The 112,455-nt window shown below is 61.5% G+C and carries 101 protein-coding genes and 7 pseudogenes (1 of these 108 only partly in view); 59 read left to right on the top strand and 49 right to left on the bottom strand.

Going from position 1 to position 112,455, the window contains the following annotated elements; translation table 11 throughout:
• A protein-coding gene (locus RLEG4DRAFT_RS00510; protein ID WP_003574490.1) for an alpha/beta fold hydrolase crosses the window boundary here: on the bottom strand, nt 1-219 show its beginning. It extends 567 nt beyond the left edge of the window; 219 of the gene's 786 nt are visible here — the first part of the coding sequence; its start codon is at nt 217-219; its stop codon lies beyond the left edge, outside the window.
• A gap of 273 nt (nt 220-492) precedes the next feature.
• Here RLEG4DRAFT_RS00510 and RLEG4DRAFT_RS00505 point away from each other — a divergent pair, with 273 nt between their 5' ends.
• Both RLEG4DRAFT_RS00505 and RLEG4DRAFT_RS00500 read left to right on the top strand, forming a co-directional pair.
• A complete protein-coding gene (locus RLEG4DRAFT_RS00505; protein ID WP_003574488.1) occupies nt 493-948 on the top strand; it encodes a carboxymuconolactone decarboxylase family protein in 456 nt (151 codons plus the stop codon).
• 367 nt (nt 949-1,315) lie between these two features.
• A complete protein-coding gene (locus RLEG4DRAFT_RS00500; RefSeq protein ID WP_245277924.1) occupies nt 1,316-2,227 on the top strand; it encodes an MBL fold metallo-hydrolase in 912 nt (303 codons plus the stop codon).
• On the opposite strand, the gene RLEG4DRAFT_RS40575 is transcribed toward RLEG4DRAFT_RS00500, so the two are convergent.
• A complete protein-coding gene (locus RLEG4DRAFT_RS40575; protein WP_141651642.1) occupies nt 2,221-2,406 on the bottom strand; it encodes a hypothetical protein in 186 nt (61 codons plus the stop codon). The genes RLEG4DRAFT_RS00500 and RLEG4DRAFT_RS40575 overlap by 7 nt on opposite strands.
• On the opposite strand from RLEG4DRAFT_RS40575, the gene RLEG4DRAFT_RS00495 reads away from it, so the two are divergent.
• The 6 genes and pseudogenes from RLEG4DRAFT_RS00495 to RLEG4DRAFT_RS00475 all read left to right on the top strand — a co-directional run.
• Nucleotides 2,390-3,142, top strand: a complete 753-nt coding sequence (locus tag RLEG4DRAFT_RS00495; RefSeq protein WP_003574485.1) for an SDR family oxidoreductase — start codon at nt 2,390-2,392, stop codon at nt 3,140-3,142. The genes RLEG4DRAFT_RS40575 and RLEG4DRAFT_RS00495 overlap by 17 nt on opposite strands.
• Nucleotides 3,143-3,204: 62 nt before the next feature.
• Nucleotides 3,205-3,624 (top strand): cupin domain-containing protein, encoded by a 420-nt coding sequence (locus tag RLEG4DRAFT_RS00490; RefSeq protein WP_003574484.1) that lies wholly within the window; start codon nt 3,205-3,207, stop codon nt 3,622-3,624.
• Between the two features lie 68 nt (nt 3,625-3,692).
• A complete protein-coding gene (locus RLEG4DRAFT_RS00485) occupies nt 3,693-4,721 on the top strand; it encodes a mechanosensitive ion channel family protein (RefSeq protein WP_003574483.1) in 1,029 nt (342 codons plus the stop codon).
• Between the two features lie 2 nt (nt 4,722-4,723).
• Nucleotides 4,724-6,214, top strand: a complete 1,491-nt coding sequence (locus RLEG4DRAFT_RS00480) for a sensor histidine kinase (RefSeq protein ID WP_003574482.1) — start codon at nt 4,724-4,726, stop codon at nt 6,212-6,214.
• A pseudogene (locus tag RLEG4DRAFT_RS41200) lies at nt 6,211-6,301 on the top strand (response regulator); the annotation flags it as partial. The gene RLEG4DRAFT_RS00480 and the pseudogene RLEG4DRAFT_RS41200, both read left to right, overlap by 4 nt.
• Nucleotides 6,297-7,124, top strand: a pseudogene (locus RLEG4DRAFT_RS00475) (adenylate/guanylate cyclase domain-containing protein); the annotation flags it as partial. The pseudogenes RLEG4DRAFT_RS41200 and RLEG4DRAFT_RS00475, both read left to right, overlap by 5 nt.
• Before the next feature lie 685 nt (nt 7,125-7,809).
• On the opposite strand, the pseudogene RLEG4DRAFT_RS00470 reads toward RLEG4DRAFT_RS00475, so the two are convergent.
• Both RLEG4DRAFT_RS00470 and RLEG4DRAFT_RS00465 read right to left on the bottom strand, forming a co-directional pair.
• A pseudogene (locus RLEG4DRAFT_RS00470) lies at nt 7,810-9,130 on the bottom strand (alpha-glucosidase/alpha-galactosidase).
• A gap of 301 nt (nt 9,131-9,431) precedes the next feature.
• Nucleotides 9,432-9,788, bottom strand: coding sequence for a response regulator (locus RLEG4DRAFT_RS00465; RefSeq protein WP_003574478.1), 357 nt, complete (start codon nt 9,786-9,788; stop codon nt 9,432-9,434).
• Between the two features lie 131 nt (nt 9,789-9,919).
• Between RLEG4DRAFT_RS00465 and RLEG4DRAFT_RS53020 the strand changes: the two are divergent.
• Nucleotides 9,920-10,117 (top strand): annotated as a pseudogene (locus tag RLEG4DRAFT_RS53020) (alpha/beta fold hydrolase); the annotation flags it as partial.
• A gap of 120 nt (nt 10,118-10,237) precedes the next feature.
• On the opposite strand, the pseudogene RLEG4DRAFT_RS41195 reads toward RLEG4DRAFT_RS53020, so the two are convergent.
• A pseudogene (locus RLEG4DRAFT_RS41195) lies at nt 10,238-10,337 on the bottom strand (GlsB/YeaQ/YmgE family stress response membrane protein); the annotation flags it as partial.
• Nucleotides 10,338-10,475: 138 nt separating this feature from the next.
• Nucleotides 10,476-10,583, bottom strand: a pseudogene (locus tag RLEG4DRAFT_RS41190) (exodeoxyribonuclease III); the annotation flags it as partial.
• 412 nt (nt 10,584-10,995) lie between these two features.
• On the opposite strand from RLEG4DRAFT_RS41190, the gene RLEG4DRAFT_RS00460 reads away from it, so the two are divergent.
• Nucleotides 10,996-11,313, top strand: a complete 318-nt coding sequence (locus tag RLEG4DRAFT_RS00460; RefSeq protein ID WP_003574477.1) for a hypothetical protein — start codon at nt 10,996-10,998, stop codon at nt 11,311-11,313.
• Between the two features lie 28 nt (nt 11,314-11,341).
• Nucleotides 11,342-11,935 (top strand): general stress protein, encoded by a 594-nt coding sequence (locus tag RLEG4DRAFT_RS00455; RefSeq protein ID WP_003574476.1) that lies wholly within the window; start codon nt 11,342-11,344, stop codon nt 11,933-11,935.
• Here the strand turns inward: RLEG4DRAFT_RS00455 and RLEG4DRAFT_RS38215 are convergent.
• A pseudogene (locus RLEG4DRAFT_RS38215) lies at nt 11,923-12,367 on the bottom strand (hypothetical protein); the annotation flags it as partial. The gene RLEG4DRAFT_RS00455 and the pseudogene RLEG4DRAFT_RS38215 sit on opposite strands and share 13 nt — an antisense overlap.
• Nucleotides 12,368-12,942: 575 nt before the next feature.
• Between RLEG4DRAFT_RS38215 and RLEG4DRAFT_RS58765 the strand changes: the two are divergent.
• The 4 genes from RLEG4DRAFT_RS58765 to RLEG4DRAFT_RS00435 all read left to right on the top strand — a co-directional run bounded on the left by RLEG4DRAFT_RS58765 (nt 12,943) and on the right by RLEG4DRAFT_RS00435 (nt 22,037).
• Nucleotides 12,943-14,115 (top strand): glycosyltransferase, encoded by a 1,173-nt coding sequence (locus RLEG4DRAFT_RS58765; protein ID WP_003574475.1) that lies wholly within the window; start codon nt 12,943-12,945, stop codon nt 14,113-14,115.
• Between the two features lie 65 nt (nt 14,116-14,180).
• Complete coding sequence (gene glf / locus RLEG4DRAFT_RS00445; protein ID WP_003574474.1) at nt 14,181-16,538, top strand: UDP-galactopyranose mutase; 2,358 nt, start codon at nt 14,181-14,183, stop codon at nt 16,536-16,538.
• Nucleotides 16,531-19,767, top strand: a complete 3,237-nt coding sequence (locus RLEG4DRAFT_RS00440; protein WP_037093043.1) for a glycosyltransferase — start codon at nt 16,531-16,533, stop codon at nt 19,765-19,767. The genes glf and RLEG4DRAFT_RS00440 overlap by 8 nt, the downstream gene beginning before the upstream one ends.
• On the top strand, nt 19,764-22,037 hold the full coding sequence (locus RLEG4DRAFT_RS00435) for a glycosyltransferase family 4 protein (protein WP_003574471.1): 2,274 nt from the start codon (nt 19,764-19,766) through the stop codon (nt 22,035-22,037). Before RLEG4DRAFT_RS00440 ends, RLEG4DRAFT_RS00435 begins: the two co-directional genes overlap by 4 nt.
• Before the next feature lie 289 nt (nt 22,038-22,326).
• On the opposite strand, the gene RLEG4DRAFT_RS00430 is transcribed toward RLEG4DRAFT_RS00435, so the two are convergent.
• The 7 genes from RLEG4DRAFT_RS00430 to RLEG4DRAFT_RS00400 form a co-directional block, all read right to left on the bottom strand.
• Complete coding sequence (locus RLEG4DRAFT_RS00430) at nt 22,327-22,617, bottom strand: hypothetical protein (RefSeq protein ID WP_003574469.1); 291 nt, start codon at nt 22,615-22,617, stop codon at nt 22,327-22,329.
• A gap of 155 nt (nt 22,618-22,772) precedes the next feature.
• A complete protein-coding gene (locus tag RLEG4DRAFT_RS00425) occupies nt 22,773-24,143 on the bottom strand; it encodes an alpha-glucosidase/alpha-galactosidase (RefSeq protein WP_003574468.1) in 1,371 nt (456 codons plus the stop codon).
• Nucleotides 24,144-24,165: 22 nt separating this feature from the next.
• A complete protein-coding gene (locus RLEG4DRAFT_RS00420; RefSeq protein WP_003574466.1) occupies nt 24,166-25,833 on the bottom strand; it encodes an ABC transporter ATP-binding protein in 1,668 nt (555 codons plus the stop codon).
• 10 nt (nt 25,834-25,843) lie between these two features.
• Nucleotides 25,844-26,980, bottom strand: coding sequence for an ABC transporter permease (locus RLEG4DRAFT_RS00415; protein ID WP_003574464.1), 1,137 nt, complete (start codon nt 26,978-26,980; stop codon nt 25,844-25,846).
• Nucleotide 26,981: 1 nt separating this feature from the next.
• Complete coding sequence (locus tag RLEG4DRAFT_RS00410; protein WP_003574463.1) at nt 26,982-27,989, bottom strand: ABC transporter permease; 1,008 nt, start codon at nt 27,987-27,989, stop codon at nt 26,982-26,984.
• Nucleotides 27,990-28,150: 161 nt separating this feature from the next.
• Nucleotides 28,151-30,238 carry an ABC transporter substrate-binding protein gene (locus RLEG4DRAFT_RS00405; RefSeq protein ID WP_003574461.1) on the bottom strand — a complete coding sequence of 696 codons (2,088 nt, stop codon included), beginning with the start codon at nt 30,236-30,238 and terminating at the stop codon, nt 28,151-28,153.
• 125 nt (nt 30,239-30,363) lie between these two features.
• Nucleotides 30,364-31,830 carry an alpha-glucosidase/alpha-galactosidase gene (locus RLEG4DRAFT_RS00400; RefSeq protein ID WP_037093108.1) on the bottom strand — a complete coding sequence of 489 codons (1,467 nt, stop codon included), beginning with the start codon at nt 31,828-31,830 and terminating at the stop codon, nt 30,364-30,366.
• 245 nt (nt 31,831-32,075) lie between these two features.
• Between RLEG4DRAFT_RS00400 and RLEG4DRAFT_RS00395 the strand changes: the two genes are divergently transcribed.
• Entirely contained in the window at nt 32,076-32,918 is an 843-nt protein-coding gene (locus tag RLEG4DRAFT_RS00395) for an AraC family transcriptional regulator (protein ID WP_037093105.1), read from the top strand.
• A gap of 36 nt (nt 32,919-32,954) precedes the next feature.
• Here the strand turns inward: RLEG4DRAFT_RS00395 and RLEG4DRAFT_RS00390 are convergent, their stop codons facing one another.
• Entirely contained in the window at nt 32,955-34,016 is a 1,062-nt protein-coding gene (locus tag RLEG4DRAFT_RS00390) for a class I SAM-dependent methyltransferase (protein WP_003574456.1), read from the bottom strand.
• Between the two features lie 233 nt (nt 34,017-34,249).
• On the opposite strand from RLEG4DRAFT_RS00390, the gene RLEG4DRAFT_RS00385 reads away from it, so the two are divergent.
• From RLEG4DRAFT_RS00385 to RLEG4DRAFT_RS00355, 7 genes are all read left to right on the top strand, one after another.
• Complete coding sequence (locus RLEG4DRAFT_RS00385; protein ID WP_003574454.1) at nt 34,250-34,570, top strand: helix-turn-helix domain-containing protein; 321 nt, start codon at nt 34,250-34,252, stop codon at nt 34,568-34,570.
• On the top strand, nt 34,571-34,831 hold the full coding sequence (locus tag RLEG4DRAFT_RS00380) for a hypothetical protein (protein WP_003574453.1): 261 nt from the start codon (nt 34,571-34,573) through the stop codon (nt 34,829-34,831). It begins immediately after the preceding gene.
• Nucleotides 34,832-34,840: 9 nt separating this feature from the next.
• A complete protein-coding gene (locus RLEG4DRAFT_RS00375) occupies nt 34,841-35,080 on the top strand; it encodes a hypothetical protein (RefSeq protein WP_003574451.1) in 240 nt (79 codons plus the stop codon).
• 245 nt (nt 35,081-35,325) lie between these two features.
• Nucleotides 35,326-36,846, top strand: a complete 1,521-nt coding sequence (locus RLEG4DRAFT_RS00370; protein WP_003574449.1) for a cyclic nucleotide-binding domain-containing protein — start codon at nt 35,326-35,328, stop codon at nt 36,844-36,846.
• Nucleotides 36,847-37,193: 347 nt separating this feature from the next.
• The gene (locus tag RLEG4DRAFT_RS00365; RefSeq protein WP_003574447.1) at nt 37,194-39,755 is read left to right on the top strand and encodes a GcvT family protein; all 2,562 of its coding nucleotides are present in this window, start codon (nt 37,194-37,196) and stop codon (nt 39,753-39,755) included.
• A gap of 275 nt (nt 39,756-40,030) precedes the next feature.
• Nucleotides 40,031-40,414: a type II toxin-antitoxin system RelE/ParE family toxin gene (locus tag RLEG4DRAFT_RS00360; protein WP_003574446.1), complete on the top strand. Its 384-nt coding sequence runs from the start codon at nt 40,031-40,033 to the stop codon at nt 40,412-40,414.
• Complete coding sequence (locus RLEG4DRAFT_RS00355) at nt 40,411-40,749, top strand: helix-turn-helix domain-containing protein (protein WP_003574444.1); 339 nt, start codon at nt 40,411-40,413, stop codon at nt 40,747-40,749. The genes RLEG4DRAFT_RS00360 and RLEG4DRAFT_RS00355 overlap by 4 nt, the downstream gene beginning before the upstream one ends.
• A gap of 82 nt (nt 40,750-40,831) precedes the next feature.
• On the opposite strand, the gene RLEG4DRAFT_RS00350 is transcribed toward RLEG4DRAFT_RS00355, so the two are convergent.
• Nucleotides 40,832-41,569 carry a phosphatase PAP2 family protein gene (locus tag RLEG4DRAFT_RS00350; protein ID WP_037093102.1) on the bottom strand — a complete coding sequence of 246 codons (738 nt, stop codon included), beginning with the start codon at nt 41,567-41,569 and terminating at the stop codon, nt 40,832-40,834.
• Between the two features lie 170 nt (nt 41,570-41,739).
• On the opposite strand from RLEG4DRAFT_RS00350, the gene RLEG4DRAFT_RS00345 reads away from it, so the two are divergent.
• Nucleotides 41,740-42,282: a hypothetical protein gene (locus tag RLEG4DRAFT_RS00345; protein WP_037093100.1), complete on the top strand. Its 543-nt coding sequence runs from the start codon at nt 41,740-41,742 to the stop codon at nt 42,280-42,282.
• Nucleotides 42,283-42,295: 13 nt separating this feature from the next.
• On the opposite strand, the gene RLEG4DRAFT_RS00340 is transcribed toward RLEG4DRAFT_RS00345, so the two are convergent.
• The 5 genes from RLEG4DRAFT_RS00340 to RLEG4DRAFT_RS00320 form a co-directional block, all read right to left on the bottom strand.
• Nucleotides 42,296-43,789 (bottom strand): HAL/PAL/TAL family ammonia-lyase, encoded by a 1,494-nt coding sequence (locus RLEG4DRAFT_RS00340; protein ID WP_003574438.1) that lies wholly within the window; start codon nt 43,787-43,789, stop codon nt 42,296-42,298.
• Nucleotides 43,786-44,562, bottom strand: coding sequence for an ABC transporter ATP-binding protein (locus RLEG4DRAFT_RS00335; RefSeq protein WP_003574436.1), 777 nt, complete (start codon nt 44,560-44,562; stop codon nt 43,786-43,788). The genes RLEG4DRAFT_RS00340 and RLEG4DRAFT_RS00335 overlap by 4 nt, the downstream gene beginning before the upstream one ends.
• A 27-nt stretch (nt 44,563-44,589) precedes the next feature.
• Nucleotides 44,590-45,294: an ABC transporter permease gene (locus RLEG4DRAFT_RS00330; RefSeq protein ID WP_003574434.1), complete on the bottom strand. Its 705-nt coding sequence runs from the start codon at nt 45,292-45,294 to the stop codon at nt 44,590-44,592.
• A gap of 10 nt (nt 45,295-45,304) precedes the next feature.
• A complete protein-coding gene (locus RLEG4DRAFT_RS00325; protein ID WP_003574433.1) occupies nt 45,305-46,030 on the bottom strand; it encodes an ABC transporter permease in 726 nt (241 codons plus the stop codon).
• 106 nt (nt 46,031-46,136) lie between these two features.
• Entirely contained in the window at nt 46,137-46,979 is an 843-nt protein-coding gene (locus tag RLEG4DRAFT_RS00320; protein WP_003574431.1) for a transporter substrate-binding domain-containing protein, read from the bottom strand.
• A gap of 196 nt (nt 46,980-47,175) precedes the next feature.
• Between RLEG4DRAFT_RS00320 and hutC (RLEG4DRAFT_RS00315) the strand changes: the two genes are divergently transcribed.
• Entirely contained in the window at nt 47,176-47,931 is a 756-nt protein-coding gene (hutC, locus tag RLEG4DRAFT_RS00315; RefSeq protein ID WP_003574429.1) for a histidine utilization repressor, read from the top strand.
• Nucleotides 47,932-47,966: 35 nt separating this feature from the next.
• Here hutC (RLEG4DRAFT_RS00315) and hutC (RLEG4DRAFT_RS00310) read toward each other — a convergent pair whose 3' ends face one another.
• Together hutC (RLEG4DRAFT_RS00310) and RLEG4DRAFT_RS00305 are read right to left on the bottom strand one after the other, a co-directional pair.
• Nucleotides 47,967-48,689 carry a histidine utilization repressor gene (gene hutC / locus RLEG4DRAFT_RS00310; protein ID WP_003574427.1) on the bottom strand — a complete coding sequence of 241 codons (723 nt, stop codon included), beginning with the start codon at nt 48,687-48,689 and terminating at the stop codon, nt 47,967-47,969.
• A 61-nt stretch (nt 48,690-48,750) separates the two neighbouring features.
• Nucleotides 48,751-50,097, bottom strand: a complete 1,347-nt coding sequence (locus tag RLEG4DRAFT_RS00305) for a formimidoylglutamate deiminase (RefSeq protein WP_003574424.1) — start codon at nt 50,095-50,097, stop codon at nt 48,751-48,753.
• Between the two features lie 122 nt (nt 50,098-50,219).
• Between RLEG4DRAFT_RS00305 and hutI the strand changes: the two genes are divergently transcribed.
• The 6 genes from hutI to RLEG4DRAFT_RS00275 all read left to right on the top strand — a co-directional run bounded on the left by hutI (nt 50,220) and on the right by RLEG4DRAFT_RS00275 (nt 56,953).
• Nucleotides 50,220-51,482, top strand: a complete 1,263-nt coding sequence (gene hutI / locus RLEG4DRAFT_RS00300) for an imidazolonepropionase (RefSeq protein WP_003574421.1) — start codon at nt 50,220-50,222, stop codon at nt 51,480-51,482.
• Nucleotides 51,479-53,014 (top strand): histidine ammonia-lyase, encoded by a 1,536-nt coding sequence (gene hutH / locus RLEG4DRAFT_RS00295; protein WP_003574419.1) that lies wholly within the window; start codon nt 51,479-51,481, stop codon nt 53,012-53,014. The genes hutI and hutH overlap by 4 nt, the downstream gene beginning before the upstream one ends.
• Nucleotides 53,015-53,066: 52 nt before the next feature.
• Nucleotides 53,067-53,870 (top strand): N-formylglutamate deformylase, encoded by an 804-nt coding sequence (hutG, locus tag RLEG4DRAFT_RS00290; RefSeq protein WP_003574417.1) that lies wholly within the window; start codon nt 53,067-53,069, stop codon nt 53,868-53,870.
• A 24-nt stretch (nt 53,871-53,894) separates the two neighbouring features.
• The gene (gene hutU / locus RLEG4DRAFT_RS00285) at nt 53,895-55,568 is read left to right on the top strand and encodes a urocanate hydratase (RefSeq protein ID WP_003574416.1); all 1,674 of its coding nucleotides are present in this window, start codon (nt 53,895-53,897) and stop codon (nt 55,566-55,568) included.
• 5 nt (nt 55,569-55,573) lie between these two features.
• On the top strand, nt 55,574-56,149 hold the full coding sequence (locus RLEG4DRAFT_RS00280; protein WP_003574414.1) for a HutD/Ves family protein: 576 nt from the start codon (nt 55,574-55,576) through the stop codon (nt 56,147-56,149).
• Between the two features lie 174 nt (nt 56,150-56,323).
• Complete coding sequence (locus RLEG4DRAFT_RS00275; RefSeq protein WP_003574412.1) at nt 56,324-56,953, top strand: J domain-containing protein; 630 nt, start codon at nt 56,324-56,326, stop codon at nt 56,951-56,953.
• A 20-nt stretch (nt 56,954-56,973) separates the two neighbouring features.
• On the opposite strand, the gene RLEG4DRAFT_RS00270 is transcribed toward RLEG4DRAFT_RS00275, so the two are convergent.
• The 4 genes from RLEG4DRAFT_RS00270 to RLEG4DRAFT_RS00255 form a co-directional block, all read right to left on the bottom strand.
• Nucleotides 56,974-57,675: a DUF899 family protein gene (locus RLEG4DRAFT_RS00270; protein WP_003574410.1), complete on the bottom strand. Its 702-nt coding sequence runs from the start codon at nt 57,673-57,675 to the stop codon at nt 56,974-56,976.
• Nucleotides 57,676-57,921: 246 nt separating this feature from the next.
• The gene (locus RLEG4DRAFT_RS00265) at nt 57,922-58,824 is read right to left on the bottom strand and encodes an NADP-dependent oxidoreductase (RefSeq protein WP_003574408.1); all 903 of its coding nucleotides are present in this window, start codon (nt 58,822-58,824) and stop codon (nt 57,922-57,924) included.
• A 90-nt stretch (nt 58,825-58,914) separates the two neighbouring features.
• Nucleotides 58,915-59,313 carry a DoxX family protein gene (locus RLEG4DRAFT_RS00260; RefSeq protein ID WP_003574406.1) on the bottom strand — a complete coding sequence of 133 codons (399 nt, stop codon included), beginning with the start codon at nt 59,311-59,313 and terminating at the stop codon, nt 58,915-58,917.
• Nucleotides 59,314-59,426: 113 nt separating this feature from the next.
• Nucleotides 59,427-60,275, bottom strand: a complete 849-nt coding sequence (locus RLEG4DRAFT_RS00255) for a DODA-type extradiol aromatic ring-opening family dioxygenase (RefSeq protein WP_003574404.1) — start codon at nt 60,273-60,275, stop codon at nt 59,427-59,429.
• Between the two features lie 137 nt (nt 60,276-60,412).
• Between RLEG4DRAFT_RS00255 and RLEG4DRAFT_RS00250 the strand changes: the two genes are divergently transcribed.
• The gene (locus RLEG4DRAFT_RS00250; RefSeq protein ID WP_003574402.1) at nt 60,413-61,312 is read left to right on the top strand and encodes a LysR family transcriptional regulator; all 900 of its coding nucleotides are present in this window, start codon (nt 60,413-60,415) and stop codon (nt 61,310-61,312) included.
• A gap of 444 nt (nt 61,313-61,756) precedes the next feature.
• Here the strand turns inward: RLEG4DRAFT_RS00250 and RLEG4DRAFT_RS00245 are convergent, their stop codons facing one another.
• Nucleotides 61,757-61,939, bottom strand: a complete 183-nt coding sequence (locus RLEG4DRAFT_RS00245) for a hypothetical protein (protein WP_003574401.1) — start codon at nt 61,937-61,939, stop codon at nt 61,757-61,759.
• A gap of 70 nt (nt 61,940-62,009) precedes the next feature.
• Between RLEG4DRAFT_RS00245 and RLEG4DRAFT_RS00240 the strand changes: the two genes are divergently transcribed.
• Nucleotides 62,010-62,648 carry an alpha/beta hydrolase family protein gene (locus tag RLEG4DRAFT_RS00240; RefSeq protein WP_003574399.1) on the top strand — a complete coding sequence of 213 codons (639 nt, stop codon included), beginning with the start codon at nt 62,010-62,012 and terminating at the stop codon, nt 62,646-62,648.
• Here RLEG4DRAFT_RS00240 and RLEG4DRAFT_RS00235 read toward each other — a convergent pair.
• The 3 genes from RLEG4DRAFT_RS00235 to pcaQ all read right to left on the bottom strand — a co-directional run bounded on the left by RLEG4DRAFT_RS00235 (nt 62,645) and on the right by pcaQ (nt 64,827).
• Complete coding sequence (locus RLEG4DRAFT_RS00235) at nt 62,645-63,316, bottom strand: RES family NAD+ phosphorylase (protein ID WP_003574398.1); 672 nt, start codon at nt 63,314-63,316, stop codon at nt 62,645-62,647. The genes RLEG4DRAFT_RS00240 and RLEG4DRAFT_RS00235 overlap by 4 nt on opposite strands.
• A complete protein-coding gene (locus RLEG4DRAFT_RS00230) occupies nt 63,313-63,837 on the bottom strand; it encodes an MbcA/ParS/Xre antitoxin family protein (protein WP_003574396.1) in 525 nt (174 codons plus the stop codon). The genes RLEG4DRAFT_RS00235 and RLEG4DRAFT_RS00230 overlap by 4 nt, the downstream gene beginning before the upstream one ends.
• Before the next feature lie 72 nt (nt 63,838-63,909).
• The gene (gene pcaQ / locus RLEG4DRAFT_RS00225) at nt 63,910-64,827 is read right to left on the bottom strand and encodes a pca operon transcription factor PcaQ (protein ID WP_003574394.1); all 918 of its coding nucleotides are present in this window, start codon (nt 64,825-64,827) and stop codon (nt 63,910-63,912) included.
• Between the two features lie 333 nt (nt 64,828-65,160).
• Between pcaQ and pcaD the strand changes: the two genes are divergently transcribed.
• The 5 genes from pcaD (at nt 65,161) to RLEG4DRAFT_RS00200 (ending at nt 69,017) form a co-directional block, all read left to right on the top strand.
• A complete protein-coding gene (gene pcaD / locus RLEG4DRAFT_RS00220; RefSeq protein WP_003574391.1) occupies nt 65,161-65,970 on the top strand; it encodes a 3-oxoadipate enol-lactonase in 810 nt (269 codons plus the stop codon).
• Nucleotides 65,967-66,368: a 4-carboxymuconolactone decarboxylase gene (gene pcaC / locus RLEG4DRAFT_RS00215; RefSeq protein ID WP_003574390.1), complete on the top strand. Its 402-nt coding sequence runs from the start codon at nt 65,967-65,969 to the stop codon at nt 66,366-66,368. Before pcaD ends, pcaC begins: the two co-directional genes overlap by 4 nt.
• A gap of 9 nt (nt 66,369-66,377) precedes the next feature.
• Nucleotides 66,378-67,127 carry a protocatechuate 3,4-dioxygenase subunit beta gene (gene pcaH, locus RLEG4DRAFT_RS00210; RefSeq protein WP_003574389.1) on the top strand — a complete coding sequence of 250 codons (750 nt, stop codon included), beginning with the start codon at nt 66,378-66,380 and terminating at the stop codon, nt 67,125-67,127.
• 2 nt (nt 67,128-67,129) lie between these two features.
• Complete coding sequence (gene pcaG / locus RLEG4DRAFT_RS00205) at nt 67,130-67,741, top strand: protocatechuate 3,4-dioxygenase subunit alpha (protein ID WP_003574388.1); 612 nt, start codon at nt 67,130-67,132, stop codon at nt 67,739-67,741.
• A 229-nt stretch (nt 67,742-67,970) separates the two neighbouring features.
• Entirely contained in the window at nt 67,971-69,017 is a 1,047-nt protein-coding gene (locus RLEG4DRAFT_RS00200) for a 3-carboxy-cis,cis-muconate cycloisomerase (RefSeq protein ID WP_003574387.1), read from the top strand.
• Here the strand turns inward: RLEG4DRAFT_RS00200 and RLEG4DRAFT_RS00195 are convergent.
• From RLEG4DRAFT_RS00195 to RLEG4DRAFT_RS00160, 8 genes are all read right to left on the bottom strand, one after another.
• Nucleotides 69,014-69,196, bottom strand: a complete 183-nt coding sequence (locus RLEG4DRAFT_RS00195) for a hypothetical protein (protein ID WP_125869607.1) — start codon at nt 69,194-69,196, stop codon at nt 69,014-69,016. The two genes, RLEG4DRAFT_RS00200 and RLEG4DRAFT_RS00195, sit on opposite strands and share 4 nt — an antisense overlap.
• A gap of 63 nt (nt 69,197-69,259) precedes the next feature.
• Entirely contained in the window at nt 69,260-70,090 is an 831-nt protein-coding gene (locus tag RLEG4DRAFT_RS00190; RefSeq protein WP_003574385.1) for a shikimate dehydrogenase family protein, read from the bottom strand.
• Between the two features lie 4 nt (nt 70,091-70,094).
• The gene (locus tag RLEG4DRAFT_RS00185) at nt 70,095-71,162 is read right to left on the bottom strand and encodes a Gfo/Idh/MocA family protein (protein ID WP_003574384.1); all 1,068 of its coding nucleotides are present in this window, start codon (nt 71,160-71,162) and stop codon (nt 70,095-70,097) included.
• Nucleotides 71,163-71,201: 39 nt separating this feature from the next.
• Entirely contained in the window at nt 71,202-71,966 is a 765-nt protein-coding gene (locus RLEG4DRAFT_RS00180; RefSeq protein ID WP_003574383.1) for an amino acid ABC transporter ATP-binding protein, read from the bottom strand.
• Nucleotides 71,967-72,022: 56 nt separating this feature from the next.
• Entirely contained in the window at nt 72,023-72,664 is a 642-nt protein-coding gene (locus RLEG4DRAFT_RS00175; RefSeq protein WP_003574382.1) for an amino acid ABC transporter permease, read from the bottom strand.
• Between the two features lie 10 nt (nt 72,665-72,674).
• Nucleotides 72,675-73,343 (bottom strand): amino acid ABC transporter permease, encoded by a 669-nt coding sequence (locus tag RLEG4DRAFT_RS00170; protein ID WP_003574381.1) that lies wholly within the window; start codon nt 73,341-73,343, stop codon nt 72,675-72,677.
• Entirely contained in the window at nt 73,340-73,789 is a 450-nt protein-coding gene (locus tag RLEG4DRAFT_RS00165; protein WP_003574380.1) for a type II 3-dehydroquinate dehydratase, read from the bottom strand. The genes RLEG4DRAFT_RS00170 and RLEG4DRAFT_RS00165 overlap by 4 nt, the downstream gene beginning before the upstream one ends.
• 285 nt (nt 73,790-74,074) lie before the next feature.
• The gene (locus RLEG4DRAFT_RS00160) at nt 74,075-74,905 is read right to left on the bottom strand and encodes a transporter substrate-binding domain-containing protein (RefSeq protein ID WP_003574379.1); all 831 of its coding nucleotides are present in this window, start codon (nt 74,903-74,905) and stop codon (nt 74,075-74,077) included.
• A 221-nt stretch (nt 74,906-75,126) separates the two neighbouring features.
• Here RLEG4DRAFT_RS00160 and RLEG4DRAFT_RS00155 point away from each other — a divergent pair, with 221 nt between their 5' ends.
• Nucleotides 75,127-77,022, top strand: coding sequence for a bifunctional sugar phosphate isomerase/epimerase/4-hydroxyphenylpyruvate dioxygenase family protein (locus RLEG4DRAFT_RS00155; RefSeq protein WP_003574378.1), 1,896 nt, complete (start codon nt 75,127-75,129; stop codon nt 77,020-77,022).
• A 9-nt stretch (nt 77,023-77,031) separates the two neighbouring features.
• Here the strand turns inward: RLEG4DRAFT_RS00155 and RLEG4DRAFT_RS00150 are convergent, their stop codons facing one another.
• Both RLEG4DRAFT_RS00150 and RLEG4DRAFT_RS00145 read right to left on the bottom strand, forming a co-directional pair.
• Nucleotides 77,032-77,748 carry a GntR family transcriptional regulator gene (locus tag RLEG4DRAFT_RS00150; protein ID WP_003574377.1) on the bottom strand — a complete coding sequence of 239 codons (717 nt, stop codon included), beginning with the start codon at nt 77,746-77,748 and terminating at the stop codon, nt 77,032-77,034.
• A complete protein-coding gene (locus RLEG4DRAFT_RS00145) occupies nt 77,745-78,413 on the bottom strand; it encodes a GntR family transcriptional regulator (protein ID WP_003574376.1) in 669 nt (222 codons plus the stop codon). Before RLEG4DRAFT_RS00145 ends, RLEG4DRAFT_RS00150 begins: the two co-directional genes overlap by 4 nt.
• 494 nt (nt 78,414-78,907) lie before the next feature.
• On the opposite strand from RLEG4DRAFT_RS00145, the gene RLEG4DRAFT_RS00140 reads away from it, so the two are divergent.
• Entirely contained in the window at nt 78,908-79,738 is an 831-nt protein-coding gene (locus tag RLEG4DRAFT_RS00140; protein ID WP_003574375.1) for an MBL fold metallo-hydrolase, read from the top strand.
• A 115-nt stretch (nt 79,739-79,853) separates the two neighbouring features.
• Complete coding sequence (locus RLEG4DRAFT_RS00135; RefSeq protein ID WP_003574374.1) at nt 79,854-80,228, top strand: GFA family protein; 375 nt, start codon at nt 79,854-79,856, stop codon at nt 80,226-80,228.
• Nucleotides 80,229-80,329: 101 nt separating this feature from the next.
• On the opposite strand, the gene RLEG4DRAFT_RS00130 is transcribed toward RLEG4DRAFT_RS00135, so the two are convergent.
• The 3 genes from RLEG4DRAFT_RS00130 to RLEG4DRAFT_RS00120 are packed head-to-tail and all read right to left on the bottom strand — an operon-like array spanning nt 80,330 to nt 82,978.
• Nucleotides 80,330-81,100 (bottom strand): hypothetical protein, encoded by a 771-nt coding sequence (locus tag RLEG4DRAFT_RS00130; RefSeq protein ID WP_003574373.1) that lies wholly within the window; start codon nt 81,098-81,100, stop codon nt 80,330-80,332.
• 37 nt (nt 81,101-81,137) lie between these two features.
• The gene (locus RLEG4DRAFT_RS00125) at nt 81,138-81,887 is read right to left on the bottom strand and encodes a polysaccharide deacetylase family protein (protein WP_003574372.1); all 750 of its coding nucleotides are present in this window, start codon (nt 81,885-81,887) and stop codon (nt 81,138-81,140) included.
• Nucleotides 81,884-82,978 (bottom strand): glycosyltransferase family 4 protein, encoded by a 1,095-nt coding sequence (locus tag RLEG4DRAFT_RS00120; RefSeq protein ID WP_003574371.1) that lies wholly within the window; start codon nt 82,976-82,978, stop codon nt 81,884-81,886. The genes RLEG4DRAFT_RS00125 and RLEG4DRAFT_RS00120 overlap by 4 nt, the downstream gene beginning before the upstream one ends.
• 180 nt (nt 82,979-83,158) lie before the next feature.
• Between RLEG4DRAFT_RS00120 and RLEG4DRAFT_RS00115 the strand changes: the two genes are divergently transcribed.
• Both RLEG4DRAFT_RS00115 and RLEG4DRAFT_RS00110 read left to right on the top strand, forming a co-directional pair.
• On the top strand, nt 83,159-84,871 hold the full coding sequence (locus RLEG4DRAFT_RS00115) for an adenylate/guanylate cyclase domain-containing protein (RefSeq protein WP_003574370.1): 1,713 nt from the start codon (nt 83,159-83,161) through the stop codon (nt 84,869-84,871).
• On the top strand, nt 84,871-85,749 hold the full coding sequence (locus RLEG4DRAFT_RS00110; RefSeq protein ID WP_003574369.1) for an FkbM family methyltransferase: 879 nt from the start codon (nt 84,871-84,873) through the stop codon (nt 85,747-85,749). Before RLEG4DRAFT_RS00115 ends, RLEG4DRAFT_RS00110 begins: the two co-directional genes overlap by 1 nt.
• A 36-nt stretch (nt 85,750-85,785) precedes the next feature.
• On the opposite strand, the gene RLEG4DRAFT_RS00105 is transcribed toward RLEG4DRAFT_RS00110, so the two are convergent.
• Complete coding sequence (locus RLEG4DRAFT_RS00105) at nt 85,786-86,757, bottom strand: quinone oxidoreductase family protein (protein WP_003574368.1); 972 nt, start codon at nt 86,755-86,757, stop codon at nt 85,786-85,788.
• Between the two features lie 69 nt (nt 86,758-86,826).
• Between RLEG4DRAFT_RS00105 and RLEG4DRAFT_RS00100 the strand changes: the two genes are divergently transcribed.
• Nucleotides 86,827-87,720, top strand: coding sequence for a LysR family transcriptional regulator (locus tag RLEG4DRAFT_RS00100; protein WP_003574367.1), 894 nt, complete (start codon nt 86,827-86,829; stop codon nt 87,718-87,720).
• A gap of 223 nt (nt 87,721-87,943) precedes the next feature.
• Here RLEG4DRAFT_RS00100 and RLEG4DRAFT_RS00095 read toward each other — a convergent pair whose 3' ends face one another.
• A complete protein-coding gene (locus tag RLEG4DRAFT_RS00095; RefSeq protein WP_003574366.1) occupies nt 87,944-88,423 on the bottom strand; it encodes a class I SAM-dependent methyltransferase in 480 nt (159 codons plus the stop codon).
• A gap of 125 nt (nt 88,424-88,548) precedes the next feature.
• On the opposite strand from RLEG4DRAFT_RS00095, the gene RLEG4DRAFT_RS00090 reads away from it, so the two are divergent.
• A complete protein-coding gene (locus RLEG4DRAFT_RS00090) occupies nt 88,549-89,724 on the top strand; it encodes a DUF3095 domain-containing protein (protein ID WP_003574364.1) in 1,176 nt (391 codons plus the stop codon).
• On the opposite strand, the gene RLEG4DRAFT_RS00085 is transcribed toward RLEG4DRAFT_RS00090, so the two are convergent.
• Nucleotides 89,714-91,051 carry a nucleotide sugar dehydrogenase gene (locus tag RLEG4DRAFT_RS00085; protein WP_037093042.1) on the bottom strand — a complete coding sequence of 446 codons (1,338 nt, stop codon included), beginning with the start codon at nt 91,049-91,051 and terminating at the stop codon, nt 89,714-89,716. The two genes, RLEG4DRAFT_RS00090 and RLEG4DRAFT_RS00085, sit on opposite strands and share 11 nt — an antisense overlap.
• Nucleotides 91,052-91,625: 574 nt before the next feature.
• Here RLEG4DRAFT_RS00085 and RLEG4DRAFT_RS00080 point away from each other — a divergent pair.
• From RLEG4DRAFT_RS00080 to RLEG4DRAFT_RS00020, 13 genes are all read left to right on the top strand, one after another.
• Nucleotides 91,626-92,969 carry an adenylate/guanylate cyclase domain-containing protein gene (locus RLEG4DRAFT_RS00080; RefSeq protein WP_003574360.1) on the top strand — a complete coding sequence of 448 codons (1,344 nt, stop codon included), beginning with the start codon at nt 91,626-91,628 and terminating at the stop codon, nt 92,967-92,969.
• A gap of 153 nt (nt 92,970-93,122) precedes the next feature.
• Nucleotides 93,123-95,012 (top strand): ABC transporter ATP-binding protein, encoded by a 1,890-nt coding sequence (locus tag RLEG4DRAFT_RS00075; protein WP_003574358.1) that lies wholly within the window; start codon nt 93,123-93,125, stop codon nt 95,010-95,012.
• Nucleotides 95,012-96,919 (top strand): ABC transporter substrate-binding protein, encoded by a 1,908-nt coding sequence (locus RLEG4DRAFT_RS00070; protein ID WP_003574355.1) that lies wholly within the window; start codon nt 95,012-95,014, stop codon nt 96,917-96,919. The genes RLEG4DRAFT_RS00075 and RLEG4DRAFT_RS00070 overlap by 1 nt, the downstream gene beginning before the upstream one ends.
• A gap of 3 nt (nt 96,920-96,922) precedes the next feature.
• A complete protein-coding gene (locus RLEG4DRAFT_RS00065; RefSeq protein WP_003574354.1) occupies nt 96,923-97,921 on the top strand; it encodes an ABC transporter permease in 999 nt (332 codons plus the stop codon).
• Nucleotides 97,921-99,093 (top strand): ABC transporter permease, encoded by a 1,173-nt coding sequence (locus tag RLEG4DRAFT_RS00060; protein WP_003574352.1) that lies wholly within the window; start codon nt 97,921-97,923, stop codon nt 99,091-99,093. Before RLEG4DRAFT_RS00065 ends, RLEG4DRAFT_RS00060 begins: the two co-directional genes overlap by 1 nt.
• Nucleotides 99,094-99,190: 97 nt before the next feature.
• Entirely contained in the window at nt 99,191-100,399 is a 1,209-nt protein-coding gene (locus tag RLEG4DRAFT_RS00055; RefSeq protein ID WP_003574350.1) for a glycosyltransferase family protein, read from the top strand.
• A gap of 9 nt (nt 100,400-100,408) precedes the next feature.
• On the top strand, nt 100,409-101,656 hold the full coding sequence (locus RLEG4DRAFT_RS00050; RefSeq protein WP_003574348.1) for a glycosyltransferase: 1,248 nt from the start codon (nt 100,409-100,411) through the stop codon (nt 101,654-101,656).
• Nucleotides 101,653-102,801 carry a glycosyltransferase family protein gene (locus tag RLEG4DRAFT_RS00045; protein ID WP_003574345.1) on the top strand — a complete coding sequence of 383 codons (1,149 nt, stop codon included), beginning with the start codon at nt 101,653-101,655 and terminating at the stop codon, nt 102,799-102,801. Before RLEG4DRAFT_RS00050 ends, RLEG4DRAFT_RS00045 begins: the two co-directional genes overlap by 4 nt.
• Before the next feature lie 75 nt (nt 102,802-102,876).
• Nucleotides 102,877-103,572 carry a helix-turn-helix transcriptional regulator gene (locus RLEG4DRAFT_RS00040; protein ID WP_003574343.1) on the top strand — a complete coding sequence of 232 codons (696 nt, stop codon included), beginning with the start codon at nt 102,877-102,879 and terminating at the stop codon, nt 103,570-103,572.
• A 66-nt stretch (nt 103,573-103,638) separates the two neighbouring features.
• Nucleotides 103,639-104,013, top strand: coding sequence for a VOC family protein (locus RLEG4DRAFT_RS00035; RefSeq protein ID WP_003574341.1), 375 nt, complete (start codon nt 103,639-103,641; stop codon nt 104,011-104,013).
• A gap of 3 nt (nt 104,014-104,016) precedes the next feature.
• On the top strand, nt 104,017-104,469 hold the full coding sequence (locus RLEG4DRAFT_RS00030; protein WP_003574339.1) for an EVE domain-containing protein: 453 nt from the start codon (nt 104,017-104,019) through the stop codon (nt 104,467-104,469).
• A gap of 373 nt (nt 104,470-104,842) precedes the next feature.
• Entirely contained in the window at nt 104,843-107,557 is a 2,715-nt protein-coding gene (locus tag RLEG4DRAFT_RS00025) for an ABC transporter ATP-binding protein (RefSeq protein WP_003574337.1), read from the top strand.
• Nucleotides 107,558-107,654: 97 nt separating this feature from the next.
• A complete protein-coding gene (locus tag RLEG4DRAFT_RS00020) occupies nt 107,655-108,122 on the top strand; it encodes a cyclic nucleotide-binding domain-containing protein (protein ID WP_003563501.1) in 468 nt (155 codons plus the stop codon).
• Nucleotides 108,123-108,126: 4 nt separating this feature from the next.
• Here the strand turns inward: RLEG4DRAFT_RS00020 and RLEG4DRAFT_RS00015 are convergent, their stop codons facing one another.
• Together RLEG4DRAFT_RS00015 and RLEG4DRAFT_RS00010 are read right to left on the bottom strand one after the other, a co-directional pair.
• The gene (locus tag RLEG4DRAFT_RS00015) at nt 108,127-108,417 is read right to left on the bottom strand and encodes a type II toxin-antitoxin system RelE/ParE family toxin (RefSeq protein ID WP_003574335.1); all 291 of its coding nucleotides are present in this window, start codon (nt 108,415-108,417) and stop codon (nt 108,127-108,129) included.
• Nucleotides 108,414-108,872 (bottom strand): hypothetical protein, encoded by a 459-nt coding sequence (locus RLEG4DRAFT_RS00010; protein WP_003574334.1) that lies wholly within the window; start codon nt 108,870-108,872, stop codon nt 108,414-108,416. Before RLEG4DRAFT_RS00010 ends, RLEG4DRAFT_RS00015 begins: the two co-directional genes overlap by 4 nt.
• A gap of 589 nt (nt 108,873-109,461) precedes the next feature.
• On the opposite strand from RLEG4DRAFT_RS00010, the gene RLEG4DRAFT_RS39835 reads away from it, so the two are divergent.
• A partial coding sequence (locus tag RLEG4DRAFT_RS39835) for a DUF4347 domain-containing protein (RefSeq protein WP_003574332.1) occupies nt 109,462-112,455 on the top strand: 2,994 nt, incomplete at its 3' end.

The raw sequence follows: 112,455 nt of genomic DNA, 5'->3' as shown, positions 1-112,455 counted from the left end.
ATCCGACGCGACGCTGCGAAGCGGGTTGGCCGCCGCGATCGCTACATAGCCATCCTTCGCCAAGCGGGTGATCACCGCGTCCCAGCTCGACGATTCAGCAAAGGCGCCATGAACGAGAACGATTGTCGGTTTGAGATCGTGATCTTGGGACTGTGCGGTGGCGACGGCCAGCGTGGCGATCGCGGCGCCAAGCGCCAAGACCTTCATAATTTTGAGCATCTGCTTTCTCCTAACGCAGCGGTTGCCTATGCCGGGAGAATGCGTGGGTCTGCGATCGCAAACCATTCTACGTGAGATGCGCCCATCCACTACTGAGGTATAGGATGAGCTGGCACAAATGACGGGAAATCTGATCGATCGGCCAGGCACTTCTACATCAGAGACCAGCCGGGCGCACCTTCTGGCCAGATGGTTGATCCGCGACGTCGGGGATAGTTCGTGATCCGGGCGATACGTCCAGCTTTCGATCGCAATCAATCAACGGAGAACAGGATGACCAAGCGTTTGAACATACTGGCCAGGACGAATGGCGGCATCGATGGCCTCGTCGCCGCCGAGGCATGGATCGCCAGAAGCTTCGATCCCAGACTGATGGAGCTCGTGAAGATGCGCGTGTCGCAGATCAACGGCTGCGCCCATTGCCTGCACATGCATCGTCAGGAAGCGCTTAAGCAGGGCGAGACGGAAGAGCGGATGCTCTTGCTGGACGCCTGGCATGAATCGCAGCTTTACACGGATCGCGAACGTGCGGCGCTCGCGTGGGCCGAGTCGCTGACCTATATCGCCGAGAGCCGCGCGCCGGATGCGGATTATGAAGCCGCTCACAGCGTCTTTTCGGAGGACGAACTTATGGCGCTGTCTATCGGTATTGCAATGATCAACGCCTGGAACCGGCTGGCGATCGGCTTTCGGCTGCAGCATCCGGCAGATCACAATCGCGCTGCTTAATCGCTGAGCAGATGCGAACGCGCCGGGCGGATCTATCCGCCCGGCAATGTCCAATCCAAAGCTTTCAATACGGTGATGCGCCATCCATGAGCAGGAAGGAGGGGCGGGACATCGTTCGACCGGCGAGTGCCCCTGTTCTTTCATGCCAGCCTCTTCGCTGCCAAGTCTCGGCCGCATCCCACCGAGAGCATGAGCTGCCCTATCCTCAGGTATGGCCTTTCCTCTCCCTTGGCCGGATCGACCGTCAAACGCGCCTCAACATAAAATCCGCTCCGTGGCTTGTGGCCGTTTCGATCACGCAAAACAGGAGCGCATCATGTCGCAGACAGAAACAAAACCTCACACGATTTCTCAGCAGGAGACAGACATGAACAACCCTCCACAGCCCGTTAAATCAGCCCCCGACGAACTGGTTCCATCGCGCTATGCGGTGCAGATCGGTGATATTGAGGTGCTGGTGATCAGCGACGGCGTGCTGCCGCTGCCGACCAAGATGCTGGGATACAATGCCGACCCGGCCGACCGCGCGGCTTGGCTGAACGAGATGTTCCTGCCGCCGGACGCTTTCGACTGGGCGCTGAACGTGGTCGTGGTGCGCAGTGGCAAGCAGACCATCCTCATTGACGCCGGCCTGGGGCTGGACCCGGAATTGAACCTTCCGCGGGCCGGGCAATTGATCAAGCGACTGGAAGCCGCCGGCATCGACCTTGGATCCGTTACCGACGTGGTACTGACTCACATGCATATGGACCACGTTGGCGGGCTGATCGTCGACGGGGTGAAGGAGCGGCTGCGTCCAGACCTCAGGATCCATGTGGCGGCGGCCGAGGTCAAATTCTGGGAGGCGCCCGATTTCTCTCATGTGTCGATGCCGCCCGGCTTCCCGGACGCGCTTCGGGCGGCCGCCAAGCAGTTCAGAAAAGAGTACGACAGCCACCTGCAATTGTTCGATGATGAGTACGAGGTGGCGCCGGGCGTGGTCGTCTCTCGCACCGGCGGCCACACACCTGGCCATAGCGTGGTCCGCGTGGCATCGGGCAAGGACCGGCTGATGTTCGCTGGCGATGCGGTATTCGCGGTCGGCTTCGATCACCCCGACTGGTTCAACGGCTTCGAACACGATCCCGAAGAAGCTGCCCGCGTCCGCGTTCGTCTTTTGCGAGAGCTGGTGGAGACCGGCGAGCTTCTGGTGGCCACTCATATGCCGTTCCCCTCCGTCGGCCATGTGGCAGCCGACGGCGATCACTTCCGTTGGGTGCCGGTCTTCTGGGACTACTGACCGCCTGGTGCAATAGAGCCGAGCCGGCGCACGGCCTTTAAAGCCAAGCCCGGCTCGGCCGAGTGGATCTGCGGAACCGGCAAGGCCGGCCCGATCCTCGACCAATCGTTCAGAAACGAATGAACAATGCGGTGCGCGAAGCGGCCGCGCATGGAGAAGCTCATGAAAATCGTCATCATCGGCGGAACCGGCCTTATCGGTTCGAAGACGGCAGATCGCCTCCGCAAACAGGGCCATGAGGTCATTGCCGCCGCCCCGAATACCGGCGTCAACACGATCACCGGCGAGGGTCTCGCTGAGGCGCTGACTGGCGCCTCCGTCGTCATCGACCTCGCAAACTCGCCTTCCTTCGAGGACAAGGCCGTGCTCGAATTCTTCGAGACCTCGGGCCGCAACCTTATGGCGGCGGAAAAGGTCGCCGGCGTGAAGCATCACATCGCCCTGTCCATCATCGGCACGGATCGCCTGCCCGAGAGCGGCTATATGCGGGCCAAGGTCGCTCAGGAAAAGATCGTCAAGGAATCCGGCATTCCCTATACGATCGTCCACTCGACCCAATTCATGGAATTCCTCGGCGGCATTGCGCAGTCCGGCACGGTCGGCGACACCACCCGCCTGTCGACGGGTTTTCTGCAGCCGATCGCTTCCGATGATGTCGCAGATTTCGTGACGGATGCGGCCCTTGCGGCGCCGATGAACGGCATCATTGAGATTTCCGGCCCAGAGCGTGCTCGGCTTTGGGATTTCGTCGCCCGTTACCTGAAGGCGATGGGCGACACCCGGAAGGTCGTGGCCGATCCGGAAGCCCAGTATTTCGGCACCAAACTGGAGGACGGCTCGCTCGTTTCCGACAACAATCCCCGTATCGGCCGCATCAATTTCGAACAATGGTTCGCGACATCCGCACGCAAATAAGGGGATGACTATGTGCCGCCACGGGCGGCGCCTCGTCCAAGCTTCGAGAAAGGAAATTCGAGATGATCAAGTCAATCCTCGCCCTTGCCATGACGGCTCTCTTGTCTGCCACGGCGGCGACCGCGCATGATGCCGGCGACAAAGATGCCAAGGTTACTCTCGTCTATGAGCATGAATTGCCGAATGCTCCTGGCAAGAGCATGAAAGGCGTTCTGGTCGAATACGGCCCCGGCGGGTTCTCTTCGGCCCACACCCATCCAGACTCGGCCTTCATCTATGCGACGGTCCTCGAGGGTGCGATCCGTAGTCAGGTCAATGACGGTCCGGTCAAGGTCTACAAGGCCGGCCAGAACTTCTCCGAGATGCCCGGCGATCGCCATGGCGTCAGCGAGAATGCCAGCAAGACCAAGCCGGCGAAGCTCCTGGCGGTCTTCGTCGTCGACAGCAGCCAGAAGGAACTGACCTTCCCGATCAAGAAATAGCTGCGCTGGGGCGAGTGCCATCTGCATTCGCCCCATCCCCCTGGCAAATCATTACCGGCGAGCCCGTCATGTTTGGCGAACATCATTCCCTTCCGCTTCTCCTCATCAACCTTCTGGGGCTTGCCGGAATCGTTATTTGGCATATCCAGGGACGCAGCCGTCCGACCGCCCGCCTGATCGTACAGGTCCTGTTCTTTGCCGGAATGAGCCTCGTGCTTTGGCTTGCCGGAGTTTCGCCTTATCGCCTCGACGATGCCGAGCTTCAGGAGGCCGGCATCCTGCTGGCCAAATCCGCAAGGGTTCTCTGGTGGCTCCATCTCGCATGGACGCTAATCGGCTTCGTGCAGATCTATATCACTCTCAACCACAAGCCGCGGGAAGCACATCTGCTGCAGGATTTGATCGTCGGTGTCGTCTATCTCGGCGTGACTCTGGCAGTCATCGGCTTCGTCTTCGGAGCGCCGATCGGCCCTTTGGTTGCAACCTCTGGCGTGGTCGCCATCATCATAGGCCTGGCGCTGCAGAACACGCTGGCCGACGTCTTTTCCGGGATCGCGCTCACGCTCGGTCGTGCTTATGTCATCGGCGATTGGATCCAGCTTGGCGACGGGACGGAAGGGCGCGTCGCCGAAACCAACTGGCGCTCCACCAATCTTTTGACCGGCGGACACAATGTCGTCGTCCTGCCCAATAGCGTCCTTGCAAAACAGGGAATGACCAATCTCAGCCGTCCTGACGAAACACACTGGATCGCACTTTCCGTGCACGTTGCCGCCACCCAGCCGCCATCCGTGGTTGAAGACCTCATGCTGGGCGTTCTGCGGAGCTGCGAGCGAATCGTTAAAATTCCGCCGCCGTCCGTCGCGCTCAAAGCGATTGATGCAATGGCTATCGAGGTCGAGCTGCAGTTTTGCGTGGCGAGCCCGGCCAGCCGAATGCCGGCCAAAAATGAGGTCATTGATCTCGTCTATCGGCACTGCAAGACGAACGGCCTCTCATTGGCAATGCCGGAAAAAAGCTTCTTCTGCCTGCCGCCTCCTGAGAGTGTCGAGCCCGCGGCAGCTATCGCCAGGCCGCTCTCATCCAGCACGGTTTAGCCATGGACATCGAACTGAGGCGCAAGATTGACGAGCTTGAGCAGCAACTGCGCGCCGCAGCGGCTGAGAACGCCAGCCTGCAATCGGAGCTTGCGATTGCGCTGGAGCGCCAGACCGTCACCGCACAAATTCTCAACGTCATCTCCATGTCGCGAACCGACGTGCAGCCGGTTTTTGATGTCATTTCCGAGAGCTCGCGACGGTTGCTCGGCGGTCAAACGGCGCTTGTGACGCGCGTCGTGGCCGGCATGCTTCATGTGGCGGCCTGCACGGCGGGAAGCCGGATCAGCCACGAGGAGATCCGGGCTTCATTTCCCACTCCGCTGACATCCTCGGGGATTCACAGCCGAGTTGCACTGAGCTCCGCCATGGCGTTCCGCTCCGATATCGAAACCGAACCCGGTGTCCCCCAAGCCATCAAGGACATGGCGCGCGCCAGGGGATATCGAAGCATCATCGTGGTCCCCATGCTTCGCGAGGGCATCGCTATCGGCACGATCGGTGTTTCGCGTGCCGAGCCGGGGACCTTCAGCGACAGCCAGATCAACCTTCTCAACACGTTCGCCGATCAGGCGGTGATCGCGATCGAGAACGCGCGGCTATTCGAAGAAGTCCAGGCGCGGACCACGCAGCTCGCCAAGTCCCTCGACGATCTGCGCGCCGCGCAGGACCGTCTGGTCCAGACCGAGAAACTCTCCTCGCTCGGCAAGCTCACCGCCGGCATCGCGCACGAGATCAAAAACCCGCTCAACTTCGTCAACAACTTCGCTGCCCTCTCGGCTGATCTTACGGACGAGTTGAACGATGCGCTGGCTCCGGTCGCCCTGGCGGATGATGTTCGCAATGAGCTCGACGAACTGCGCGGGATGCTGAAGGACAATCTGCAAAAGATCGTGCAGCACGGCAAGCGCGCCGATTCCATCGTCAAGAACATGCTGTTGCATTCGCGCGGGGGTGGCGGCGAACACCGGTCGACCGATGTGAATGCGCTGGTGGAGGAAAGCCTCAACCTTGCCTATCACGGCGCGCGCGCGGGGACACCGCATTTCAACGCGACCCTCAGGCGCGCGTTCGATCCCGACGCCGGCACCGCCGAAGTCTTTCCGCAGGAGATCACGCGCGTGCTGCTGAACGTGATGTGCAATGGCTTCTATGCCGTGGCCAAGCGTAGCATTGAGGAGGGTGCCGGATTTGAACCTACGCTCAGCGCCAGCACGCGCAACCTTGGCGATACCATTGAAATCCGCATCCATGACAACGGCACCGGCATTCCAGCCGAGGTCAAGGAGAAGATGTTCGAGCCCTTCTTCACGACCAAGCCGCCTGGCGAAGGCACCGGTCTCGGATTGTCGATGAGCCACGATATCATCGTGAAGCAACACGGCGGGCGGATCGATGTCCAGACCGAGCCCGGCGAATTTACCGAGTTCACCATCCTGCTGCCGCGCGTCAGCAATTTTTCGGACAATAACAGCAGAAGAGGCGAGCCATGACGGTGTTGGTTCTGGTGGTGGATGACGAAGCGGACGTCGAGGTCTTGTTCCGCCAGCAATTCCGCCGCGATCTTCGCGCCCGGCGCTTGCGTCGTTGTCACGCTATTTTTCGCCTGAGCTTGCCAAGCACCTTTCCGCAGGCGGTATTGACGATGACATGCAGGTTCGCTGGCGCGACATCGCAGTGATCTTCACCGACATCACAGGCTTTACCTCACTCGTCGAGACAGTCGCTCCCGAGGTGCTGGCGGAGTTGCTTAATGAATATGTCGGCGGTCTCACGGATGTCGTCTTCGCGTATGAAGGAACGGTGGCCAAAGTGATCGGCGATGCCATTCAGGTGCTGTTCAATGCACCTGGCGACCAGGCCGACTATGCGACCCGCGCGATCGCCTGCGCACAGGCGCTCGACCAATGGGCCGAGGCGTTTAGCGAGCGCTGGAAACAGAAAGGCGTTGACTTCGGGACCACACGTATCGGCGTTCACGCAGGCCCCGCACTGGTCGGCAACTTCGGTGGCGATCGCTTCTTCGATTTCACCGCCTACGGCGATACAGTCAACATTGCCGCGAGGCTGGAGACCGCGAACAAGACGCTGGGCACGCGGATTTGCGTCAGCGACAGTGTCGCGAGCGGGGTAGAGGAATTCAGGGGACGGCCGGTCGGCGATCTTGTCCTGCGCGGGCGCAGTGAGCCATTGCGCGCCCACGAGCCCTTGTCGGCTGCGCAGTTCAATGCGCCGGTCACGACGCAGTATATGACAGCCTTTACCAAGCTCGAGCAGAATTGCGCCGCAGCCATGCCTGCTTTCGCCGCGCTGGTTGGCATATACTCCGATGATCCGCTCGCCAGCTATCATTTGAGGCGGCTGCTCAACGGCGCCTCGGGCATTCGCATACAGGTGGGATAATCGAGCGCGAGGATAAGAGTCTGGTACAAGCGCGCGATCCGGCGACTGATCGTCGCCGCCTTCGGATTGCATGAAGATGATCGGCGTGGCGCTGCGACTTTTGCCACCATCCGACGGAATCGCGCAAGTATTCCAATGCGAACGATCAGACGGCGATGGCGTCGATATCGGACAAGCCGCACCCCTGGAGCCACACACGCCAATGCCACGCGAATGGCTTAGATCTTGCGATGCTAACCAGCCAGCGAAGGCGCGCTCCGGGTCCAGAAGCGGAAATTATTGCCGCTTTACGCGCCGGTTGACTGAGGCCCAAAGCCAGGGCACAAAGGTGGCATCCACGGTCGCTCACGACGGGAAAATATGAGGAATTCAAAGACGATTTAGCTAAGTCTTTGAAATCATGTGAGAATCCAGGTTCCCTAGCCAAATCTCCCTAAACTCCCTTGATTGCTTGACTTTCCGGTCGTGCCGTCGATCTGATCGTTGGCGGTGAAGCCGTCCCTGGCGACGAAGTGCGGTCCTTGATGTCGGCCACCTAGTAGACTGCATTCCCCAGGCGCACCGCGTCGGATAGCGATCAGACCGGAGCGCGTCGCCGTCGATATTCCTCAACCCACCGTCCGCAAAAAAGCCCCGCGGTTGTTGCGACCGCGGGGCTCTTTGACGCCTGACCAGGGAGAGTAGGTCAGGCAGCCTTGACTTTACTGGATGTGCGGGCCCACTCGGGCAGCCAGTCCCCGTGGGTGGCGAGCAAATCGTCGACCAGCGACCAGATCTGGTCGAGGTCGAGTTCGGCCGCCGTGTGCGGGTCCATCATCGCGGCGTGGTAGATATGCTCGCGATTTTCGGTCATCAGCGCCTGCACCGTCAGTTCCTGGACGTTGATGTTGGTGCGGATCAGCGCAGTCAGCTTGCGGCGGCAGGTCGCCGATGAAGGTCGGCTGGATGCCCGAGGCGTCGACGAGGCAAGGCACTTCGGCGGCGCAATTTTCGGGCAGCGAGGTGATGCAGCCGTTGTTGCGGACATTGCCGTAGATGACAGAAGGTTCGCCGGTCCAGACCGAATTGATGATTGAGGAGGCATATTCCTTCGACGGCTTGACCTCGATCTTGTCGGCCGAGCGATAGGCCTCGGCCTGGCCCTTCCAGCGTTCGATCTGCTCGATGCAGCGCTTCGGATATTCATCGAGCGGAATGCCGAACTTCTCGATCAGGTCGTCGCGGCCTTCCTTGATGAAATAGGGCGTGTATTCGGCGAAATGCTCCGAGCTTTCGGTGACGAAATAGCCAAGCCGCGTCAGCATCTCGTAGCGCACCTTGTTCGGGCAGCGCGGGTTCCAGCCGGGCTTCGGCGCCCTGCCCTCGCGATAGGCGCGCAGGAGATCGGGATAGAGGTTGCGGTAGGAGCCGTCGGCCTGGCGATGCTCGAATTTGAGATAGAAGGCCATGTGGTTGATACCGGCGGCGCGGTAGCGGATTTCCTCGTAGGGAATGTCGAGGTCATGGGCGAGCTCCATCGCCGTGCCCTGCACCGAATGGCAAAGGCCGACCTGGCGAATTGTCGGGTATTTCTCCGAGATCGCCCAGGTGTTGATCGCCATCGGGTTGACATATTGCAGCATGATCGCCTCGGGGCAGACGGCGAGCATATCCTCGCAGACCTTCCAAAGATGCGGCACGGTGCGCAGCCCGCGCATGATGCCGCCGACGCCGAGCGTGTCGGCGATCGTCTGGCGCAGGCCGTATTTCTTCGGCACCTCGAAATCGGTGACAGTGCAGGGTTCATAGCCGCCGATCTGGAAGGCGACGACGACGAAGTCGGCGCCGGAAAGCGCCTTGCGCTGATCGGAATAGGTCTCGGCCTTCGCCTTGACCCCGAGCGTCGAGATCAGCTTGTTGACGACGACCGCACTTTCCTCAAGCCGCTGCGGATTGAGATCCATCAGCGCGATCGTCGCACCGGATAAAGCGGGACGCTGCAACACGTCGCCGATGATGTTTTTCATGAAGACGGTGGAGCCTGCTCCGATGAATGTGATTTTGGGATTTGCTGCCCGCTGAACCTGCGTCGAGTTCCTCGAATACAATGAAGGTGCGTCAACGTAGGTATAAGCTCGATGAACTGCTGGAGGGTTACGACTCTAACGCTCCCCGGTCACCAGAAGAACAAGTGTGGATCAATGCGCCGGCCGTGGGAAATGGTAAGACCTAATATTCACGCCCCCGGCGAAATCTGGTGGCCCGATATGCATCCGTCTGTGGGCAAAGGGCAACGCGGACGCTACGCGGGCTTCGTCCTGTCGGCCTTCATGCGGCCATCTCGTGAAGCGTGTCCGTCATCTCCCACACGTCGTAAGGCTTCGAGAAGAACACGCCGCCCTTGGGAAGATCCGACGCCTCCGGCTTCTGCTTTCCCGACACCACGATGATCCGGATAGGAGGCCACCGGTCCCGGACGGCCGCAGCCAGCTTGAGGCCGTCCATAGGTCCTGGCAGTTCGATGTCGGTGAGCAGTATGCGAATGTCGATTTCGGTTTCCAGGAGAATTATCGCGGCTTCGGCATCGCCCGCCTCCAATGCCTTGAACCCGGCTTCTTCGACGAGGTCTACTGCGAGCATGCGCAGGAGCGGCTCGTCTTCAACAATCAGAACTTTCGATAGCATCAACACATCCCCTGCGGCATCCGCGGATAAGGTGAAACCTGCATGACGGCCTCTGGTTCCTGCACGGAGAAGCCTATTTCGGACCCGCTGACCGCCTCGCCTGAGCGCTGTCCATTTTTTGCGAATGCGTTATGTTACCCAGATGCATATCTTCAAGAGAAACAATGTCTTCGTGCGCTGTTCAGGCGACGACGATCGTGTTCGCCCACGGCTTTGGTTGCGACAGCAACATGTGGCGGTATGTGGTCCCTGCCTTCGAGGGCCGCTATCGCGTCGTTCTGTTCGACAACGTCGGTGCTGGTGAATCTGATTTGTCCGCCTATTCGTTGGAGAAGTACGGAACGCTCGACGGCTATGCTGCCGACCTCGTCGAGATCGTAGCGGCCGATGGACAATCAATCGCTTGTCATCGGCATAACCAAGCATCAGCAGCGCTGCTGCCGAGATGTCATCAGGACGCCCATGTTGGACTTCATAAACATTTGCGAGCCAGCCCGCGATGCCGCCAATGATAATTGCCGCGATCCAGCCGATGCCTGCATTTTCCATATTGTATCCCGAGTTTGAATGTCTGACTGACGAAACCGTCAGCCAGCCAGCAGCGAAACACGCGCATGACGACGGATGGTTCCGCCGGGCGATCAGCCTGCGGCCGGCCATTCGTTTGCGGGCTCGTCAAGCGACCCACAAGTTTTTGAACGCTTCCCGAACCTCGACGCGGAACAGTGCGTCGTTCCTCCAGCGCTCGGGCTTGTAGATGTCCATCTCGGTCGGCATGACGTTGAAGTCGCCCGCGAACCGGCAAGATCCAAAATTGTTTCAATCTCAGACGCGTAGTCATTTAGTGCACAAGCCATTGGATCAGCTACGATGAGGGAGCGATCCTGGGCGGGGCTTCCAGCCAGTCGGCGCGCCAAATCAAAGATAAATTGCTGCCGCCCTTACTCGAAAGGTCTACGCCGTCGCGAGTGCTCCCAGCACCCGCCACAGGTCAATGCCGGTCGCTTACCGCCACCAATGTTTTCCTGTCCGATATCACCGCCCGATCCCATCACGTTTGCTGTGCGAGCCCGCGCGCCGGACCTTCGAGTTAACCGCAAATCACGCAAGAAAAGCATTCGCGCTTTATGTTCCGGACGGTGGAACGAAGAGGCTCGCCTGGGGTTTCTTCCTCACGAATCTGAGTTCGGCACGAGAGGAAATTCCCATGAAACCGTTCATTTTCGCCGCAGCGCTTCTAGGCGCTTCGGCATTGTCAGCCATGGCCCAGACGGCGCCCGCAACGACAAGTGACGGCAAGACGCCGGCCGTCGCAACTCCTGACTCGAACAACCCGACCGCCCCGGTGGAAGGCGCAAACAGTTTCACCGAGGGTCAGGCCAAGGACCGGATTGAAAAGGCCGGCTATACCGAGGTCAAGGACCTCAAGAAGGATGACAAGGGCATCTGGATGGCGTCGGGCATGAAGGACGGCAAGGCCGTCGTGATCGCTCTCGACTACCAGGGCAACATCGTCGCCAAGTAACGCAACAGACCCTTCCGGAGAAACGACCATGAGAACCGTAACTGGACTTTTCGATGATTATACCGACGCCAGTTCTGCAGTCAGCGCGCTTGAAGCCGCCGGCGTCCCATCCAACGACATCAGCATCGTTTCCAACAATGCCGACAACCGCCACGGCGAGCATTCGAATGCAGGCGAAGGCGCGGGCACAGGTGCCGGCATCGGCGCAGTCGTCGGCGGCGCTGGCGGCCTTCTGACGGGCCTTGGCCTGATGGCCATTCCGGGCGTCGGCCCGGTCGTCGCAGCCGGCTGGCTGGCGGCAACCGCAGCCGGCGCTGCCGCCGGTGCGGTCGCCGGCGGTGCAACAGGCGGCATCATCGGCGCAATGACGAGCTCCGGTGTCTCTGACGAGGACGCAAATGTCTATGCTGAAGGCGTTCGCCGCGGCGGCTCGTTGGTCACTGCGAGGGTTGAGGACGCGCTTGTCCCGGAAGCAGAAGCAATCCTCAGGCGCTCCAACTGGGTGGACCCGGCCGCACGCCGTGCCGCTTACACCAAGGAGGGTTGGACCAAGTTCGACGACACGCTCGACCCCTATGGCCCGGAACAAATCGAACGCGAACGTAGTCGTTATCGCCTCTGAACTCTATGCATGCGCGCGCCAACTAGCGGGCGCGCTGGGCTCGGCATAGTATCGGGCTCGGGATAAGTGCCGTTATGCCGAATTCGGCATAACGGCACGAACATATCCCTCGCCCGTACCCCAAGAGGCGCTTTTTCGCGCGAATCCGGACTGCCCGGCGAACTATAGGCGAATTCTTCGCCGCGACCGGTCGGCGGTCGGAACGCACCGTCGCGCTCGGAAAGGCTCTACAGGTCGGCCGAGAGATCGAAGAGCTGCTGAGCGCCCAGATGAACAACCTCGCCTTCCCCCTGGATCCTGCCGTTGATCGCCATCATGCTGGCGCCGAGCACGACGCGACGCGACCGTTCGAAGAGCTTCGGCCAGACGACGATGTTGGCAATGCCGGTTTCGTCATGGATTGTGAGGAAACATCACGCCCTTTGCCGATCCTGAAAATTCGATGGGACGGGGAACGGCCCGCCAGTTTGCGATTTCAGAAGCGCTTCTTGAGGAAATGGGTTCTTTCGCAGCCGGATGACAGTGGTTTTAAAGTGATGATTTTGGTTGTCTGTCAGTTGCTCAGAAACCACCGCCACCGCTGGTGCCGCGAGAACTGGTCGGCATTGCAAGCTAAGGGTTACGACAAGCAGGGTTGAAGGTGAGAGTGCGGACACGTTAGCGCTCGGCTGGCATTCGTCGGCGACGAAAAGAACGGCAATATCGCTGTGTTTACCATCCCTGTCGGGTCCCGGCGCAATGGAAAACTCGCCAAAGAAGCATCTCAATGACAAGCCGGACTTTCACGACAGTGTGGTATGTGCGCCTTCTGACCCGCTGGCCACAACGGCCGTAACTGCAGCGACCAGAGAGCATGTGCTCTCGGCAGGAAAAGGCGCAACCATCGTCTCGAAAAGGAAATGCGTAGACAGCTCTGGCTCGAGCGCAGCGCTAAGCAGTGCGACAAGGTGGGAACATTACGTGCGATCGCATGGTTCGGGCGTCTGACATCACGCCGCGGGACCTCCATGCCATTATTGCCAGCCGCGCCTAGGGCGCTACGACGAATAGTTATCATCAGCGACTTCCAGGACGGCGACGCCGAAAACGCAGAGCCTCGCACCCCGGCGTGGTATCGCGAACAGTGGCTCGCGGGCAATCGGGGACCTCGCCCACAACCCGCTGATCGGGGCCCAAACCTTCAGGTAATCGGCGGCTATATCGAACGGCTACCGCTCGCCGTTCTCAAAGCCGGTCTTGTGGACTGCGCCGAGGTCTGGACACATTGGCACGGCGCTACGCCACCGATTGATCAGCCTGTCACCAGCCCATTCCTGACCCGCCGGGCATTTCAGGCAAACGGGTCCGAAACGCCGTTTTCTTCCAACGACATGCTCGGACACCTTGCCGCCTTCGGGCCGCCGTCGATCCTTTGTGTCTGGGGTCTTGGTGTGAGTGAAGACGTGTTGTTGGCATGCCGCGACAGTTTCAAGATTTATAACTCGATCGACGCGCCCGCCCTGCGCGTTCCCTTTGAGGTGAGCCGCCATTTCGACCTTATCCTCACTGGCTCCGAATGGCAGTCGGAGGCGGTATGCTCGCACCATCCGACGATACCCACGATCATCATGCCTATCGGACCGGAGTTTGCCTCCGAACTCACCTTCAGGCCGATCGACGTTCCGAAGACCTACGACATGATCTACGTTGCTGCCGCGCAAGCCTATAAGCGGCACGACATCCTGTTTCGCGCGCTTGCCAAGCTTCCCGGTTCGATGCGCGCCCTTTGCGTCTGCGGGTACGGCGAGATGATCGACACATTGCGAAGCCATGTCTGCGAACTCGGCATCAATGTCGACTTCATCGATCCACCCGGCGTGCCGTTTGCGGAGGTGAACAGGCTGATGAACCAGGCGCGTATCGGCGTGGTCTGCGGCATCGATGACGGGGCACCGGCGATCCTTACCGAATACATGTTGGCGGGAATACCGGTCCTGGCCAACAGCCAGCTGCGCTGCGGATTGCAATTCATCACTCCCGAGACGGGCCGAGTGGCCTCGCCCGAAGATTTTCACGAAGGCATTCGCGACATGCTGGCCCGGCTCGATACGTTCAAGCCCCGCCAGGTCGTTCTCGCCAACTGGACGTGGCCGCACAGCCTGCGAAAGCTGAGTTCCTTCATTGGCGGGTCAGCCGGATAGAACGCCATCCGGGAACATTCGTCGCCATTCGCAGTTCGGGATCATTGCGATTGCGAGGCCCCTCGATGAATCTGCTGAATTCCGTCCCGCAATTGTCCGACGACAGCCTGTTGGATCACGCGCCGCTCATTTGTTTTTCGCATCTCAGATGGGACTTTGTGCTCCAGAGGCCGCAACATCTGATGGAACGGTTTTCGCGTGGGCGGCCGGTCTTCTATTTCGAGGAGTTCATCCCCACCGACCATCATTTGGCCTATCTGGAGATACACCCCTTCGAAGGAACGAGCGTCAAGGCTGTTCGCCCGCGGATTCCCCATTGGTGGAACGAGGCCGATCGAGAGGCTGCTCTTCGCAGGCTGTTGGACGACCTGATTTTGCTCCACGGCGGCAAGCGTCCGATCCTTTGGTTCTATACGCCGCTGATGTTTGCCTTTGCCCAGCATGTTGACGCGGTCGCGGTTGTCTATGATTGCATGGATGAACTCGCGAACTTCAAATTCGCCCCGGCCAATCTCAAAGCCTGCGAGCAGGCCTTGATGGCTAGCGCCGATGTCGTTTTTACCGGCGGCCTCAGCCTCTACGAGGCAAGACGGGACCAACATGACAACATCCATGCGTTCCCGTCGGGGGTCGATACGCATCACTTCCGCGCCGCCCGAGGCTCGTTACCCGTTCCAGCCGACCAGGCGGATATTCCTCAGCCTCGTCTCGGCTACTATGGGGTGATTGACGAGAGGCTCGACCTCGATCTGGTCGGCAGCGTCGCGTCGGCCCGGCCTGATCTTTCCTTTGTGTTCCTGGGACCGATTGTGAAGATTTCGCCGGACGATCTACCCCGAGGCGCAAACATCCATTATCTCGGGCAAAAGGCCTATTCCGATCTTCCGGCATATCTATCGGGCTGGCAGGCCGCGCTGATGCCGTTCGCACTAAACGAGGCCACGCGCTTCATCAGCCCCACCAAGACCCCCGAATATCTCGCCGCAGGCCGGCCGGTCGTTGGAACACAAATCGTCGACGTCGTGCGCACTTACGGCGACGTGCCGGGAGTGTTCTTGGCAAATGGCGCCCAGGCCTTTGCCGAGGCCTGCGAAGCGGCACTCATCTTGTCCCGCTCCGACACGGCCTGGTTGGATGTGGTGGACGGGGTTGTGGCGCAATCGTCATGGGACAGTACCTTTCGCAGAATGTCCGCGCTTGTCGACCAGGCGGCAGCGCAAAAAATCGTTTCGGCCGCCGTTCCCGAGAGATTTCGCGCCGGCACCAACCGCCGACCACCTTCGGATACCTTCGACTATCTGATCGTCGGCGCGGGATTTGCCGGATCGGTTCTTGCCGAGCGGCTCGCAGCCGATGGTGGCAAAAAGGTCCTTGTCTGCGACAGGCGCTCCCATATCGGCGGCAACACCTACGATCACTATGATGAGGCGGCGATCCTGGTTCACAAATATGGCCCGCACATCTTCCATACCAACAGCGAGGACGTCGTCGCCTACCTTTCCCGCTTTACGGCATGGCGGCCCTATGAACATCGAGTGCTTGCCCAGGTCGGCGATCTGCGCCTTCCGATTCCCATCAATCGCACGACACTGAATGCTCTCTACAACATCGATCTGACCAACGATGCCGAGACGGCGCGGTTTTTGGCGGATCGGGCGGAGCCTTGCGATCCGGTGAAGACATCGCGCGACGTGGTGATATCGCAGGTTGGCGCGGAGCTCTATCGGACCTTCTTCGAGGGCTACACTCGCAAACAGTGGGGGCTCGACCCCTCCGAACTCGACCGATCTGTGACGGCACGTATCCCCACCCGGACCAACACCGATGACCGCTATTTCCTGGACCGCTTTCAAGCCATGCCGCTTGACGGCTATACCCGCATGTTCGAACGGATGCTGAACCACGACAATATCACCGTGATGGTCGCCACGGAGTTCGCCGATCTCAGGAATGAGGAACTGGCTGACCATACGATCTTCACAGGTCCCATCGACGAATACTTCGGCCATTGCTTCGGGCGCCTGCCCTATCGCAGTCTGAAGTTCACCCACGAGACACGTGATGTGAGGCGACTGCTGCCGGTCGCGGTCATAAACTTCCCGTCGGAGGATGTGCCCTATACGCGCGTCACCGAATACAAGCACCTCACGGGTCAGATCCATCCGAGGACCAGTATCAGCTATGAGTATGCAAGTGCCGAGGGAGAGCCCTACTATCCGATCCCGCGCCCGGAAAACCAGGCGCTTTACAAACAATACGAGACCCTGGCGCGTACGTGCGGCGACGTAACCTTTGTCGGGCGGCTTGGTACCTACAAATATTACAATATGGACCAGGTCGTCGCCCAGGCGCTAGCGACATATCGGCGCCTGCGGGATCGGCAAGGAACCAGCGGAACCCTCGCCGGCGCCCGGCATGACTAGAAAACCTCACGTCACTCTAGCGACCGATAGCCTCAATCCTTCCGGGATGGGCGAACACATGCTCGCTCTCGGCCGCGGTTTGAGCGAATGCTGGGACGTCACAGTCGCGATCATGTCCGAGGATCCGACGGGCTTGTTGGTGCGCGCGGCGCGCTGCGGACTGGCAATCAAGCTGATCCAGGATACAGACGAGTTTCACGAGTGGCTGTCGAGATCCAGAATCGATATTCTGCATGTCCACGCAGGGATCGGATGGGAAGGGCATTCTCTCGCAGCGGCGGCCGATGCCCGAGGCATTCCGATCATACGCACCGAGCATCTCCCATATCTTCTCAATGACCCGGAACAAATCGAGTGTTACCGACGCGAAACCGAGAGATTGGCGCATCTCATCGTCGTTTCCGAAGCCTCACGTCAAAGCTTCCTTGAGGCACGGGTCGCGCCCTCGCGTTTGACGGTGGTCCGAAACGGCATCTTTCCGCTGCTGCCCGTGCGATCCGCCATCGATTTTTCGGAGGGACTCGGCCTTGTCGGAAAGACGGTCCTTTTGACCGTCGCGCGTTTCACCGAGCAGAAAGACCAGGCGTCGCTGGTGCGCGCTTTGCCGGCCGTCTTGGAGGGCAATCCTTCCGTTGTCTTGCTTCTTGTGGGGACTGGTCCCGAAGAAGAGCGCGTGAGGGCCCTGGTAACGGATTTTGACCTGGCCGACTACGTCCAGTTTCTAGGGCAAAGGGACGATGTCGCCGAGATCATGGCCATCGCCGATCTTTTCGTTCTTCCATCGCACTTCGAGGGGCTTCCGCTGGCCGTTCTGGAGGCCATGTCGCTTGCGGTGCCCGTGATCGCAACCCGCATTGGCGGGACGGTGGAGGCGCTCGGCGATGATCATCCTTATTTCACCCAGCCGGGCAATCCGGCGGAGATTGCCGCAGTCATCAATCGCGCGCTAGCCGATCCCGGTCGACTGGCGGCAAGCGGCCGGTCCGGCCTTGAACGTTTCAAGCGGGACTTTTCCGTCTTTCGAATGGCCGCTGAGACTTCGGCGGTCTACGAGCGGCTCCTGAACCAGCCGCGAAACCGGACACAAAAGGACAGGTCAATGGAAAAGACACGGCTGGGCTTCATCGGCGTCGGCGGCATCGCGCGCCGGCACCTGGACGTTCTGGCGAGCTTCGACGATGTCGAACTCGTGGCATTTGCCGACCCTGATCTTGGACGGGCAGACGAGGCGGCGATGCGCTTCGGCGCGAGATCGTTCGCGCATCATCGCGAAATGCTCGATACGCAACAGCTTGACGCGGTCTATATCTGCATCCCGCCTTTTGCCCATGGCGAGCCCGAACGCGATCTCATCCAGCGCCAGATACCGTTTTTTGTCGAAAAGCCGGTGTCGCTGGGCCTGGCGCAGGCCGAAGACATCGCTGCGGGCGTGGCCAACGCCAACCTCGTCACCGCTGTCGGCTATCATTGGCGCTATCTCGATATCGTCGACGAGGCAAAAAGCCTGTTGGCAGACAATCCCGCACAGCTTCTATCAGGCTACTGGCTCGACTCGACCCCCCCGCCGGAATGGTGGTGGAAAGAGGGGAAATCGGGCGGTCAGATTGTCGAACAGGCAACCCACCTCCTTGATCTCGCCAGGTGGCTCATCGGAGACGTCACGGAAGTCTACGGGCGCGCCAGCTACAAGGACAGGCCGGAATTTCCAGGCCTGGACGTACCGACGGTGACGACGGCAAGCCTCACCTTTGAAACGGGCGTGGTCGCCAATATAGCTTCCACCTGCCTTCTCGGCTGGAGCCATCGGGTCGGCCTGCACATTTTTGCCGAAAGGCTGGCAATCGAGCTGACCGATCGCGACATCATGGTTGATATTGGACGCGGTCGCCCCGTGCGCACCGCCGACGGCGATCCAGTCTGGCGCGAGGACCGCGATTTTATCGACACCGTGCGTGGCGGTGAAAACCGCATCCGATGCCCCTATGGCGACGCTGTAGCAACCCACCAGCTTGCCCTGGCCGTCGTGTCCTCGGCTCGGAGTGGGTCGGTCGTGCACCTCGACCCCTCGGGGATCAGACGGCCTCAACCGGCGCCGCTGCAGCCGCAGCCGCGGCTGCGGCAGGGGCTTGCATCAGGCCATCGCAAGATATGCTCGCTTGGCGTCGAGGCGCCAGGCCGCGCCTATTTCTTCGACTATGACGAAGGACCGCCGGCAGATGGCCAGTTGCGGCTTGACACGCTGTTCACTGGTCTGTCCGCTGGTACCGAGCTGACGTTCCTGAAGCATACCAATCCTTATTTCCATTCCCGCTTCGATGGCGGGCGTGGTGTCTTTATGGAAGGCGAGCCCGATCTGCATTATCCCGTTCCATTCCTCGGCTACATGGAGGTCGCGCGCGTTTCGCAGTCGCGTGCACATGGTTTCTCCGAGGGCGCGGTGCTAGCGGCGAGTTATGGCCATAAGAGCGGCCATACGGCGGACCCCTATCACGATCTCTTGGTCCAGATGCCCCTCGAACTCGATCCCCTGCTCGGCATCTTCGTCGCCCAGATGGGGCCGATCGCCGCCAACGGGATCCTCCATGCCGACGCGGAAACGTTCGGGGCCAATGTCCCCGCACTCGGTGCGGGTGTCGCCGGTCGTCCGGTGATCGTTCTCGGGGCCGGCACCGTCGGTCTGATGACGGCGCTCTTTGCCCGCGTGCTTGGCGCCTCCGACGTGTTGATTGCCGACCCTTCCGACTTTCGCCGAGAAAAGGCGGAGGCGATGGGGCTGACCGCGATGACGGAAGATCAGGCTTGGCAGCATGCCAAGGCACGTTGGCACGACGGGACGATGGGACGCGGTGCCGATCTTGCGTTTCAGACACGAGCTCACCCCGGGAGCCTGCATACGGCCCTCAAAGCTTTGCGGCCGCAGGGTACGGTGATCGATCTTGCCTTCTACCAGCACGGAGCGGACGCCTTGCGGCTTGGCGAAGAATTCCACCACAATGGCCTGAACATACGGTGCGCTCAAATCAACCGCGTTCCCCGCGGGCTCGCTCCACTCTGGGATCGGCGCCGGCTTGCGTGTGCGACTGTCGACCTCCTTGCCTCGGACGGAACGATGATCCGTGAGCATATGGTTACCCATGTCGTCCCTATCGACGAGGCACCATCCTTCCTCGCTGATCTGGTCGAGAACCGACCGGAGTTTCTGCAGGTCGTCTTCAAGGTTGGCAAATGACCATCGAACCGACGCCGATACGGATCCTATTCGTTTTTGCTTGGCTGGTCGTCGGGGGAGAGGAGACCGAAGTGCGACTGCTGGCCAAACACCTCAATCGCCGCCGGTACCGCATCGACGTCGTGGCCTGCTTCAAAAAGCCCGGCATGCCCGAGCAGACCCATGTCCAGCTTCGCTCGCTAGGGATCGACGTCGACACCACGCCCTACGACCTGTCGTTTAACGACACCGTCAACTACCTTGCCGGAAAAATCTCGAGCTACGACGTCGTGATCTCCTGTCAGAACGTCGCGGATATCTATCCTGCGTTGGAGCGCCTGCATCTTCGCCCGCCGCTGATCGAACATGGCGGGCTCGTTTCTGAAGCACTCGCCGGCCCTAAACATTTGACGACCCGCTACGTCGGCGTATGCCGTTCCATCCGCGACGCCGCCGCATCGCGGATGCCGGGACGCGAGCATGATGCGCTTGAGATTCCTTCGATGGTCGACCTCTCGGCGTTCGATCCGGGATTGCGGGGACCGACCCGTAGGGCCCTGGGGATTGCCGGGGACGAGGTCCTGATTGGCTGGGTCGGCCGGCTCGACCCCAAGAAGAACGTCGAGGACTTTATCGAAGCCGCTGCTCGGGTGAGTGTCGCGGCCAAGCATGCCAGGTTCGCAATTGTCGGCGGGCCTGATGCCTTCGTGCCGGACTATGCGGTTCAACTTAAGGCCATGGCGGCCCAACGCGGGCTGGGCGGTGTGCTTCAGTTTCTGGGCGACCGGCAGGATATCCCTGCCCTCATGGCGTCATTCGACATCTTTGCCTGGCTTTCAAATGGCGAAGGTATGCCGCATGTCATTGGAGAAGCCGGTGCAGCAGCCCTGCCGGTGATCGCGACGCCCGATAACGGCGCGAAGCAGCAAATAGACGACCACATATCCGGCGTATTTGTCCCCTATCGGGATGCCGCCGCCGTGGCCGGACATATGATGGCTCTGTTGCGGGACACGCAACGCCGACACGCACTTGGCATCGCACTACGGCGGAAGGTTGAAACCACCTATTCAATCGAGGCGGTTTTGCCGCAGTGGGAGCAGCTGCTGGAGGATGTCTGCAGCAAGCGCCAAGCGGCTGGCCCGACCGGTCTGTTCAGGTCTTTTCTGCAGGGAGGTTTCGAATGCTCTACCCATCGCCTTCGGCCGTGGGAAGGTGAGACCATGGGCCGCCGTCTCGATATGATCGCCGCCGTCGGCCACGATCGCTACGCCGAAGAGGACTACCGGCAGCTTCTAGGCATGGGGATTTGCACGGCGCGCGACGGCTTTAGATGGCACCTTATCGAGAAATCCGGTGGTTATGACTGGTCGAGCGTGCGACCGATGGTACGGGCGGCCGCGGTGACCGGCACGCAGGTCATCTGGGATCTGCTGCATTATGGCTGGCCGGACGATCTCGACATCTGGTCGCCGTGTTTTGTCGATCGCTTTGCTGCCTTCGCCGGCGCTTGCGCCAAGCTGGTGCGCGAAGAGTGCGACAGTGTTCCCTTTTACTGCCCGGTCAATGAGATTTCGTTTTTCTCCTGGGGCGGCGGCGATGCCGGCTATCTGAATCCTTTTGCCAATGGCCGTGGCTTTGAACTGAAGGTGCAGCTGGCGCGCGCCGCTATCGCTGCGATGGACCAAATCAGGGCAATCGACCAGCGCGCGCGCTTCGTTCACTGCGAGCCGGTAATCAACGTCACCGCGCATCCCTCACGGCCCGAAGAGCGGGGCATCGCCGAAGGTCACCGCCAATCGCAATACCAGGCGTGGGACCTCATTGGCGGACGGTTGTGGCCACAGATCGGGGGACGCGAGCGCTATCTCGATGTCATCGGCGTTAATTATTACTTCAACAACCAATGGATTCATGGGCGCGCGCCGATCGACATCGGGCACGAGTTATACAAGCCCCTCAATGAAATTTTGCGCGAGACTTTCGCCCGATACGGCAGGCCAATCCTCATCGCCGAGACCGGTATCGAGAACGAGCGACGGGCGACGTGGTTCGAATATGTCCTTGGCCAAGCTTCCCTCGCGATGCAGTCTGGCGTTCCGTTGGAGGGACTATGCCTCTATCCGATCGTAGATCATCCAGGTTGGGACGATGGCCGTCACTGCGCAAATGGCGTTCTTTCGACCGAGGTCACGACTTCCGGACGAACTGCCTACGCACCGCTTGCGACCGCCATTCAAGAGGCGGGGGCTCGAGTCCCTTTCGCCGCCCGCGAGTCGGCCAAAAGATAAAATTCCGTCGCAAGCCGCCCGATGAGAACGGGACGGCAGATCAGCCTTAAGCGCGAACGGACCAGCGTCTCGTCATGCGCTGAACGCTAGCAGGACACGTTCCTGGTCAAGCCGCCAAGCAAGCATTTTTTCCCGACGACAGTTTCCGGGAAGTTGCGGTGCCCGTCTATCTCGATATTCCCGCCAGCGGGAGCTGCGTCATAGGAGCGGTTGGCCAGATCGGGCAGGAACCTGAGGCTCCACTTCTGGATTGGCTAGAACGAACTTGCCCGTGAGATCGACTATTTTTTTATGAGATTGCCGGCGGTGCATTGGGGTTGGCCTCCTGCTCGAAGCATCGGGCCACCTTTTGCTGGTGGATGCCGACCGGCCGGGAGAGGAGGCCAGGGTTTACGGCTGATGCGGACCCTTCCGACAGCCAGTCGCCGTGATCAGCCAGCGCAATCCCGTCAATAGGACGATGGGGAAATGAGGATCTGACCGCCGTGACCGGTAACTCACCACCAGTTGCAAACAGCTCCATGGTCTGGCGATAAAATTCGAAAACGATTGGATTGGTCGCCTTGAACCAGTTGATCATGTCGGTACCTTTGCCTTGGGAGGGCGAGGACGAGCGGCAGCTCGACGGGTCCGGGATTTAAGGTCCTGTAATTGACGCCGACTTACATCTCAAAGAAAAAGCCCCGCGGTTGTTGCGACCGCGGGGCTCTTTGACGCCTGACCAGGGAGAGTAGGTCAGGCAGCCTTGACTTTACTGGATGTGCGCGCCCATTCGGGCAGCCAGTTGCCGTGGGTGGCGAGCAGGTCGTCGACCAGCGACCAGATCTGGTCGAGGTCGAGTTCGGCCGCCGTGTGCGGGTCCATCATCGCGGCGTGGTAGATGTGTTCGCGATTTTCGGTCATCAGCGCCTGCACCGTCAGTTCCTGGACGTTGATGTTGGTGCGGATCAGCGCAGTCAGCTGCGGCGGCAGGTCGCCGATGAAGGTCGGCTGGATGCCGGAGGCGTCGACCAGGCAAGGCACTTCGGCGGCGCAATTTTCGGGCAGCGAGGTGATGCAGCCGTTGTTGCGGACATTGCCGTAGATGACAGAAGGTTCGCCGGTCCAGACCGAATTGATGATTGAGGAGGCATATTCCTTCGACGGCTTGACCTCGATCTTGTCGGCCGAGCGATAGGCCTCGGCCTGGCCCTTCCAGCGTTCGATCTGCTCGATGCAGCGCTTCGGATATTCATCGAGCGGAATGCCGAATTTCTCGATCAGGTCGTCACGGCCTTCCTTGATGAAATAGGGCGTATATTCGGCGAAATGCTCCGAGCTTTCGGTGACGAAATATCCCAGCCGCGTCAGCATCTCGTAGCGCACCTTGTTCGGGCAGCGCGGGTTCCAGCCGGGCTTCGGCGCCCTGCCCTCGCGATAGGCGCGCAGGAGATCGGGATAGAGGTTGCGGTAGGAGCCGTCGGCCTGGCGATGCTCGAATTTGAGATAGAAGGCCATGTGGTTGATGCCGGCTGCGCGGTAGCGGATTTCCTCGTAGGGGATGTCGAGGTCATGGGCGAGCTCCATCGCCGTGCCCTGCACCGAATGGCAAAGGCCAACCTGGCGGATCGTTGGGTATTTTTCCGATATCGCCCAGGTGTTGATCGCCATCGGGTTGACATATTGCAGCATGATCGCCTCGGGGCAGACGGCGAGCATGTCCTCGCAGACCTTCCAGAGATGCGGCACGGTGCGAAGCCCGCGCATGATGCCGCCGACGCCGAGCGTATCGGCGATCGTCTGGCGCAGACCATACTTCTTCGGCACCTCGAAATCGGTGACCGTGCAGGGCTCATAGCCGCCGATCTGGAAGGCGACGACGACGAAATCGGCGCCTGACAGCGCCTTACGCTGGTCGGAATAGGTCTCGGCCTTGGCCTTGACCCCGAGCGTCGAGATCAGCTTGTTGACGACGATTGCACTTTCTTCCAGCCGCTGCGGATTGAGATCCATCAGCGCGATCGTCGCACCGGATAAAGCGGGACGCTGCAACACGTCGCCGATGATGTTCTTCATGAAGACGGTGGAGCCTGCTCCGATGAATGTGATTTTGGGATTTGCTGCCATTATAGCCTCCGGCATTCGATAATCATGCTACCTCGAAAGCGGCCTTGACGAGCCGTTCGGTGTAGGCGGTCTTGGGATGGGTGAGAACTTCGTTGACGGGCCCTTCTTCGACGATCTTGCCATGCTGCATGACGATGACGCGATGGCAGAGGGCTCGCACGACCTTGAGATCGTGGGAAATGAAGAGGTAGCTGAGACCCCGCTCGTCCTGCAGCTTGCGCAACAGTTCGATGATCTGCGCCTGGACGGAAAGGTCGAGTGCGGACGTCGGCTCGTCGAGCAGGATGAATTCCGGCTCCAGCGCGATGGCGCGGGCAATGGCGATGCGCTGGCGCTGGCCGCCGGAAAATTCATGCGGGAAACGCGACAGGATATTGCCGGGCATGCCGGCGGCAATCAATGCCTCCCGCACCCGGTCCTGCCGTTCGCTCCGGTTGGCGCCCAGACTGTTGACGACGAGCCCTTCCTCGATGATCTGGCCGATCGTCATGCGTGGATTGAGCGATGAGAACGGGTCCTGGAACACCACCTGCATGCGGGCGCGAAACGGCCGCATCTCGCCCCTGGAAAGCCCGTGGATCGGCTGACGGTCGAAATGGATCTCGCCTGCCTGCGGTGTATTCAGCCGCAGGATCGCCTGGCCGAAGGTGGTCTTGCCAGAGCCGGATTCGCCGACGAGGCCGAGCGTTTCGTGACGACGCAGCGTGAGGCTCAGGCTGTCGACGGCTACAAGCTCGCGCATCTCCGGCTTAAGAAAAGTGCCGTGGCGCATCATGAAGCCGACGCGCACGCCCTTGGCATCGAGGATGACATCCGACCCCTCCGGCAGCGGATTGGCCTGGCCACGCGGCTCGGAGGCAAGCAGATGCCTGGTATAGGCGTGCTGCGGATTGGCAAACAGCGCTTCGGTGACATTGTGCTCGCGCACTTCGCCATGCTGCATCACATAGACGTAGTCGGAGAACTGCCGCACCACGGTCAGATCGTGGGTGATGAGGATGACGGCCATCCCCAGCTCTTTCTGCAGGTTGCGGATCAGATTGAGGATCTGCGCCTGCACGGTGACGTCGAGTGCCGTCGTCGGCTCGTCGGCGATCAGGACGTCGGGATCATTGGCGAGCGCCATGGCGATCATCACGCGCTGGCGCTGGCCACCGGACAGCTGATGCGGATATTGCATCAGCCGTGCGGCGGGATCCGGGATCTGCACATGTTCGAGCAGTTCGAGTGCGCGCTTTTGCGCATCCCTCCGGCTCATCCGGCGATGGACGCGGATCGCTTCGACGATCTGGCTGCCGATCGTATAGATCGGGTTCAGCGAGCTCATGGGCTCCTGGAAGATCATCGAGATGCGGTCGCCGCGCAGCTTGCGCCGCGCCCGCTCGGAGAATTTGAGGATATTATCGCCGTCATAGGCGACCGTCGAGTTCGCGGCGACGACGGCGCGCTTCGAAAGCAACCCCATCACCGTTCGCGCCGTCACCGATTTGCCGGAGCCGGATTCGCCGACGATCGCGATCGTCTCGCCGCGATAGAGCTGGAAGGAGACGTCCTTGACGGCTTCGACCATGCCGTCCTCGACCTTGAAGTTCACCGCCACATTGCGGGCGTCGATGATCGGCGTGTCCGAGCGGCCATCATGGTCGTGGCGGACGGGCGGGGCGAAGGAATTGACCAGTGCGAGAGCCATATCAATCACCTCAATAAGGATCGACTGCGTCGCGCAGTCCGTCGCCGAGCGCATTGAAGGCGAAGACGGTGACGAGCACGAAGCCGACGGGAGAGAGAATCCAGGGATAGGAGCCGATGACCGAATAGGTCGCCGTATCCTGCAGCATCAGTCCCCAGGAGATCAGCGGCGGCTTGACGGCAAAGCCCAAGAAACCGAGGAAGGATTCCAGCAACACGACACTCGGTATGTGCAGCGTCACCGCAACGATGACGTGGCTCATGACGTTCGGGAAAATATGCTGCATGATGATGCGCTTGTCGGTGGCGCCGACCGCCATCGCCGCCCGGACATAATCGATGCGGGCAAGCGCCAAGGTCTTGCCGCGCACCTCGCGCGACATCTGCGCCCAGCCGAGCGCCGACATCACGACGATGACGAAGGCGAGGAAGACGTTGGTCGGCGCCGTCACCGGGATCAGCGAGGTCAGCGCCAGATAAAGCGGCAATTGCGGGAAGGCGAGCACCAGTTCGACGAAGCGCTGCAGCCAGACGTCGAAAGTGCCGCCGAAATAACCCGACACCATTCCGACCGTCGTGCCGATCAGGGTGACGATGAAGACGACGGTCAGCGCGATCGTCAGCGAGATCCGCGAGCCGATAATGGCGCGCGACAGCACGTCGCGGCCGAACTTGTCGGTGCCGAGGAAATGCACCGGCTGGCCGTCGGTCGAACCGAAGAAATGGCGGTCGGCCGGAATGAGGCCGAGCAGCTTATATTCGGCGCCCTTGACGAAGAAGCCGAGCAGTCGCGGATTGTCGTAATCCATGCCGACGATCGGCTGGAAGGTGACGGGGTCGAGTTCTTCGGAATCCGACAGCGCATAGACGCGCGGCTGGAAAACGAAATTGCCGTCCTTGTCGTGGAAGCTCATCACCTGCGGCGGCGCGAAGCCGACATCGGTCGCCTTCGGATCCATCGGCGCGAAGAAATCGGCAAAGATCGCCATGATCAGCAGCAGCCCGACGAGCACCAGCCCGGCCATGCCGGTCCAGGAGCGCCGCAACCGGCGCCAGACGAGCGCCAGATAGCTCTCATTGCCATGCGAAGGCTTCTTGATCGCAAGTTCGGTTGTGGGCGGGGTGGCCGAAGAGTCGAAAGCAAGCATCTCAGGCTCCTCCGTATTGGCGCACGCGCGGATCGAGCAAGGCGAGCAGCATGTCGGCGATGATATTGCCGACGATCAGCGTCGCCGACAGCACCATCATGAAAGTGGCGGTGACATAGACGTCGCCGACCGCCATCGAGCCGACGATCGCCGGGCCGACGGTCGGCAGTGCGAAGATGATCGCGGTTTCGATCTCGCCGGTCAGCATATAAGGCAGGACCACACCCTGGTACATGACAAGCGGATGCAGCGCGTTCGGCACCGCATGGCGCATCACCACCGCTGCGCCGGTCAGCCCCTTGGCCTTGGCCGTCTCGACATACTGCGCATTCAGCGTATCGAGCAGATTGCCGCGCATGACGCGCATATTGTAGGCGAGCCCGCCGAAGGTCGCGATCGCGACGACCGGCCAGACATGGTGAACGAGATCGACGAATTTCCCCCAGGACCACGGCGCACCGCCATATTGGGGCGAGAAGAAGCTGCCGATTTCGGAAACGTTGAACTGGAAGACCAGGAGATAGACGATGATCAGCGCCATCAGGAAGCGCGGCACCGTCATGCCGAGGAAGGAAATCCCCGAAAGCGCGCTGTCGATCCAGCTGTATTGGCGCGTCGCCGCCCAGATGCCGAAACCGATGCCGAGGACCGAGGCGAAGATGTGGCAGACGAGCGCGAGAAGCAATGTGCGCGGCAGGCGCTCACCGACGACATCGGCGACCGGCTTGTTGTAGAACATGCTGTATCCGAAATCGCCGCGCGTGACGATGCCGCCGATCCAGTTGACGTATTGGACGACCATCGGCTTGTCGAGGCCGTGTTCGACGCGGTAGGCCTGGGCCTGGGCTTCGGCCTGGGCGTAGGAGGCGCCGCCCTGATTGATCAGCTGCGATCTTATATAATCGGCATAGTCGCCAGGCGGGGCCTGGATGATCGCGAAAGTCACCACGCTCAGAATGAACAGAACAGGGATCGCGGAGGCTATGCGCACGAGCAGGAATCGTAACATCGGACGGTTCGCTTACCTTGCCGCCGGTCGCTCCTTGTCGGCGCGGCCGGCTTTGTTGGTCATATCAGGCCGCGCGCCACGCGCGGCCTGACTCTCATTTCAGCTGGGAGGGAACTCTCCAGCGCCGCATCATCGAATGCGACGCGCCTCTGTATCAGGCATCAGTTGATCGGGCCCTTGTCGCCGGGTTTGCCGGGCAGCTGCTCTGGGAACAACTCGTATTTGCCCTGCTTGTCGGCAGCCACCCACAGGCGTTCGCGGATCACCGAATCTTCGGCCCAGTTGAACATCATGATCGGCGTCCCCTGCGGCACGTTCGAGAAGCGCTTGTTGACGATCAGCGCGCCCGGATATTCCGTCAGACCGACGGTGTTGACGTGCTCGGTCGAGATCTTCTGATACTGCTTCATCAGGTTGACGCGGTCGTCGTTGTCCTGGCTCGTCCTGAACTTGTTGACGACGTCGACAAGCTCATTTTCGAACGGCATCAGATCGAGCTGGTCATCCTTGCCGGCGCGATGGTGCCAGCTGGTGCGCGGACCGACAGGGGCAAGCTGCTCGGTATTCTGCACCACCGACGACAGCTCCGTCGTGTTGCGCTGGATCAGCCAGTCGAAGCGGCCGGCATAATGGGCATCGTCACGCTTGGCGCCGTCGAGCGCGTTGATGACGATCTTCAGGCCGAGCTTCTCCATCTGGCCGACGACACCTTCTGCAAGGCTCTTGTCGGTCGTGTACTGATTGTTGATCAGCATGACGATTTCGACATCCTTGCCGCCCGCCGTGCCGGCCGGGAAGTTCACGATGCCGTTGCCATCGGTATCCTTGAGGCCTGCCTTGGCGAGTTCCGCCTTGGCGCCCTTGAGATCGAAGGGATAGTAGACGGTGGAGTTGCGGTCGTAGAAGCTGGTGCCGGAGGAAAGCCCGCCCGGATAGATCGCGGTGAACGGCCCCTTGACCAGCGAGTCACCGATCGCCTTGCGATCGAGCGCCATGGTGACGGCCTTGCGGAAGTCCTCATTGCGGTTCAGCTCGCGGATCGCCTGGCCGCGCTCATCCGGGTTGCCCCAGCCGTTGGCGGAGAAGTTCATGCGCAGGTTATAACCGATCAGCCGCGGGCCGAAGGCAAGCCGGGCCGGCGCGGTCTTTTCGGCGGCACGCTTCAGCGAGGCGACGAAGTTTTCCGGCTGCTCGAGGTTGGAGAAATCGGCGGAGCCTGCCACGGCCTGAACGTCGCGGTCGGCCCAGGTCGAGAGCTTGTAATGCAGCTCGTTCAGATAAGGCAGCTGGTTACCCTTCTCGTCGACCTTCCAGTAGTAGGGGTTGCGGCGCATGACGATGATGTCGTCGGAACGATATTCCACCGGCACCCAGGCGCCCATCACCGGCATGTTCATGAACTCCGGCGGAAAGGCGTTCTTGAACTGGTCGTAGGTGTTTTTCGAATATTTCGGATGCTGGGGTTTGAGGATATGCGACGGACCCGGGCAGAAGTTCGGGTAGGACATCGTGTAGAGATATTGCTTCGGGAAGGCCTCCTTGAAGGTCCATTCCACCGTGTAGTCGTCGATCTTCTTCAGCGTCGTGCCGACACCGAAAGCCTCAGGCGATGCACCGCCGCCGAGCGGCGAGACGTTCGGGTCGACGACTTCGTCATCCCAGTAGAACATGATGTCGTCAGCATTGAACGGAGCGCCGTCCGACCATTTGGCACCTTCGACCAGGTGCATGGTCAGCTTGTGACCGTCTTCCGACCAATCCCAGCTCTTGGCAAGGTTCGGCAGCGGCTCGGTGTCCTTGGCTTCCACCTGGAACAGCGGCGCGGTGCGCGTCAGGCATTCGGAAAGGCCGATATCGATGCCGCCCCAGCCCTGCGTCTGACCGGCTCCATAGTTCCAGCCTTCCGGCCGGCCGCCGATGACATGGCGCATCGTATCGCCGTAGACGCCGATGCCGTCGGGCATATTGCCTGTCTTGAAGACCATCGGCTCCTTCGGCAGGCGGTCTTTCACCGGCGGCAGCTTGCCGGCGGCGACGAAATTCTTCGTGACCCAATCGGGCTCGTGATATTCGGGCAGCGCCTTGAACTCCAGGATGGAGTCGCGCGCCACATATTTGATCTTGCCTTCGGCAGGGAATGCCGGCGGCACCGGCGGCACGGTTGCCTCAGAGGCATATGCATTCAGCGCCAGGACCGAGACGCCGAGCGCCAGTCCTGCCAGAATGCCAAGGTTACGGAATTTCATCATCGTTTCTCCCTCTTGTTCCGGAGCGCGGATCTCACGGGCTCCTTTTCCTCGAACGACATGAAGGCGGGCCGGCGGCCCATGGATTTCCCTCCCGGAAACCCATGACGACCCCTCCTTTACGAAAATCAGACGGCCTGCTTCAGCGCCGCCTTTTCCGCGCGCAGCTCTTCGATCGAGCGAACGTTGCGGCGCGCAGCTCCCGCCCAATCGCGGGTCTGCACCTTGGATTTCGACAGCCGCTCCTTGGCGGCCGGCACAGCATCGGCATATTGCGGCAGCCAACGCGCCTGGGCAACGACCATCTCGTCGACCATCTGCCAGACTTCTTCCGGCGTCGATACGGCTCCAACAAGCGGATCGTGCAGCACGGCAAGCTTCAATAGGTCGATGTCGCCTGTTATGGCGGCATGCACCGACATGCGCTGGACGTTGATCGAGGCAATGCAGGTGGCGGCACAAGCTTCCGGCAGCGTGACGCCCGAGACCATGTTGATGCCGAAGCGGTCGACGAAACCAGGCGATTCGATGATCGCATCGGCCGGCAGGTTGGTGATGACGCCATTGTTCTTGACGTTGAAATGGCCGCGATAGACCCGGTTCGTCTCCAGCGCCTCGAGGATATGGCTCGCATGTTCGTTCGAGCGCTTGGCCGGATCGATCGGCTTTGAGGCGGATTCCAGGAATTGCGGGAATTCCGTCTCGAACCAGTTGCGGGTTTCGGTTGAATGGCGGAGATAGCCGCCAGTCTCGCCGTGGATCCAGTCGGACATGTCGATCCAGCGGGTAATTTCCTCCGGCCGCTTGCGGTACCAGGGCAGGTATTCCGAAAGATGGCCGTTGCTTTCGGTGGAATAGACGCCGAAACGCTTCAGCACGTCGATGCGCAGCTTTTCCTGCTGCGAATAGACCGGATGCGCCTCGAAAGCGGCAATCAATTCGTCCTTGCCGATCTTGCGACCGTTGAGGCGCAGGTCGATGAACCAGGTCTGGTGGTTGATGCCGGAGCAGACATAGTCGAGCTCACCGAGCGACTTGGCGCCGAGCACTTCGGCGATCTGTTCGGCGCCATGCTGGACGCCGTGGCAGAGACCAACGGTGTCGACCTTGCCATATTCGATCGCCGCCCAGGTGTTCATCGCCATCGGGTTGGCGTAGTTGAGGAATTTGGCACCCGGTTCGGAGACCTCTCTGATATCCTTGCAGAAATCGAGGATGACCGGGATGTTGCGCTGGCCGTAGAGGATGCCGCCGGCACAGATCGTATCGCCCACACACTGATCGATGCCGTATTTCAGCGGAATGCGGATATCGTCGGCATAGGCTTCGAGGCCGCCGACCCTGACACAGCTGATGATGTAGCGGGCGCCGGTCAGCGCCTGGCGCCGGTCGGTCGTCGCCGTGACCTTGGTCGGCAATCCGTTCGCTTCGACGATCCGGTCGAGGATCGCCTTGATCATCTCCAGATTATGTTCGCTGAGATCGGTCAGCGCGAATTCGACGTCGCGAAACTCCGGAACACACAAAATGTCGGTAAACAGCTTCTTGGTGAATCCAACACTGCCCGCACCGATAATAGCGATTTTGAAACTCATGATCTTCACCTCGACCCAATCGAATGCTACAGAAATGACGGCCACGGAGGACCAGGCCGCATGCTGGCGCATGGGACTGAAAAAGCCGAAAAACTGTCTGTTTTCCTCCCGGCCGCTCTTTCGGCCGTCGTCTCTTCTCTGTTTGTCGAGCGGGATTATGCCCGAAATCGGCAGGGCGACCAGAGAAGGATTATGCTTTCAGGGGTAATTTTGTGCTGCAGAATTTGATTGCCAACGGACAGTCGATGAGGACGGTTTCGCTGCCCCGCGGCCGCCAACGATTGCATGCCATGCCGACCAGCTCCGGCTATGAGGTGCGCGAGAACGAGCCCTATGACTGGGACGGCCGAAGGCGCGGCCAGACGCCGTTCACCGTGCTGCAGCACACGATCAGCGGCACCGGCCGGCTGCGCTACCAGAATCGCAACTATCGGCTCCAGGGCGGCGACACGCTGCTGGTGCTCGTCCCGCACAATCACCGCTACTGGCTGGAGAAGGGCGACCGCTGGGAATATTTCTGGATTTCGATGAATGGCGAGGAAACGCTGCGCATCCACCAGCTGGTACTGTCGACCGCCGGGCCCGTGCTGAAGCTGCAGTCATCGACGATCGATCATCTCGCCGATTGCAGCCTGCGCCTCGTCACCGGGGCGACCTCTCCGGGTGCCGCCTCGGCGATTGCCTATGAAGCGGCGATGGCGCTTTACGACGACGTCTTCGGCTCGCCGGCCTTTGCCGCCGAGCTCAGCCTGATGCAGCCGGTGATCGACCATATCAACGCCAATCTCGAAAAGCCGCTGCCTGTCAGCGAACTTGCCGGCATCGTCGGCCTCAGCCGCGCGCATTTTTCGCGCAGTTTCGCCGAGAGCGAGGGCATGCCGCCGGCCGAATTCGTGCTGCAGCAGCGCTTGCAGCGCGCCGTCAAGCTTTTGACCAAGGCCGACTTTCTGCCGGTCAAGGAAGTTGCCATCATGTGCGGCTTCGAGGATCCTAATTATTTCTCCAAGGTCTTCCGCCGGGTTTACGGCACCAACCCAACGGAGTTCCGCACGACCGGCATGTATGCCAGCATCGGCAAGCTGAGATAGCCGGCGGTCTGTTTCTGCTGCCGCGCGCCCTCCTCCTCAGGCCCGCACCTCGAACACCATGTTGAACGGAGTTTCCGTCGCACGGCGGAAATGCTTGAAGCCGGCGTCGAGCGCCACCTTGCGCAGCTTCATTTCTCCCGCCTGTGCGCCGAGCCCGAGCCCCACTTCCTGGGAGAGCGATGCTGGCGTGCAGATCATCGTCGAGGCGCCGTAATAGACGCGTCCAACCGGATTGAGATTGTCCTTCAGATGATCATGGGCAAAGGGCTCGACGATCAGCCATGTGCCGTTTGGAGCGAGCGTTTCCTTGACATGCCGGCCGGCGCCGACCGGATCGCCCATGTCGTGCAGGCAGTCGAACATGGCGACCATGTCATAGCTGCGCCCTGGAAATTCGGACGCCTTGCCCTGCTCGAAAGTGACGCGGTCGGAAACGCCAGCCTCTTTTGCGGCGGCCTTTGCTCTTTCGATCGAGGGCCCGTGATAATCGAAGCCGGTGAAATGCGACGCGGGATAAGCCTGCGCCATCAGGATGGTCGATGCGCCGTGACCGCAACCGACATCGGCGACGTTGGCGCCGGATTTGAGCTTTTCTTCGACGCCTGCGAGAGCCGGAATCCATTCGTTCACCAGATGGCTGTTGTAGCCCGGACGGAAGAACCGCTCGGTTCCCCGGAAGAGGCAGTTGCTGTGCTCATGCCAACCGAGACCCTTACCGGTGCGGAAGGCATCTGCGACCTTCGGCTCGTCCATCCACATGGATTGCACGACCTCGAAGGCGCCGACGAAGAAGGCCGGGCTGTTTTCCTCGGCAAAGACCATCGCCTGCTCAGCCGTCAGGCTGAACCGATCGGTTTTTTCATCGTAAGCGACATAGTCTGCCGCCGCCTGAGCGCTCAACCATTCCCTAAGATAACGCTCCTTCACCCCGGTCTTGGCGGCCAGCTGCTCTACGGTCAGCGGTGTTCCGTCGGCCATCGCCTTGAAGATCCCCACCTTGTCGCCAAGCACGACCAAGGCACCTGACACGGCGGCGCCGACATCGCCGATGAGACGACCGACCAGCGCATCGAGTTTCTGCATATCCGGCTCACGCATTGTTACCTCCCAGCGTGACAAACGCCTGTAGATTAGGCTTTAATAATATTCAGTCAATCAACCGTCCCCATCGCCCAATCAGGGTAGCTCAACGGTCCTATTGCGCGTCGGCAAGACGTGCGCTTGCCTTCTCCGCCTGTGGTTACATCTTAATATGGCCGACCAAGAGCAGGCCCTGATTTCTCGGAAACCACGGAAACGCTCTCCCCTTCTTTCAATGTCAGGTGGTTGTTTTGTGCCTATCTCCAGCTCAATGCCGGGCCGCGCGGGCCCTCGTCGGATGGTCCGAAGATGACTTGTCTTCTGTGTCGAAAATCGCCAAACAGACGATTGCCGATTTCGAGGCCGGGACGCTTCCCCCGTCTGAGCGAATCCTGCAGGATATGAAGCGTAGTTTGGAGGATGCGGGCGTGCTTTTCATTGCAGAGAATGGCGGTGGTGCCGGCGTTCGCCTTGCGAAAGGCGCCAATGCCTCGATCGACACGAACGAAACCGAGACGGTTCAATATGAAGAACATCTCAAAAACGACGCCCCTCCCGGCGCTGGCGGCTGAATGACAAAGAAGCAAAAGCTTGAACACTCCGAACTGGCGGGGGAATTTTCCGATGACGGCGTAACCGTGCTCGTCGATATCTTTCGAACCGCCGGCAGCAACGAGGACTGGACGATGGAGGTCGTCACGCAAGGCGAGGATCTGATCCGCTGGGACGAGCCGTTTTCGACCGACCGGGATGCCTTCGACGAATTCCTGGCCGTGGTGGCGCGGGACGGGATACGATCCTTTCTCGAAGATGAAGAGCCTTCCGTGCATTGAGGGATATCTGTGAAAAGCATCAATGATCTGGTCGCCTCGGCGAAGACCGTCTGCGACCGATATCGGGCCGGGCGGATGGAACGCGAGACCGTGCGCGAATGGGTTCTCGGCCTTGGCGCCTATCCGTCGCCGCACGGAGACCGCGTGCGCGAAGCCGCCGAATGGTTCCGCCTGCACAATCGCGAGCCCGTTTCCGATGACATTGTGCTGGTCGATATCGACCGGCTCAAGGCGATTTCAGCGCCGTGATCCCGGGGCGTGCGAGGGGGCTGGCCAGGTGCAAGGGCTCGCACATACGAAGCCAGCCGTTGCCTGACCGTTCGATGCAGGATTGATCGCCACGCGCCGGCGCGATCCTGAACGAGAGTTGCGTCCTTCCCTGGAGCGGTTCAGCTCTTCATGGAATCGCAGAACTCCTCTAACATCTTATTTTTACGCAATTCCCGGGAAACCGCTTCGCATTTTCCTGAAACTGCTCGAGCGAGTTGATTTCGATGCTTGATAGGCTGACATGGTCCGGGGTGCTTGCCGATCCTGTCGTACAGGCCGGAACGCTGGCCGTCGTCGGCGCGATCATCACGCGAATAGCGCTTCGCCCCTTCCCAAGCTGGAAGCTCGCGGGCCAGGTATTCTTCTTCGCAGCGCTTACCATTCTGTTGCTCTATCACGACATCGTGCCCTACGAGGTCGGCCCGACGCCGGATTCGACATTCGAACGCGTCTTCATCGCCCTTGCCAAAGTGGTCTGGTGGATCAACGCCGCCTGGGCGCTGATCGGCTTCGTGCGCGTCTTCCTGATCTTCGAGCGCCAACCGCGGGAGGGCCGGCTCGTTCAGGATCTGGTCATTGGCCTGATCTATCTCGGCGCGATACTCTCGGTGGTCGCCTATGTCTTCAGCTTTCCCGTCGGCACGCTGATCGCCACCTCGGGTGTCTTTGCCATCATCCTTGGCCTTGCGCTGCAGAGCACGCTCAGCGACGTGTTTTCCGGCATCGCCCTCAATCTCGGGCGGCCCTACATCATCGGCGACTGGATTGTCCTCAACGACGGTGTCGAAGGACGCGTCGTCGAGACCAACTGGCGCTCCACCCATCTGCTGAACGGTTCGAACGACCTCGTCGTCCTGCCCAACAGCTTCCTTGCCAAGGTTGGGCTGACCAACCTCAGCAGCCCCGACCGCAGCCATGGCGTGACCCTGACGGTCCGTGTCGTGCCGACGATCGGGCCGACGGCGATCCTCGACGTCATGCAGACGGTGCTTCTGAGCAGCGGCTCGATCCTGACCGAACCGAAGCCCGGCGTGCAGATCAAATCGTTGAATGCCGACGCGATGGACGTGGAGCTATTCTTCCGCGTCAGGGATATCGGCCATGCCGGACCGGCGAAGAATGAGATATTCGATCTCATCTACCGCCATATCAAGGCCGCAGGCCTCACTCTCGCGCGGCCGATCGATGCCGCCGGCCCGCCGCCCGATCAGATGCTGTCGGAAGACGTGGTGAAGCCGCACCGGCCGACGCCGCTCAAGCTTCTCGATGCCGTGCCCCTGTTTGCCTCGCTGACCGAGGACGAAAAGGAAACGCTCGCGGCCTCCATGTCGCGGCGGACCTACAAGAAGGACACTGTTCTCCTCGAACAAGGCGACACGGTCGCATCGCTGATGATCGTGCGCAGCGGCGCGCTTATCGCGACCCGGCAGGAAGGCCACAAGGAAATCGAACTTGGCCGGCTGGCGCCGGGAGACTATTTCGGCGAAAGCGGGCTGCTGATCGGCATCGGCGAGGCGGCGAGCCTGCGCGCGCTCACCTTTGTCGTCGTCTATGAGATTGCCCAGGCCAGCCTGACGCCGCTGTTGCACGACAGGCCGGGGATTGCAGAGGAGCTGGCGGCAACACTGTCGCGCCGCATCGAGACCAGCCAGCATTCCTTCGCGACCGACGGCGTCACTCTAAACGGCGGCTCGATGACCTCGCTGGTGACACGGATCCGCCATCTGTTCCAGGTGCCGCAATAGCGGCCTCGTTATTCATGTCGCCCTGGACGGGATTTGGCTGCCCCATGAATCGGTTCAGCTCTTCCTGTTTCGCATTTTTCAGGAATTCCTCTAGCCTCGATCGGGCTGACGCAATCACACCGGTACTCGACGGCGTAGGACCAATGACGATGACGAGCCTGAGACATAATAGCGGCATCGCAGCTTTGTTGCGAAGAGGTCTGGAGGTTCCGCAGCTTTGGTAAATGTGACACCGTTACGAGGCTGACACGGCTCTTGCGCCTTCCGCACGGAGCGTTCCAGCCGCGAAGCGCAAGTCGAGCGCGGCTGGCCAATTCTAATTCGTCCGATCAATAGAGGAATAACACGTGGCAACATTTCCGGAAAAGGCAAAGGTCGTCATCATCGGCCTCGGCGGTATCGTCGGCGCCTCCATCGCGCATCATCTCGCCGAGCGCGGATGGGACGATATCGTCGGCATCGACAAGTCGGGCATACCGACCGATATCGGGTCGACAGCCCACGCCTCGGACTTCTGTTACACCACGAGCCACGACTATCTCTCCGTCTGGACGACGCAATATTCGATCGATTTCTACGAGAAAATGGGCCATTACGCCCGCATCGGCGGCCTCGAAGTGGCGCGCACCGGCGACCATGCCTGGATGGAGGAAATCAAGCGCAAGCTTTCCTCGGCACGCGCTTTCGGCACGCGCGCCCATTACGTCAGCCCTTCCGAGATCAAGGAGAAGTTCCCGCTGATCGAGGAAGATCAGGTCATGGGCGGCCTTTACGATCCCGACGCCGGCCTCGTCATTCCGCGCTCACAAACCGTCGCCGGCAAGCTGGTCGATGCCGCCGAAAAGGCCGGCAAGCTCAAGGTGTTCGGCAACACGCCGGCCAAGTCGCTGATCGTCGAAGGCGGCCGCATCAAGGGCGTCGTCACCCATCGCGGTACGATCATGGCCGACCACGTCATCGTCTGTGCCGGCCTCTGGGGTCGCCTGATCGCGGAGATGGTCGGCGAAGACCTGCCGGTCATGCCGGTCGACCACCCCCTCACCTTCTTCGGTCCCTATAACGAGTTTGAAGGCACCGGCAAGGAGATCGGCTTCCCGCTGCTGCGCGACCAGGGCAACTCCGCCTATATGCGTGATACCGGTGACCCGGCGACGACCGAGGGCGGCCAGATCGAGTGGGGCTATTACGAAGCCACCAATCCGCGCATGTGCCATCCGCGCGATATTCTCGAAAAACACGAAGCCCGGCTTTCGCCCTCGCAGCGCGACCTCGAGATGGAACAGATCATCGAGCCGCTCGAGCGCGCCATGGAACTGACGCCGATCCTCGGCGAACTCGGCTATAATGAAGGTCACTCCTTCAACGGCCTGCTGCAGGTTTCCGCCGGCGGCGGCGCATCCTGCGGCGAGAGCCAGAAGGTTCGCGGCCTCTGGTATTGCGTTGCCATCTGGGTCAAGGACGGCCCGGGCTACGGCAAGCTGATCGCCGACTGGATGACCGATGGCCGGACTGAAATCGATCACAACAGCATCGACTACGCCCGCTTCTATCCGCATCAGCTGACCGAAGAGTTCATCGAAAACCGCTGCTTCGAAGCCGCCCAGAAGATCTATTTCCCGGCCGTTCACACCCGCGAACCCTATGCATCCAGCCGCAACGCCAAGCGCTCGCCGTTCTACGAGCGCGAAAAGGAACTCGGCGGCTACTTCATGGAACTTGGCGGCTGGGAGCGTGCGCACGGCTACGCCGCCAACGAACACCTTCTGGAGAAGTACGCCGACCGCGTCCCGGTTCGCGAGAACGAATGGGACAGCCGCCATTTCTGGCGCGTGTCGAATGCCGAGCATCTGGCGATGAGCGAGGATTGCGGCATCGTCAATCTCAGCCACTTCCACATGGTCGATATCGAGGGACCTGACCATGTCGAGCTGATGGAATGGCTGTGCGCCGCCAAGGTCGGCGGCGATGCAAACATCGGCAAGGGCGTTTACACTCACTTCCTCGACGACGAAGGCATGGTGCGCGCCGACTTCACCGTCTTCCGCATGGCCGACCGCTGCCGTCTCGTCAACGGCGCCGATGCCGGCCCGCGCGACCTGCACTATATGAAGCGCGTCGCCGAAGACCGCGGCCTTGACGTGACCATCACCGACGTCTCGGAAAAATTCGTGACCATCGGCATCTGGGGTCCAAACGCGCGCGACACGCTGAAGAAGGCCGTAGCGGATCCGGCCGGACTCGATCAGGAAAACTTCGCCTTTGCGGCGATCAAGCCGATCGAAATCGCCGGCAAGCCCGTCACCGCCTTCCGCATCTCCTATGTCGGCGAGCAGGGCTGGGAACTGCACATGAAATACGAAGACGGCCTCGCCGTCTGGGATGCGCTGCGCGCGACCGGTGTGATGGCCTTCGGCGTCGAAACCTACGCAAACTCGCGCCGCATGGAAAAGAGCCTTCGCCTGCAGAACGCCGACCTCCTGACCCAGTATAATCTGATCGAAGCCGATCTCGCCCGTCCGAAGGTCAAGGAAGCCGATTTCCGCGGCAAGGCAAAGCATCTGGAATATAAGGCCCGTGAGCACCAGCCGGCCATGCTCTGCACGCTTGTGATGACCGACAATACCGACAAATCGGGTGTGAAGCGTTATCCCCTCGGCAACCTGCCGGTCGTCGATCCCGCCACGGGCGAGGTCCTAGTCGACGAGCTCGGCCGTCGGTCCTACACCACGTCGATCGCCTACGGCCCGACTGTCGGAAAGAACATCGCTTTGGCTTACTTGCCCTGGTCGCATTGCCAGGTCGGACGCAAGCTGAATGTCGAGTATTTTGCCGAGACTTATCCGGTGGAGGTTGTCGGCGTCGGCTACAAGCCGATCTATGACCCGGAAAATCTGAAGCCGCGCACCTAACGCATCGGCCCGGAATCGATTTTCGGAAAGCACGATGCGAGGATTGAAGTAGTACAGCGCCGCGCGTCAAAAAAGCGCGGCGCTGTAAGCACTTAAGCCCTTGTGGCGTCGCAAGGATGGGGCACGAAAAACATTAAGCCTCTTGACCGAAACGAGGAAATTTCGGAGTTCCTCAGATGAAGGCCGTATCGAAAGGCCAGGAAGGTCCCACACTTAATTCCTGCCGTGAAATGCCGGCTTGACAAATTATGAGTCTTTACTCATAATTTCCCCAGATGGAAAACTTACCCCGCCCTACCAGAGCGCTCCTTTGGATAGCGTCGAGCCGCAAAGACTATGCGGATTTTCCGCCCAAAGTTCAGGAAGCTTTTGGCTTTGAGCTGTTTCTGGCGCAGACGGGGCAACACCCTCCATCGGCAAAGATGCTCAAGGGTCTCGGCACGGGTATAGTAGAGCTGGTCGAAGACCACGACAGCGATACCTACCGCGCCGTTTACACCGCCCGTTTTGATACGGCCGTCTACGTGCTGCACTGCTTCAAAAAGAAGTCCAAGAGCGGCATCAAAACACCCCAGAGCGATATCGAGCTGATCAAACGCCGTTTCCGTGATGCGGAAGCCGATTATGCAGCGAAACAAAATGAGGAGCGCAAGCGATGAAAACCGAACATGTCGAGGTTCATGCCGGCCACCCCAACATCTTTGAAGAGCTGGGACTACCGGACGCCGAAAACCACTTCTTGAAAGCGCAGATTGTGGCAGCCCTGCACCGCCTCGTCAACGAGCGCAAACTCAACCAGGCGAAGGCCGGGACCCTTATGGGTATTACTCAGCCGGAAGTGTCCCGCCTCTTCCGGGGCCATTTCCGGGAATACTCCGTTGAACGCCTCATGAGTTTCCTAACAGCTTTCAACCAGGACGTTGAAATTGTCGTAAGGCCTCATGCCAAGGCCGGAGAAACCGGCAACATAACCTTCAATGCCGGCATGGCTTAACGAGATCGGCCCGCCCGACATACTGATTATTCGTTGGCAGGCGGCGTCGAGCTCGCCCGCCCGCTTGTAGAATGTGAAAGCGCTACCGCCTGTTGCCATTTCCGGCTTCGACGCCATCGTCAATGGGACGGCTTGAAACGAACCGTTTCGAGATCAGCCAGCAGCCGAGCGCCCAGAGCGCACCGGCGCACCATCCGGCGAAGACGTCAGTCGGGTAATGGACGCCGAGGTAGATCCGGCTCAAGCCGATGATGACGGCCAAGAAGACGCCGGCGCCCATGACGAAAATCCGCGTCGAGGGGTATCGCTGCGTCCGCGCCAGCAGTGCCCCGAGCGTCAGATAGGTCACCGCCGAGACCATGGCGTGTCCGGAGGGAAAACTGAGATCGCTGACCTCGACGAGATGCGGCACGATATCGGGACGCGGCCGGGCGACGAGGATCTTCAGCACCGTGCTCGCCAGCCAGCCTGATAGCACCGAAGAAAAAACGAAGATGGCGATCGGCCAGCGCCGGTCGAGCAAGAGATAGACGGTGACGAGGACGGTCATCAGCGAGAGAACGGTGATGCCGCCGAGGCTGGTGATGTCGCCGACGGCATGCGTCAGCCAGGCGGGACCGATCGGCGCGCTGAGATCGCCCTGATGTCGCAGCGCCAGCAGGATCGCTTCATCGAAGCGGAGAGTCTCACCCTCGAGCACCTCGCTCGTCAGCCGCTGCAGCAGGAAGAGCCCGCCGGCGATCGACGCCACAATGATCAGTGCCAGCGGCTCATAGGCGTTGAGCCTCGCCCAAACCCCGCGTCGTTGAACGTCACTCATGCCGGCCGTCGCACTCCCTTCATGATGTCTATCCCGTGCCAGATTGGCAATGACGCTCCAGGATTCAAGACCTTGCGGCATTTATGGGCTTTCCCCGGAACGCCCGGTAGCAAAAGCTCAACCTTCTCATGCTATGGCTGGAGCCGATTGCGTTGGAGACGATTTCGACGATGAAAATTTTGACGGCGACGGTTCTGATGGCAGCCGTCCTGCAGCCGGTCGCAGCCCTCGGCGAGACCGAATGGATGGGCGGCGCGCGGCAATGGTCGGTCGGTTTTGCGAACGAGAGCCCTGCCTATTGCCGGCTGCTCTGGGACAGCGAACTCGGCAAGACCATGGAATTCCGTCAGACTGTCACCGAGACCTTCTGGCTGGTGACCAAGACCAGCTGGGACATTCCGGCCGGCACCACGACCGAGGTAACGCTGACAGATCGCGGCATGACGAAGGTGGTCGCCGCCCAATTCTTCGACAAGAACACGCTGCGACTCTGGCCGCCGGCCAGCAAGGACAGCGGCGGATTGAAAAAGGTCATCAAGAATTCCTTTGCCGGAACCCCTGACGTGCAGCTGACCTTTGCCGGCGACGAAGGCGACTGGACGCTGCCGCTCTCGCGGGTGGACCAGCTCTACCCGACGTATCGCCAGTGCCTCAAGCGTCTCGAAGCCGGCGGAAAACCCAAGCAGGTTTCCGAAAGCGGCAAGCCGTTCTGACGGCCTGCCGGATTCACGCCATCGCTGGTGGCGCGGTTTCGCGGATCAGGCTGCGCACCGCCTCGATATCGCCGTTGAGCGGCCGCTCGTCGCCATAATGGGAAATACGCTGCCGCACCGCCTGATAGACGAGGTCGGTGCCTGCCGCCCGCGGCGCGCTTGCCGCCAGGAAATCATGCGCCTGGGCGGCGGCCATCAGCTCGATCGCCAGGATATATTCGGCATTATCGATGATCGTCAGCAGCTTGCCGGCGGCAGCTGTCGGATGCGCGAGAAAATCCTCCTGCAGGCCTGAGGTCAGGCCGCCGTCCAAGGCTGCGGGCGCGGCAAGGCGGCGGTTGTCGTTGCTGAGGGCAGCTGCGGTATATTGGGCGATCATGAAGCCGGAATGGCTGCCGGCATCGCTTGCCAGAAACGGCGGCAGGCCGCTCACCAGCGGGTTGACCAGCCGGTCCATGCGCCGTTCGCTGATCGCGCCGAGCTGCGCCAGCGCAACGGCGAGGCTGTCAGCCACCTGCCCCAGTGCCGGGGCGACGGCATGGGCCTCGGAGGAGACAACGGGTTGGTCGGGCGTGCCCGAGACGGCCGGGTTGTCGGTCACCGAAGCCAGTTCCTGATTAACAACGCGGGCGGAATTGTCGAAGACATCGCGGGCCGCGCCATGCGCATGCGGCACCGACCGAAGGCTGAGTGCATCCTGTGTGCGCCGACCAAAGGCAGCAGCGACAAGGCCGCTGCCTTGAAGCCGGGCGCGCAGCGTCGCTCCCACTTTTTGGATCCCTACCGATGGGCGCAGCGCGAGCACCGCCTCGTCGAAGGCGCCGATCTGGCAGCCGGCCGCTTCCAGCGTCAGCGCTGCAATCGCATCGGCCCAGTCGAGCAGCCGTTCGGCGCGGCAAAGGGCGGTAGCGGTGAGCCCCGTGGCGCAGGCCGTGCCGTTGACAAGGCTCAGGCCCTCCTTGGCGCCGAGCACCAGCGGTTCGAGACCCATCGCCGCTAGCGCCTCGCGGCCGCTCAGGCGCCGGCCGGCGAGCACCGCACTACCTTCGCCGATTACGACAAGCGCAATATGGGCATTATGGACGAGATAGCCGGCCGAGCCCTTGGACGGTACGTCGGGAATGCAGTCATGCTCCAGCATGGCTGCGAGATGTTGGACGATCTCGCGCCGGACGCCGGAATGGCCGTGGGCGAAATTGGCGATTTGAGCAGCGATGATGGCGCGCACCTCGCGGGCACCGAGCAGCGACCCGACGCCACAGGCGTGGCTGAGCACGATGCTGCGCGACAACAGGCTCTGCGAGGCCCGGTCGACCACGGTATCGGCGAGCGCCCCGACGCCGGTGTTGACGCCATAGGCGCGCACGCCGGTCGCAACGATGCTGGCGACGATGCGGCTTGCCTGCTCGACCCGTGCCCAGGCGGCCGGCGATAGCGCAAACGCTTCCCCTGCCCCGACGCTGGCGATGTCGCGCCAGGTCAGCCCATTATCGATGGTGATGGTCATTGACCGCTTCCGAAATGGCCGATGAACTGGCGGAAGGCAGGTGTGGCGCCGCCGGTGAACATCTCATCCGGCTTTCCGGTGCTTTCGATCAGCCCTTCGCGCATGAAAACGACGCGGTTCGATACGTTGCGGGCAAAGCTCATCTCATGGGTGACGACAAGCATGGTCATACCTTCCTCGGCAAGCGCCCGCATGACGCGCAGCACCTCGCCGACGAGTTCCGGATCAAGGGCGGAGGTCGGCTCGTCGAAGAGCATGACCTTCGGTTTCATCGCCAGTGCGCGGGCGATCGCGGCGCGCTGCTGCTGGCCGCCGGAGAGATGAGCGGGATAGGCGTGGCGCTTGTCTGCGATACCGACCTTTTCGAGCAGCGCTTCGGCCTCGGCAATGCAGTCGGCGCGCGGCCGCTTCAGCACATGGACGGGGCCCTCGATGACATTCTGCAGGATCGTCATATGGGACCAGAGATTGAAGGACTGGAACACCATGCCGAGCTCGGAGCGGATATGGTCGACCTGCTTCTGGCTGGCCGGCTTGCTTCGCCCGTTCTTGTGCACCATTTCAACATGCTCGCCATCGACCCAGATCTCGCCGTCGCTGGCGGTTTCGAGCATGTTGATGCAGCGCAGAAAGGTCGATTTGCCCGAGCCGGAGGCGCCGAGCAGCGAAATCACATCGCCGTCTTCCGCATCGAGGGAAATGCCGCGCAACACTTCGTGGGTACCGAAGCTCTTGCGGATATTGCGGACCGAAAGTCTGGTGACGCCTGGCATGATTGCTCCAATCAGGTCAAAGACCGCCTATGCCTTCAGCGGCTGCGGGGCCGCGCGGCGGTGTCGGGACAGCGAATATTCAAGCAGAGCCATGCCCTGCAGGATGATGAAGTTCAGCACGAGATAGATGATTGCCGCGCAGAGGAAGACTTCCATCGTGCGGTAGGTCTGCGAAATGAGCCGCTGGGCAACGCCGGTGACCTCCCAGACGGTGACGAGGCTGGCAAGCGCCGTCGACTTCATCATCAGGACGATCTCGGTGGAATAGGCCGGCAGTGCATGGCGCAAGGCGATCGGCGCCAGGATGCGGCGCACCAGCAGGAAGCCGGACATGCCGATCGAGCGCGCCGCCTCGATCTCTTTCGGTGAAACGGCGCGAATGCCGCCGCGGAAAATCTCCGCCGTATAGCCGGCGGTGCAAAGCGCCAGCGACAGCACGGCGCAGACCATCGGCTCGCGCAAGAACGGCCAGAGGAAGGAATAGCGGATGACCCCGAACTGGCCGAGGCCATAGAATATCAGGAACATCTGGATCAACAGCGGCGAGCCGCGGAAGACGAAGATATAACCCTTGGCAAAGCCCGAGAGCACCCGGTTGCCGCTCACCCGCATCGAGACGATGACGAGGGCCAGCAGGCCTCCGAAGAAGATCGACAGCGAAAACAGGATCAGCGTCGTCGGCACGGCCTTGAGCAGCGTCACCATGGTCGAAGCAAGAAAGGTAAAATCCATCATCGCCTCCTTATGCCTGGCCCATGGCGGATGCCGGCATGCTGCGGTTGGCGCGGCGTTCCGCACCGTTGAAGATGCGGTCGGAAAGGCTGGTCAGGATCAGATAGAGGCAGCCGCCGGCGATGAAGAACAGGAAATATTGCCGCGTCGAGCCCGCCGCCACCTGACTGGTGCGCATCAGTTCGGCAAGGCCGGTCACGGAGATCAGCGCCGAATCCTTGAGGCTGAGCTGCCAGACATTGCCGAGCCCGGGAATGGCCAGCCGCAGCACCTGCGGCATGATGATGCGGCGAAAGCGCAATCCGCGATGCATGCCGATTGCCGAGGCCGCCTCCAGTTCGCCCTTGGAGATGGCGAGGAAGGCGCCGCGGAACACTTCCGCCTGATAGGATCCGGAGATGATGCCGACGGCAAGCGCGCCGGCGGCAAAGGAGGGCAGCCCGAGGAAACCCTCGAACCCCATCGCTTTACCGATCGAGGTGACGGCCGAAGAGCCGCCGAAATAGATCAGATAGATGATCAGCAATTCCGGTACGCCGCGAAACACGGTCGTATAGACATTGCCGAAGGCGACGAGGAAGGGGTTCCCGGAGAGCTTCGCGCCCGCAACGATCGCACCCAGCACCGCGCCGATCGCCAGCGCCGTCGCCGTGACGGCCAGCGTCATCAAGGTAGCGAGAATGAGCAGCGCGCCCCATCCCGTCGAGCCGAAGCCAAGCAGTTCCAAACTTGCCATATCGTCCGTTCCCCGTCCGCGGCAGTGTTTTGTGGATTGAACAATAACACGCGGTCTCCGGCGGGAAAGCCGGAGACCGGTGGTTGCGGCCAGAAGGCCGAAACGCTTATTGCTGCGGGCTGACGTCCACCTTGAACCACTTCATCGAGAGGTTCTTGACGGTACCGTCGGCGAGCGCCGATTTGATCGCCTCGCTGAACTTGTCGCGCAGGTCGGTATCGGCCTTGCGGACGCCGAGGCCTTCGCCCTCACCCCAGATCGAACCGACGATCTCGGGACCGGTGAAGTCGAGCGCGCCATTGGCGCTTGCAAAAGCGTTGGCGAAATAGACGGCATCGTCGAAGCCGAGGTCGATGCGGCCGTTCTGCAGGTCGAGGTCGCGATCGGCGCCGGTCTTGTATTCGCGGATCTCGGCGATGTCGCCGAAATTGTCATAGACGAACTTCGCGTAGACGGTCGCTGCCTGGATGCCGATCGTCTTGCCCTTGAAGGCAGCCTTCAGCGCGTCGATCTCCTTCACGCCGGTCTGGCCGGGCGTCATCTTGATCGTGGATCCGGTGCCAGCAGCTTTGGCCAGCGGGCTGTCCTTGGCGGTGGCGAAGGCGGCCGGCGTGGCGGCATAGGGAATGGTGAAATCGATCACCTGCCTGCGCTCTTCAGTGATCGACAGCGCGTCCATGATGACGTCGAACTTGCCGGCATTGAGCGCCGGGATCATGCCGTCCCAATCGGAGGCGACCAGCGTGCATTCGATCTTGGCGCGTTCGCACAGCACCTTGGCGAGCTCCGGCTCGAAGCCGCCGAGCGTGCCGTCGGCATTGGTGAGATTCCAAGGCGCATAGGCGCCTTCGAGGGTGATGGTCGCCTTCGTCCAGTCCTTGGCGAAGGCGGGCGCGGCAAAAGTGGAAAGAGCGGCGACGCCGCAAAACAGGATTGCAGTGAATTTCATTGATGAATTCTCCTCTGGAATTGAAACAGACCTTGCGGCACCCGGGCCGATCTTCGCCGGCTTGCCCATTCCTGTCCTATTTCTGTATCAAGGACCGATTGGGAGGTTGTATATGGTACCATATGAGATATTTTGTGATATGCAAGAGGAAAGTCGGTTTATGTGGCGAATTCCATTCGTGCAAAAGGAATAGGCAATGAAGCGTTCCGGCGAAATGAAGCGCGAGCTGGCAGAAAATGATAGCACGCCCCTTTATGCGGGCGTCAAGCAGGTGATCCTCGACCGCATCCACAGCGGCGAATGGCCGCCGAAATACCGCGTGCCATCGGAAAACGAGCTGGTCGTCGAGCTTGGCGTCAGCAAGATGACTGCCAACCGGGCGCTGCGCGAACTTGCAAACGAGGGCGAGCTCGTCCGCATCCAGGGTGTCGGCTCGTTCGTCGCCGAGCGCAAGGGCTATTCGGCGCTGTTTGAGGTGCGCAACATTGCCGAGGAAATCGCCGAGCGCGGCCATGTTCACGAGGCAACGGTCGTCGTTCTCGCCCAGGAAACAGCCTCTCCGGAGATCGCCGACGCATTGGAACTTGCAATCGGCGCGGCAGTCTTCCACTCGCTGATCGTGCACAGCGAAAACGGCGTTCCGGTGCAGATCGAGGATCGTTTCGTCCATCCGGAGGCCGCCCCCGAATATCTCGACCAGGATTTTACGACACTGACACCGAACGCCTATCTGACGGCGGCAGCCCCGCTTAGCGGCTCCGAGCACGTCGTCGAGGCGGCGATGCCGCAAGCTTGGGAATGCAAGCTGCTGACGATCCTGAAGACCGAACCGTGCCTGACGATCCGCAGGCGCACGTGGTCGGCAAAGCAGGTGGTCTCCACAGCCCGTCTGGTCTATCCCGCCTACCGCTACCGGCTCGAAGCGCGCAGCGGCAAGATGTTCGAGGAATGAAAACAGTCGCCATGTTGTATATGGAACATGCGGGCTTATTGTGATGCCGGCGTGAAACGCGCCACCAGCGCATGGCGATCGCCGGGATAGGTGAAGCGCACATGGGTCACCGGGCCGGCGCCGCTCCAGGTGCGGCGTTCGACGACGAGGCAGGCGGTATTGCGGGCGATGTCGAGCGCGGCCGCCACCTCGGCACTGGCCGAGACGGCGTGGATCCGGTGTTCGGCCGTGCTCCACGGCACCTGGTTGAGCAGCCAGGGCCCCGGGGCCACCGTCAGAAAATCGGCATCGGCAGCCTCGGGCACGGTTGCAAGGCTGATCAGCCGCTCCTCCAGACAGAAGGGCCGCGTGCCGGCATTGTGGATGCAGACGACCTCGACGACCGAGGACGCCACCGGCAGTTCAAGCCGGCGACTGTCTTCGGCCTTGGCCTTGCGGCTCGTCTTCTTCGAAACCGCATAGGAATAGGCGAGATTCAGCGACTGCACCTCGGCCTTGATGTCGTGGATTTCCAAAACGGCCGATTGCGCCTGCGGCTGGGTGACGAAGCTGCCGGATTTCTTGCGACGCTCGATGAGGCCGGCCTTGGCGAGCTGCGTCAGCACCTTGTTCACCGTCATGCGCGAGCAGTCATACTGCGTGGCGAGATCGACCTCGAAGGGAATACGATGCCCCGGCGGCCAATCGCCAGAGACGATACGGCCCTCGATCTCGCCGAGGATGCGCTGATGCAAGGTCAGGTCCCTGCTTTGGTTCATCGACACGTTCCGATTGGTCCCCCCGCTCTAATTCGAATAGCTTGACAGGAAAAGCTCTTTTTCAGGCAGCCAGCAATTCGCCCATGGCGGCGAGGAAACGCCGATCGATGGCGTCTCGCCTGACATGGCGCCCGCTCTCCACCTGTTTGCGGCCCCCTGCCCAGACGCAGTCGACGGAAATGCCGCCGGCAAACAGCCAGTGATCGAGAATCTGGTCGCCTGAGAGATAGGGAACGGCTGAAGTATCGAGCGAAACCAGATCGGCGTGATGGCCCTCGGTGAGGCCGGCCGGCGCCTTCAGCGCGGCGCCGCCGCCGGCAAGCGCCTGGGTAAATAGCGATAGCGCCGTCGAACCGCCGGGTGCTGCGACGACATTGCGGGCGCGAAGCGCCAGGCGCTGCGAATATTCGAGCTGACGCAGTTCCTCCGGCACGGAGATCAGCACGTTGGAATCCGAACCGATGCCATAACGCCCGCCCTCTTCGAGGAAGAGCGGCGCGGCAAAGGCGCCGTCGCCGAGATTGGCTTCGGTGATCGGGCAGAGGCCGGCAATCGCGCCGCTTTTTGCCATCCGTCGCGTCTCGTCCTCGGTCATGTGCGTCGCATGGATCAGGCACCAGCGCTCGTCGACCGGCGCATGATCGAGCAGCCATTCCACCGGCCGCGCGCCCGACCATGCGATGCAGTCCTCGACTTCCTTCACCTGCTCGGCCACATGGATATGTATCGGACCGTCGCCGGCCATCGGCACGAGCTTCGCCAGTTCCTCAGGCGTTGCGGCGCGCAGGCTGTGCGGCGCCAGCCCAAGCTCGGCGCCGTCGAGCCGGCCGGCCACCACGCGGCAACCCTCCATCAGCCTTTCGAAGCTTTCCAGCGAATTGATGAAGCGCCGCTGGCCGTCGATCGGGGCGGCACCGCCAAAGCCGGAATGGGCATAAAAGACCGGCAGCAAGGTCAGGCCGATGCCGGACTCCTGGCTCGCCGCACCGATGCGTTCGGCAAGCTCGGCGATATTGGCATAAGGGCTGCCATCCCGGTCGTGGTGGAGATAGTGGAATTCGCCGACGCGGGAAAAACCTGCCTCCAGCATCTCCGCATAGAGCTTGGCCGCGACTGCCTCGACATGCTCCGGCGTCATCGACAGGGCAAATTTGTACATGACCGTGCGCCAGCTCCAGAAGCTGTCATTGGCCGGGCCGCGCACTTCGGCAAGACCGGCCATTGCCCGCTGGAAGGCATGGCTGTGCAGGTTACCCATGGCGGGAACGATCAAAGCATGGCGCTCATCGCCCGGCGCGGGAGACGCGCCTGATACGACGCGGGCGATGCGCCCGGCTTCGAGCGTCAGACGTACGTTCTGCTGCCAGCCTTGCGGCGTCAGTGCAGTGCCTGCGTGAAGTATGGTCATGGCCTTCCCTTTCCTCCTGCCGCGCCACAGATCTTTCTTTTCCAGAAGAGCGCGCAAAATTTCTCTTGTCACCTGCTGATTATGTATATACATGTTTTGGCATAAGGAAAGGCGCAAAGCTGATGACCGGGAACAATTTTTCAGAGGAAGCCCCATCTGCCGACACCCGTCCGGTGCTGTGGCGCAATGCCCGCCTGGCGACACTGGCGCCTGAAAGCGCTGGGCTCGGCATCGTCGAAAAGGGCGCAATTCTGGTCGAAAACGGCCGCATCGCCTTTGCCGGCGCCGAAAGCGACCTGCCGGCGTCGGCCATCGAGCACTCCGAAATCGTCGACCTCGAAGGCCGCTGGGTGACCCCCGGTCTCGTCGATTGCCACACCCACATCGTCCACGGCGGCAATCGCGCCCGCGAATTCGAAATGCGCCTTCAGGGCGCGACCTATGAGGAGATTGCGCGCGCCGGCGGCGGGATCGTCTCCTCGGTGAAGGCCACCAATGCGATGTCGGTCGAAGACCTTGTCAGCGAGGCTCTGCCGCGGCTGGATACGTTGCTGGCCGAAGGCGTGACGACGATCGAAATCAAGTCCGGCTATGCGCTGAACAGATCAGGCGAAGTGAAGATGCTGCAGAGCGCCCGCCTGCTCGGCCATGTGAGACCGGTCCGCGTCGCCACCAGCTATCTCGGCGCACATGCGACGCCTGTGGAATACAAGGGCCGCAACGGCGACTATCTCGACGATGTCGTGCTGCCCGGCCTCGACGACATGTATAATCTCGGCCTTGCCGACGCTGTCGACGGTTTTTGCGAGGGCATTGCCTTTTCGACCACTGAGATCGCCCGCGTCTTCGACAAGGCGAAGGCGCTCGGCCTGCCGGTCAAGCTGCATGCCGAACAACTCTCCAATCTTGGAGGCGCCAAGCTTGCCGCCTCCTACGGTGCGCTTTCAGCTGACCATCTCGAATATCTCGACGCGGAAGGCGTTGCCGCGATGGCTGCGTCCGGCACCGTCGCCGTGCTGCTGCCCGGCGCCTTTTACGCCATCCACGAGAAGCAGAAGCCGCCGGTGGAAGTGTTGCGCCAGGCGGGCGTGCCGATCGCCATCGCCACCGATTGCAATCCGGGCACCTCGCCGCTCACCTCGATGCTGCTGACGATGAATATGTCGGCGACGCTTTTCGGCCTCACCGTCGAGGAATGCATTGCCGGCGCCACTCGCGAAGGCGCCCGCGCGCTTGGCCTCATCGGCGAGACCGGAACGCTTGAACTCGGCAAGTCGGCCGATCTTGCTATCTGGAATATCGAAAGACTTGCCGAGCTCGTCTACCGCATCGGCTTCAACCCACTTCATGCACGCGTCTTCAGGGGCGAAAGGAACGGTCGATGACCATCACGCTTCATCCGGGCTCCGTCTCGCTCAAGGATCTGGAAATCATCTATTGGACCGGCGAGCCGGCCAGGCTCGATCCCGCCTTCGATGTCGGTATCGCCAAGGCCGCCGCCCGCATCGCCGAGATCGCCGCCGGCAACGCGCCGGTTTACGGCATCAATACCGGCTTCGGCAAACTCGCGTCGATCAAGATCGACAGTGCCGATGTCGCCACGCTGCAGCGCAATCTCATCCTGTCGCATTGCTGCGGCATCGGCGCGCCGCTGCCCGAAAATGTCGTGCGGCTGATCATGGCACTGAAGCTGGTCTCGCTCGGGCGCGGCGCTTCCGGCGTGCGGCTGGAGCTCGTGCGGCTGATCGAGGGCATGCTGGAAAAGGGCGTCATCCCGCTGATCCCGGAAAAGGGCTCGGTCGGCGCTTCCGGCGATCTTGCGCCGCTCGCCCATATGGCGGCGGTAATGATGGGCGAGGCCGAAGCTTTCTTCGCCGGGGAACGCCTGCCGGGCGCCGAGGCCCTCGAAAGGGCCGGTCTGAAGCCGGTCGTGCTCGCCGCCAAGGAAGGCCTGGCGCTGATCAACGGCACCCAGACTTCGACGGCGCTCGCACTTGCCGGCCTCTTCCGAGCCCACCGCGCCGCACAGTCCGCCCTGATCACCGGCGCCATGTCGACGGATGCGGCCATGGGCTCTTCGGCGCCCTTCCATCCGGATATTCATACGCTGCGCGGCCATAAGGGCCAGATCGATACGGCATCCGCCCTTCGCGCCCTGCTCGAACAATCGGTCATCCGCCAGAGCCATATCGAAGGCGACGAGCGCGTCCAGGATCCCTATTGCATCCGCTGCCAGCCGCAGGTCGACGGCGCATGCCTGGATCTGCTGCGCTCGGTCGCCCGCACCCTCGAAATTGAAGCCAATGCGGTCACCGACAATCCGCTGGTGCTGTCGGATAATTCGGTCGTATCCGGCGGCAACTTCCACGCAGAGCCGGTCGCCTTCGCCGCCGACCAGATCGCGCTTGCCATCTGCGAGATCGGCGCGATTTCGCAGCGCCGCATCGCGCTGCTGGTCGATCCGACGCTGTCCTACGGCCTGCCGGCCTTCCTCGCCAAGAAGCCGGGCTTGAATTCCGGCCTGATGATCGCCGAGGTCACCTCGGCAGCGCTGATGTCGGAGAACAAGCAGATGTCGCATCCGGCCTCGGTCGATTCGACCCCGACCTCGGCCAACCAGGAAGACCATGTCTCCATGGCCTGCCACGGCGCCCGCCGCCTGTTGCAGATGAGCGAGAACCTGTTCGGCATCATCGGCATCGAGGCGCTGACCGCGGCCCAAGGCGTCGAGCTGCGCGCGCCGCTTTCGACCAGCCCGGAGCTGACCAGGGCGATCGAAATGATCCGCGAGAAAATTCCGAGCCTCGAGACCGACCGCTACATGGCAAATGACCTCGCCGCCGCCGCCGAACTGGTGGCGACGGGCGCGCTCAACGCCTCGGTTTCGAATGGCATCCTACCGGTTCTGGAGGGTTGATCGTGATGTCTCTGTATTTGGCACCCCCCTGCACTATCGGAGTGCTTTGCCCATGACCGCACCCTACGAAATCCGCCAGGGCACCTCACCCGTCATCCTCGGCTTCCCCCATACAGGAACCGACGTGCCGGCTGAGATCGCCGACCGGCTCAACGACAATGGCAGGTTGCTTGCCGATACCGACTGGCACATCCACCAGCTCTACGACGGCCTGCTCGATAGCGTCACGACCGTGCGCGCCACCTTCCATCGCTACGTGATCGACGCCAACCGCGATCCCCAGGGCGTCAGCCTCTATCCCGGCCAGAACACCACCGGCCTGGTTCCGGAAACGGACTTCGACGGCAAGCCGATCTGGAAGGATGGGCAGGCGCCTGATCAAGGCGATATCGCGGCGCGGCTGCGGGATTTTCATGCGCCCTATCATGCGGCACTTGCCGCCGAGATCGAGCGCGTCAGAGCCATCCATGGCGTGGCGATCCTCTATGATTGCCACTCGATCCGCTCCCACATTCCCTTCCTGTTCGAGGGCAAGCTGCCGGACTTCAATATCGGCACCGATATGGGCAAGACCTGCGACAGCGCCATCGCGCAGGCGACGCTCACCGTCGTCGAATCCGCCGAAGGTTACGACAGCATCCTCAACGGTCGCTTCAAGGGCGGTTGGACGACACGCCATTATGGCCGACCGGAGACCGGCGTGCACGCGATCCAGATGGAGCTCGCGCAATCGACCCATCTCCAAACCGAGACAACACCCTTCGCCTACGACGCGGCTAAGGCCGACAAGCTTCGCGTCCATCTCAAAGACATTCTGGTGCGCATCGAACAGATCGCACCCGACCTGAAACGATAACGATCATTTGACAGGGGAATCGCCATGAACAATCCACGTCACAACATCCGCGAAATCCGCGCACCCCGCGGCAACGATCTCAATGCCAAGAGCTGGATGACCGAAGCGCCGCTGCGCATGCTGATGAACAATCTCGATCCCGACGTCGCCGAAAATCCGAACGAGCTCGTCGTTTATGGCGGCATCGGCCGCGCCACCCGTACCTGGGAGGATTTCGACCGCATCGTCGCGACGCTGAAGACGCTGACGGAAGAAGAAACGCTGGTCGTTCAATCCGGCAAGCCGGTCGGCGTCTTCCGCACCCACAAGGACGCGCCGCGAGTGCTGATCGCCAATTCCAATCTGGTGCCGCATTGGGCGACCTGGGATCATTTCAACGAGCTGGATAAGAAGGGCCTTGCCATGTACGGCCAGATGACGGCCGGCTCGTGGATCTATATCGGCACGCAGGGCATCGTCCAGGGCACTTACGAGACGTTTGTCGAGGCCGGCCGTCAGCATTATGACGGCAATCTCAAGGGCAAATGGATCCTGACCGGCGGCCTCGGCGGCATGGGCGGCGCCCAGCCGCTCGCCGCCGTCATGGCCGGTGCCTGCTGCCTCGCCGTCGAATGCAATCCCGATTCGATCGATTTCCGGCTGCGCACCCGCTATCTCGACGCCAAGGCCGAGACGCTCGACGAGGCGCTTGAAATGATCGATCGCTGGACGAAGGCAGGCGAAGCCAAGTCCGTCGGCCTGCTCGGCAATGCCGCCGAGATCCTGCCGGAAATGGTCCGCCGCGGCATCCGCCCGGATATGGTCACCGACCAGACCTCGGCGCACGACCCGATCAACGGCTACCTGCCGAAGGGCTGGACCATGGGCGAGTGGAAGGCCAAGCGCGAAAGCGATCCGAAGGCTGTGGAAAAGGCGGCACGCGCCTCGATGCGCGAGCATGTCGAAGCAATGATCGCCTTCTGGGACGCCGGTGTTCCGACGCTCGACTACGGCAACAATATCCGCCAGGTCGCCAAGGACGAAGGCCTCGAAAACGCCTTTGCCTTCCCCGGCTTCGTGCCTGCCTATATAAGACCGCTTTTCTGCCGTGGCATCGGCCCCTTCCGCTGGGCGGCGCTGTCCGGCAATCCGGAAGATATCTACAAGACCGATGCCAAGGTGAAGGAGTTGCTCCCCGACAACACGCATCTGCACAACTGGCTCGATATGGCCAGGGAGCGCATCGCCTTCCAGGGCCTGCCGGCTCGCATCTGCTGGGTGGGCCTCGGCGACCGCCACAAGCTCGGCCTCGCCTTCAACGAGATGGTGAGATCAGGCGAACTCTCCGCCCCGATCGTCATCGGCCGCGACCACCTCGATTCGGGCTCCGTCGCCTCGCCGAACCGCGAGACGGAGGCAATGAAGGATGGCTCTGACGCCGTCTCCGACTGGCCGCTCCTGAACGCCCTGCTCAACACGGCGTCGGGCGCCACCTGGGTATCGCTGCATCACGGGGGCGGGGTCGGCATGGGCTTTTCGCAACATTCGGGCATGGTCATTTGCGCGGATGGCACCGATGATGCGGCAAGGCGTCTCGAGCGGGTGCTGTGGAACGATCCGGCGACCGGCGTCATGCGCCACGCCGATGCGGGCTATGAGATCGCCCTCGACTGCGCCAGGGAAAAGGGCTTGCGCCTGCCCGGCATTCTCGGGAACTGAGCCTCGTGAGGATCCTGCGCGCCGGCGATTACAAACGCATGCCTTGGAAAAACGGCGGCGGCGAAACGGTGGAGATCGCCGTTTCGCCCGAAGACGCCGGGCTTGCCGGTTTCGACTGGCGCGTCAGCATGGCGACCGTCGCAACCGATGGGCCGTTTTCGATCTTCCCGGGCATCGACCGCACGCTGGCTATCCTTGACGGCAACGGCATGACGCTCGACATCGACGGCAGCGCGCCGGTTCTGCTGACGACGGCAAGCGATCCTTTGGCCTTCCCGGCGGACATCCCGGTCGCCGCCAGGCTGCGGGACGGCGCGATCACCGATCTCAACGTCATGACCCGCCGCGAGGGATTTGGCCACACGCTGATCCGCATCAACGTCAATGGAGGCAAGACCGTGCCGCTGACGTCGTCGACATGCCTGTTGCTCTGCCACCGCGGCGCCCTGTGGTTCCGGCAAAGCAATGAGACCGGCACGCTTGCGGCCGGCGATGCGCTGCTGATGACGGATGCGGCCGGATCGGAACTCAAAATCGATGGCGAGGCAACCTGTTATCTTGCGTCGATCACGACCGACTAATCTTGGCGCAACAGCCTGAAAAAATTGGGCAATCGAATAATGGTCCGGGCGTTCGCGCGGACCATTTCAATTTCGGGCCATGGACGTCATTCCTGCTTTCGGTCTAAACTTCGCCTTTCTGATGCAGAAGAAGACCTAGACTGTCCGGGCGTGCCGGGTAGCAATGGAGCAGGCGTGACGGATCCCTACGATATTCTCGGCGTTGAACGCGATGCGGATGAGGCAAAGCTGAAGGCCGCCTATCGGCGCCTGGCAAAGGTCGCTCATCCCGATTCGGGCGGCGATACCGAAGCTTTCGACATCCTGCAGAAGGCCTATGCGCTGCTTCTCGACCCGGTCCGGCGCAAGGTTTACGACGACACCGGCTATGACGTCGAGTTCGCCGATGCCGCCGAGCTGCAGGCGCTTGTGATGATCGAGAAACTGGTCACCGACGCGGTGCTCGACGAGCGCGAGCCCGGAAGTTTCGATCCGGTCGCCGTCATGCAGGACAGCCTTTCTGAGGAACTGCGCAAAGCGCGATTCAGCAAGAGCGAGCTGCAGCGCCACGCCTCGCGCGTCGCGCTGCATCTGGAGCGGCTCGAAAAACAGTCCGGCCGCGATGTACTCGCCCACATGTTCCGCGCCCGCATCGAAGCGATCTCCAAGGCGGTCGCGGAAACCGAGGCGAAGATCAAGGCGACGGAACGCGCCGCCGACATGCTGAGCGGCTATGTCTACGACATCGATGCGACGCCGCTGCCGGAGGCCTCGGTCGCCAACCTCGAATGGGTCGAGACCTCCAGAAGCCGCTCCACCGGCTGACCAAGCGGCCGGCTTTAGTCTTAATAGGACAGCTTCGGATACCAGTCGGGCGCCCGGCCTTCAGGTGTGCAATCGAGCACGGTCCAGAGTGGCATCAGATCGGGCGCGCCGCGCGGGTCCTCGCCGGGATCGGCCGTCACCCCGCCCATTTCCTGGCTCCAGAAATGGCGAATGGTGCCGTCGCGGCGCGTGAAGACGTTGTAGGCGGCATCATCCCCGCCGCCCGTGCCGATGGCGTGATAGTCGCGGCTGTAGTCGCCCGTCGGGTCGGAATAGAGCGGCAGGTGATGCCAGCCGCGCTCCTTCTTGAAGGCAAGCAGCCGGCCGATCGGCGAAAGCGCGACGACGGCAAGGGCGACGCGCTGCTGCATATCAGGCACCTCGCCGTCCCAGGCCGACAGCAGCGAGGTGCACATCGGGCACGGGCGCTCCCGCTCCGGGCCGAACATATAGCTGTAAACGACCAGCGTGTCCTTGTCGGCGAAGAGCTCGCTGAAGCTTATCGGCCCGTCAACACCTTCGAAACGGTAATCCTTTTTCACTTCGCCGCCCGGCGGCAGCGCCCGGCGCTGTTTCGCCACGCGCTCGATGTGCCGGCGCAATTCGATCTCTTCGGCAAGGAGCGCATCCCGAGCGATGCGATATTCCTCGCTCTCATTGGGGAAGCGGACGCCGTTCTTTGCCGCGAGCACGGCTGCGGGAACCAGATGCTGATGATCCATGACATATCCTCCTTCTGTTGCCGCGCGTCCTAGACGCGCCAAGAACGTGCTGAAGCCACAGCGGGAATTGCGGCACACGTTAGCATGACGATCGGCGTATACGAAAATCGACAGTACCGGCGCGAAAAAATGGACTCTCGAGGAGCTCCAGAACAGAACAATTGCATCAGCGGCCGAGAGACCGGCATGAAGAGCGTCATGCCGGTCGATGACGGTTCACGTGGCGTGGAGCTGCGTGTCTGTCTTTCAGTGTTGGAGAACCACCTTCCCGGGAGCCCCTGCGGCAACCGCGCTTTGGGCGAGGCCGATCTGGTCCAGAGTAAAGGTGTGGGAAATCGGGATCACCAGCTCACCGCTGGCGGCAGACGCCAGAATAGCGTCGAGCATGGCCGCGTCGGTGCGGTGGTAGAGTTCACGGATGGTAACCCGGTTTCCGGCATTGGCGCCTTCGGGCACCGGGACAATGCTCGCAACCGTGCCGCCGTCGCGAACATTGCCGATGAGGTTGCCGGCCACGGGGCCGGCCGTACTGATCGCATAGTCGAAGCTCGGGCTTGCGGCGGCAACGGTGATATCGAGCGCTTCGCCCGCCTGTTCCAGGCCCTCGCTCAACCGCTCGGGCCGGACCCCGGCCACCGGCTTTGCGCCGATCTGCTTGAGATATTGGATGGCTGACCGCCCGACCGTGCCGAGGCCGCCGGAAACGAGAACCCGGTCGCCGGCCTTGACGCCGAGCGCTTCGACGGTCTGCCGGCCGGTAAGGCCTGCCTTGACCAGTGAGGCGCCCTGCTCGAAGCTCAATGCGGCGGGCAGCTTTGCGATGGATGTGAAGGGAACGACACCGTATTCGGCATGTGCGCCTTTGCCGTTTGCGGCAAAATCGGCGACGACACGGTCACCGACCGCAAAACCGCTCACGCCTTCGCCGAGGCCTGAAATGGTACCGGCGGCGTCACCTCCGAGAATTGCCGGCAGCGGCAGCGGGATGAGTTTGGCCATGAAGCCCTGGCGCAGGATCAGATCGAAAGGATTGACGGCGGATGTCTTGATCTTGATGAGGACTTCGCCCGGTCCGGGTTTCGGCGCCGGAATATCACCGATTTCGAACTGATCGACATCGCCGTAGGATTTGAGAAGTGCGGCTTTCATTGCGCGTCTCCAGAATTGATCGTCTTATTTGTGCTGCTGCCGGCTGCCGCTCGGCAGCCAGGCATAGGCCGGTTTCCGGCTGGCGCCGCCTCAGGCCGTGGAGGGCCGACGAGCATTGTCGAGCGTCCAGGCTCCGCCGCCGGCAAAGGCGATGTAGAGGAAGATGAAGCAGAACAGGATCGCGCCTTCACCCATGTTCAGCGCGGGCCAGAAGCCATAGGGCATATGGCCCATGAAGTAGGCGGCGGCCATTTCGCCGGAAGCGATGAATGCTGCGATGCGCGTTTGAAATCCGACGAGCATCAGAGCCGAGGTGATCACCTCGATTGCCCCGGCCACCAGCATGATGGCGGGCAGCGGATAGGGTACGCCTTGAATCGGGCCCGGAAACTGCAGAAACTTCATGGTCGCGTGTTCGAGGAAGAGAAGGGCCGCCATGATGCGCAGAAGGGCGAGGACATATGGCCTCCATTTACCGGTATCGGTCATCGAGATTCTCCAGAGGTTGATGAGAGAGATCAGGCGGCGGGGGCCGCCTTCTTGAGTTCCTGGTTTCTTTCCAGCCTTATCGCCCTGCGAAATCGGCCCGGAGTTTCCGCTGGTCATTGCGGGTCGCCGTTCGACGGCATGGCTGAGGGGGCGTGACCGAAACGGAAGCTCGATGCGGTGAGCCCGCCCGCGAAGTCTTTCTGATGATAGGTGGTCACACCCGGTTCGTTCTCGGCAGCGCCGACCACCACCAACAGCGGGATGAGGTGGTCTTCGCGCGGATGCGCCGCCCGGGCGGCCGGCGCCTGCTCCCACGCAATCAGCCGCTCGGTGCGCTCGTTGGATGGCGCGTGCACCAGGGTTTCCTGAAGCCAGGCGTCGAACCGGCGAGACGGCTCGTATCCGCCCGTGCCGCGCATGGCCGACAGATTGTGATAGCTGAGGCCGCTGCCGATGATCAGGACGCCTTCGTCACGCAGGGGTGCGAGCGCCCGGCCGACCCTTAAATGCAGCGCCGGATCGTAACCCATATCCATCGAAAGCTGCACGACAGGGATGTTCTCTTCGGGATAGAGCGGCTTCATGATGCTGAAAGTGCCGTGATCGTAACCGCGCGTCGGATCGAGCGCCGCTTCGATGCCGCTGACGCGTAGCAGCTGCTGCACGCGGTTTGCGAGCTCTGGCGAACCGGGGGCATCATAGGTGATGTGATAGAGGTGTTCCGGAAAGCCGTGATAATCGTAGACCATGCCCGGCTTGACGCCCGACGAGATGGCAAAACCTTTTTCTTCCCAGTGACCCGAGACCATTAGGATCGCCTTCGGCGTGCCACCGAGTTCGGCGCGCATGTCGACCAGCGACCTTTCGAGCACATCGAAGTTGCGGCGGAATTCGCCCGTCATGTAGGGCCAGGGGCCGCCGCCGTGGCTGACGAAATAGGTTGGAAGTCGAGAAACTGTCACCGGGTGTGTCCTTCACAACATAGCCGCGCGTGTCGGCGGGGCTTTCGAGGATCCTGTTGCGGAAGACTTTGATTTTTTCTCGAGCATTGATCAATGTAGCCGATATTGAAGAACCATTTCCTGGATGTTGATGATCGATGGACACGTTGACCAGCCTGCGGGTGTTTTGCACCGTCGCCGAATTGAAAAGCTTCACCGCTGCCGCCGATCGCCTTGGCATCTCACCAGCGATGGCGAGCAAGCATGTGATGCAGCTCGAGAACCGGCTGGGCACGCGGCTGCTCAACCGAACCAGCCGCCACGTCAGCCTGACGGAAACCGGGCGGCTTTATTTCAACCAGACCAAGGAGATGCTCGAACGGCTGGACGAGGTGGAAGACGCCATCGGCAATGTAACGGTGGCGCCTCGTGGGACCCTGAAATTGAGCGCGCCGGTTTGGGCGGCAACCAGCTATTTTGCCGACATGCTGGCAGAGTATAATCGGCGCTATCCCGACGTCTGCCTGGACGTGGACCTCAGCGGCCGGCTGGTCAATCTGGTTGACGAAGGTTTCGACCTTGCTCTGCGGGCAACCGCGCACGACCGGCTCGATCCGGGCCTCGTCGCCCGCCCGCTGACGAATGTGCAGTTCCGCCTCATGGCCTCGCCGGATTACCTGAGGCGAACGGGGCGCCCCGAGAATGTCGCCGATCTCAACGGCCACGCTCTGCTTCGCTACTCTGCCGTCAACTTCGGGGAAAGCATATCGCTGGACGGTCCGGACGGACCGCACAAGATCACATTCCGCACCGTGATGCTGAGCGACAACGAGACAATCATGCACTTGGCGGCGCTGCGGGGTATGGGCCTCGCCTTCCTGCCGAAATGGATGGCGGACCAGGATATCGAAGCGGGTCGGCTGGAGATTGTGCTTCCGGCAATTATGCTCGGCTTCAACAGCACACTTTACGCAGTCTATCCGAGCCGCAAATATCTCTCGGCCAAGGTCCGCACTTTCATCGATTTTCTGACGGTGAGCACGCGGGAGATGCGATAGACGCTCTCACTGGAACTGGATGCCATTCTTTGCCAAGCACGGCGGCGGCGCGAAAAATGCGGCGGCAGTAAGAATCCCACATATAGGAATCCCGATATTCCTCCGCTTCGGGATTCCGAAATTCGCCGCCTTTTCAGGCCGATTCACATAAAATATGCAATAATTTCAACGCCGCAGCCAAGTGCGGGAATCCGAAGTGCTTATAGATCATGGTGGGAGTTCCTCGCGATCGCCGTTACCACAAGACCAACGCCTTGATCTGAGGCGATGTCCGGAAAACAAAAAGGGCGCTCGACCCTTGCGGGGAGCGCCCTTATCCTGTCGGACAGCGAACAGTTCGACGGCGTCGATACCGCGCGCATCCGTTTTTCAGGCAGGGCCGGTATATGTACCTTTTGCGACGCGGTTTCAAGGGCCGTTCTGCAGGATAGTTCCGGTCAGCCGCTAGAAGGCGACGCCAGTCACCGGATTGACCACCGGCCGCTCACTCTTGTCCTTGACGCCGCCCGGCTGCACGACCGGTGTCGCCATGGATTCTTCGTCAGCGGGCTCCGGTTTTTCCGGAACGGTTCCGACATCCTTGGGGCGGCGCTGTTCGGGCTTTACGTTTTCGTCATTCGTCGACATTGTCCGTCTCCTTTCGAGGAAAAAGTCACGGATGCCGACATGGTTCCGATGACGGGATGGAGGATCGACGATGTCTGAGAGATTTCTGCTCCAGGGGCCCGAGAATGCGCGCTTCACGATCCTGCTTGCGCATGGCGCCGGCGCGCCGATGGATTCGGCCTCGATGACCTCAGCGGCAGAGGCGCTCGCCGCCGTCGGTTTCCGCGTTGCCCGTTTCGAATTCGCCTATATGGCCGCTCGCCGCAGCGGAGGTCGCAAGCCGCCGCCGCGGGCCGAAACGCTCAATCCAGAATATGAGGCGGCCATTGCCGAACTTGACGCGAGCGGGCCTCTGATCCTCGGCGGCAAGTCGATGGGCGGCCGGGTTGCCAGCATGATCGCCGACGATCTCCATCGTCAGGGGAAGATCGCCGGCCTCCTCTGCCTCGGCTATCCCTTCCATCCGCCCGGCCAGCCGGAAAAGCTGCGCACCGCTCACCTCAAGGGCCTCGCGACGCCCGCGCTGATCTGCCAGGGAACACGCGATGAATTCGGCACGCGGGACGAGGTTCCGGGCTACAATCTCTCCGACAAGATCGAGATCCTCTGGCTCGAAGACGGCGATCACGACCTAAAGCCGCGCAAGAAAATCTCCGGCTTCTCCGCTGCCGATCACCTCGCCACGATGGCGAAGACGGCAAAGGCGTGGGCCGAGCGGCTCGCCATCTAGGCGGCAAGCTTCCTGACATCGATGCGCCGGTCGGCGGCGAAAACGGAGATTTCGAAGTGGTCGGCCTGGACCACGTCGCGAATGTTCTTCGGCCGGTGCGCGGCGATGTTGACCCCGCCTCTCAACCGCACACTGTCATAGAGGATGCCGGCGCCGCCGCTCGAACGAACCTGTTCGCCCAGCACCTGCGAGGCCGTATAGCTGGTACCGTCATAGACATCGGGCCGCAGCCTCTGCTCGCCGCGAATATCGAGATAATCGCCCATCAGCGTAGCCGAATAGCTTCGGTAGGTTCGCGCCATCGTCGCCACCCCGCGGGCCAAGACCTCGCGCCGGAGGTGATGCCCGACCTCGGCGGCGGCGGTCTTCAGATTGTCGGCGCCATACCAGGCGCCGAGATCGGGACCGTTGAAGCGCATGCCGCCGGGGGCGACATGCAGGAAAGCCGCCATGACGATGCTGGCGTTCGGCACGCCGAAAACCCATTCATGCTCGGGAAGCCGCCGGATGCGGTCGGCGACAAGACGGTCGTTGGTCCAGCCGACGAGTTCCATCACCGCTTCGAGATCGGACGCCCTCGCCACCGTGTCGAAGAGACCGATCGGCGGAAATTGCGAGGGGATCAGCCGGTGGGACGGGCGCGGCGCCTCTGTAAAACGGTCGTTCACCGGAAGACGATGTCCGTATCTTCGTAAGGCGTGAACGCTTCGTCGAGCACATTCGGCTGCATATAGACACCGCCTCTGGCGCCATCGAGAAAGCGGCGGACGGTCATCAACCCGTCCTGGGTTCCGTTGGTCGCGACGTCAAGCGGCGGATGCCCGCCGAAAACCGGCGCCTGATGCGGCATGCGCAGCCAGGCGACGCCGGCGTGTTCGTCGGAAAAAAGCACGCCGAGCGCCTGATGGATACCGAGCACCGCAGAGATCCGGGTCAGCGTATCGACATCCAGGGTGAATGCTCCGTGCTCGCGCGCCTGCTTGGCCCAACTGTGATAGGTCGACCGGGAGGGATAGCCGAGCACCAGCAGTCGCTGCTCTTCGCTTAAGCCCCAAAGATCGGCGATCGCCAGGAAGGTTCGCAACGCCGGTGCGCTCAACCTTTTGCGGTTCGCCGGCGCAAATCGTTCGGTCTCGAGCCGCTGTGGCCCCTGGCTTTCCCGTTGTTCCCTGCGTCGTGCATGCTGCATCAAAATCTCCCGTCTTGAATTAGACATAGTCCAAATCTGGGCGTTTTACAAGGAGAGTAGATCCCCGAGCTCTCAGGAAATCTCCGCTGCCGCCTCGCGGATCGTCTGCATCAGGATCGATTGCGGCACAGACGGCACTGCATCGGCACGCATCGTCAAGCCGACCGGCCCCCGGGTCTCGCCGGTATCGACCGGCAGCAGCGCCAGGCGTTCGTCGGCGACATCGGCGGCCACCACGCCGTTGGAAATGATCCAGATCGCGTCGCTTGAGCGAAGGAAGGCGCGACCGAAGGAATCGGAGACCGTCTCGATCTGGTTCGGCAGGCTGGAGACGCCGTTGGCGATGAGGAAGTTTTCCACCACCGGCCGGATAATTGAACCCCGCGTCGGCATCAGCACCATATAGTCGCCGAAGCCTGAAAACAGCGATTGCCGGCCGTCGAGCAGTGGATGGCCGGCGCGCACCGCAAACACCACCTGCTCGGAATAAAGATGCTCGAAGGAAAAGCCCGCCATCTTCTCGGCACCGGCCAGGCGGCCGACGACCACGTCGAGATCGCCGACACGCAGCTGCTCCAGCAGCACGGCGTTCTCGCCGGTGACGATTTTCACCCGGCTCCAGGTCCGCTCCTTGAGGAAGAGTTCCATCGCCCGTGGCATGATGCGCGACGACACCGTTGGCAGCGCGCCGATGCGGATCGGCGGCGCGTCGGCGAACTGCTCCTGCGAGACAGAATCCAGCCCCTGGCGTAGCGCCGTCAGCGCCGCTCCGGCATGACGCAGGAAGACCTCGCCGTAACGGGTGATCTTGATGCCGCGGCCGTCGCGCTCGAAGACGGCTACACCAAGCGCCTGTTCCAGCTCGCGGATCGTCTTCGTCACCGCCGGCTGGCTGACATGCAGTAACTCGGCCGCCTTCATCACACTCTTTTGCCGCGCCACCTCGACAAAGGTTTGCAGATGGCGAAACTTGACGCGGCTGTCGATCATTGCTCCCATAACTCCAAGGTTATCGAAAAGCCGAAAAATATCATTTTACTTAACCGGATCAACCATTCAATTTCGCGGTGGGAATGCTGCCCTGATTCATCGGATGAACATTGTAGCTGCCCCCTCACCCTGACTCTCCCCGCGGGGCGAGGGGAAGCGCCAAACGCGGCGTCGAGGTTGAGGGAGCCGTTGCGGCATATCCCCTTTCGACCGAGGCAGAGGTGGCGGCAGGCGGACGAGGGGCTACAGCGGTGGCCGAGCACGGCGGAGGAGTAAAGGGCCGCGCAGATCAATGGCGGCCTCCAGCTGAATTGACGTGAGGAGGAAACGGACGTGCAATTTGCCCGCATCAACGACGTGACAATCCATTATCAGGTCATCGGTGCGCCAGCCGACCGGCCGGTGATCGTCTTCACCAATTCGCTCGGAACGGATTTCCGCATCTGGCGCGACGTCGTGGTGCGGCTTGCCGGCGAATTTGCCATCGTGCTTTACGACAAGCGCGGACACGGCCTGTCCGATGTCGGCCAGCTTCCCTCCTCGATCGAGGACCATGCGACCGATCTGGCCGGGCTGCTCGATCTGTTGTCGGTCAAGGATGCCGTCATTTGCGGGCTTTCCGTCGGCGGCCTGATCGCCCAGTCGCTCTACCAGCGCCGGCCGGATCTCGTCCGCGCTTTGATCCTTTGCGACACCGCCCATAAGATCGGCACATCGGAGAGCTGGAACGCCCGCATCGCGGCGATCGAGCAAAACGGCATTGGCAGCATCGTCGACGCCATCATGGAGCGCTGGTTCACGCCGGCCTTCCGCCGACCCGAGAGCACCGCCTATTCAGGCTATTGCAACATGCTCACGCGCCAGCCGGTCGAGGGTTATATCGCCGCCTGCGAAGCGATCCGCGATGCCGATTTCACCGAGGCGGCGAAGAGGATCACTGTGCCGACGATCTGCATCGTCGGCGACCAGGACGGTTCGACGCCGCCCGATCTGGTGCTGTCGACCGCGAAGCTGATCTCGGGCGCCCGTTACGAGGTCATCCCCGATTGCGCCCACATTCCCTGTGTCGAGCAGCCGGAGGCGCTGACGGCGATCATCCGCGCATTCCTCGCATCTATTCCACACGGAGAAACCCGCCGATGAAAGAGACCGCCTCCTCCGAACGCTACCGACAGGGCATGGTGACCCGGCGCGCCGTGCTCGGCGACGCCCATGTCGACCGCGCCGCAGCGGCAGCGACCGAGTTCGACCGGCCCTTCCAGGAACTGATTACCGAAGCCGCCTGGGGCCATGTCTGGTCGCGCCCGGCGCTGAGCAAGCGCGAGCGCTCGATCGTCACCATCGCGCTGCTGGCAGCACTCGGCCAGGACGACGAGGTCGCCATGCATGTGCGCGCCACCGTCAATACCGGCGCCACTCGCGAGGATGTCTGCGAGGCGCTCTTGCATGTGGCTATCTATGCCGGCGTCCCCGCCGCCAATCACGCGATCAAGATCGCCAAGCAGGCCTTTGCACAAATGGACGCCGAAAAGGCGGCCTGAGGGAGAGAAATGTCCGAACGACCCAACCAAAAGCCCGAGACCGGCGCCTTCTTCGCCCGCGACCGCGCCTGGCATGCGCCCGCCCTGACCCCCGGCTACAAAACCTCGGTGCTGCGCGCACCACAGCGCGCGCTGCTGTCGCTCGACGGCACAATCTCCGAAACGACGGGCCCGGTCTTCGGTCATTCGATGATCGGCGATCTCGACAATGACCTCATCCTGAACTATGCGCAGCCCGGCGAAAGCGCCATCGGCGAGCGCATTATTGTCCATGGCCGTGTGCTTGACGAGCGCGCAAAACCGGTTGCCGGTGCCCTGGTCGAATTCTGGCAGGCCAATGCCGGCGGCCGTTATCGCCACAAAAAGGAAAGCTATCTCGCGGCGATCGACCCGAATTTCGGCGGCTGCGGCCGCGCCATCACCGACGAGGAAGGCCGCTATCATTTCCGCACCGTGCGGCCCGGCGCCTATCCCTGGCCGAACGGCGTCAACGACTGGCGCCCCGCCCATATCCATTTCTCGATCTTCGGCCACGGCTTTGCCCAACGGCTGATCACCCAGATGTATTTCGAGGGCGACCCGATGATCTGGAAATGTCCGATCGTCGGCACCATCCCGGACAAGGCGGCGATCGAACAGCTGATCGCGCCGCTCGATTGGGGCAATACCATTCCGATGGATTCGCGCGCCTATAAATTCGATATCGTATTGCGCGGCCGCCGCTCGACGATGTTCGAAAACAGGCTGGAGGGCAATTGACCATGCAGCAACTCGGCTATCTCAAGGAAACCCCGTCGCAGACGGCGGGCCCCTATGTCCATATCGGCCTGACGCCGAATTTCTGCGACATCACAGGCGTCTACGACAGCGATCTCGGCACCGAGATGGTGAACGAGAAGACCCTCGGCGAACGCATTACCGTCACCGGCCGCATCTTCGACGGCGCCGGCGCCCTGGTGCGCGATGCCGTTGTCGAGATCTGGCAGGCGGACAGCGCCGGCCTCTACAACAGCCCCTCGGAAATGCGTGGCACCGCCGACCCGAATTTCACCGGCTGGGGCCGCTGCCCGACCCGCGCCGAGGACGGTGTCTACAGCTTCGAGACCATCAAGCCCGGCCGTGTTCCCTTCAAGGACGGCCGCAGACAGGCCCCGCACATCACCGTCTGGATCGTCGCCCGCGGCATCAATATCGGCCTGCATACGCGCATGTATTTCCCCGAGGAGACGGAGGCCAACGCCAGCGACCCGCTGCTTCTGCGCATCGAACATCGCGAGCGCGTCGCAACGATGATCGCCAGCCGCGACGGCGCGACCTGCCATTTCGACATTCGTTTGCAGGGTGCTGACGAAACGGTATTTTTGGATATTTGAGGGGTGCCGGCTGCTTGTTCGGGAAGTCCCGCGCAAGTAGCCCCCGCACCCTGCCCTCTCCCCGAGGGGAGAGGGGAATAGTGCCATACGAGATCGCCAGCTCATACAGCGCCGGCGTTGCCCCAAATCCCTTCTCCCCTTGGGGTCCGAAGGACGGGTCGAGACCGATGGCTCGACCCCGGGGTGGCGGCAGCCGGATGAGGGGGCCACCATCATAAACGAGCACCCCATGACCACATCGCCCTTCGACCATCCCTTCCTCTCCGGCCTGCTCGGCGACGATGAAATCGCGCCCTATTTTTCCGTTGAGGCCGATCTTCGCGCCATGCTTTCCTTCGAGGCCGCGCTGGCAAAGGCCGAAGCCGCCCATGGCCTCATCCCCACTGAAGCGGCAAGGGCGATCGCCGCAGCCTGTACCAGCTTTTCTCCTGATCTCCCCAGTCTGCGATCGGCAACTGCAAGGGATGGCGTCGTCGTTCCCGGGCTCATCAAGCAGCTGCGCACCGCTGTCGGCGAGGAAGCGGCCAAGAGCCTGCATCTCGGCGCCACCAGCCAGGATGTGATCGACACCAGCCTGATGATCCGGCTGAAGGCGATCACCTTCCTGTTTGCCGGGCGGCTTTCCGCCATTGTCGCAGGGCTCGATGGACTCGAACGCCAGTTCAGCGGCAACCGGCTGATGGGGTACACCCGCATGCAGGCTGCGGTCTCGATCACTGTCTCCGACCGTCTCGTCGCCTGGCGTGCACCGCTGATCACCTATCGCGACCGCCTGACCGAGCAAAATTTTCCCATCCAGTTCGGTGGAGCCGCCGGTACGCTCGATAAACTCAGGGCGCAAGGTTCCGTAATCCGCGCCTCGCTCGCCCAGGAACTCGGCCTGACGGATGCACCGCAATGGCAAAGCCAGCGTCTGCCGATCGCCGATATCACCGGCCTGTTCTCTTTGATTTCGGGAAGCCTCGGCAAGTTCGGCCAGGATATCGCCCTGCTCGCTCAGGCAGGCCCTGAGATCGAAATCGCAGGCGGTGGCACCTCGTCGGCCATGGCCCATAAGCAGAACCCGGTTGCAGCCGAAGTCCTGGTCTCGCTTGCCCGCTTCAACGCCACGGCGCTCTCGGGCATCCACCAATCCCTCGTCCATGAACAGGAACGCTCCGGTGCCGCCTGGACGCTCGAATGGCTCTTGTTGCCGCAGATGACGATTGCAACTGCCACCTCGCTGCGGTGGGCGGGTGAACTGGTGGGGAATATCAAGCGGCTTGGAACGGCCTAAAGCGCATCGCGATCTTTCAGATCCGCCCCTTGCGGCTTTACGTGAGGCGAAACGAGGCAAGTTTCATCGAAGGAGTGCATCGTTTCTTTGTCGGCTGTGCCGGCAAGATGCATGGCTTCGACCGAATTGTGGATCGCTTCGAAAACATCGCTTTTGAACTTCCGCTTTGTCTTCATCATTGCCTCCGCGAGCGCGCCGCGGCATCGATATTCGCGCGATCTTGAACAATTCCGGTTCAGTGATCAACCGAGCTTGGCTATCGCCCGCAAATTGTCGGCCGTCGTTGTCGGGAATTCGAAGAATTCGAGATAGGCCGGGATTTGTTCAAACAGCATATCCGTGCCGACTTGAAAGGCGCAGCCCCGAGCCCGAGCTGCCTCGAGAAAGGGGGTGATCTCCTTGCTCATCACAACTTCGCCGACGAAGGTCGATGGCGAGATGCGCTCGACATCGATGGGCAGAGGATCGCCCCGTCGCATTCCAAGAGGGGTCGCATTGACGACGATGTCGAATCCTGCCGGATCGAGAGAGCCGATCGTGAGCTGCAGCTGCGGATAATATGTCTGCAACCGGTCGAGCAGCGCGGTCGCAGTCGTCGCATTGGCGTCGAAGATTGCCAGATGGGCCACACCGGCCTTTGCCAGCGACGCGGCGATCGCCGAGCCGACGCCGCCGGCGCCGACGACGAGCGCATGTGCGCCCTCGACTTTTTTGCCCTTGCGCAAAACGCCGCGGACGAAGCCCTCGCCGTCGAACATGTCGCCGATCAGCCTGCCGTCCGAACCGAGACGCACCGCATTGCACGAGCCCGCGACTTTGGCATTGGTCGATGTTTCGTCGAGCAGTGCCATCGTCGAAATCTTGTGCGGCATGGTAATCAGCGCGCCGTGGATATTGGAGAGCCGGAAGACAAGCTTGAAGAACGCCGGATAGTCCTCCGGCCTGCAGCCCATCGGCACGACGACCGCGTCAATCCCGGTCTTTTCGAAATAGGGATTGTAGATCAGAGGCGCCTTGAAGGACTCGGTGGGATAACCGAGATGCGCGATCAGTTTGGTCGTCCCGGTGATCATAGGGCTAGACTTTCTGGGGATCGGGAAAGGCGCTGACGTCAGAAAGGCGGATCATCTGCCCCGAGCGCGCCGACCTCTTGATCGCTTCGACGACCCTGAGGGTCGCGAGCCCCTCCCGGCCGCTGACGAGAGGCGATGCATCGCCACGAACGACATCGCAAAAATGCCTGAGCTGAACACAAAGTGGATCGGCTGCAGCGTAAGGCACCCGCTCCTCGGCAAGCGGCTCAAGCCAATTGGGCTTCGACGTGCTCGTCCAAAGCGTCAGGTCGGGAATTCCGAGCGATCCCTTCGTGCCGCCGATCTGGTAGCAGAACTGATCATAACGGGGAAAAGCCGGATTTTCACCGGTGGTAGCCTCCCAGCTCCAGGGCGCGGCGACGGCATCGCTGCCGTTGAGCGTGGCGAGAACACCGCTTGCGAACCGCAACGAGACGACGGCGCTATCCTCGACAGCGTGGTGCCGCACGGCGTGCGATTCCATTGCCTGCACGGCATCGACGTCACCGAAGAGAAAGCGGAAGAGGTCGATATCGTGGATCAGGTTGACGAAGGTCGGGCCGGCGCCCGCTTCACGCCGCCAGGCGATGTCGAAATAATCGTCGGGTTTGGCGACCCAGAACGTGCCGTGGACGGTGACGATCTGGCCAAGCCTCCCGCCGTCGACGATCTGTTTGGCCGCCTGGATCATCGGATTGTGGCGCCGGTGATGGCCGACGAGGATCGGTACCCCTGCCCTCTCGCCGGCGGCAACGAGCCTTGCTGCAGCATCGACGTCGTCGGCGATCGGTTTCTCCAAGAGAACGGGAATGCCGGCTGCGACAAGCTCCATTCCGTTCTCGACGTGAAGCTGGTTCGGCGTCGCCACGATGACGCCGTCAGGTCTGTCTTCGATACTTATGTCCTGGAAGTTCGCGTACCAGCGGATGCCGGCCCCCTGGGCAAAATCACGACCGGCGGCGGAAGGATCGATAACGGCGGAAAGAACGGTTCCGGGCTCGGACATCACGCGTTCGGCATGGCGTCTGCCGATCAGGCCGGCTCCCATGACAGCAATCTCTAGCGGTTTCATGATCGGCTCCCGGATTTTGACGACGGATCGGCCTTGTCCCTATTTCCGCAGGATCTCTCCGAGAAATTTTCGGGTCCGCTCGTGCTGCGGATTGGTGAAGAATTCGGCGGGCGGGGCTTCTTCGACGATCGCGCCGCTGGCCATGAAGATCACCCGATCGGCGACCTGGCGGGCAAAGCCCATCTCGTGGGTGACGCAGATCATCGTCATGCCCTCGTCGGCCAGCGCGATCATCGTATCCAGCACCTCCTTGACCATCTCCGGGTCGAGCGCCGACGTCGGTTCGTCGAACAGCATCACTTTCGGCCGCATGCAGAGCGCGCGGGCAATGGCGACACGCTGCTGCTGGCCGCCTGAAAGCTGGACCGGGTATTTGTCGGCCTGCTCCAGGATCTTGACCCGCTCGAGCAGTCCGCGGGCGCGCTCCTCGGCTTCCGCCCTGCCGACGCCGATCGCCTTCATCGGCGCCAGCATGCAGTTCTGCAGCACGGTCAGATGCGGAAACAGATTGAACTGCTGGAAGACCATGCCGACCTCGCGGCGGATCGCATCGATGGTTTTGGCCTGGTCGCTGAGTACGATGCCGCCGACCCGGATTTCACCCTTCTGGTAGGTCTCGAGATGGTTGATGCAGCGAATGAGCGTCGACTTTCCGCTGCCGGAAGGGCCGCACAGAACGATCCTCTCGCCGCTGCGCACCGTCATGTTGATGTCGTGAAGGGCCTGGAACGAGCCGTACCACTTTTCCACCTGCGCCATGGAGATCATCGTTTCTGCGGCCTGGGCGGGAATGGGACTGGTCATCGGAGAACTCCAGGAGAGGCGGGCACGGCCGCATCGAATAACAAGGGGATGCGGTTTCAGCGCGCGGAGACGGCGAACTTTCGCTCGAGGCGCGCGCCGAGAATTGTCAGCGGGCAGCACATCAGGAAGTACAGGATGCCGACGATGCCGAAGACCGTCAGCGGCTGGAAGATCTGGTTGGAGATGATGTTGCCGGCCCGCGTCAGCTCGGTGAAGCCGACGATTGAGGCAAGAGAGGTGCCCTTGATCAGCTGTACCAGGAAGCCGATCGTGGCAGGCAGCGAGATACGCAGCGCCTGGGGCAGGATGACATCCCTCATGCGGGAGACGTATCGGAGGCTGAGCGCCTTTGCCGCTTCCGTCTGGCCGCGCGGCACCGCTTCGATCGATCCGCGCCAGATCTCGCCAAGATAGGCGCTGGCATGCAGCGTCAGCCCGATGGCGACGGCCACCCAGGCATCGAGCATCAGCCCGATCAGAGCCAGTCCGTAATAGACTACGAAAAGCTGCATCAGCAGCGGCGTTCCCTGGAAGACGGCGATGTAGCCGGCGGTGACGCGTTCCAAGAGCGGGTTGCCCGAGACACGGGCGAGAGCAACGCCGAGCCCGGCAATGCAGCCGCAGACGAAGCCGACGGCGGACAGCACCACGGTCCATTTCAGACCGATCAGGAGGAAGACGAACTCGTCGTGACCCATAAAATTCCTCCTACTTGATGGGATATTTGAAGTAGCGGGCCGAAAATAGCGCAAACAGGCGCATCATCACCCAGGAAATCACGAAATAGAAAAGCGTGACGGTGAAGTAGACCTCGAAGCTGCGGAAGCTCTCCGATTCGATGCGCTGGGAAACCGAGGTCAGCTCATAGGCGGAGATCGCCGATGCAATGCTGGTGGTCAGCGTCAGCAGCACGAACTGGCTGGTCAAAGACGGATAGATTGCCCGCAATGCCGGCTTGAGAATGATCAGTCGGAAGACCTGCGCTTTATGCAGGCCTAGGGCCAGTCCGGCTTCCATCTGCCCCTTGGGGATCGACTGGACGCCGCCGCGAATGATCTCGATCGCATAGGCGCCGCCGTTGATGCCGAGCGCGATGATCGCCGTCGGCGTTGGATCCAGCCGGATGCCGGTGAGCGGAAGCGCGAAGTAGATGAAGAAGATCTGGACCAGGAACGGCGTGTTGCGGATCAATTCGACGAAGGCTATGACCAGCCAGCGCGCCGGCTTGACGGCGGAGTCGCGCAGGGCAACGCCGCCAATTCCGATGATGATCGCCAGCAGCATTCCACAAATGGCAAGCAGGAATGTCCCGAGGCAGCCGAGCAAGAGGCTCGGCAGGCCATCGATAACGGGGGTGAAATCCAACTTGTAATTCATGCCTTCGAAGCCCCCACCATGCCGGCCATGGCTTCTATGGCGAGCTCATAACCGCGGGCGCCGAAGCCGATCATGATGGCGGTGGCGACGCGCGAGACGAGGGATTTGTGATAGATCTCCTCGCGGGCATGGACGTTGGAAATATGCAGCTCGATTTTCGGCGGATCGAACATCTTCAGCGCATCGAGCAGCGCGATCGAGGTGAAGGTATAGCCGGCCGGATTGATGATGATGCCGCAGGCCTCTTTGCGTGCCTGATGCACGCTTTCCACCAGCTCGCCTTCGAAATTGGTCTGGCGGAAATCGATGGCAAAGCCGAGGCTTTCCGCCTTTGCCAGGCACTTGTCCTTGATGTCGGCCAAGGTCGTCGAGCCGTAAATGGCGGGCTCGCGCTCACCGAGCAGGTTCAGGTTCGGTCCGTTGAGCACAAAGATGGTTCTGGTCATGTCGCGCACCTCAGGGCCTCGGGTTAGGTCGATTGGATGCGGGCATCGGCATGCCCGCCTTCATGGATAAGGTTCGTCTGGAGATCGCCGCCTGCCCTTCATCCGGCTGCCGCCACCCGGTCGGGTCGAACCTGTGGTCTCGACCCCTCCTTCGGACCCCCGCTCGCGGGGAGAAGGTGATATGCGCCAACCTCTCCGTCCCCACCAACTCTTCGCAGGGCAAGTTCCCTCTCCCCGCGAGCGGGGAGAGGGTTAGGGTAAGGGCAGCCATCCTCTACCGTTCGCTCACTTCGCTGCGAACGGGATACCTTCCAGCGTTTCCGGGAATTGCGGCACCGGGACCTTCATCCATTTGTCATAGACGGCCTTGAGATCGCCGTTTGCCTTGATCTTGTCGATGAAGGTGTTGATCGCCGCATTGATTTCCTTCTCTCCGAGACGCGTGCAAGCGCCGTTGTAGAGCTTCTGGAATTCAAGCTTGTTTTCGAATTCGCCCGGGCGCGCCTTGTTCACCCGGTCCATATAGAAGATGTTGCCGCCCAGCGTATCGACCTGGCCGGAAACCAGGGCCTGAACGCTCGCAGCGTCTCCATCATAGCGGCGGATCGTCGTGCCCTCAGGCGCATTCTTGGTCACCTGTGTGTCCTGTGCAGCGCCCTTGGCGACGCCGACCGTGAACTTGGCCATATCGGCGTTGGTCTTGATCTCCGCCGATTTGGGACCGATCAGAACGATGGCATTGGCAACATAGGGCTTGCTGAACTGCACGGCCTTGGCGCGATCCGGCAGCATGGCCATGGTTGCAAACAGAACGTCGACGCGGCCGGCCGTCAGTGCCGGAATGCGGTTGTTGACTTCAAGCGGCACGAACTCGACGGTAACACCCAGTTCCTTGGCAAACAGTGTCGCGATGTCGGCGTCGAGGCCGTCCTGTTTGCCGCCGCTGGTCACAAAGCCCCAAGGCGGGTTGTCACCCTGGATTCCGACGATGATCTTACCGCGAGCCTTGATTTCGTCAGGCGTGATGGCGGCGGCCGGTTGTGCGAAGGTGACGGCAGCCACCAGGGCCGCAGCACCGAGCATCGCGTTTCGGCGCGTCAGCATAGATTTGAACATTATGTTTCCTCCTCTTTTGGCGGCCTTTCGACCGGACAGCCACCTCACCTTTTGACTGTTGGAGAAATGATTGCCAGAGACAGACGGCTAAATCAACAGAGTTTTTCAAAATCATATGAGAATTTATGATACATCGAGCTATTTGAATTCCTCAAGAGATTTGCAATAATAGGTGAGAGCGATTTTTCGCGGCTGGCTGTGGATGCCGAAAGGGTTTTGATATGAAGACCTCGATTGCGACTGTGACGATCAGCGGCGAACTGCCGGAAAAGCTCGAGTCGATCGCCCGGGCGGGGTTCGACGGCGTCGAGATTTTCGAAAATGATTTCCTGGCCTTCGACGGAAGCCCGGCCGATGTCGGAAAAATCGTCCGCGACCATGGCCTTGTTATCACGCTGTTTCAGCCGTTCCGGGATTTCGAGGGCATGCCGGAACCGCTGCGCAGCCGCACCTTCGATCGCGCCGAACGGAAGTTCGACGTCATGCAGCAGCTTGGAACGGACCTGGTGCTGGTATGCTCGAACGTCTCGCCGGCGGCCTTGGGCGGCATCGACCGGGCAGCTGAGGATTTCCGGGAACTCGGCGAGCGTGCCGCCCAGCGTGGACTGAGGGTCGGCTACGAGGCGCTCGCCTGGGGTCGCCATATTAGTGACCACCGCGACGCCTGGGAAATCGTGCGGCGCGCCGATCATCCGAATGTCGGTCTCATCCTCGATAGTTTCCACACCTTGTCACGCAAGATCGACGTCAATTCGATCCGCTCGATTCCCAAAGAGAAGATCTTCATCGTCCAGCTTGCCGATGCGCCGCTGATCGACATGGACCTGCTCTATTGGAGCCGCCACTTCCGAAATATGCCCGGCGAAGGCGACCTTCCGGTCACGGCCTTCACAGAAGCCGTCGCTGCCACAGGTTATGACGGCTATTTCTCCCTGGAGATTTTCAACGATCAGTTTCGAGGCGGCCTGTCGCGGAGTATCGCCGCCGATGGCCACCGCTCGCTGATCTATCTGGGCGACCAAGTGCGCCGCCATCTGGGCGCCGCCAGCATGACCGGGGCGGCGATGCCGCAAAGGGCTGCCGTTCAAGGTGTCGGCTTTGTCGAGTTTGCCACGGACGAACAGGATGAAGTCGAACTGGTGGCCTTGCTGCGCACGCTCGGATTCAAACAGACCGCCGTCCACCGCACGAAGAAAGTCTCTCTGTTCGAGCAGGGCGAGATCCGGATCCTCGTTAACGTCGACCAGGCAGGATTTGCCAATGCAGCCTATGCCGTTCACGGCACGTTTGCCTATGCCATCGCGCTTATCGTCGACGATGCGCCAAAGGCCTATGCACGCGCGCTTGCTCTCGATGCCGAACCCTTCACCCAGCCGGTCGCCGAGGGTGAACTCGAGCTGCCGGCCATTCGGGGCGTTGGCGGCGGGCTCGTCTATCTCATCGACGACAAGAGCGCCCTGGGGCGTTTTTCCGAAATCGACTTCCGGCCGGTCACTGATGATACCAACACGGCGTCGGCCGGTCTTTTGCGCGTCGATCACGTCGCCCAGACGGTCGGCTATGATGAAATGCTCACTTGGCTGCTGTTCTATACCTCGATTTTCGAGACCCATAAGACCCCGATGGTCGACATCATCGATCCGGCCGGAGTGGTGCGCAGCCAGGTCGTCGAGAACCAGTCAGGCGCGCTGCGCATTACCATGAACGGCGCCGAAAACCGCCGCACCCTGGCGGGGCATTTCATTGCCGAGAAGTTCGGGTCCGGGATCCAGCACCTGGCATTTTCAACCGATGACATATTTGCAACCGCCGAAAAGCTCCGCGCCTGCGGTTTCAGATCCTTGCATATTTCGCCGAACTATTACGATGACGTCGAAGCCCGCTTCGGCCTCGATCCTGCAATGACCGACCGGGTGAAAGCGGAGAACATCCTCTATGACCGCGACGAGCATGGCGAGTACTTCCAGCTCTACAGCGGCACCTATGGAGAGGGTTTCTTTTTCGAGATCGTCGAGCGGCGCGGCTATCGTGGATATGGCGCGCCGAACGCCATTTTCCGGATCGCCGCACTGAAAAGGCAGATGCGCCCGGAAGGCATTCCGAAAGATGCCGATTAATTTCCTGGTTCAGAGAATGCGGCCACTCTTCAGCACGTGTTCGACGCCGCTTTGAACGTGCCGTCTGACCACCTCGGTGGCCCCAGTGACGTCACGCTGAATGGATAGTTCGAACAAAAGCCTGTGGTCGTCGACGACAGGCTTGCCGCGAAAGCTTTCGGCCAGCATGTGGTAGCGAAGAAAGCGGTCGAAGACGGACGACAATGTCGCCATCAGCGTCGCTGAATTGCAGGCCGAAACGATTGCCTGATGGAATTCCCAATCGTAGCGGACCCAATCGACCGTGCGCGAGACGTCGCCTGCGAGCAGCTTGCGCTCGGCGGCAGCCAGACGGTGATGGGCAGCGACGATGCGCCCTTCCCATTCGAGATTTCCCGCCGCGAATGCAAGGCCGATCGCATGCGTTTCAAGCACGATCCTCAGGTCGGCGAGTTCCAGCAATTCCCGCCGCGAAGCCGGGCTGACTTCGAAACCACGCTGCCCTTCGGCGAGGACGAGGTTCTCCGTGGTCAGGCGGCTCAGAATTTCGCGCAGCGACGAAATGCCGATGGAGTAGCGCTCCTTTGCCTGCTCCAGCTTGATCTTGGCCCCCGGCGGCAATACCCCCGATATGATATCCTCGCGGATCTGCCGGAAAACGACATCGCTGACCGTTTCGGCGGGGTCGTGGACTTGTTTGAGCGTGGCTTTTCCTGGTGAGATGGCCCGGCGAGCATCCGCTGTCATTTCAACGTCCCCCGCGCCAAGGCATGCTCGACGCCGCCTTGGATATGGAAGGCGAGCACCCGCTTGGCGGTCTCCGCATCCCGCCGCAGCGCCGCGTCCAAAAGCTGTTGATGTTCGACGGCGGCGACGTCACCCCGGTAGGACAGGGCGACCATTTGATAGCGCAGATATTTGTCGAAGATGACCGAATGGGTCTGCATCAGCAGCTTCGATCCGCAGGCGGAAATCAGCGCCTGGTGGAACTCCCAGTCGTAGCGCTTCCAGTCCTCGGCCCTGCTGGTATCGCCGGATGCCATGACCTTCTCCATCCGCGCCAATTTGTAGTGGGCGGCGACTAGCGGCGCCTCCCATTCCACATCTCCATGCGCGAATGACTGCTCCAAGGCATGGCTTTCGAGCAGCAGTCTCATCGCCGCCGTCTCCTTAAGATCGGAAACCGACACCGGAGAGACCTCGAACCCCTTCTGTCCCTCGGCGACAACAAGACCCTCGGAGGAGAGCCGGTTCAGCACCTCGCGCAGCGTGCTGATGCTGGTCTCGTAGGACTCCTTCAGGTTTTCGAGCTTGAGCTTTTGGGCGGGCACCAGCCGCCCGAAAATGATGTCGGCCCGAATGCGCCGGTAGCTGCTCTCGGCGATGGTCTCGTTTACGACAGGCTGCAGCATCACCGAGTCTCTTATATTTCTCATATCATCCGATATATCGCTTTTCGGCGGGGCCGATCAAGGAAACATTCGCGCCTGAGCCAATAGAATTTTCTCATATGATACGGGGTTCTGCGGTTGAGACGGGACGAGAAATCCACCCACGCCCGCCAACGTGGGGTCCCGGCTGCACGGCGTTTCGTGGAGACTTAACGCGAGCGGTTCACAGTGGATTCGGGCCTAGAACGACGGCAATTGTTTTTTCAATCGCGCGCAACCATCTAATAGGCATGAGTACGGGAGAATGTCCCAGCCCCAGCAGACCGTTTACCGAAAACCAACCATACCGGGTTGCTTTCCGACGCGAAAGCCGATTGCTTAGGAAAATCTACTCCTTCTTCCGCTAGCGGTTAGGAGAATGAAAGGGACACAGGCAAACCCGTAAAATTCTGCTGCTTCGCATCGGGATAAACTATGATTACGATGGCGATGCGGGAAGGCCGGTTTGAAGAAAGATGACGACAGAACTGTTTCAGGTAAAATTTTGGGGCGTCCGCGGCAGTATTCCCGTTTCGGGCCCCGAGTTCGACCGCTACGGCGGTAACACATCCTGCATCGAAATTCGCTGCGGAAAACATCGGATGATCTTCGACGCGGGCTCAGGCCTGCGCGAGGCGGGCCTGTCGTTGCTCGCCGACGGCGTCAGCGACGTCGACCTGTTCTTCAGCCACTGCCACTACGACCACATCATCGGCCTGCCCTTTTTCAAGGCGATCTATTATCCTTCGATCAACGTCAACATCTGGTCGGGCCATCTCGACGGCAAGATGAGCACGCGGGAAATGGTCGAGCAGTTCATCAGCCCACCGTGGTTTCCGGTCAAGACCGACATCTGCCAGGCGACGATGAACTTCCGCGACTTCCACCCCGGCCAGGCACTGACGCCCTACGAGGGTATCGAGATCAAGACCTTCATGCTCAACCATCCGGGTGGCGCTATCGGCTACCGCATCGAATGGCAGGGCCGCTCGGTCGCGCTGATTTACGACATCGAGCATATTCCGGGCGCTCACGATCCGATCTCCTTGGAGATGATGCGGGATGCTGATCTCGTCGTCTACGACTGCACCTACAATGAAGACGAGATGCAGCGGTTCAAGGGTTTCGGCCATTCGACCTGGCAGCACGGCACCGAGTTGGCAAAGATCGCCGGCGCTAAGCGCTTCGCGCTCTTCCACCACGCTCCCTCGCGCACGGACGAGCAGCTGGCGGAGATGGAAACGCAGGCACAAGCCGTCTTCCCCGAAACCTTCGCCGCCCGCGACAATCAGACGGTCTTGATCTGATAGCTGCAGGCCGGTTTCGCCGGCTGCAGGGGGCCGCGCTTGAGCTTCCTGCGGAACCGATCGCGAGCCAGACCGTTTTCTCGGCATCGCAAGAACGCCAAAACGGGTATCAGCCATGACCGTATTTTCCGGACAATGCCTTTGCGGGCAGGTGAACCTCTCTGTTCGCGGCGAGCCCTTACGCGTCGGTATCTGTCATTGCACGGACTGCAGGAAGGAAAGCGGTTCGGCCTTCACCTTCTATGGAATGTGGCCCGCCGGCCAATTTGAGCACTCGGGAGCAACCCGCGAGTTCAAAGGCCGGCATTTCTGCACCGGCTGCGGTTCACGGCTGTTTTCCCTCGATGACGAGGAGGCGGAAATCAAACTCGGCATCCTGTCCGATGCGCCAACGCCGCTGGTCCCGGGCTACGAACTTTGGATCAAGCGCCGCGAACCTTGGCTGCAACCGGTAGAAGGCGCCGAGCAGCATGAACAAGACCGAAGATGAGCGGGACGTTGGAAGCGTTCCGATGGCCGCCCTCGTCCGGCATCGCCGCATCACCGTGGTGGGCGTCAGACTTTTCGTCGCGAAGCCGGGCGACCGGATGCCTATGCGTCCTCGCCAGATACCCAAATCCGCAATTCGCCGACTGACCTGAAACCCAGTCCTATCATCTCGTCTAGTGCTTCGCCCCTGTCATATCCGACAAGTGGCAAACCAGGTAAAAAGGCAATAGCGGCCACAGAAATGGCGTCTCTGAGGGCTGGCGGCGTGCCGGGCAAGTGAAAAATGTTGGAAACGCCCACAACCTCCGCCGAACGGTTCACGATGCAGCCAGCTTCAAATCTGTCGCCGGCTGGTTGACCGTAGATATGCATGTCGGGATCGGCCAGCAGGGCTGGCGTGAAGACTTTTGCTTCGGTGGGGCTACCCGATTGCTTCCAAGCCTGCTCCCAAAGATTCAGTTCCGCCGCATCGCGAACGCGGCTCCAATCCTCAGGCACACGCGCTGCCATCGTCGGAGACTCAGCCCATATCCATGACGCCGAAAATAACAGCCGAAATCCCTTGCTGATGAGATCGAGCGTGGAAAACCCGTCTTTCAAGCCGCATCGCCGCCCAAGCCGATCTGTCAGCCGGCCGATTTCGGCGAGTTGTTCCTCGATGGCCTCCGGATCGAGTGTCGTCAGGTTCGAATAATATGGCGGTGCAATCGCATCGCTTGACCAGAACGCATCAGTGCGCTGGTCAGGCAGTCGATGGGCGCGAAAAATCGCCTGATACAGGTCCGCATTGTTGGCGGCGCAAAGGCGGGCCTTTTCCGCGTCGGAGCGTATCCTGTGTTTCAGGAGACTGCTTTGCGGAGAGCGGTTTATCATAAGAACACCCGTTGCCCTGAGCGGTTAACACTCAGGTCTAACTCCTGAGAAGTGCCGCCGCCGGCAACCAGCAGACGGCGGGATGGCTCGTCACCGCAAATAAGGCCGACAAGAAATGCCAGGCTGCCGCATCGTGCACCAGATGGTGGGTAAGCACGCCGATCGGCTCGTCGCTGCCGGCAAAGCGGTCGCGCAACTCCGCCACCAGCTCTGCCACCAGCTCCTCTTCGGCTCGGCCGCCGCGCGTGCCGTGCCAATCGATGATGTCGACATGGGTGTTGAGAAGCGGTATCGGCCCGCCCTGCTTTGCCCGCCCATAGACCGAAAGTGCTGCGAATCCGAGGTCCGGCAGCGCTGGTATGAGGGCGGCGTCGAGGCGGTTCCACGGCGGCACCAGGACCGGCTGGAAGCGGGCTGGATGCAGACGCTGGAGCAGCCGGAACCCGTCCCGCAGCTCGCCGAGCACGATTTCCGCCGGCCGCTCGGCCCCCAGTTCCTGCTTTTTCCGTTCCGGCCCGGCATGGTTCGTATGCGACCAGCCGTGCACCGCGACGCTGACACCTGCTTCCTCCGCCAGCCGCGCCGCCAATGCTTCTCCGGTCAGGCCGGGAATGACGGCAAGCGTCAGCGGGACCGCGTTGTCGCCGGCCGATGCCAACAGCGTCTCCAGATCAGGCGTCGGTTCGATCGCATCGTCGTCCCGCAGCCAGAAGCGGGCGACGCGGCCGGCGGTCTGCCAGCGGTCGAGCTCGCGGCGCAGCGGCTCCCAGCGCATCCTGTCGGTCATCCCATCACTCCTGTTGCTGCATAATCCTGCAAAATTCCGTCCAACCGCTCGGCCGCCATCGCCAACGAGCGCTTCTCGAGTACGAAACGCCGCGCAGCCTGCCCCATGGCCTCGCGTCTTTCCGCGTCGTCAACCAGGGCTGCCATGGCCGCAGCATAGGCTGCGACATCACCATCGGGCGTCAGCAAGCCGGTCACCCCAGCCTCGACCACCGCGGGTACCCCCGCCGTTTCCTGCGCAACGACAGGCAGGCCGGCGGCCTGGGCTTCAAGATAGGCAAGGCCGTAAGCCTCGCCGCAGCCCGGCCAGACATAGAGGCCGCCGCGCCCGAGCATGCCGGCGATCTCTGACGCATTCCGCTCGCCCAGCCACTCGATGCGGCTGGCGGGGAGGTCTGCAAACAGGGCCTGCACCTCGTGTCGCATCGGACCATCGCCGATGACGGCAAGCGTCCAGGGCCGGTCTTCGACCAGCCGCAGCGCTTTTGCCAACATTGCATAACTCGCCATCTTGTCGCCGGCCCGCATCATCGCCACCGTCATCAGCCGGCGTGGATCGGGAACCGGCAACACCTTCTCGAACAACGCCGTATCGATGAAGGGTTTCAGGCCGGCAAGCCGCGCCTGCGGGATGGCGGCAGCAAGGCCCGCCCTGTCGCGCTCGGTGAAGCTGATATTGACCGCCGCCCGCCTGATCGCTTCGCCCACGAGCGTCTGTTGGCCGGCCCAGCCGGTCCGGTCGCGTTTGGCCGCATAGGAAGCTTCGACCGTTACATAGGGAATAGCGAATTCGGCTGAAATCACCGGACCGAAGTAATCGGGCGATCTGTAATAGGGGTGGTAGCAGAACCAGAGCTCGGGTCGCTGCGCTGATGTCCACTTTTCCCGTAGCCGCTGCAGCTCGGCACGGATTGCCGGCTCGAGGCCCGCTGCCGCCTCCGGTGTCGCGGCATAGCTGCGGAATTCGGAGACAATCTCGACCTCATGCCCGGCGATCTCCAGCGCTCGGATCAGCAGCCGCGCCATCAGCCGGTCGCCTGACGGCACCGGATGGTTCGGCGATTTCATCGGCGCGTAAAAAGCCACCCGCATGCACAACCCTCATATGAAGACACAGTGTTTCCGGCCGGCATGCCCGGTTGCGAAACTCCACTATTGTCCATTTCCCTAAAACTTGCGCATAAGCATATGGAATGTGATCGCGATCGAAGCAATTCCGCCTCTTTCTCAATTTCTATGAGGCTGCGGTTGCATCGACAAGAACGGGAATGAATGACGACGGCCTCAGTCACAGGGATTTTTTCGGAGCGCTCGATCAGAAGGGCAAGGCTTGGTTCCGGCCTGGTCATTTTCATCTTTGTCCTGATGCATCTGTCCAACCATGCGATCGGGCTGATTTCGCTCGCCGCCGCCGACAAGGCCCGCCACCTTTTCCTCGCCATCTGGCGCAATCCCGTCGGCACGGCGGTGTTCTATTCGTCGGTGCTGATCCATATGGCGCTGGTGCTGCGCGCGATCTACATGCGCCGCAGCCTGGTGATGCCCAAGGGCGAAACGGCGCAGATCGTGCTCGGCCTGCTGATCCCGCTGCTACTCATCGATCATGTCATCGGCACGCGTATCGCCCACGCCCTCTATGGTTATATCGACGATTACGAGGCGGTCGTCGAACTGCAGTGGATCAAAGCGCCGGCGACGGGTGTACGGCAGGTGCTCGGCGTCATCGCCGTCTGGTTTCACGGTTGCATCGGCATCCATTTCTGGCTGCGCTACCGCCCATGGTATGCAGGCGCCGCGCCACTGCTCCTGGCGCTGGCAATCCTCGTGCCCGTGCTCTCGGTTCTCGGCTTCGTGCAGATGGGCCGCACCCTTGCCGACCCCTCCTATCAGCTGACGACCAATCCCTACGAGGTGAACCTCAACGCCCACTATCTCTCCGATCCTGAGGTTCGCACCCAGATCGCCGGCGTCCGCGCCGGCCTCTACGGCGCCTTCTCGGCCTCGCTGCTGGTCGTCGTCGCCGCCCGCGCCCGGCGCCGGCTAAAGGAGCGGCTCGACCAGGTGGCCGTGCATTATCCGGGCGGCGAGGTGATCCGCGTGCCGCGCGGCTTCACGGTGCTGGAAGCTAGCCGGCTCGGCGGCCTGCCGCATTACTCCGTCTGCGGCGGCAAGGGCCAGTGCTCCACCTGCCGGGTGCAGATCCTCGGGGATTACGACAGCCTGCCTGGCCCCGACAAGATGGAACAGACGACGCTGAGGCGCATCAATGCCGGCCCGGATGTCCGGCTCGCCTGCCAGCTTCGCCCGAACCGCGATGTTGCGGTCGCGCCGCTGCTCGTGCCGGCAGTCGAAGCCGCCCTTCCCGCCAACAGCCAGGAGACCAGCCCCGGCCGCGAACGCGAGATCGCCGTGCTGTTCGTCGACATCCGCCATTTCACCACGCTGACGGAAACCCGCCTGCCCTTCGATGTCGTCTTCCTGCTGAACCGCTATTTCGCCATCATCGGCAAGGCGGTGGAGCAGGCCGGCGGGCGGCTCGACAAGTTCATCGGCGACGGGGCCATGGCGCTCTTTGGCCTCAACACCGCGCCCGATCAAGCCTGCCGCCAGGCGCTGACGGCCGCCGCGGCGATCGTCGCCGAGATCGAGAAACTCGCGGAGGAATTAGCCGAGGAACTGGCGCTGCCGCTGCGCATCGCGATCGGCATCCACACCGGCCCGGCCGTCGTCGGCACGATGGGATATGGCCGGGTGCGCAGCATGACGGCGATCGGCGATACGGTCAATGTCGCGAGCCGGCTGGAAAGTGCGGCCAAGGAGTTCGAGGCGGCGATCGTCATCTCCGAACCGGTGGCGAACCTTTCCGGCGCCGATCTTTCCGGCATTGAAAGCCGGGAAATCAGTGTACGCGGCCGGGCTCTGCCCTTGAAAGTCTATGTCATTCCGAGAGAGAAAGCGGTAGCACCGCTCAAAGGAAAAGACTGATGCCCGGCAAGCCATGGCTGACCGCCAAATACTGGAGCCGCCGGCTGCGCAAGGCGCGCAACAGAGCCGCCTCGCGCTTCTTCGACACCCGCTTCGGCCGCCGGCTGTTAATCGAGAATATCGGCCCCCGCGTCGTCTCGATGACGGTCGATGCCGGCGACCACCTGATGACCTTCTCGCCCGCCGACTATATCGGCCGCAAGGTCTTCCGGAAGGGCCATTTCGAGCGCGACGCCGTCGACCGGTTGATCGTTATCCTGCGCGAGCGCGGCCTACTGCGAAAGGATGCGACGCTGCTCGAGATCGGCGGCAATATCGGCACCCAGACCGTCTATTTTGCGCTCAGCAACACCTACGCTCATATCGTCAGCGTCGAGCCGGATCCGCGCAATTTTCCGCTGCTCGAACTCAACATTCGGCAGAACCGGCTGGAGGAAAAGGTCCGGTTCGTTAATTGCGCCGCCGGTGAGAGCGAAGGCGAGATCGACTTTTTCCTCAACCTCAACAACCACGGCAAGAGCAGTGCCATCCGCCAGAGCAAGACCGACAGGAAGATCAGCGTGCCGGTGAAGCCGGTCTCCGAAATCCTCGCCGGCCTTTCGATCGATCCGGCCGCAATCGGCCTGATCTGGATGGATATCGAGGGCTACGAGCCAGTCGCCTGTCGGTCGATGCAGCCGCTACTTGCCCGTCGCGTGCCGCTCCATATGGAGTTCACGCCGCTGTTCTACGGCCCGGAGGGCACGAAGGCCTTCATATCGATGCTGTCGGGCTTCTACGAGGACTGCCTCGTGCTGTTCGAGGATCGCGAGGAGGAGATGAAGGTGCGGGATCTGCCGGGGGAGTTTGAGCAGTACAATGTGCTGTTTTTGCCGTAGAGGCGGCTTCAGAGCCGCACCTTTGCGCGCCATGCCCTAAGGTATCAGCAAAATGCTGCCTGCGGCCCGCCCTGACTCCAGTTCGAGATGCGCTCTTGCAACATCTGCCAGGCTGAATTCGGCAGCGATCTGACAGACGATCCCCGTTTCCATGGCCTGGACTGCCGCCTGCGCCGCCTCGCGGTATCTTTCGATATCGCCACACCAGGCCATGATGCTCGGGTGAGAGAGCGACTTGCCGGGTCGAAGTTCCTCGACCGGAACCGGTGGAACCGGTCCGGCGGCTTGCCCGATGGTGACAGCCATCCCGAAGGCTCGGACCGAACGAAGACTTTTGACCAGCATATCACCGCCAATTCCATCAAAGGCGACGTCAACGCCATTGCCATTGGTGAGCAGCTGGACTTCTGCGACGATATCGGCCCCTCGCCCGACGATCAGATGATCCGCGCCGAAGGACTTGGCGAGCACCCCCTTTTCGGGAGTGCTGACGGTGCCGATCACCGTGGCATTGAGCGACTTGGCCCAGCGAACGAGGATGCTTCCCAGCCCACCAGCGGCCGCGTGGATTAGAATACGACTTCCGCCGCCAACATCGCTCGTCTTCTTCAGCAGCATATAGGTCGTCATGCCTTTGAGCAGCGAACTCGCAGCCGTTTTGGTCGAAACCGCATCGGGAAGCCTGACCACTCTTTCAGCGGCAATGGTCCTTGTCGAACAATAGGCTCCGACCGGCGGCCCCGCATATGCCACCCGGTCGCCCTCTTTCAAGTCGGTGACGTCAGGACCGATCGCTGTCACGACACCTGCAGCTTCAACACCGATCACGGCCGGATAGGAGGGCATCGGATAGATGCCCTTCCGATGATAGATGTCCAGGAAGTTGGTCCCGATCGCTTCATGAAGAATTTTTATCTCGCCCCGACCGGGATCAACGGAACGATGATCCTGTAACTGAAACCGCGTGACGTCGCCTGGGGCGTTCAACATTACGATCTGATCTGGCATCCTTGGATCTCCTTGATGCGCATAGGTTAGCGGCTGGCCAAACGTGTGAAAATTCCCTATTGCTGCACAATGAATGGGAACAAATTCACACAACTTGACTGGGACGACTTGCGGCATTTTCTGGCTTTGGCGCAGTCGGGAACACTTCTCGGCGCGGCGAAGCAGCTGGGCGTCGAACACGCGACGATAAGCCGGCGCGTCTCATCGCTTGAGGCAACGCTGGATCGCAAGCTCATCGACCGTCGCGGGCGGCGCGTCATTCTCACTCCGGAAGGCGAGAAGGTTGCCAAGCATGCGGCCGTCATTGCCTTGCAAACTGCTGCAGTCGAGCAGATTGGGCGCAGCAGCGCTACGGAAGTGCATGGCCACGTGAGGATCAGCGCCCCTCCCGCTCTTTCGAGCGTGCTTCTGGCAAAACCGATCGTGGCAATCCGGCGAGATCATCCGGGTGTTCAGATTACGCTTGTTGGCGAGAAGCGGTTTACGTCCTTGAACCGGCGCGAAGCGGACATCGCGGTCCGACTGTCAAGACCGGAAGATGGCGACTATTCGATCGTTAAGCTCCACGAGATGACTTTCGGTCTCTTCGCCTCGAAGCGTTACCTCGAAACCTTTGCGCCGTCCGAATGGACTTTTATTGGCTACGATGAAGCGATGAATGCCTCGCCGCAACAGCTGCGTCTCAAGGAGGTGGCCGCGGGCCGCCAAATTGCGTTGAGATCATCCGTTCTGGAGTTTCAGGTCGCAGCCGCAAGGCTTGACGGGGGTGTCGTCATGCTCCCCGATTTCGCAGTCCCTGGGGATCTCCAGCTCATCGAGAGCGAACATGCTCTCGTAAGAGAGCTTTGGTTGGTCGTGCACTCGGAGATCAAGGACGTTCCGTCTATTCGTGTCGTCCTTGATGCGGTCAAGAGCGCGTTCAAAAAGAAGTCTCATTCCGACCAGCCCCATTTGTCCGAGTAAATCAACGGCCAGAAGAGGAAGGTCGACCTTGCGCGCTTCCCGGCGTTGGCAGGACCGGCAACCACGCTGCAACATCCTCTCAGGCCCCGGACGCTGCGCACGCCATGCCATCGTAGGGATCAGGGGAAAATGCCGATTCAACAGCAACGCCACCAAGTCAAACCTGCGGCTATATCGTCTGGACCTTCAGGCTTAAGGAACCGTAGTCGCTACCCCACAACACCTACGTCCTCCGATACAGAAAATACCGCCCTTCCTTGATCCCCTCCGGCAGCGGCAGCGCCGCCAACTCCGGATGCTCCAGCGGCAGGCCGCTGACGGCGATGCCGTTTGGGGTGAGCACGCCGGCCATGAGCTGCGGCAGCCAGGTCAGCGTTACCGCGTCGATCTCGTCATGGCCGGTGCCGATATCGGCATGGGCAAGCGCGGCACCAATACCGAGGAAGGCCTGGCCGGAGTCGCGGATATTGCCGGTCACCATGTCTTCGGCCTCCGGTGTCGAGGCCGAATAGGAGCGGACTTCCCAGTCGAAGGCGACGATGCGGCGGTCGGGAAAATTTTCGCGCAGGTGATCATAGGTGCGGCCGTTGCCGAGGCCGAATTCCAGCACCGGGCCGTCGATTTCGCTGACCAGATCGATGATCGCGTTCAGAATGTCGCGTTGAGCCGTCAACCGGCGAATGAAGCTGTCGAGGCGGCTCATCTATTCCGTATCCGTCGTGAAAAATCGTCAGCGGGTGCTAACACATGAAACCTTGCCAAGTCGATTGCCGTAAAATGGGAAATGGCGTTGCAGTGGCAACATGGGTCTGTGCTAAGGTCAATGACATGAAAACCGTGACCGACGAAGAATTCTTTGCCGCCGTGCCGCTGTTCAGCGCCTTCGAGGGCGTGACCGATGCCGCCAATTACAGGCCCCTGCCGGATGGATGGGTGCTGGCGCTTGCCGATATCGTCGGCTCGACGCAGGCGATCGCCGGCGGCCGCTACAAGGACGTCAACATGGCGGGCGCCAGCGTCATTTCGGCGGTGTTGAATGCCGTCGGCAAGGGCGACTATCCCTTCGTCTTCGGCGGCGACGGCGCTCTGATTGCACTTCCGGGTTCGCTGGAACCGGCGGCGCGCGAAGCGCTTGCCGCCGTGCAGGTCTGGGTCGAGGAGGATCTCGGCCTGATGCTGCGCATCGCCATCGTTCCGGTCACTGACACCCGCGCCGAGGGTCTTGACGTCCGCGTCGCCCGTTATTCCGTAAGCCCTCATGTCACCTATGCGATGTTTTGGGGCGGCGGGACGAGTTGGGCCGAAAGACAGATGAAGCTCGGCCATTACAATGTCGAGCGCGCGCCCGCAGGCACCCGCCCCGATCTCACCGGCCTCTCCTGCCGCTGGAGCCCGATCGATGCGCAGAATGGTGAGATCGTCTCGATCATCGCCGTTCCCGGCGAAGGCCGGCCCGGCGAAGAATTTCGCTCCCTCGTCAATGGCATCGTCGCCATCACCAGCGAGCAGAGCCGCGGCAGCCATCCGGTGCCGGCCGAGGGCCCGGAGCTCGCTTTCTCGCTGCACGGCATCAATCGCGAGGCCAAGGCCACCGCGCCAGCCGGAAGGCGTCTGCGGCAGAAACTCTTCATCTTCCTGCAGCTTGCCATCACGGTCGTGTGCTACCGGCTGGGCATTCCGCTCGGCCGCTTCGATGCGCGCCGCTACAAGCGCGACGTCGCCGGCAATTCCGATTTCCGCAAGTTCGACGACGGGCTGAAGATGACGGTTGACGTCGACGCCGAGCACCTGAAACGGATCGAGACGCTGCTGGAAGCGGCCCGCGCCAAGGGCATTGCCCGCTACGGTCTGCATCGACAGACTTCGGCGCTCATGACCTGCTTCGTGCCGACGCCGATTTCGCGCGACCACATGCATTTCATCGACGGTGCATCTGGCGGTTATGCAGTGGCCGCCAGCCGGATGACCGGCAAGTCGCTTTCCGCCGTTTCCGTCACGCCTTGATGATGTGATGGGCCGAGAGGCCTAGCCGGTTGAAGACGTTGCGCGTGTCGATGATCAGTGCAGCGCTTTTCGAAAGCGCGGCATAATCCACCCCATCATGATCGGTCGCGACCAGCACGGCATCGTAGCCGGCGATCGTATCAGGCGTCAGCGCCACCGATTTGCGGCCCTTCAGCGCCTGGTATTCGCGTGTCGGCGGGATCTCGGCGACGAAGGGGTCGTGATACTCCGCCCGTCCGCCGCGTTCCTCGATAATCTCGATCAGCCGCAGCGACGGGCTTTCTCTTATATCGGCGACGTTCTTTTTGTAGGCTAGCCCGAGCACCAGCACCCGGCTGCGGCTCAGCGCCTTGCCGGCGCGGATGTCGAGCGCTTCGGCAAGCTTGCCGACGACGTAACGCGGCATCGCCGAGTTGATCTCGCCGGCGAGTTCGATGAAGCGGGTGGGCAGCTCGTATTCGCGCGATTTCCAGGTGAGGTAGAAGGGATCGATCGGAATGCAGTGGCCGCCGAGGCCGGGGCCCGGATAGAAGGGCATGTAGCCGAAGGGCTTGGTCTTGGCCGCGTCGATCACCTCCCAGACATCGATGCCCATCGCCGCATAGACGGTCTTCAGCTCGTTGACGAGAGCGATGTTGACCGAACGGAAGATGTTTTCGGTGAGCTTCACCGCCTCGGCCGTCGCATTCGAGGAGACCGGAACGACGGTCGAAACCGCGGCACCATAGAAGGCTTTCATCAGCGACAGCGCCTCAGGACCATCGCCGGCGACCACCTTCGGGATGGTGGCGGTATGATAATGCTGATTGCCGGGGTCCTCGCGCTCCGGCGAGAAGCCGACGAAAAAGTCGGAGCCGGATTTCAGCCCGGTGCCCTCGAGGATGACCTTGACGATATCGTCGGTAGTGCCGGGATAGGTGGTCGATTCCAGGACGACGAGTTGGCCGGGGCGCAAATGCTGGGCGATCGAGCGCGACGTCGCCTCGACGTAGGAAAGGTCGGGATCGCGGTGTTTGGTGAGCGGGGTAGGCACACAGATGATAATGACGTCGCAGTCAGCAAGACCGGCGAAATCGGTGGTCGCCTGGAAGCGCCCGGCCTCGATCTCGGCTGAAAGCGCTGCGTCGCTGACGGCGTCGATATAAGAGCGGCGGGCATCGAGCGCCACCATCTTTGAGGGATCGATGTCGAAGCCGGTGACCGCAAAACCGCTGCGTGCCACCGCCATCGCCAGCGGCAGCCCGACATAGCCGAGCCCGATGACGCCGGCACGCGCCGCGCGGGTTTCGATCTTCTGCAAAAGCGTGTCGAAAGTGGAGATGGCCAAGGCGGGATCTTTCAAACGGGGAAGAGAGGAAGCTGATCTAATGCATGATCCGGGCAAATTAAACCCGGCTCCTCTTCTCCCCGGCGGCAGTGCTGTCCGGTTTGCGCCAAAAACTGCCCCTCACCCATTCTGGCCGTCCTGGCGCGGACAGGAGACGTGCCACGCGAGAGGGTATTGGGAACCGAGGAGGCCGCCGCACGTCGTCCCCTCGCCTGTCTAACCGGAGAAGGCGCCGGCAGGCGTACGAGGGGATGAACCCTTAGCCGGGTGTGGCCGAAAAGCCCCGGCGATGACCTTTGCTGCAACTTCAGCGCACAAAAAAATTCCCATCCCATTGTTTCGCATCTGCAGCATCCCTATTTTGATTCTTGATAATGAACCACAGTGAAAGGACTGCCCGTCCGGTCCTCCGACATGGGGAACAGAGGGGTGCCCTTGCCGGGCTCTCGGCACATCGTTGACAAATAATACCGCTCGTACATCCTGATTTCCTTTTGACCTGCGCATGAAGATGTGCCGGCCGGGGAATTTTTGGCTCTTGGGGATGGCGTGCCTTATGAGGATCATACCGAGAATGAGCACGATCGAAACCAGCGTGTCCTCCATCCTGTTGGATCGGGTCGCTGAATGGCTGACGAACTCTTCGCTGGCCGGAGACGAGCTTGAAAACATCGTGCGCGGCTTCTGCGAAAGGCTTGCCGCCGCCGGCCTGCCGATTGCGCGCGTGCATCTGACCTTTTCGATGCTGCATCCGCTTTATGACGCGCTGAGTTTTACCTGGCGGCGCGCGAGCGGCGTTACCATCGAGGGCTTCCGCATGCCGGCCGGGCAGAAGCCGGACCGCTTCCTGCAGAGCCCCTATTATTACCTGCTCGACAACAACCTGCAGCACATCCGCCGCCGGCTGATGCAGGAAGGGCCGGCGGAATTTCCGATCTTCGAGGATCTGCGCAAGGACGCCATCACCGATTACCTCGCCTTCGTGCAGCCCTTCGGCGACGGCTCGGTGCAGGGCATGATGGGCTCCTGGTCGACCGACCATCACACCGGCTTTTCCGACGATATGATCGACGCGCTGCTCAGGATGCAAAACCATCTGGCGGTCGCCGCCAAGATGGCGGTGCTCGGCAAGCTCGCCAACAACATGCTGACCACCTATCTCGGCGGCGATGCCGGCAAGCGGGTGCTGAACGGCCAGATCCGCCGCGGCGATGGCGAAACCATCCGTGCCGCGCTTGTCATGGGCGATATGCGCGAATCCACCATGTATGCCGAAAAGGAAGGCCGTCAGGCCTATATCGACACGCTGAACCAGTTCTTCGACGCGATCGCCGCCCCCTTCAACCGGAATGGCGGCGAGATCCTGAGCTTCCTCGGCGACGGCTTCCTTGCCGTCTATCCCTGCGGGCGCCACAAGGACCCGTCGAAAATCGCCTGCGAGGCAGCCCTTTCCGCCGTCCATCAGGCGCAGGCGCGGGTGGCCGAGCTCAATAGGGACCGCGAGGCGAAAGGCCTCAGCAAGGTCGGCTACGGCATCGGCCTGCATGTCGGCAACGTCATGTTCGGTAATGTCGGCCTGAAAGACCGGCTGACCTTCTCCGCCTTCGGCTCAGCGGTCAACGAGGTGCAGCGGCTGCAGATCCTGACCAAGAAATACGGCCGGGAGGTCGTCGCCAGCCAGGCTTTCGCCGGTTATTGCGGCGGCGAATGGACGACGCTCGGCGAAGAGAAGCTGCGCGGCATCCGCCAGAAGGTGACGGTGCTGCAGCCGCGGGCGCCGGCTCCCGAGATCAACGTCGACGAGGGCTTCCGCGAGGCGGTTCAGAACGGGCTTTCTGAAGCCGAGCAAGTCATTCTCCTGCACCGGGACGCGAAGAAACACGTCGAGCGCACAACCACGGAGAAGTTCATCCAGTAAACCTCGAACGCCTGCTCTGAATCTGCGCGACTCGTCTGGGGAACTTCGGCGAGATGTGGCAGTTTTCCTGTGATTGTCATCTGCTAGACACCCCGTTTGCGGTACGATAGTGTGCCTTAACGGGAACACAGAAGACTGGGGAATTTCATTGGTATGGCGTCTGCAGCCGATTTGTTGCGTATTGAAAATCTCGACGTTTCCTTCTCGGTTTTCGGCGACCGGCTGCGCGTCGTAAAGGAAGCCAATCTTCGTATCCTTCCGGGCAAGGTCACCGCGCTCGTCGGCGAGTCCGGTTCCGGCAAATCGGTGATCAGCCAGTCGATCATGGGCATCCTGCCCAACCCGGCCAAGGCCTCCGGCAGCATCCTCTTTACCGATCCGCTCGATGGCAGCACGACGGATATCCTGTCGCTTTCGCGCGACAGCGAGGAAATGCGCGACCTGCGCGGCCGGCGCATGGCGACGATTTTCCAGGAGCCGATGACCTCGCTTTCGCCGCTGCACACGGTCGGCAACCAGATCAGCGAAGCGCTTTTGATCCATACCGAAGCCGACAAGCAGGAAGCACGGGAAAAGACCGAGGAAATGCTCGGTCTCGTCGGCTTTTCCAATCCGCACCGCACCTACGACATGTACCCCTTCGAACTGTCCGGCGGCATGCGCCAGCGCGCCATGATCGCCATGGCGCTGATCTGCAAGCCGGCGCTGTTGATCGCCGACGAGCCGACGACAGCACTCGACGTGACGATCCAGGCGCAGATCCTCGAGTTGCTGCGCGACCTGCAGGCCAAGCTCGGCATGGCGATGCTTCTCATCACCCACGATCTCGGCATCGTCGCCAACATGGCCGACGAAGTGGTCGTCATCTATCACGGCGAGATCATGGAAGCCGGACCGGTCGAGGCGATCTTCCGCAATCCGCAGCACCCCTATCTCAAGGCACTGATGGCCGCCGTTCCGCATTTTGACATGAAACCCGGCGAGCGGCTGAAGGCGCTGCGCGACGTGCCGGTCAATCTCGAAACCCTTGTCGGCAAGAAGAAGCCGCTGCAGGCGGAGGCGCCGGGCACACTGCTTTCGGTTGCCAATCTCTCGAAGACCTACAAGACGCGCAAGCGCAGTTTCCTCGGCAAGCATGAAGCCGCGGTCGTGCACGCCGTCGACGATGTCAGCTTCGACATCCGCCGCGGCGAATGTCTCGGCCTCGTCGGCGAATCCGGCTGCGGCAAGACGACGCTCAGCAAGATCCTGATGCGCGCCGTCACACCCGATAGCGGCGCGGTGGTGTTCAACGACGGCAAGGACGTGATCGACGTACTTTCGGTGCGCGGCGAGGCCCTGCAGGATATGCGCACTAAGATCCAGATGGTGTTCCAGGATCCGGTCTCCTCGCTCTCACCGCGCATGACGGTGCGCAATATTTTGAGCGAACCTCTGGAGATCCACGACCGCGGCGACAGTGACGAGCACAAGCGCAAGGTCGAAGGGCTGATGGCGGCGATCGGCCTCGACAAGCGTTACCTCAGCCGCTACCCGCACAGTTTTTCCGGCGGCCAGCGCCAGCGCATCGGTATCGCCCGCGCGCTTGCACTCGGCCCGAAGCTCGTCATCCTCGACGAGCCGGTCTCGGCGCTCGACGTCTCCGTCCAGGCACAGATCCTCAACCTGTTGAAGGACCTGCAGAAGGAGCTGGGGCTGACCTATCTGTTCATCTCCCACAATCTCGCCGTCGTCGACTATATGGCCGACCGCATTGCGGTGATGTGCAAGGGCCGCATCGTCGAGATCGCGCCACGCGAGATCATCCTGCGCGACCCGGTCCACCCCTATACGAAATCTCTGCTCGCCGCCGTCCCCTTCCCCGATCTCGACCGGCCGCTCGATTTCAAGGCGCTCCGGGAAAACGGCGCCGCCGACAAGCAGAACTGGGGCGCGACCTTCACCGCCGAGCATGACGACGCTTCCGAGCTTGCCTATGCCGATCTCGGCGACGGCCATCTGGTGCGCGCCCGCAAAGGCGCCGATGCCAGGGAGTTGCGCTGATGGTGACGCGTCGCATTTTTCTGGGCGGCCTTGTCGGCGCGGCGATCGCGCCCACGGTGCTTCGGGCCGAACAGGCCGGCGAGCCGGAATTCCTGAAGGAGCAGTTGACATCAGGCAGCCTGCCGCCGATGGCCGCGCGCCTTCCCGCCCGCCCGCGCATCGTCAACCTCAAGGAAATGGGGCTCGAACCGGGCAGCTACGGCGGCACGGTGCGCACCATCATCGGCAGCCAGCGCGACATCCGCTTCATGACGATCTACGGCTATGCCCGCATGGTCGGCTACAACAAGCACCTGCAGTTCCAGCCTGACATTCTCGCCGATTTCCACTCGGAAGACGACACGGTCTTCACCTTCACGCTGCGCGAGGGCCATAAATGGTCCGACGGACAGCCGTTCACGGCCGACGATTTCCGCTACTGGTGGGAAGACGTCATCTTGAACGACAAGCTGACGCCGGGCGGCGGTGCGCTGGAGCTTCGCCCGCACGGCAGCCTGCCGCGTTTCGAGATGCTCGATCCGCTGACGGTGCGCTACACCTGGGACAAACCCAACCCGATGTTCCTGCCGACGCTGGCCGGCCCCATCCCGCTCGTCATCGTCGGGCCGGCGCATTATCTCAAGCAGTTCCATAAGAAGTTCCAGCCCGACCAGGCGAAGATGGAACAGATGATGCAGGCCAACCGCGTCAAGAAATGGCAGGACCTGCACATCAAGATGGCCCGCTCCTACCGGCCTGAGAATCCCAACCTGCCGACGCTCGATCCCTGGCGCAATACGACGCCGCTGCCGGCCGAGCAGTTCGTCTTCGAGCGTAACCCGTTCTTCCACCGCGTCGACGAGACCGGCAGGCAGCTTCCCTATCTTGACCGGTTCATCCTCAACGTCTCCTCCTCGTCGATCATTGCCGCCAAGGCGGGTGCCGGCGAGGCCGACCTGCAGGCGACCGGCATCGACTTCAACGACTACACCTTCCTGAAGGAGGCCGAGAAACGCTTCCCAGTGAAGGTCAATCTCTGGAAGGTGGCGCGCGGCTCGCGCATTACACTGCTGCCGAACCTCAACTGCGCAGACGAGGTGTGGCGCGGCCTTTTCCGCGACGTGCGCCTGCGCCGGGCCTTGTCGCTGGCAATCGACCGGCACGAGATCAACATGGTCGCCTTCTACGGCCTGGGCACGCCGAGCGCCGATACCGTCCTGCCCGACAGCCCGCTGTTCAAGCAGGAATATGCCGATGCTTTCGTCAAGTTCGATGCCGACGAGGCTAACCGTTTGCTCGACGAACTCGGCCTGACCAAGCGCGGCAGCGACGGCATCCGCCTGCTGCCGGACGGGCGGCGCGCCGAGATCACTGTCGAAACCGCCGGCGAGAGCAATCTCGATACCGACGTATTGGAGCTGGTGCACGATCACTGGGCCAATATCGGCCTTGCGCTCTATACCCGCACCTCGCAGCGCGACGTCTTCCGTAACCGCGCCATGAGCGGTTCGATCATGATGTCGATCTGGTACGGCCTCGACAATGGCGTGCCGACGGCCGACATGTCGCCCGCAGGACTGGCGCCGACGCTCGACGATCAGCTGCAATGGCCGCTCTGGGGGATGCACTACCTCTCGGCCGGCCAGGAGGGCACGGCCCCGGACCTGCCGGAAGCCGCCGAACTGGTCGACCTGCTAGGCCAATGGGGTTCGACGGCGAAATTCGAGGAGCGTCAGGTGATCTGGCACAAGATGCTGTCGCTCTATACGCAGCAGGTGTTCTCGATCGGTCTGATCAACAGCACGCTGCAGCCGATCCTTCGCGCCGCCAAGCTGCAGAACCTGCCGGAAAAAGCCCTCTACGGCTTCGATCCCACCTCCTATCTCGGCATCTACATGCCGGATGCATTCTGGTACAAGGAGGCCTGAGGCGTGCTCAGATACATTCTCTGGCGCATCGCCGCCATGGTGCCGACGCTCTTCGTCATTTCGGCGCTGGTTTTCACCATCATCGAGCTGCCGCCGGGCGACTTCTTCGAGAGCCAGATCGCCGAACTGCGCGCCTCGGGCGAAACCGCCAATCTCCAGGAAATCGAGGAGATGCGCCAGCAATACGGCTTCGACAAGCCGGAGATCGTGCGCTATTTCTACTGGGTCGGCGGGATGCTGCATGGCGATTTCGGCTATTCCTTCGAATACCAGCTGCCGGTGTCGGACGTGGTCGGCGAGCGCCTGTGGCTGACGATCCTCGTCTCCTTCACGACCATCCTGCTCACCTGGCTGATCGCCTTTCCGATCGGCATCTATTCGGCCACGCATCAGTATAGCTGGAGCGATTACGGTCTGACCTTCCTCGGCCTGCTCGGCATCGCCATTCCGAATTTCATGCTGGCGCTGATCCTGATGTATTTCGCCAATATCTGGTTCGGCATCTCGATCGGCCATCTGATGGACCAGCAATATATCTCGGCGCCGATGAGCTGGGAGAAGGCGCGCTCGATCCTCTCTCACCTGTGGATCCCGGTGATCATCGTCGGCACGGCGGGGACTGCAGGGATGATCCGGCGGCTGCGCGCCAACCTGCTCGACGAGATGCAGAAGCAATATGTGACGACGGCGCGGGCCAAGGGCCTGCATCCGATTCGGGCGCTGCTCAAATATCCGCTGCGCATGGCGCTCAACTTCTTCGTCGCCGATATCGGCTCGATCCTGCCATCGATCATCTCGGGCGCCGAGATCGTCGCGATCGTGCTGTCGCTCGAGACGACGGGGCCGATGCTCATCAAGGCGCTTCAGAGCCAGGACATGTATCTGGCCGGCTCCTTCCTGATGTTCTTGGCCTTCCTCAACGTCATCGGCGTGTTGATCTCCGACATCGCGCTCGGCTTCCTCGATCCCCGCATCCGTCTGCAAGGCAGGAGCACCAAATAATGTCGCCCCTTCCCGCACCCGGCGCCCCGCTGCCGCATTACGTCTCGACCGCACCTTTCGATCCGCTGGCGACCGAGACCATGACGGCGGCGCAATCGCGCATCCATCTCGCCTCGCAGAAGCAGCTGATGTGGTGGAAGTTCAAGCAGCACAAGCTGGCCTTGATCTCCGGCATCTTTCTTGCTGCTGTCTACCTGATGATCCTGATCGTCGAGTTCCTGGCGCCCTACGGCCTGCATACGCGCAATGTGGATTTCATCCATGCGCCACCGCAGAGCATCCACTTCTTCGACAAGGGCAATTTCGTCGGCCCCTTCGTCTATGGCCGCAGCATGACGCTCGATCTCGACACGCTGCACCGCGTCTATACCGACCGGCCGAACGACGTGCAGCCGATCCGCTTCTTCTGCCGCGGCGATGCCTACAAATTCTGGGGCTTTGCCGCCTCGAACTATCATCTGGTCTGCCCGGCAATCGGCGGCCAGATGTTCCTGCTCGGCACCGACCGGCTCGGCCGTGACGTGCTGTCGCGCATTCTTTACGGCGCGCGGATATCGCTGACGATCGGTCTGATCGGCATTTCGATCAGCTTCGTGCTCGGCATCGTCATCGGCGGCCTTGCCGGTTATCGGGGTGGCATTTTCGATCTCATCGTCCAGCGCCTGATCGAAGTGCTGCAATCGCTGCCGAGCCTGCCGCTATGGATGGCGCTGGCCGCCATCATGCCAGTGACCTGGAGTCCGATCGTCATCTATTTCGGCATTACCGTCATTCTCGGCATCATCGACTGGACGGGGCTTGCACGCGCCGTGCGCTCCAAGCTTCTGGCGTTGCGCGAAGAGGATTACGTCCAGGCCGCGCAACTGATGGGCGCCAGCACGCCCCGCATCATCGGCCGGCATCTGGTGCCGGGCTTCATGTCGCATCTGATTGCCTCGGCAACGATTTCGATCCCCGGCATGATCCTCGGCGAGACCGCGCTCTCCTTCCTCGGCCTCGGTCTTCGCCCGCCGATCACCAGCTGGGGCATTCTGCTCACCGAGGCAAAAAGCGTCAGCGTCATCGCCTTCTATCCTTGGCTGCTCTATCCGATCATTCCTGTTGTTCTTGTCATTTTGGCGTTCAACTTTCTGGGAGACGGCTTGCGTGATGCGGCAGATCCCTACAAATAGCAGAAAACCCGGCGGCGCCTTATGGCACCGCCCACGCCACGTGGCCTCCGGACGGTGGGGGTACTAACGCATGTTGTTCACCCCGGAGGGAACACCCATGGTGAGACGTCTCGAAGATGCACGCATCCTCATGTACAGTCATGACACCTTCGGTCTCGGCCATCTCAGGCGCTGTCGCGCCATCGCCCATGCGCTGGTCGAGGATTATCGCGGCCTCAACATCCTGATTATTTCGGGCGCGACGATCGCCGGCGCCTTCGACTACCGCGCTCGCGTCGACTTCGTGAAGATCCCGAGCGTCATCAAGCTGCGCAACGGCGAATACACGTCGCTTGCCAGCCACATCGACCTGCACGAGACGCTGAAGATGCGCGAGTCGAGCATCCGCCACACGGCCGAGACGTTCCAGCCTGATATTTTCATCGTCGACAAGGAGCCGATGGGACTGAAGGGCGAGGTCGAGGATACACTGGCCTATCTCAAGGCCCGCGGCACCGTCCTGGTGCTCGGCCTGCGCGAGATCATGGACGCGCCGCATCTGCTCGACGCCGAGTGGAAGAGGAACGGCATCATGCAGAAGATCGACCAATATTACGACAGCGTCTGGGTCTATGGTCCGCCTGACTTCTACGATCCCCTGATCGGTCTCGATGTGCCGGCCAGCCTGCGCCGGAAGATGGATTTCGTCGGCTTCCTGCAGCGCAGCGTCTCCAAGGGCAAGACCTCGATCAACGCCCGCAAGGATAATTACCTATTGGTCACCACAGGCGGCGGCGGCGACGGCTCCGATCTCGTCCACGACGTGATGAACGCCTACGAGGCCGATCCGACCCTGACGCAGAAGGCGCTCGTCGTGCTCGGGCCCTATATGCCGGCGGCCGAGCGCGCCAAGCTGGTGCAGAAGGGGGACGCCATTCCCTATATCGAGGTGATCGAGTTCGACAACCACATGGAAGAGCTGATCGACGGCGCCGCCGGCGTCGTCGCCATGGGCGGCTACAACACCTATTGCGAGATCATCTCCTTCGACAAACCGGCGCTCATTGTGCCGCGCGTCAAGCCGCGCGAGGAACAGCTGCTGCGCGCCAAGCGGGCAAGTGAGCTCGGCCTCGTCGATATGCTGCTGCCGGAACAATCGGTCGATCCCACCATCATGGCCGAGGCTCTGAAGCGCCTGCCCTCCCGCCTGCCGCCATCGAAGAGCGGCAGCAATATGCATCTCGAAGGGCTGGACCACATCTCGCAGACCGTCGGCCGGTGGATCGACGGCCGCGCCAGCCATCTTTCCCTCGTCGGCGCGGAATAGGGCACAGAATTGCCGCCACGCCGCAAGATTCTCGTCGTGCTGAAAGGCTATCCCCGCCTTTCGGAAACCTTCATCGCCCAGGAGCTGCTTGGTCTGGAAAAGGCCGGCTTCGACCTGACGTTGATTTCGATGCGCCGTCCGACCGACAAGAAGCGCCATCCCGTGCATGATGAGATCAGAGCCCGCGTCGTCTATCTGCCGGAGTATCTGCATGAGGAGCCGATCCGTGTGCTGAAAGGCCTGATCGCCGGATTTTCCAAACCCGGCTTCAAGGCGCTGATCAAACGCTTCCTCGCCGACCTCAAGCGCGACATCTCGCGCAACCGCTTCCGCCGCCTCGGCCAGGCGCTGGTGCTGGGACGCGAATGGCCGGACGGCGGGCAATGGCTGCATGCGCATTTCATTCATACGCCGGCCTCGGTGACGGAATATGCGAGCATCCTCACCGGTACACCCTGGACCTGTTCGGCCCATGCCAAGGATATCTGGACATCGCCCGACTGGGAATTGCAGGAAAAACTCGGCAGCGCCCGCTGGGCCGTCACCTGCACCCGGACGGGCTATGAACACATGCGGATGCTGACATCCCGCAAGGATGCCGTGCACCTGAGTTACCACGGTCTCGATCTCGCCCGTTTCGGCCATTTTGCCGGCGAGTGTTCGGACCGCACCGGCAGCGACCCCGACGACCCTGCCGTCATCCTCAGCGTCGGCCGGGCCGTCGAGAAGAAGGGATACGACGTGCTGTTGCGGGCGCTGGCGCTGCTGCCCACAGACCTCCACTGGCGCATGGACCACATCGGCGGCGGCGAGGCGCTGGCCAAATTGAAGGTGCTCGCCAGCGAGCTCGGCCTCTCCAACCGCATCGCCTGGAAGGGCGCCATGGCGCAGGAAGACGTGCTCGATCACTACCGCCGCGCCGACCTCTTCGCGCTGGCCTGCCGGATCGCCGCCAACGGCGACCGCGACGGCCTGCCGAACGTGCTTGTGGAGGCTTCGAGCCAGCGGCTCGTCTGCCTGTCGACTGCGGTATCCGGCGTGCCGGAGCTTTTGGAGGACGGCGAAAACGGCTTGGTCGTGCCGCCGGAGGATCCGGAGCTGCTTGCCAAAGCGCTGGAGACGGCGATCCGCGACCCGGCGCTCCGCAAGCGCCTTGGCGATGCCGCAGAAAAGCGGGTGCGCGCCGATTTCGACTATCACTCCAGCATCCGGCAGCTCACCGGCCTGTTCGAGGCCGAATGGCAGAAGGCGTCATGACGGCACCGCGCATCTTCTTCTACGTCCAGCATCTGCTCGGCATCGGCCATATCGCCCGTGCCAGCCGCATCGCCAATGCTTTGGTCAAGGACGGTTTCGACGTCACGGTCGTCACCGGCGGCCTGCCGGTGCCGGGCTTTCCCGGCGAAGGCGTCAAGACCTTGGCCCTGCCGCCGGTCGTCGCCAGCAATGCCGGTTTCTCCGGTCTTGCCGATGCCGATGGCCGCCCCGCCGGCGAGGATTTCCTCAATGCCCGCCGCGATCTGCTGCTCGACGCCTTCCATGTCGCAAGACCGGATGTCGTCATCATCGAAGCCTTCCCCTTCGGCCGGCGGCAGATGCGCTTCGAGCTGCTGCCCCTGCTACAGGCGATCGACAAGGCCGAACCGCGGCCGAAGCTTTTGAGCTCGGTGCGTGACATCCTGCAGGAAAACCGCAAGGCCGGCCGCGACGCGGAGACTGCAGCAACGGTCAGGGACCATTTCGATGCGGTGCTCGTCCATGGCGACCCCGATTTTATCAGGCTCGAGGACACGTTCCCGCTGACAGCGGAGATCGCCGACAAGCTGCGTTATACCGGCCTCGTGGCAGCGCCGCCCGCGCCGGAACCGACCGAAACCTTCGATATTATCGCATCGGCAGGCGGCGGCGCGGTCGGCGCCGCGCTGATCGGCGCGGCAAAAGAGGCGGCAGCGATGCTGCCCACCGATCTCCGCTGGCTGCTGATATCCGGCCCGAACCTGCCGGAGGCCGATTTCGCCGCGCTGTCTCAGAATACGCCTGCCAATGTTACGCTGGTGCGCTTCCGCAAGGATTTTCCCTCGCTGCTGCGCCGTGCCAGGGTCTCGATCTCGCAGGCGGGCTATAATACGGTCGGCGATCTCCTGCGCACCGAATGCCGGGCGATCCTGATCCCCTTCGTCGCCGGCGGCGAGACCGAACAGACGGTGCGCGCAGAACGGTTGCAGGCACTCGATCTCGCCGACATCCTGCCGGAAACGGGACTGACGCCGGGGCATGTGAAAGAGGCGGTCGAAAAGGCGCTCGCCGCGCCGCGCCGCGGGCCGGTCCCGCTCGATCTCGATGGGGCTGAGAAGACCGCCGGCATCATTCGCTCCCTGATTGCCGGCAAATCGAGGTTTTGAGGCACGGCTTCCGCAAGTCGTCCGAATAGCATCCTGCCACTATCTGGCAGCAGCAAGCCTGTATAAGCTTGCCGCATGTCCCGCTCCGAACGCCTCCTCGATCTTCTTCAGGTATTGCGCCGCCACCGTCGGCCGGTGAGTGGCGGGGTGCTGGCCGAGGAGATCGGCGTCAGCATTCGCACCCTCTATCGGGATATCGCCAGCCTTCAGGCCCAGGGGGCGGCTATCGAGGGCGAACCGGGTGTCGGTTATATCTTGAAACCGGGATTTCTCCTGCCGCCGCTGATGTTTCCCCCGGAGGAGATAGAAGCGCTCGTCCTCGGCTCCCGCTGGGTTGCGGATAGAGGGGACGATCACTTACGGCATGCTGCGCGAAATGCGTTGGCGCGCATCGTTGCCGTGCTGCCGCCGGAATTGCGCGATGCACTGGATTCATCCGCCCTTCTTGTGGGGCCGGGCGTTAAGATCCCTGTCGACGCGGTCGATCCGGCCCTTCTGCGCAAGGCGATCCGCACCGAACGCAAGCTTTCGCTGTCATATAGCGACGGAGCCGGCGTGGCGTCGGAGCGTGTGGTGTGGCCGTTCGCTCTGGCCTTTTTCGACCAGGTGCGCCTTCTCCTCGGCTGGTGTGAACTCCGCCAGGATTTCCGCTCGTTTCGCACGGATCGAATTGTTCATGCGCAAGCGCTCGACGCACGTTATCCCAAGCGCAGGCAGGCGCTGCTGAAACAATGGCGGGAGATTCAGGGAATATCGCATCGGGACGTGTGATACTGCCAGAATTTGGCAGTATCGGGTCATAAGCTTCTGCTGTCCAACGAACAACAGGAGATCCTTATGACCGCCAGCAACAGCATTCTTCTCTACGTGACCGACGCCCCGACGAGCGCCCGCTTCTACACCAACCTGCTCGGGAAGGAGCCCGTGGAGGCGAGCCAGACCTTCGCCATGTTCATCTTGCCATCCGGCCTGGGGCTCGGTCTCTGGGGCAGAGCGGGCGTCGAGCCCGCGCCGGGAGCAGCCGGCGGCGGCTGCGAGATAGGCTTTAAGGTGGCCACGAGCGGTATGGTCAACTCGACCTACGCCGATTGGCAGGCCAAGGGGGCGAACATCGTCATGGCGCCGACCGACCTCGATTTCGGCCGAAGCTTCGTTGCCGCCGATCCCGACGGGCATCGACTGCGCGTCTACACCCTGGCCGAGGAGGTTTGAGCGATGGCCAAAGCCTGGATCGCCGTCGCTTGCGCAGCGCATGTCCGCATCGGCCGTCAAGCCGGCTTCATGCAGGTCTGTCACGGCAAGGCATCACCCCTCAGGCAAATCACGGCCGGGGACCGCGTGATCTACTACTCGCCCACCGTCGTCTATGGCGGCAAGGACCGCCTGCAGGCTTTCACCGCGATCGGCGCGGCACGCGACTGCGCGCCTTACCAGGTGGAGATGGAAAGCGGTTTCAGGCCCTGGCGGCGGGATGTCGAATGGCGGCCTGCAGAGGAAACGCCGATCCGGCCTCTGCTTGACCGGCTGGCCTTCACACGGGTCGGCCCCAATTGGGGCTACCAGCTTCGCTTCGGCCTGTTCGGGATCAGCAATGAAGATGCCGATATGATCGCGGAAGCGATGAGCCACTCGTCTGCGAACACCATGCTGCGAAAGGTCGCCGCTTGAGTACGATCTCTTCAGATCTTCCACGACGAGCCCCCGGATTTTTCCGGGGGTATCTTTTGCTCGCGGCACCGATCTCTACATGATTGCCGAGCCGTCTGCTGCCGCAAAATTCCGTAATCGAAATCGATTTACGCATAAAATTATGCAGCAATTCCAAGTGTTACGCTGCCCTTTGGGCGTCTTTTAAGACGCACGGCGCTGTAATCCAAAATTCCTGTGATATAAGCAATATTCCGGCGAGAATCGGCACATCTGCAGCCGGTCCCTTCGCCTTGTTTTCATTGCGATATCGGCGGTCCGAAGGCATGGTCCTGTTCTCAGAATTGCTCCCCATCCCGGCCGCCGGAATTTCCCAGCACGCTGACGGTTAGCCATGGAAAAAAGCCTCGCCCGCTACATCTGGAAGAACACGCGGCTGCAGCAGCTGTGGATTCTGGCTGTCGTCGCCGCCTCGATGGTGCCCTATTTCCTGTCCTTCGACCTGCCGAAGCAGATCGTCAACGGACCGATCCAGGGCGACGGTTTCGAAGGTCCGGGTGCCAGGCAGACCTTCATGCACATTGCCTACGACATTCCGCTGATCGGCCATGTCGAATTCTTTCAAGGTTTGCAGCTCAACCGCTTTCAGATGCTGATGGCCCTCAGCCTGGTGTTTCTGGCGCTGGTGGTGCTGAACGGTCTCTTCAAGTTCTATATCAACACCTACAAGGGCCGGCTCGGCGAGCGTATGCTGCGCCGCATCCGCTTCGAATTGATCGACCGGGTGCTGCGTTTTCCGCCGATCCACTTCAAGCGGGTGAAATCGGCCGAGATCGCCACAATGATCAAGGACGAGGTGGAGCCGATGGGCGGCTTCACCGGCGATGCCTTCGTCTCCCCTGCGCTTCTCGGCGGCCAGGCGATCACCGCGCTCGCCTTCATCATCGTCCAGAATTTCTGGCTCGGCATGATTGCCGCCGGCATCGTTGGCGTCCAGGCCATCGTCATCCCCCGCATGCGCAAGCGGCTGTTGGAGCTTGGCCGCCAGCGGCAGCTGACGGCACGCGAACTTTCCGGCCGCGTCGGCGAAATCGTCGACGGCATCGGCACGATCCACGGCAACGACACCTCCAATCTCGAACGCGCCGACATCGCCTCGCGGCTCGGCCGGATCTTTTCGATCCGCTACGACCTTTACCAGTGGAAGTTCCTGGTGAAGTTCATCAACAACTTCCTCGCTCAGGTGACGCCCTTCCTGTTCTACGCCATCGGCGGCTACTTGGCCCTGCAGGGCAGGCTCGACATCGGCCAGCTCGTCGCCGTCATATCAGCCTATAAGGACCTGCCCGGGCCGCTGAAGGAATTGATCGACTGGGATCAGATGCGCCAGGACGTGCAGGTAAAATACCAGCAGGTCTACGAACAGTTCAATGTCGAGCCGCTGATCGACAGCCGGATCCAGGAACTCGCAACGACCCCCGTCGGCGCACTGACCAGCGCACTCGTGGTCACCAATCTGTCACTCTCCGACGACAGCGGCGCCCGCCTCGTCGACCACGTCTCCGTCGAAATCAAGCCGAACGAGACGGTGGCGATCGTCGGCCCGAACGGCAGCGGCGCGGAAGCCTTCGCCGAAGCGCTCGGCCGTATGGTCTGGCCGGATTCCGGCCGCATCACTATTGACGGCCGTGATCTCCTGGACTTGCCGGAATCGATCACCGGTCGGCGCATCTCCTATGCCTCGGCCGACACCTTCTTCTTTCATGGCTCGCTCGCCAGCAATCTGCTCTACGGCCTCAAGCACGCGCCGATGACGGATCCCGTTTACGACGAGAAGGAAGCGCTGGAGTATAAATGGCATTCCATCGAGGCGGTGAAAGCCGGCAATCCGACGCTCGACCTCAACAGCGACTGGGTGGATTACAAGGCCGCCGGCGCCAATGGGCCGGAAGACCTGCTGAAAGCGATCCGCCCGGTGCTCGACGCCGTTCTGATCTCGCAGGACATCCTCGATCTGGCGCTGCGCTCGACTGTCAACACCGACGTGCATGTAGCCGTCAGCGACCACGTCGTCGCGTTGCGCGCCTCGTTGCGCGACCGGCTGCGCGAAGAAGGGCTCGACACGATCGTCGTGCCTTTCGATTTCGACGCCTATAACGCCCAGGCGACGGTCGGCGAAAACCTGCTTTTCGGCACGATGAAGCGGCCGCTGATGACCAATCGCCGGCTGGCCGCGCATCCCTATTTCCAGCAGCTGTTCCGTGAGACGGGCTTGAGCACCGATCTCTACGCCATGGGCCTTGAGATCGCCGAGAACGCCGTCGAACTCTTCCACGATCTGCCGCCGGACCATCCGTTCTTCCAGCAGCTGACCTTCATGACGGCCGACGACATCCCGACCTACCAGGCGCTGCTGCAGAAGCTGCAAAGCCGCCGCTTCGAAGACGCCACGCCCGAGGAACGTTCGGCCATCATCCGGCTGAGTTTTGCCTATATCGAGCCGCGCCACCGCTTCGGCCTGCTGACCGACGAGCTGATGGCCAAGATCGTCAGCGCCCGCAAGCAGTTCCACGAGCATATTCCCGCCGATCTCGCCGAGCTGATCGAGCGCTATGACGCCGAGCGTTTCACCCCGTCGGCAAGCCTGATGGACAATGTGCTCTTCGGCCGCATCGCCTATCAGCAGGCCGACGCCTCCGACCGCATCCGTGGCATCATGGGCGAACTTTTCGACGCGCTCGACCTTTATGACGATGTGCTGTCGATCGGGCTGGAATTCGACGTCGGCTCCGGCGGCAAGCGGCTGACCATGGTGCAGCGGCAGAAGCTCAACCTTGCGCGCGCGCTCCTGAAACGCTCGGACTACTTCATCTTCAACCGGCCGCTGTCGGCACTCGACCAGCGCGTCCAGGACCAGATCACCCGCAACATCGTCGAAGGCCTTCATGAGGAAGGTCAGCGCCCGGCGATCATCTGGGTGCTCTCCAATGCGCGGCTCGCCGAGATGTTCGACCGGATCCTGCTCTTTGACCGCGGCGGGTTGGCGGAGGCCGGAAACTATCCGGAACTTTCCGAGAAAAACGGGATGTTCAAGGAACTGTTATCGTAATATTCTATCGGGGCGGCGATGGTAGGCGGTCCCGACGGGACGCCTCGGAGTTATGAAGACGCCCGGTCCCGCGGACCCTGCGTCAGGGGGTTGAAACGTGCTGTTGAGAGACGAAGTCGAAATGCTGCGACGGGTGCCGATCTTTTCGAGGATCGCACCAGCCAAGCTCAAGCTCTTGGCCTTCACTTCCGACCGTATGACCTACAAGGCCGGGCAAAACCTCTTCCACCAGGGCGATGTCGGCGACGCCGCCTATGTCATCCTCTCCGGCACCGCCGATATCATCGTCTCCTCGCCGGCCGGTGAGATCAAGGTCGCCGATGTCGAGCTCAATTCCATCGTCGGCGAAATCGCCATCCTCTGCGACGTCTCGCGCACGGCAACGGTGCGCGCCACCTCACCGCTCGAGGTGCTGCGCATCAGCAAGGAACACTTCCTGAAGCTGCTCAGCGACTTTCCGGAGATGGCGGTGGAAATCATGCGGGTGCTCGCCGACCGCCTGAATCACACCACGGCAGAGCTGACCGCGGCCCGGGCGGCAAAGCAGCCGCAGATGGCGCAGTAAGGCTTCAGGACTTTGGCGGCCATTTCTGCGCGCCGTGGACGAGGCGCAAAATTTCCACTTGTTCGATTTCCTGGCGAACACGATAGATCACGATAAAAGATGTGCGTGAAATCACCAGTTCGCGCGTTCCTCCAATTCGACCGGGCCTGCCGATCTCCGGCTGATCGATGAGCAAATCGGTCTGACGCTCGATCTCATCAAGTTGGCTTATCGCGGCGCCGACATTCTGCTCGGCGAAAAACTGAATTGCTTTCTTGCGATTTGATGCAGCTCTCGCACGCCAGACGAGCTTCACTCGGCCTTGCCCTTCAGCCGCGCCACCAGCTCCGCCCGTTCGCGCGCCATCTCTTCCTTGACGACTTCATGCGGGATCCAGACCGTGTTGGGATCGTCGGCTTCCCGGATCGCTTCCTCGACCTGTTCGCGGAACCACTTGTCGTATTCCGCCGCCTCATGGGTCCGACGCAGAGCTTCGGCCCGATCCGGCCGCGAGGTCGTCGCGGAAACGTAGTCGGCCGCATCGACATCGAACTGCGAGATGCCGACATCCTTGAGATAGGAAACCAAAGTGTCTATGCGCTTGAACACCCGCACCTGCCGGCTGCGCTGGGCGGCGAGCGGACGCTCGGCCTTGCCATAGCGGATGACCACGGACCAGCCGCCGGTCTTGCCGACGACATGAGCGGCATCGACCGCGCCGGCTTCAACAAGACGGGACAGGGTCGAATGATCGATGGTTTCTGCGGTCATGGCATATCCTCGCTGATCACCAACAAGAATATGCATTTAATTATAGATTGCAATGCATTCAATAATTAGACTTGCACCAATGGTCGGTACGGCGGATGTCAGGCAAAGGCACGACTGTTCGTTTGTGCGACGAACGACTGGTATTTGCCGAGCATGGCAGCGAGTTCCGTCTGGGTGAGCCCCACCACCTCACGCTTTTCAATGAGCAGCGCGATAGTGCTTGTGTTTTGGTGATCAGAGTGTCTTTGCAACAGCTATCCATCTCACCCAGTGACGGGGCAACGCCATGTGATGCTTGATGAAATCGTAGAGCTTTCATGGAACGGATTATGTATTCTGTCTTTCCGCCAGCATGTACTACCGAACTGGTTATTAGACTCAGTGCGATGATTGATGTATTTCTGACATTCCAGAAATAAGCTGGGGGACGTACTCCACGGGTAGCTTCGGAGAGGAGAGTTTTGAGTGGCTAAGGCCGCTCAAACTGTGTGGACGTATGCCTTGGCGGGCACGAGTTACATTAGCACGCCGCAATTCCGAGCTGCTGTCAGCGTCGAGCAAGTCTTCCTGTTGTCATCAGGGGTATGCTATGCCGACCAAATTGTTAAAGACCAACAAGATCACCTCAGTTCGTTTCAAGGATCAACTTTCCAATATCAAGTTGATCGGAACGGACCAAGACGGAACGGTCTCAGGTTCTGTTCTGACGCCATTGCCTGCGAACGGCACATCCTACCTTTACGCTGCGCGCGCAGTCATCACTACGGTTCGCGCGAGCGCTAAGTCTTACTTGCCTGCATCGAATTTCAGTGGTGTTGTGTCGCTCAGCGCGGGCGATCACGCGCCAGACGTGCCGGCAATTGCCGGCACGGCGACGAAGAACCAAGTGCGTAAGGCGCCTCGGGAAATCGTCTTCATTGACCAAGGCATCAGCGACCTGGACACCTTGCTTGGCGGTCTGCGCCCAGAAGTCGAGGCTGTTGTTTTATCCGACCGCGAACCTGCAATTCGCCAGATGGCACGTCACCTGTCTGCCTACAGCCGCCTTGACAGAGTTCATGTCGTAGCGCACGGCGCTCCGGGTCAAATCAGGTTCTCGTCTGGGACGTTCTCAGAGCGGGATTTTGCCGGCTCAACCGAATTATTCGCCAAAATTAGCGCGGCGCTGGGCAAACATGGCAGCATGCAACTATGGTGCTGCGCCACCGGCAAGAATGAAGTCGGTAAGAGTTTCGCCGAATTCCTCCACCGCTGCTTGAACCGGTCCGTTGCTGCAGCATCTGGCTTCATTGGCGCGGTAGCCCTCGGGGGCTCATGGTGTCTTGATCTGCAATTCGGGAACGCGGCACCTAGACCACCCCTTACCCGTTCTGGCTTAGCCACCTACCGAGGCGTATTGGCGAATTTCAGCGCCACCGCCGGTCAGGATAATCAGGTTGGAGGTCCGGGGGCCGATACCTTCAAAATAGGCGCCGGCACGGTGCAAGCGAGTGACATCTTCGATGGCCGCGGCGGTATCGACACTTTGAATGTTACGGCAGCAGCTGATTTTTCCGTCCTCCCGGCAAGTAGGCTCCTGTCTATGGAAATTCTTTCCATTTCGGGCAGTGGAACTGCTGTTACCTTCAATTCGAATCAATTTAGTGCAACAGGTCTATCGTTGTCGCTCGATTTACGTGGTTCGACCGGAAATCAAACGGTCACTGTTCAAAACGCTTCGAATTTCAGTGCGGCGGCTTGGACATTCGGTGGCAATGGGAGTTCGGCATGGGGCAACAATGGTAACGACATCATTGCAATAAATGGTACGTCGGGCGCGGACACCATCACTGGCAGCTCGAGCGCGGACACCATCACCGGCGGTTCGGGGGTGGATACGCTGGTGGGCGGCGGCGGGGACGACGTATTTGTCGTCAACAACGGCGACTTCACGGGCGCGGAATCGATCGATGGCGGAGCTGGCGCCAATATACTTTTCGTGGCAGGTACCAACAACTTCACCACCGGAACGTTGAGCAACCTTCGGACTCTGAATGGTTCCTCGGGCAGTGACACTGTCACGCTCACAGGCACCGAAATGAACGGATTTACGACGGTCAACCTCGGCAGTGGCAGCGACACGGTGAATCTCACTTCGACATCCACCGGTCTGAATGGCCGCAACGACAGCCAGCTTTCTGGCGTCGAGGCTATTTCCGCCGCCGCTGCGTTGGCCGGCGTTGTTATTAACCTGTCAAGTCAGGCCGAAGGTTTCACCGTCACCGGCAGCTCGAGTGCGGACACCATCACGGGCAGCTCGAGTGCGGATATCATCACCGGCGGCTCGGGGGTGGATACGCTGGTGGGGGGTGGCGGGGCCGACACATTTGTCGTCAACAACGGCGACTTCACAGGCGCGGAATCGATCAATGGCGGAGCTGGCGCCAACATACTTTTCGTGGCGGGCACCAACAACTTCACCACTGGCACGTTGACCAACCTTCAGACTCTGAACGGTTCCTCGGGCAGTGACACTGTCACGCTCACAGGCGCCGAAATGAACGGATTTACGACGGTCAACCTCGGCAGTGGCAGCGACACGGTGAACCTCACTTCGACATCCACCGGTCTAAACGGCCGCAACGACAGCCAGCTTTCTGGCGTCGAGGCTATTTCCGCCGCCGCTGCGTTGGCTGGCGTTGTTATCAACCTGTCAAGTCAGGCCGAAGGTTTCACCATCACCGGCAGCTCGGGTGCGGACAGCATCACCGGTGGCGCTGGCAACGACAGCATCAGCGGTGGCGCCGGCAATGACGTTCTGTCGGGCGGCGCCGGCAACGACTTCATCGACGGCGCTGCGGGTGCGTTCTTTGGAGCCGGCGGTCCCGGCAACGACACCATCGATCTTGGTGCAGGCGACGATTCGAGCTGGGCTCTGATTGCGTCTGGCGGAACCATCTCGGTGAGCGGCGGCGATGGCAACGATTCCATGGCGCTGTTCGGGGCCACCGCCGCCAGCGGCGTCATCGATGGCGGCGACGGGCTGGATACCCTGCAGGCGCAGCAGTCGGGCGACATCTCGACGCTCTCGATCTCCAATGTCGAACGGCTGGTGACCTATAACGCCTATGGCAATCCCAGCATCAAGGCGACAGCGACGCAGTTCGAAAGCTTCGACACCATCGTCAGCTATGTGGGCCAGGAGTCGGCCACCGTATCGCTGACCCTGGCGGGACCGGGAAGCGTCGATCTGACCGACGAACTTCTCGGCCGCAGCGTGATCTTCACCGGCAGCAGCGGCGACGACACCATCACCACTTCCAACGGCAACGACACCATCACTGGCGGCGCCGGCAACGACAGCATCACCGGCGGGTCGGGGAACGATACCATTAGCGGCGGCGCCGGCAATGACGGCATCACCGGCGGCGCCGGCAACGACGTTCTGTCGGGCGGCGACGGCGACGACTTCATCGACGGCGCGGCGGGCGCCTTCTTCGGAGGGGGCGGCCCCGGCAACGACGTTATCGACCTGGGTGCTGGCAATGACGGCAGCTGGGCGCTCATCGGTGAAGGCGGCACAATCTCGGTCAGCGGCGGCGAC

The sequence above is a fragment of the Rhizobium leguminosarum bv. trifolii WSM2297 genome (assembly GCF_000271845.1).
Note: the sequence above shows the minus strand (reverse complement) of the source record. Positions and strands in the feature narration are given on the sequence as shown.

Excerpts from the sequence above, each read along its gene's own strand:
- RLEG4DRAFT_RS00350 (WP_037093102.1), bottom strand. The coding sequence starts at position 41,569 with ATGAGTGACGTTCAACGACGCGGGGTTTGGGCGAGGCTCAACGCCTAT.
- RLEG4DRAFT_RS00465 (WP_003574478.1), bottom strand. The coding sequence starts at position 9,788 with ATGCTATCGAAAGTTCTGATTGTTGAAGACGAGCCGCTCCTGCGCATG.
- RLEG4DRAFT_RS00250 (WP_003574402.1), top strand. The coding sequence starts at position 60,413 with ATGGACACGTTGACCAGCCTGCGGGTGTTTTGCACCGTCGCCGAATTG.
- RLEG4DRAFT_RS00480 (WP_003574482.1), top strand. The coding sequence starts at position 4,724 with ATGGACATCGAACTGAGGCGCAAGATTGACGAGCTTGAGCAGCAACTG.
- RLEG4DRAFT_RS00130 (WP_003574373.1), bottom strand. The coding sequence starts at position 81,100 with ATGATAAACCGCTCTCCGCAAAGCAGTCTCCTGAAACACAGGATACGC.
- hutH (WP_003574419.1), top strand. The coding sequence starts at position 51,479 with ATGACCATCACGCTTCATCCGGGCTCCGTCTCGCTCAAGGATCTGGAA.
- RLEG4DRAFT_RS00080 (WP_003574360.1), top strand. The coding sequence starts at position 91,626 with ATGAGCACGATCGAAACCAGCGTGTCCTCCATCCTGTTGGATCGGGTC.
- RLEG4DRAFT_RS00195 (WP_125869607.1), bottom strand. The coding sequence starts at position 69,196 with ATGATGAAGACAAAGCGGAAGTTCAAAAGCGATGTTTTCGAAGCGATC.
- RLEG4DRAFT_RS00425 (WP_003574468.1), bottom strand. The coding sequence starts at position 24,143 with ATGGCAGCAAATCCCAAAATCACATTCATCGGAGCAGGCTCCACCGTC.
- RLEG4DRAFT_RS00185 (WP_003574384.1), bottom strand. The coding sequence starts at position 71,162 with ATGAAACCGCTAGAGATTGCTGTCATGGGAGCCGGCCTGATCGGCAGA.
- RLEG4DRAFT_RS00150 (WP_003574377.1), bottom strand. The coding sequence starts at position 77,748 with ATGACAGCGGATGCTCGCCGGGCCATCTCACCAGGAAAAGCCACGCTC.
- hutC (WP_003574427.1), bottom strand. The coding sequence starts at position 48,689 with ATGAACCAAAGCAGGGACCTGACCTTGCATCAGCGCATCCTCGGCGAG.
- RLEG4DRAFT_RS00070 (WP_003574355.1), top strand. The coding sequence starts at position 95,012 with ATGGTGACGCGTCGCATTTTTCTGGGCGGCCTTGTCGGCGCGGCGATC.
- RLEG4DRAFT_RS00170 (WP_003574381.1), bottom strand. The coding sequence starts at position 73,343 with ATGAATTACAAGTTGGATTTCACCCCCGTTATCGATGGCCTGCCGAGC.
- RLEG4DRAFT_RS00325 (WP_003574433.1), bottom strand. The coding sequence starts at position 46,030 with ATGGCAAGTTTGGAACTGCTTGGCTTCGGCTCGACGGGATGGGGCGCG.
- RLEG4DRAFT_RS00100 (WP_003574367.1), top strand. The coding sequence starts at position 86,827 with ATGAATGGGAACAAATTCACACAACTTGACTGGGACGACTTGCGGCAT.
- pcaG (WP_003574388.1), top strand. The coding sequence starts at position 67,130 with ATGCAGCAACTCGGCTATCTCAAGGAAACCCCGTCGCAGACGGCGGGC.
- RLEG4DRAFT_RS00265 (WP_003574408.1), bottom strand. The coding sequence starts at position 58,824 with ATGAAAGCCGCACTTCTCAAATCCTACGGCGATGTCGATCAGTTCGAA.
- RLEG4DRAFT_RS00135 (WP_003574374.1), top strand. The coding sequence starts at position 79,854 with ATGACCGTATTTTCCGGACAATGCCTTTGCGGGCAGGTGAACCTCTCT.
- RLEG4DRAFT_RS00360 (WP_003574446.1), top strand. The coding sequence starts at position 40,031 with ATGGAAAACTTACCCCGCCCTACCAGAGCGCTCCTTTGGATAGCGTCG.
- RLEG4DRAFT_RS00045 (WP_003574345.1), top strand. The coding sequence starts at position 101,653 with ATGACGGCACCGCGCATCTTCTTCTACGTCCAGCATCTGCTCGGCATC.
- RLEG4DRAFT_RS00040 (WP_003574343.1), top strand. The coding sequence starts at position 102,877 with ATGTCCCGCTCCGAACGCCTCCTCGATCTTCTTCAGGTATTGCGCCGC.
- RLEG4DRAFT_RS00320 (WP_003574431.1), bottom strand. The coding sequence starts at position 46,979 with ATGAAATTCACTGCAATCCTGTTTTGCGGCGTCGCCGCTCTTTCCACT.
- RLEG4DRAFT_RS00355 (WP_003574444.1), top strand. The coding sequence starts at position 40,411 with ATGAAAACCGAACATGTCGAGGTTCATGCCGGCCACCCCAACATCTTT.
- RLEG4DRAFT_RS00345 (WP_037093100.1), top strand. The coding sequence starts at position 41,740 with ATGAAAATTTTGACGGCGACGGTTCTGATGGCAGCCGTCCTGCAGCCG.
- RLEG4DRAFT_RS00455 (WP_003574476.1), top strand. The coding sequence starts at position 11,342 with ATGAGAACCGTAACTGGACTTTTCGATGATTATACCGACGCCAGTTCT.
- RLEG4DRAFT_RS00035 (WP_003574341.1), top strand. The coding sequence starts at position 103,639 with ATGACCGCCAGCAACAGCATTCTTCTCTACGTGACCGACGCCCCGACG.
- RLEG4DRAFT_RS00190 (WP_003574385.1), bottom strand. The coding sequence starts at position 70,090 with ATGATCACCGGGACGACCAAACTGATCGCGCATCTCGGTTATCCCACC.
- RLEG4DRAFT_RS00495 (WP_003574485.1), top strand. The coding sequence starts at position 2,390 with ATGAAAATCGTCATCATCGGCGGAACCGGCCTTATCGGTTCGAAGACG.
- RLEG4DRAFT_RS00490 (WP_003574484.1), top strand. The coding sequence starts at position 3,205 with ATGATCAAGTCAATCCTCGCCCTTGCCATGACGGCTCTCTTGTCTGCC.
- RLEG4DRAFT_RS00120 (WP_003574371.1), bottom strand. The coding sequence starts at position 82,978 with ATGCGGGTGGCTTTTTACGCGCCGATGAAATCGCCGAACCATCCGGTG.
- RLEG4DRAFT_RS00175 (WP_003574382.1), bottom strand. The coding sequence starts at position 72,664 with ATGGGTCACGACGAGTTCGTCTTCCTCCTGATCGGTCTGAAATGGACC.
- RLEG4DRAFT_RS00165 (WP_003574380.1), bottom strand. The coding sequence starts at position 73,789 with ATGACCAGAACCATCTTTGTGCTCAACGGACCGAACCTGAACCTGCTC.
- RLEG4DRAFT_RS00370 (WP_003574449.1), top strand. The coding sequence starts at position 35,326 with ATGCTTGATAGGCTGACATGGTCCGGGGTGCTTGCCGATCCTGTCGTA.
- RLEG4DRAFT_RS00460 (WP_003574477.1), top strand. The coding sequence starts at position 10,996 with ATGAAACCGTTCATTTTCGCCGCAGCGCTTCTAGGCGCTTCGGCATTG.
- RLEG4DRAFT_RS00160 (WP_003574379.1), bottom strand. The coding sequence starts at position 74,905 with ATGTTCAAATCTATGCTGACGCGCCGAAACGCGATGCTCGGTGCTGCG.
- RLEG4DRAFT_RS00305 (WP_003574424.1), bottom strand. The coding sequence starts at position 50,097 with ATGACCATACTTCACGCAGGCACTGCACTGACGCCGCAAGGCTGGCAG.
- RLEG4DRAFT_RS00405 (WP_003574461.1), bottom strand. The coding sequence starts at position 30,238 with ATGATGAAATTCCGTAACCTTGGCATTCTGGCAGGACTGGCGCTCGGC.
- RLEG4DRAFT_RS00060 (WP_003574352.1), top strand. The coding sequence starts at position 97,921 with ATGTCGCCCCTTCCCGCACCCGGCGCCCCGCTGCCGCATTACGTCTCG.
- RLEG4DRAFT_RS00230 (WP_003574396.1), bottom strand. The coding sequence starts at position 63,837 with ATGCAGCATGCACGACGCAGGGAACAACGGGAAAGCCAGGGGCCACAG.
- RLEG4DRAFT_RS00145 (WP_003574376.1), bottom strand. The coding sequence starts at position 78,413 with ATGCTGCAGCCTGTCGTAAACGAGACCATCGCCGAGAGCAGCTACCGG.
- RLEG4DRAFT_RS00410 (WP_003574463.1), bottom strand. The coding sequence starts at position 27,989 with ATGTTACGATTCCTGCTCGTGCGCATAGCCTCCGCGATCCCTGTTCTG.
- RLEG4DRAFT_RS00010 (WP_003574334.1), bottom strand. The coding sequence starts at position 108,872 with ATGACCGCAGAAACCATCGATCATTCGACCCTGTCCCGTCTTGTTGAA.
- RLEG4DRAFT_RS00340 (WP_003574438.1), bottom strand. The coding sequence starts at position 43,789 with ATGACCATCACCATCGATAATGGGCTGACCTGGCGCGACATCGCCAGC.
- RLEG4DRAFT_RS00090 (WP_003574364.1), top strand. The coding sequence starts at position 88,549 with ATGAAAACCGTGACCGACGAAGAATTCTTTGCCGCCGTGCCGCTGTTC.
- RLEG4DRAFT_RS00125 (WP_003574372.1), bottom strand. The coding sequence starts at position 81,887 with ATGACCGACAGGATGCGCTGGGAGCCGCTGCGCCGCGAGCTCGACCGC.
- RLEG4DRAFT_RS00260 (WP_003574406.1), bottom strand. The coding sequence starts at position 59,313 with ATGACCGATACCGGTAAATGGAGGCCATATGTCCTCGCCCTTCTGCGC.
- RLEG4DRAFT_RS00105 (WP_003574368.1), bottom strand. The coding sequence starts at position 86,757 with ATGCCAGATCAGATCGTAATGTTGAACGCCCCAGGCGACGTCACGCGG.
- RLEG4DRAFT_RS00030 (WP_003574339.1), top strand. The coding sequence starts at position 104,017 with ATGGCCAAAGCCTGGATCGCCGTCGCTTGCGCAGCGCATGTCCGCATC.
- pcaH (WP_003574389.1), top strand. The coding sequence starts at position 66,378 with ATGTCCGAACGACCCAACCAAAAGCCCGAGACCGGCGCCTTCTTCGCC.
- RLEG4DRAFT_RS00390 (WP_003574456.1), bottom strand. The coding sequence starts at position 34,016 with ATGCGTGAGCCGGATATGCAGAAACTCGATGCGCTGGTCGGTCGTCTC.
- RLEG4DRAFT_RS00395 (WP_037093105.1), top strand. The coding sequence starts at position 32,076 with ATGAGGACGGTTTCGCTGCCCCGCGGCCGCCAACGATTGCATGCCATG.
- RLEG4DRAFT_RS00180 (WP_003574383.1), bottom strand. The coding sequence starts at position 71,966 with ATGACCAGTCCCATTCCCGCCCAGGCCGCAGAAACGATGATCTCCATG.
- RLEG4DRAFT_RS00485 (WP_003574483.1), top strand. The coding sequence starts at position 3,693 with ATGTTTGGCGAACATCATTCCCTTCCGCTTCTCCTCATCAACCTTCTG.
- RLEG4DRAFT_RS00505 (WP_003574488.1), top strand. The coding sequence starts at position 493 with ATGACCAAGCGTTTGAACATACTGGCCAGGACGAATGGCGGCATCGAT.
- RLEG4DRAFT_RS00200 (WP_003574387.1), top strand. The coding sequence starts at position 67,971 with ATGACCACATCGCCCTTCGACCATCCCTTCCTCTCCGGCCTGCTCGGC.
- hutG (WP_003574417.1), top strand. The coding sequence starts at position 53,067 with ATGACCGCACCCTACGAAATCCGCCAGGGCACCTCACCCGTCATCCTC.
- RLEG4DRAFT_RS00415 (WP_003574464.1), bottom strand. The coding sequence starts at position 26,980 with ATGCTTGCTTTCGACTCTTCGGCCACCCCGCCCACAACCGAACTTGCG.
- RLEG4DRAFT_RS00500 (WP_245277924.1), top strand. The coding sequence starts at position 1,316 with ATGAACAACCCTCCACAGCCCGTTAAATCAGCCCCCGACGAACTGGTT.
- glf (WP_003574474.1), top strand. The coding sequence starts at position 14,181 with ATGAATCTGCTGAATTCCGTCCCGCAATTGTCCGACGACAGCCTGTTG.
- pcaQ (WP_003574394.1), bottom strand. The coding sequence starts at position 64,827 with ATGATCGACAGCCGCGTCAAGTTTCGCCATCTGCAAACCTTTGTCGAG.
- RLEG4DRAFT_RS00380 (WP_003574453.1), top strand. The coding sequence starts at position 34,571 with ATGACAAAGAAGCAAAAGCTTGAACACTCCGAACTGGCGGGGGAATTT.
- RLEG4DRAFT_RS00155 (WP_003574378.1), top strand. The coding sequence starts at position 75,127 with ATGAAGACCTCGATTGCGACTGTGACGATCAGCGGCGAACTGCCGGAA.
- RLEG4DRAFT_RS00440 (WP_037093043.1), top strand. The coding sequence starts at position 16,531 with ATGACTAGAAAACCTCACGTCACTCTAGCGACCGATAGCCTCAATCCT.
- RLEG4DRAFT_RS00075 (WP_003574358.1), top strand. The coding sequence starts at position 93,123 with ATGGCGTCTGCAGCCGATTTGTTGCGTATTGAAAATCTCGACGTTTCC.
- RLEG4DRAFT_RS00055 (WP_003574350.1), top strand. The coding sequence starts at position 99,191 with ATGGTGAGACGTCTCGAAGATGCACGCATCCTCATGTACAGTCATGAC.
- RLEG4DRAFT_RS00025 (WP_003574337.1), top strand. The coding sequence starts at position 104,843 with ATGGAAAAAAGCCTCGCCCGCTACATCTGGAAGAACACGCGGCTGCAG.
- hutU (WP_003574416.1), top strand. The coding sequence starts at position 53,895 with ATGAACAATCCACGTCACAACATCCGCGAAATCCGCGCACCCCGCGGC.
- RLEG4DRAFT_RS00140 (WP_003574375.1), top strand. The coding sequence starts at position 78,908 with ATGACGACAGAACTGTTTCAGGTAAAATTTTGGGGCGTCCGCGGCAGT.
- RLEG4DRAFT_RS58765 (WP_003574475.1), top strand. The coding sequence starts at position 12,943 with ATGCCATTATTGCCAGCCGCGCCTAGGGCGCTACGACGAATAGTTATC.
- RLEG4DRAFT_RS00420 (WP_003574466.1), bottom strand. The coding sequence starts at position 25,833 with ATGGCTCTCGCACTGGTCAATTCCTTCGCCCCGCCCGTCCGCCACGAC.
- RLEG4DRAFT_RS00330 (WP_003574434.1), bottom strand. The coding sequence starts at position 45,294 with ATGGATTTTACCTTTCTTGCTTCGACCATGGTGACGCTGCTCAAGGCC.
- RLEG4DRAFT_RS40575 (WP_141651642.1), bottom strand. The coding sequence starts at position 2,406 with ATGATGACGATTTTCATGAGCTTCTCCATGCGCGGCCGCTTCGCGCAC.
- RLEG4DRAFT_RS00430 (WP_003574469.1), bottom strand. The coding sequence starts at position 22,617 with ATGATCAACTGGTTCAAGGCGACCAATCCAATCGTTTTCGAATTTTAT.
- RLEG4DRAFT_RS00435 (WP_003574471.1), top strand. The coding sequence starts at position 19,764 with ATGACCATCGAACCGACGCCGATACGGATCCTATTCGTTTTTGCTTGG.
- RLEG4DRAFT_RS00270 (WP_003574410.1), bottom strand. The coding sequence starts at position 57,675 with ATGGATCATCAGCATCTGGTTCCCGCAGCCGTGCTCGCGGCAAAGAAC.
- hutC (WP_003574429.1), top strand. The coding sequence starts at position 47,176 with ATGAAGCGTTCCGGCGAAATGAAGCGCGAGCTGGCAGAAAATGATAGC.
- RLEG4DRAFT_RS00335 (WP_003574436.1), bottom strand. The coding sequence starts at position 44,562 with ATGCCAGGCGTCACCAGACTTTCGGTCCGCAATATCCGCAAGAGCTTC.
- RLEG4DRAFT_RS00115 (WP_003574370.1), top strand. The coding sequence starts at position 83,159 with ATGACGACGGCCTCAGTCACAGGGATTTTTTCGGAGCGCTCGATCAGA.
- pcaC (WP_003574390.1), top strand. The coding sequence starts at position 65,967 with ATGAAAGAGACCGCCTCCTCCGAACGCTACCGACAGGGCATGGTGACC.
- hutI (WP_003574421.1), top strand. The coding sequence starts at position 50,220 with ATGACCGGGAACAATTTTTCAGAGGAAGCCCCATCTGCCGACACCCGT.
- RLEG4DRAFT_RS00245 (WP_003574401.1), bottom strand. The coding sequence starts at position 61,939 with ATGTCGACGAATGACGAAAACGTAAAGCCCGAACAGCGCCGCCCCAAG.
- RLEG4DRAFT_RS00400 (WP_037093108.1), bottom strand. The coding sequence starts at position 31,830 with ATGAGTTTCAAAATCGCTATTATCGGTGCGGGCAGTGTTGGATTCACC.
- RLEG4DRAFT_RS00095 (WP_003574366.1), bottom strand. The coding sequence starts at position 88,423 with ATGAGCCGCCTCGACAGCTTCATTCGCCGGTTGACGGCTCAACGCGAC.
- RLEG4DRAFT_RS00110 (WP_003574369.1), top strand. The coding sequence starts at position 84,871 with ATGCCCGGCAAGCCATGGCTGACCGCCAAATACTGGAGCCGCCGGCTG.
- RLEG4DRAFT_RS00240 (WP_003574399.1), top strand. The coding sequence starts at position 62,010 with ATGTCTGAGAGATTTCTGCTCCAGGGGCCCGAGAATGCGCGCTTCACG.